92 protein-coding genes and 3 pseudogenes (1 of these 95 running past the window's edge) are annotated in these 115,343 nt (G+C 68.6%); 52 read left to right on the top strand and 43 right to left on the bottom strand.

Going from position 1 to position 115,343, the window contains the following annotated elements; translation table 11 throughout:
• Nucleotides 1–1,500, top strand: partial view of an IPT/TIG domain-containing protein gene (locus tag EV193_RS21005; RefSeq protein WP_130345911.1) — the 3' portion only. 204 nt of this gene lie to the left of the window's left edge; only the last 1,500 of its 1,704 coding nucleotides appear in the window; its start codon lies off the left edge, out of view; the stop codon is at nucleotides 1,498–1,500.
• A 4-nt stretch (nucleotides 1,501–1,504) separates the two neighbouring features.
• On the top strand, nucleotides 1,505–4,825 hold the full coding sequence (locus tag EV193_RS21000; RefSeq protein ID WP_130345910.1) for a hypothetical protein: 3,321 nt from the start codon (nucleotides 1,505–1,507) through the stop codon (nucleotides 4,823–4,825).
• Nucleotides 4,826–4,983: 158 nt separating this feature from the next.
• Here EV193_RS21000 and EV193_RS20995 read toward each other — a convergent pair whose 3' ends face one another.
• The 4 genes from EV193_RS20995 to EV193_RS20980 form a co-directional block, all read right to left on the bottom strand.
• A complete protein-coding gene (locus EV193_RS20995; RefSeq protein ID WP_130345909.1) occupies nucleotides 4,984–5,256 on the bottom strand; it encodes a S8/S53 family peptidase in 273 nt (90 codons plus the stop codon).
• Nucleotides 5,257–5,427: 171 nt separating this feature from the next.
• Nucleotides 5,428–5,877 carry a lipocalin-like domain-containing protein gene (locus EV193_RS20990; protein ID WP_165401440.1) on the bottom strand — a complete coding sequence of 150 codons (450 nt, stop codon included), beginning with the start codon at nucleotides 5,875–5,877 and terminating at the stop codon, nucleotides 5,428–5,430.
• A complete protein-coding gene (locus EV193_RS20985) occupies nucleotides 5,874–7,250 on the bottom strand; it encodes a PepSY-associated TM helix domain-containing protein (RefSeq protein ID WP_130345907.1) in 1,377 nt (458 codons plus the stop codon). The genes EV193_RS20990 and EV193_RS20985 overlap by 4 nt, the downstream gene beginning before the upstream one ends.
• A gap of 267 nt (nucleotides 7,251–7,517) precedes the next feature.
• On the bottom strand, nucleotides 7,518–8,255 hold the full coding sequence (locus EV193_RS20980) for an MgtC/SapB family protein (RefSeq protein WP_130345906.1): 738 nt from the start codon (nucleotides 8,253–8,255) through the stop codon (nucleotides 7,518–7,520).
• A 313-nt stretch (nucleotides 8,256–8,568) separates the two neighbouring features.
• Between EV193_RS20980 and corA the strand changes: the two genes are divergently transcribed.
• Both corA and EV193_RS34470 read left to right on the top strand, forming a co-directional pair.
• Nucleotides 8,569–9,630, top strand: a complete 1,062-nt coding sequence (gene corA / locus EV193_RS20975; protein ID WP_423202198.1) for a magnesium/cobalt transporter CorA — start codon at nucleotides 8,569–8,571, stop codon at nucleotides 9,628–9,630.
• A complete protein-coding gene (locus EV193_RS34470; RefSeq protein WP_278044203.1) occupies nucleotides 9,627–9,749 on the top strand; it encodes a hypothetical protein in 123 nt (40 codons plus the stop codon). Before corA ends, EV193_RS34470 begins: the two co-directional genes overlap by 4 nt.
• Nucleotides 9,750–9,789: 40 nt before the next feature.
• On the opposite strand, the gene EV193_RS20970 is transcribed toward EV193_RS34470, so the two are convergent.
• The 3 genes from EV193_RS20970 to EV193_RS20960 all read right to left on the bottom strand — a co-directional run bounded on the left by EV193_RS20970 (nucleotide 9,790) and on the right by EV193_RS20960 (nucleotide 11,791).
• Complete coding sequence (locus EV193_RS20970) at nucleotides 9,790–10,395, bottom strand: DUF305 domain-containing protein (protein ID WP_130345904.1); 606 nt, start codon at nucleotides 10,393–10,395, stop codon at nucleotides 9,790–9,792.
• Between the two features lie 54 nt (nucleotides 10,396–10,449).
• Nucleotides 10,450–10,845 (bottom strand): DUF6153 family protein, encoded by a 396-nt coding sequence (locus EV193_RS20965; protein WP_130345903.1) that lies wholly within the window; start codon nucleotides 10,843–10,845, stop codon nucleotides 10,450–10,452.
• Between the two features lie 88 nt (nucleotides 10,846–10,933).
• Nucleotides 10,934–11,791 carry an SGNH/GDSL hydrolase family protein gene (locus EV193_RS20960; protein ID WP_130345902.1) on the bottom strand — a complete coding sequence of 286 codons (858 nt, stop codon included), beginning with the start codon at nucleotides 11,789–11,791 and terminating at the stop codon, nucleotides 10,934–10,936.
• Nucleotides 11,792–11,890: 99 nt separating this feature from the next.
• On the opposite strand from EV193_RS20960, the gene EV193_RS20955 reads away from it, so the two are divergent.
• Together EV193_RS20955 and EV193_RS20950 are read left to right on the top strand one after the other, a co-directional pair.
• Nucleotides 11,891–12,520, top strand: coding sequence for a TetR/AcrR family transcriptional regulator (locus EV193_RS20955; RefSeq protein ID WP_165401439.1), 630 nt, complete (start codon nucleotides 11,891–11,893; stop codon nucleotides 12,518–12,520).
• A 32-nt stretch (nucleotides 12,521–12,552) separates the two neighbouring features.
• Complete coding sequence (locus tag EV193_RS20950) at nucleotides 12,553–13,584, top strand: zinc-dependent alcohol dehydrogenase family protein (protein WP_130345900.1); 1,032 nt, start codon at nucleotides 12,553–12,555, stop codon at nucleotides 13,582–13,584.
• A gap of 23 nt (nucleotides 13,585–13,607) precedes the next feature.
• Here the strand turns inward: EV193_RS20950 and EV193_RS20945 are convergent, their stop codons facing one another.
• Complete coding sequence (locus tag EV193_RS20945) at nucleotides 13,608–14,273, bottom strand: TetR/AcrR family transcriptional regulator (RefSeq protein ID WP_130345899.1); 666 nt, start codon at nucleotides 14,271–14,273, stop codon at nucleotides 13,608–13,610.
• A 79-nt stretch (nucleotides 14,274–14,352) separates the two neighbouring features.
• Here EV193_RS20945 and EV193_RS20940 point away from each other — a divergent pair, with 79 nt between their 5' ends.
• Nucleotides 14,353–15,813, top strand: a complete 1,461-nt coding sequence (locus EV193_RS20940; RefSeq protein ID WP_130345898.1) for a flavin-containing monooxygenase — start codon at nucleotides 14,353–14,355, stop codon at nucleotides 15,811–15,813.
• Nucleotides 15,810–16,628, top strand: coding sequence for an SDR family NAD(P)-dependent oxidoreductase (locus EV193_RS20935; protein ID WP_207222750.1), 819 nt, complete (start codon nucleotides 15,810–15,812; stop codon nucleotides 16,626–16,628). Before EV193_RS20940 ends, EV193_RS20935 begins: the two co-directional genes overlap by 4 nt.
• On the opposite strand, the gene EV193_RS20930 is transcribed toward EV193_RS20935, so the two are convergent.
• Nucleotides 16,603–17,496 (bottom strand): NAD(P)-dependent oxidoreductase, encoded by an 894-nt coding sequence (locus EV193_RS20930; protein ID WP_130345896.1) that lies wholly within the window; start codon nucleotides 17,494–17,496, stop codon nucleotides 16,603–16,605. The genes EV193_RS20935 and EV193_RS20930 overlap by 26 nt on opposite strands.
• A gap of 138 nt (nucleotides 17,497–17,634) precedes the next feature.
• On the opposite strand from EV193_RS20930, the gene EV193_RS20925 reads away from it, so the two are divergent.
• Nucleotides 17,635–17,931: a winged helix-turn-helix transcriptional regulator gene (locus tag EV193_RS20925; RefSeq protein ID WP_130346093.1), complete on the top strand. Its 297-nt coding sequence runs from the start codon at nucleotides 17,635–17,637 to the stop codon at nucleotides 17,929–17,931.
• Here the strand turns inward: EV193_RS20925 and EV193_RS20920 are convergent, their stop codons facing one another.
• Nucleotides 17,932–19,164 (bottom strand): low temperature requirement protein A, encoded by a 1,233-nt coding sequence (locus EV193_RS20920; protein ID WP_130345895.1) that lies wholly within the window; start codon nucleotides 19,162–19,164, stop codon nucleotides 17,932–17,934.
• Between the two features lie 99 nt (nucleotides 19,165–19,263).
• Here EV193_RS20920 and EV193_RS20915 point away from each other — a divergent pair, with 99 nt between their 5' ends.
• From EV193_RS20915 to EV193_RS20905, 3 genes are read left to right on the top strand one after another with little or no spacing between them, the layout of a single operon-like run.
• Nucleotides 19,264–20,373, top strand: a complete 1,110-nt coding sequence (locus EV193_RS20915; RefSeq protein ID WP_130345894.1) for a sensor histidine kinase — start codon at nucleotides 19,264–19,266, stop codon at nucleotides 20,371–20,373.
• Nucleotides 20,366–21,478: a hypothetical protein gene (locus EV193_RS20910; RefSeq protein ID WP_130345893.1), complete on the top strand. Its 1,113-nt coding sequence runs from the start codon at nucleotides 20,366–20,368 to the stop codon at nucleotides 21,476–21,478. The genes EV193_RS20915 and EV193_RS20910 overlap by 8 nt, the downstream gene beginning before the upstream one ends.
• Nucleotides 21,463–22,110, top strand: a complete 648-nt coding sequence (locus EV193_RS20905) for a response regulator (RefSeq protein ID WP_207222729.1) — start codon at nucleotides 21,463–21,465, stop codon at nucleotides 22,108–22,110. The genes EV193_RS20910 and EV193_RS20905 overlap by 16 nt, the downstream gene beginning before the upstream one ends.
• On the opposite strand, the gene EV193_RS20900 is transcribed toward EV193_RS20905, so the two are convergent.
• From EV193_RS20900 to bla, 5 genes are all read right to left on the bottom strand, one after another.
• A complete protein-coding gene (locus EV193_RS20900; protein ID WP_130345892.1) occupies nucleotides 22,107–22,430 on the bottom strand; it encodes a vitamin K epoxide reductase family protein in 324 nt (107 codons plus the stop codon). The genes EV193_RS20905 and EV193_RS20900 overlap by 4 nt on opposite strands.
• Before the next feature lie 13 nt (nucleotides 22,431–22,443).
• Nucleotides 22,444–22,659, bottom strand: coding sequence for a DsbA family protein (locus tag EV193_RS34185; RefSeq protein ID WP_242613545.1), 216 nt, complete (start codon nucleotides 22,657–22,659; stop codon nucleotides 22,444–22,446).
• 349 nt (nucleotides 22,660–23,008) lie between these two features.
• Complete coding sequence (locus EV193_RS20890) at nucleotides 23,009–23,374, bottom strand: hypothetical protein (protein WP_130345891.1); 366 nt, start codon at nucleotides 23,372–23,374, stop codon at nucleotides 23,009–23,011.
• A gap of 35 nt (nucleotides 23,375–23,409) precedes the next feature.
• Nucleotides 23,410–23,979 (bottom strand): D-alanyl-D-alanine carboxypeptidase family protein, encoded by a 570-nt coding sequence (locus EV193_RS20885; RefSeq protein ID WP_242613544.1) that lies wholly within the window; start codon nucleotides 23,977–23,979, stop codon nucleotides 23,410–23,412.
• 8 nt (nucleotides 23,980–23,987) lie between these two features.
• Nucleotides 23,988–24,890, bottom strand: coding sequence for a class A beta-lactamase (bla, locus tag EV193_RS20880; RefSeq protein ID WP_130345889.1), 903 nt, complete (start codon nucleotides 24,888–24,890; stop codon nucleotides 23,988–23,990).
• 101 nt (nucleotides 24,891–24,991) lie between these two features.
• Here bla and EV193_RS20875 point away from each other — a divergent pair, with 101 nt between their 5' ends.
• Nucleotides 24,992–25,930 carry a LysR family transcriptional regulator gene (locus tag EV193_RS20875; RefSeq protein WP_242613543.1) on the top strand — a complete coding sequence of 313 codons (939 nt, stop codon included), beginning with the start codon at nucleotides 24,992–24,994 and terminating at the stop codon, nucleotides 25,928–25,930.
• On the top strand, nucleotides 25,927–26,850 hold the full coding sequence (locus EV193_RS20870; RefSeq protein ID WP_130345888.1) for a serine hydrolase: 924 nt from the start codon (nucleotides 25,927–25,929) through the stop codon (nucleotides 26,848–26,850). Before EV193_RS20875 ends, EV193_RS20870 begins: the two co-directional genes overlap by 4 nt.
• On the opposite strand, the gene EV193_RS20865 is transcribed toward EV193_RS20870, so the two are convergent.
• Together EV193_RS20865 and EV193_RS20860 are read right to left on the bottom strand one after the other, a co-directional pair.
• Nucleotides 26,839–28,080: an MFS transporter gene (locus EV193_RS20865; protein ID WP_130345887.1), complete on the bottom strand. Its 1,242-nt coding sequence runs from the start codon at nucleotides 28,078–28,080 to the stop codon at nucleotides 26,839–26,841. The genes EV193_RS20870 and EV193_RS20865 overlap by 12 nt on opposite strands.
• A 71-nt stretch (nucleotides 28,081–28,151) precedes the next feature.
• Nucleotides 28,152–28,547 carry a VOC family protein gene (locus EV193_RS20860; RefSeq protein WP_165401438.1) on the bottom strand — a complete coding sequence of 132 codons (396 nt, stop codon included), beginning with the start codon at nucleotides 28,545–28,547 and terminating at the stop codon, nucleotides 28,152–28,154.
• A gap of 77 nt (nucleotides 28,548–28,624) precedes the next feature.
• Here EV193_RS20860 and EV193_RS20855 point away from each other — a divergent pair, with 77 nt between their 5' ends.
• Complete coding sequence (locus tag EV193_RS20855; RefSeq protein WP_130346089.1) at nucleotides 28,625–29,539, top strand: NAD-dependent epimerase/dehydratase family protein; 915 nt, start codon at nucleotides 28,625–28,627, stop codon at nucleotides 29,537–29,539.
• Nucleotides 29,536–30,453, top strand: coding sequence for an RNA polymerase sigma-70 factor (locus EV193_RS20850; protein ID WP_130345886.1), 918 nt, complete (start codon nucleotides 29,536–29,538; stop codon nucleotides 30,451–30,453). The genes EV193_RS20855 and EV193_RS20850 overlap by 4 nt, the downstream gene beginning before the upstream one ends.
• Before the next feature lie 222 nt (nucleotides 30,454–30,675).
• Here EV193_RS20850 and EV193_RS20845 read toward each other — a convergent pair whose 3' ends face one another.
• Both EV193_RS20845 and EV193_RS20840 read right to left on the bottom strand, forming a co-directional pair.
• Nucleotides 30,676–31,092, bottom strand: coding sequence for a DUF4279 domain-containing protein (locus EV193_RS20845; RefSeq protein WP_130345885.1), 417 nt, complete (start codon nucleotides 31,090–31,092; stop codon nucleotides 30,676–30,678).
• An 891-nt stretch (nucleotides 31,093–31,983) separates the two neighbouring features.
• The gene (locus EV193_RS20840) at nucleotides 31,984–37,734 is read right to left on the bottom strand and encodes an RHS repeat-associated core domain-containing protein (protein ID WP_130345884.1); all 5,751 of its coding nucleotides are present in this window, start codon (nucleotides 37,732–37,734) and stop codon (nucleotides 31,984–31,986) included.
• A 799-nt stretch (nucleotides 37,735–38,533) separates the two neighbouring features.
• On the opposite strand from EV193_RS20840, the gene EV193_RS34465 reads away from it, so the two are divergent.
• Nucleotides 38,534–38,665, top strand: a complete 132-nt coding sequence (locus EV193_RS34465; RefSeq protein ID WP_278044202.1) for a hypothetical protein — start codon at nucleotides 38,534–38,536, stop codon at nucleotides 38,663–38,665.
• A 178-nt stretch (nucleotides 38,666–38,843) separates the two neighbouring features.
• Here EV193_RS34465 and EV193_RS20835 read toward each other — a convergent pair whose 3' ends face one another.
• Together EV193_RS20835 and EV193_RS20830 are read right to left on the bottom strand one after the other, a co-directional pair.
• A complete protein-coding gene (locus EV193_RS20835; RefSeq protein WP_130345883.1) occupies nucleotides 38,844–42,032 on the bottom strand; it encodes a LamG-like jellyroll fold domain-containing protein in 3,189 nt (1,062 codons plus the stop codon).
• A gap of 407 nt (nucleotides 42,033–42,439) precedes the next feature.
• A complete protein-coding gene (locus tag EV193_RS20830) occupies nucleotides 42,440–43,195 on the bottom strand; it encodes an IclR family transcriptional regulator (RefSeq protein WP_130345882.1) in 756 nt (251 codons plus the stop codon).
• A gap of 85 nt (nucleotides 43,196–43,280) precedes the next feature.
• On the opposite strand from EV193_RS20830, the gene aceB reads away from it, so the two are divergent.
• Nucleotides 43,281–44,870, top strand: a complete 1,590-nt coding sequence (aceB, locus tag EV193_RS20825) for a malate synthase A (RefSeq protein WP_423202201.1) — start codon at nucleotides 43,281–43,283, stop codon at nucleotides 44,868–44,870.
• A 2-nt stretch (nucleotides 44,871–44,872) separates the two neighbouring features.
• Nucleotides 44,873–46,093 carry a DUF6986 family protein gene (locus EV193_RS20820; protein ID WP_130345880.1) on the top strand — a complete coding sequence of 407 codons (1,221 nt, stop codon included), beginning with the start codon at nucleotides 44,873–44,875 and terminating at the stop codon, nucleotides 46,091–46,093.
• Here the strand turns inward: EV193_RS20820 and EV193_RS34460 are convergent.
• Together EV193_RS34460 and EV193_RS20815 are read right to left on the bottom strand one after the other, a co-directional pair.
• Complete coding sequence (locus EV193_RS34460; RefSeq protein WP_278044201.1) at nucleotides 46,090–46,218, bottom strand: MFS transporter small subunit; 129 nt, start codon at nucleotides 46,216–46,218, stop codon at nucleotides 46,090–46,092. The two genes, EV193_RS20820 and EV193_RS34460, sit on opposite strands and share 4 nt — an antisense overlap.
• Complete coding sequence (locus EV193_RS20815; protein WP_130345879.1) at nucleotides 46,215–47,591, bottom strand: OFA family MFS transporter; 1,377 nt, start codon at nucleotides 47,589–47,591, stop codon at nucleotides 46,215–46,217. Before EV193_RS20815 ends, EV193_RS34460 begins: the two co-directional genes overlap by 4 nt.
• 173 nt (nucleotides 47,592–47,764) lie before the next feature.
• On the opposite strand from EV193_RS20815, the gene EV193_RS34180 reads away from it, so the two are divergent.
• Genes EV193_RS34180 through alc form a run of 6 tightly spaced genes read left to right on the top strand, consistent with a single transcriptional unit; the run spans nucleotide 47,765 to nucleotide 54,677 of the window.
• Complete coding sequence (locus tag EV193_RS34180) at nucleotides 47,765–48,574, top strand: hydroxypyruvate isomerase family protein (protein WP_242613542.1); 810 nt, start codon at nucleotides 47,765–47,767, stop codon at nucleotides 48,572–48,574.
• Nucleotides 48,571–49,455 carry a 2-hydroxy-3-oxopropionate reductase gene (locus EV193_RS34175; protein ID WP_242613541.1) on the top strand — a complete coding sequence of 295 codons (885 nt, stop codon included), beginning with the start codon at nucleotides 48,571–48,573 and terminating at the stop codon, nucleotides 49,453–49,455. Before EV193_RS34180 ends, EV193_RS34175 begins: the two co-directional genes overlap by 4 nt.
• Complete coding sequence (gene gcl / locus EV193_RS20805) at nucleotides 49,452–51,224, top strand: glyoxylate carboligase (protein WP_130345878.1); 1,773 nt, start codon at nucleotides 49,452–49,454, stop codon at nucleotides 51,222–51,224. Before EV193_RS34175 ends, gcl begins: the two co-directional genes overlap by 4 nt.
• Before the next feature lie 14 nt (nucleotides 51,225–51,238).
• Nucleotides 51,239–52,348 carry a glycerate kinase gene (locus EV193_RS20800; protein ID WP_130345877.1) on the top strand — a complete coding sequence of 370 codons (1,110 nt, stop codon included), beginning with the start codon at nucleotides 51,239–51,241 and terminating at the stop codon, nucleotides 52,346–52,348.
• Nucleotides 52,345–53,679: an allantoinase AllB gene (allB, locus tag EV193_RS20795; protein WP_130345876.1), complete on the top strand. Its 1,335-nt coding sequence runs from the start codon at nucleotides 52,345–52,347 to the stop codon at nucleotides 53,677–53,679. Before EV193_RS20800 ends, allB begins: the two co-directional genes overlap by 4 nt.
• Nucleotides 53,676–54,677 (top strand): allantoicase, encoded by a 1,002-nt coding sequence (gene alc, locus EV193_RS20790; protein ID WP_130345875.1) that lies wholly within the window; start codon nucleotides 53,676–53,678, stop codon nucleotides 54,675–54,677. Before allB ends, alc begins: the two co-directional genes overlap by 4 nt.
• Here the strand turns inward: alc and EV193_RS20785 are convergent.
• Nucleotides 54,651–56,171 carry a PucR family transcriptional regulator gene (locus tag EV193_RS20785; protein ID WP_130345874.1) on the bottom strand — a complete coding sequence of 507 codons (1,521 nt, stop codon included), beginning with the start codon at nucleotides 56,169–56,171 and terminating at the stop codon, nucleotides 54,651–54,653. The two genes, alc and EV193_RS20785, sit on opposite strands and share 27 nt — an antisense overlap.
• Before the next feature lie 112 nt (nucleotides 56,172–56,283).
• On the opposite strand from EV193_RS20785, the gene EV193_RS20780 reads away from it, so the two are divergent.
• The 18 genes from EV193_RS20780 to EV193_RS20695 all read left to right on the top strand — a co-directional run bounded on the left by EV193_RS20780 (nucleotide 56,284) and on the right by EV193_RS20695 (nucleotide 72,527).
• Nucleotides 56,284–56,517 carry a hypothetical protein gene (locus EV193_RS20780; RefSeq protein ID WP_130345873.1) on the top strand — a complete coding sequence of 78 codons (234 nt, stop codon included), beginning with the start codon at nucleotides 56,284–56,286 and terminating at the stop codon, nucleotides 56,515–56,517.
• Entirely contained in the window at nucleotides 56,514–57,050 is a 537-nt protein-coding gene (locus EV193_RS20775; protein WP_130345872.1) for a DUF6879 family protein, read from the top strand. Before EV193_RS20780 ends, EV193_RS20775 begins: the two co-directional genes overlap by 4 nt.
• Nucleotides 56,980–57,894 (top strand): helix-turn-helix domain-containing protein, encoded by a 915-nt coding sequence (locus tag EV193_RS20770; RefSeq protein ID WP_242613539.1) that lies wholly within the window; start codon nucleotides 56,980–56,982, stop codon nucleotides 57,892–57,894. Before EV193_RS20775 ends, EV193_RS20770 begins: the two co-directional genes overlap by 71 nt.
• A 128-nt stretch (nucleotides 57,895–58,022) precedes the next feature.
• Nucleotides 58,023–59,174 (top strand): radical SAM family protein, encoded by a 1,152-nt coding sequence (locus EV193_RS20765; protein ID WP_242613538.1) that lies wholly within the window; start codon nucleotides 58,023–58,025, stop codon nucleotides 59,172–59,174.
• Nucleotides 59,171–59,743: a 3'-5' exonuclease gene (locus EV193_RS20760; RefSeq protein WP_130345871.1), complete on the top strand. Its 573-nt coding sequence runs from the start codon at nucleotides 59,171–59,173 to the stop codon at nucleotides 59,741–59,743. Before EV193_RS20765 ends, EV193_RS20760 begins: the two co-directional genes overlap by 4 nt.
• Nucleotides 59,724–60,386: a dTMP kinase gene (gene tmk, locus EV193_RS20755; protein ID WP_130345870.1), complete on the top strand. Its 663-nt coding sequence runs from the start codon at nucleotides 59,724–59,726 to the stop codon at nucleotides 60,384–60,386. The genes EV193_RS20760 and tmk overlap by 20 nt, the downstream gene beginning before the upstream one ends.
• Complete coding sequence (locus tag EV193_RS20750) at nucleotides 60,379–60,783, top strand: hypothetical protein (RefSeq protein WP_130345869.1); 405 nt, start codon at nucleotides 60,379–60,381, stop codon at nucleotides 60,781–60,783. The genes tmk and EV193_RS20750 overlap by 8 nt, the downstream gene beginning before the upstream one ends.
• A 365-nt stretch (nucleotides 60,784–61,148) precedes the next feature.
• Complete coding sequence (locus tag EV193_RS20745) at nucleotides 61,149–62,048, top strand: hypothetical protein (RefSeq protein ID WP_130345868.1); 900 nt, start codon at nucleotides 61,149–61,151, stop codon at nucleotides 62,046–62,048.
• A 190-nt stretch (nucleotides 62,049–62,238) separates the two neighbouring features.
• Nucleotides 62,239–62,754 carry a 2-oxo-4-hydroxy-4-carboxy-5-ureidoimidazoline decarboxylase gene (gene uraD, locus EV193_RS20740; protein ID WP_130345867.1) on the top strand — a complete coding sequence of 172 codons (516 nt, stop codon included), beginning with the start codon at nucleotides 62,239–62,241 and terminating at the stop codon, nucleotides 62,752–62,754.
• Nucleotides 62,751–63,065 (top strand): hydroxyisourate hydrolase, encoded by a 315-nt coding sequence (uraH, locus tag EV193_RS20735; RefSeq protein WP_130345866.1) that lies wholly within the window; start codon nucleotides 62,751–62,753, stop codon nucleotides 63,063–63,065. Before uraD (EV193_RS20740) ends, uraH begins: the two co-directional genes overlap by 4 nt.
• Nucleotides 63,066–63,069: 4 nt before the next feature.
• Complete coding sequence (gene pucL, locus EV193_RS20730; RefSeq protein WP_130345865.1) at nucleotides 63,070–63,948, top strand: factor-independent urate hydroxylase; 879 nt, start codon at nucleotides 63,070–63,072, stop codon at nucleotides 63,946–63,948.
• The gene (locus EV193_RS20725; protein WP_130345864.1) at nucleotides 63,948–64,805 is read left to right on the top strand and encodes an FAD binding domain-containing protein; all 858 of its coding nucleotides are present in this window, start codon (nucleotides 63,948–63,950) and stop codon (nucleotides 64,803–64,805) included. Before pucL ends, EV193_RS20725 begins: the two co-directional genes overlap by 1 nt.
• Entirely contained in the window at nucleotides 64,802–65,272 is a 471-nt protein-coding gene (locus tag EV193_RS20720; RefSeq protein WP_130345863.1) for a (2Fe-2S)-binding protein, read from the top strand. Before EV193_RS20725 ends, EV193_RS20720 begins: the two co-directional genes overlap by 4 nt.
• Nucleotides 65,269–66,618, top strand: a complete 1,350-nt coding sequence (locus EV193_RS20715; protein WP_130345862.1) for an 8-oxoguanine deaminase — start codon at nucleotides 65,269–65,271, stop codon at nucleotides 66,616–66,618. Before EV193_RS20720 ends, EV193_RS20715 begins: the two co-directional genes overlap by 4 nt.
• A 5-nt stretch (nucleotides 66,619–66,623) precedes the next feature.
• On the top strand, nucleotides 66,624–68,942 hold the full coding sequence (gene pucD / locus EV193_RS20710) for a xanthine dehydrogenase subunit D (RefSeq protein ID WP_130345861.1): 2,319 nt from the start codon (nucleotides 66,624–66,626) through the stop codon (nucleotides 68,940–68,942).
• 24 nt (nucleotides 68,943–68,966) lie between these two features.
• On the top strand, nucleotides 68,967–70,874 hold the full coding sequence (uraD, locus tag EV193_RS20705; protein ID WP_130345860.1) for a 2-oxo-4-hydroxy-4-carboxy-5-ureidoimidazoline decarboxylase: 1,908 nt from the start codon (nucleotides 68,967–68,969) through the stop codon (nucleotides 70,872–70,874).
• A 13-nt stretch (nucleotides 70,875–70,887) separates the two neighbouring features.
• On the top strand, nucleotides 70,888–71,367 hold the full coding sequence (locus tag EV193_RS20700) for a nucleoside deaminase (RefSeq protein ID WP_130345859.1): 480 nt from the start codon (nucleotides 70,888–70,890) through the stop codon (nucleotides 71,365–71,367).
• Nucleotides 71,367–72,527, top strand: coding sequence for an XdhC family protein (locus EV193_RS20695; protein WP_130345858.1), 1,161 nt, complete (start codon nucleotides 71,367–71,369; stop codon nucleotides 72,525–72,527). Before EV193_RS20700 ends, EV193_RS20695 begins: the two co-directional genes overlap by 1 nt.
• Before the next feature lie 19 nt (nucleotides 72,528–72,546).
• Here EV193_RS20695 and EV193_RS20690 read toward each other — a convergent pair whose 3' ends face one another.
• Together EV193_RS20690 and EV193_RS33435 are read right to left on the bottom strand one after the other, a co-directional pair.
• Entirely contained in the window at nucleotides 72,547–73,395 is an 849-nt protein-coding gene (locus EV193_RS20690; protein WP_130345857.1) for a phosphotransferase, read from the bottom strand.
• A gap of 33 nt (nucleotides 73,396–73,428) precedes the next feature.
• Nucleotides 73,429–73,578 (bottom strand): hypothetical protein, encoded by a 150-nt coding sequence (locus EV193_RS33435; protein WP_165401437.1) that lies wholly within the window; start codon nucleotides 73,576–73,578, stop codon nucleotides 73,429–73,431.
• Nucleotides 73,579–73,673: 95 nt separating this feature from the next.
• On the opposite strand from EV193_RS33435, the pseudogene EV193_RS34785 reads away from it, so the two are divergent.
• Both EV193_RS34785 and EV193_RS20685 read left to right on the top strand, forming a co-directional pair.
• A pseudogene (locus EV193_RS34785) lies at nucleotides 73,674–73,919 on the top strand (Scr1 family TA system antitoxin-like transcriptional regulator); the annotation flags it as partial.
• Nucleotides 73,920–74,081: 162 nt separating this feature from the next.
• The gene (locus tag EV193_RS20685; protein WP_130346085.1) at nucleotides 74,082–74,915 is read left to right on the top strand and encodes a class I SAM-dependent methyltransferase; all 834 of its coding nucleotides are present in this window, start codon (nucleotides 74,082–74,084) and stop codon (nucleotides 74,913–74,915) included.
• A 270-nt stretch (nucleotides 74,916–75,185) separates the two neighbouring features.
• Here the strand turns inward: EV193_RS20685 and EV193_RS20680 are convergent.
• Nucleotides 75,186–75,887, bottom strand: a pseudogene (locus EV193_RS20680) (Gfo/Idh/MocA family protein); the annotation flags it as partial.
• 103 nt (nucleotides 75,888–75,990) lie between these two features.
• Between EV193_RS20680 and EV193_RS20675 the strand changes: the two are divergent.
• On the top strand, nucleotides 75,991–79,398 hold the full coding sequence (locus EV193_RS20675) for a phosphodiester glycosidase family protein (protein WP_130345856.1): 3,408 nt from the start codon (nucleotides 75,991–75,993) through the stop codon (nucleotides 79,396–79,398).
• A gap of 6 nt (nucleotides 79,399–79,404) precedes the next feature.
• On the opposite strand, the gene EV193_RS20670 is transcribed toward EV193_RS20675, so the two are convergent.
• The 3 genes from EV193_RS20670 to EV193_RS20655 form a co-directional block, all read right to left on the bottom strand.
• Nucleotides 79,405–80,403, bottom strand: a complete 999-nt coding sequence (locus tag EV193_RS20670; protein WP_130345855.1) for an endonuclease/exonuclease/phosphatase family protein — start codon at nucleotides 80,401–80,403, stop codon at nucleotides 79,405–79,407.
• A gap of 230 nt (nucleotides 80,404–80,633) precedes the next feature.
• The gene (locus EV193_RS20660; protein ID WP_130345854.1) at nucleotides 80,634–80,831 is read right to left on the bottom strand and encodes a hypothetical protein; all 198 of its coding nucleotides are present in this window, start codon (nucleotides 80,829–80,831) and stop codon (nucleotides 80,634–80,636) included.
• A 145-nt stretch (nucleotides 80,832–80,976) separates the two neighbouring features.
• Complete coding sequence (locus tag EV193_RS20655; RefSeq protein ID WP_130345853.1) at nucleotides 80,977–82,122, bottom strand: hypothetical protein; 1,146 nt, start codon at nucleotides 82,120–82,122, stop codon at nucleotides 80,977–80,979.
• A 331-nt stretch (nucleotides 82,123–82,453) separates the two neighbouring features.
• Here EV193_RS20655 and EV193_RS20650 point away from each other — a divergent pair, with 331 nt between their 5' ends.
• The 5 genes from EV193_RS20650 (at nucleotide 82,454) to EV193_RS20640 (ending at nucleotide 88,779) form a co-directional block, all read left to right on the top strand.
• Nucleotides 82,454–82,672: a hypothetical protein gene (locus tag EV193_RS20650; protein WP_130345852.1), complete on the top strand. Its 219-nt coding sequence runs from the start codon at nucleotides 82,454–82,456 to the stop codon at nucleotides 82,670–82,672.
• A 223-nt stretch (nucleotides 82,673–82,895) separates the two neighbouring features.
• On the top strand, nucleotides 82,896–83,018 hold the full coding sequence (locus EV193_RS34455; RefSeq protein WP_278044200.1) for a hypothetical protein: 123 nt from the start codon (nucleotides 82,896–82,898) through the stop codon (nucleotides 83,016–83,018).
• Nucleotides 83,019–83,354: 336 nt separating this feature from the next.
• Nucleotides 83,355–83,996, top strand: coding sequence for a TetR/AcrR family transcriptional regulator (locus EV193_RS34780; protein ID WP_165401436.1), 642 nt, complete (start codon nucleotides 83,355–83,357; stop codon nucleotides 83,994–83,996).
• A 263-nt stretch (nucleotides 83,997–84,259) separates the two neighbouring features.
• A complete protein-coding gene (locus EV193_RS20645; protein ID WP_130345851.1) occupies nucleotides 84,260–87,013 on the top strand; it encodes a helix-turn-helix transcriptional regulator in 2,754 nt (917 codons plus the stop codon).
• Between the two features lie 239 nt (nucleotides 87,014–87,252).
• Entirely contained in the window at nucleotides 87,253–88,779 is a 1,527-nt protein-coding gene (locus EV193_RS20640) for an FAD-binding oxidoreductase (RefSeq protein WP_207222728.1), read from the top strand.
• A gap of 29 nt (nucleotides 88,780–88,808) precedes the next feature.
• Here EV193_RS20640 and EV193_RS20635 read toward each other — a convergent pair whose 3' ends face one another.
• The 4 genes from EV193_RS20635 to EV193_RS20620 are packed head-to-tail and all read right to left on the bottom strand — an operon-like array spanning nucleotide 88,809 to nucleotide 96,612.
• The gene (locus EV193_RS20635) at nucleotides 88,809–89,819 is read right to left on the bottom strand and encodes a copper resistance D family protein (RefSeq protein WP_130345850.1); all 1,011 of its coding nucleotides are present in this window, start codon (nucleotides 89,817–89,819) and stop codon (nucleotides 88,809–88,811) included.
• On the bottom strand, nucleotides 89,816–95,134 hold the full coding sequence (locus EV193_RS20630; protein WP_130345849.1) for a cupredoxin domain-containing protein: 5,319 nt from the start codon (nucleotides 95,132–95,134) through the stop codon (nucleotides 89,816–89,818). Before EV193_RS20630 ends, EV193_RS20635 begins: the two co-directional genes overlap by 4 nt.
• A 15-nt stretch (nucleotides 95,135–95,149) precedes the next feature.
• Nucleotides 95,150–95,716 carry a hypothetical protein gene (locus EV193_RS20625; protein ID WP_130345848.1) on the bottom strand — a complete coding sequence of 189 codons (567 nt, stop codon included), beginning with the start codon at nucleotides 95,714–95,716 and terminating at the stop codon, nucleotides 95,150–95,152.
• Nucleotides 95,713–96,612: an ROK family protein gene (locus EV193_RS20620; protein ID WP_278044207.1), complete on the bottom strand. Its 900-nt coding sequence runs from the start codon at nucleotides 96,610–96,612 to the stop codon at nucleotides 95,713–95,715. Before EV193_RS20620 ends, EV193_RS20625 begins: the two co-directional genes overlap by 4 nt.
• Nucleotides 96,613–96,848: 236 nt before the next feature.
• Here EV193_RS20620 and EV193_RS20615 point away from each other — a divergent pair, with 236 nt between their 5' ends.
• On the top strand, nucleotides 96,849–97,832 hold the full coding sequence (locus EV193_RS20615) for an NAD-dependent epimerase/dehydratase family protein (protein ID WP_242613536.1): 984 nt from the start codon (nucleotides 96,849–96,851) through the stop codon (nucleotides 97,830–97,832).
• A gap of 12 nt (nucleotides 97,833–97,844) precedes the next feature.
• On the opposite strand, the gene EV193_RS20610 is transcribed toward EV193_RS20615, so the two are convergent.
• From EV193_RS20610 to EV193_RS20570, 9 genes and pseudogenes are all read right to left on the bottom strand, one after another.
• Complete coding sequence (locus tag EV193_RS20610) at nucleotides 97,845–99,032, bottom strand: macrolide family glycosyltransferase (protein WP_242613565.1); 1,188 nt, start codon at nucleotides 99,030–99,032, stop codon at nucleotides 97,845–97,847.
• A gap of 73 nt (nucleotides 99,033–99,105) precedes the next feature.
• The gene (locus EV193_RS20605) at nucleotides 99,106–99,669 is read right to left on the bottom strand and encodes an NADPH-dependent FMN reductase (protein ID WP_130345844.1); all 564 of its coding nucleotides are present in this window, start codon (nucleotides 99,667–99,669) and stop codon (nucleotides 99,106–99,108) included.
• Between the two features lie 73 nt (nucleotides 99,670–99,742).
• The gene (locus EV193_RS20600) at nucleotides 99,743–101,287 is read right to left on the bottom strand and encodes an MFS transporter (RefSeq protein WP_130345843.1); all 1,545 of its coding nucleotides are present in this window, start codon (nucleotides 101,285–101,287) and stop codon (nucleotides 99,743–99,745) included.
• An 83-nt stretch (nucleotides 101,288–101,370) separates the two neighbouring features.
• Nucleotides 101,371–101,850, bottom strand: a complete 480-nt coding sequence (locus EV193_RS20595) for a MarR family winged helix-turn-helix transcriptional regulator (RefSeq protein WP_130345842.1) — start codon at nucleotides 101,848–101,850, stop codon at nucleotides 101,371–101,373.
• Nucleotides 101,851–101,911: 61 nt separating this feature from the next.
• Nucleotides 101,912–103,501 (bottom strand): bifunctional 3-(3-hydroxy-phenyl)propionate/3-hydroxycinnamic acid hydroxylase MhpA, encoded by a 1,590-nt coding sequence (gene mhpA / locus EV193_RS20590; protein WP_130345841.1) that lies wholly within the window; start codon nucleotides 103,499–103,501, stop codon nucleotides 101,912–101,914.
• Nucleotides 103,498–104,289 carry an arylamine N-acetyltransferase family protein gene (locus EV193_RS20585; RefSeq protein WP_130345840.1) on the bottom strand — a complete coding sequence of 264 codons (792 nt, stop codon included), beginning with the start codon at nucleotides 104,287–104,289 and terminating at the stop codon, nucleotides 103,498–103,500. Before EV193_RS20585 ends, mhpA begins: the two co-directional genes overlap by 4 nt.
• 42 nt (nucleotides 104,290–104,331) lie before the next feature.
• A pseudogene (locus EV193_RS20580) lies at nucleotides 104,332–107,406 on the bottom strand (type I polyketide synthase); the annotation flags it as partial.
• Nucleotides 107,407–107,435: 29 nt separating this feature from the next.
• Nucleotides 107,436–112,760: an SDR family NAD(P)-dependent oxidoreductase gene (locus EV193_RS20575; RefSeq protein ID WP_423202200.1), complete on the bottom strand. Its 5,325-nt coding sequence runs from the start codon at nucleotides 112,758–112,760 to the stop codon at nucleotides 107,436–107,438.
• A gap of 57 nt (nucleotides 112,761–112,817) precedes the next feature.
• Nucleotides 112,818–115,343, bottom strand: a 2,526-nt coding sequence (locus EV193_RS20570; RefSeq protein ID WP_130345837.1) for a type I polyketide synthase, incomplete at its 5' end; no start/stop codon positions are given.

Here is a 115,343-nt window from a genome sequence, read left to right as displayed (position 1 = left end):
ATCACGCAGGGATCGACCACCGCCGAGGTTCCCGCCGTCGAGATCACCGGGGACTACGACACGCAGACCTGGGACGCGATCTTCCCGGGAACCATGCCGACCACGCCGTACCAGCCGCCGGTGAACCCGCGGGGCGCGACCAACGCCAGCTACCTGCCGGCCGTGGCGACGTTCCCGGTCGAGTCGATCCGCAACGCCGTCGCCGACCTGCATGTGCGCGTGCTGCGCGACTTCCGCACGGTGTTCCCGCTGCTGACCGAGCTGCGCGAGTTGACCCAGTTCAAGCCGATCCTGGGCGCGCTGGTGCCGGAGCTGCTCACCGAGGTGCTCAACACGCAGCTCGCCGGCAAGCCGGTCGCCGACACGCTGAACCGCGTGTTCGCCCAGCTCGACCTGTTCCACGGCGCGCGGCCCGGCTCGGCGCTGCCGCCGCCCACGGTCACCGCGGTCTCCCCCGGCGCCGGCCCGCCGGCGGGCGGCACGCTGGTCACGGTCACCGGCACGCGGTTCATCCCGGACGCCACCGCGGTCGCGTTCGGCACCAAGGCGGCCACCTCGATCACCGTGCTGGGCGAAACGACGCTCACCTGCCGCTCGCCCGGAGGGGTTTTCGGCGAGCAGGTCGACGTCGTCGTGCGCACCCCGGGCGGGACCAGCGAGCCGTCCACCGCCGCGAAGTTCGCCTACCTGGTGCCGCCCACGGTGACCAAGGTGGACAAGAACCGCGGCCCGGCGGCCGGCGGCACCACGGTCACGGTCACCGGCACCAACTTCGTCGCCGGCAACGGGCCGGACGGCAAGCCGAACACCACGGTCGCGTTCGGCGAGGCGCAGGCCACCGCCGTGTCGGTCGGCAGCGGCGGCACGTCGCTCACCTGTGTCACCCCGGAGGCCGGCGACGAGCTGGTGGTCGACGTCGTGGTGACCACCAAGGGCGGCTCCAGCCCCACCTCGGCCGCCTCGAAGTACACCTACGTGCCGGCGCCGGCGATCACCGTGGTGACGCCGGCCAGCGGACCGGTCGCCGGCGGCCAGACCGTCACGATCACCGGCACGAACCTCGCCGGCGCGACGGCCGTCGAGTTCGGCGACGTGCCGGCCACCGTCGGCACGGTCACCGCCACCTCGCTGACCTGCACCGCGCCGGCCGGCGCGGTGGGCACCGTGCACATCACGGTCACCACCGACGGCGGCACCAGCGCGGAGTCGGATGCCGACGAGTACACGTTCCTGGCCCGGCCCACGGTCACCGCGCTGAACCCGAACACCGGCCCGATCGCCGGCGGCACCACGGTCACCGTCACCGGCACCAACCTGGCCAGCGCCACCTCGGCCCGGTTCGGCACCGGCGCGCAGCTCCCGGTCACCGAGGTCGCCGCCACCTCGCTCAAGGTCGTCTCCCCTGCGGGCGCCGCCGGAGACGTGCACGTGGTCGTGCGCACCACGCTGGCCGGCGACAGCACCGAGACCACCGCCGACCTGTTCACCTACACGGAGTGACCCGATGGATCAGCCGACGTTCGATCTGCACTCCGCGCTCGCCGCGATGGCCGACTACCCCGCCATGTTGCGCCGGTTGGGTGTCATCCGGGTGATCGAGGTGGACCTGGCCGGCTCCGGCATCGACCCGTCCAACCCCGGCGGGGTCACGGTCAGCGCGACCCCGTCGTGGACCTACCAGGCGCCGGCCGGCAACGTGCGGATCGCGCCGGTGGCCACGCCCGTGCACCTCACGCCGGCCCGGTTCGCGCTGCTCGGCAACGGCCTGCTGGACGCCGTCGCGGAGAAGCTGGGCGTGGCCGAGATCGACGTGGACAGCGCCGCCACCCGGCTGCTCGACCTGGCCCGCCAGCTCGTCGACATCGCGCTGCCCGGACAGGCCGCGATCGCCGCCGCTGGCCCGCTGGCCGACCGGCTCACCCTGCCGGCACTGCGCAACGCCGGCCTGAGCCTGACCCAGGCCGGGCGCGCGATGAAGCTGCGCGGCAAGCTCGCCGAAGCCGGCAAGTGGTACTCGGCGACCGGCGGGTTCACGCTCAGCGACGCGCAGCACGCGGTCAAGGGATACGTGGTCGACGTGTGGGACGACCGCACCCGCCGCTGGCACACCCTGTGCGCGCGGCGCGGCACCTACAAGCTGCCCGGCGGGCGCACCTTCACCGCCGACGACGAGGGCGCGGTGTCCACCGCGGCGACGGCCAAACCGGAGGCCGGCACCGGCACGATGATGTACCTGCACGAGTCGATGGTGCGGTGGAACGGGTGGAGCCTGGTCGCGCCGCCGGTCGGCACCCCGGTCACCACCGAGTCACCGGACCGGGTGCCGAAGGCGGCTCCGGCCAGCGGACTGCCCGGCTTCGAGGTCAGCTTCGTGCCACAACCCGGCACGCTGCCCGTGCTGCGGTTCGGCCGCGGCTACCGGTTCCAGATGCGCGCGGTGGACGTGATCGGCCGCGCGGACCCGCTGAACCCGACCTCCACCGACTTCAGCCGCTCGGTGCCGCCCGCGGACAAGCCACCCGCCCGGCATCTGCGGTTCGACCCGGTGGCCGCGCCGATCGTGGTGCCGAGCGCGCCGATGACCGAGGGCGAGTCGGTGGACATCATCGTGCTGCGGCCGGACCCCGGCGTGCTCGGCTTCGTGTCCAATCTGCTGGCGCCGCTGCTGGGCACGCCGCCGGTGCGGCACCTCGCGCCGCCGAAGGTGAGCGTCGGCCTGTGCGAGGAACACGGCATGGTGGACACCGCCGCCGGCCGTCCGGACCCGTCGAAGTACCAGATGCTGGCCACCCGCGACCGGGCCGACCTGACCGCGGTCGGCACGGTCGATCCGCGCCAGCCGCACCAGCGGTACGTGCCGGGAACCCTCACGGTGGCCTGGCTGCCGGACCCGATCTGCCGGGGCGCGGTGGTCAGCGGCTACCCGAGCGGACCGGTCAAGGGCACGTTCGACCCGCCGCTGCTCGGCTCGTGGCCGAACATCCAGCCGGTGCGGCTACAGGTCGTGGAAGGCACGGGCGACCCCGGCTGGAACCCGCTGCTGCGGCTGATCACGCTGCCGGTGCCGCGCGGCGAGACGCGGATCGTGCAGTTGTCCAGCTGCGTGAACGCGGGCGACCTGCCGGTGCTCGGGCAGGTCGCCTGGATGACGGACAAGGGCACGCCGCCCGACGTGATCAACGCGACCAGGGCGGACCTGCAGGCCGGTCAGGTGTGGCAGGTGACCCCGCGCCGGCAGCTCACGCTGGTCAACGCGGTGCGCACGCCGGTGACCGCGCCGTCGCTGGTGAACCTGGGCAACGACTCGTCCACCCCGCGTACGCCGGGCTCGACCGTGCACGCGCTGGTCGGCGATGTCGGCGTGCACCGGCCGAGCACCGGGCAGATCGCGCTGGTCGCCAGCCGCACCGACCCGGTGGACGACCCGGCGGCGCCCGAGCCGACCACCCGCACCACGGTCACCCGCCCGCCGCTGCGCGAGGCCAACACGGCGAACGCGCAGCAGGCGCCCGCGCTGCCGGTGGACTACGAGCCGGACCCGGTCACCGGCGCGCAGGTCAGCTTCGCCGCCACGCACGTCATCGGTGACACCCGCCGCCACCAGGTCAGCTATCACGTCGAGGGCACCACCCGGTACCTGGAGCACTTCGTGCAGCGCGGCGAGGTCACGTTCGCCGGGCAGGAGCCACTGCGGCTGGCCGAGGCGGGCATCGTCGCCGGCACCGCGACGGTGCGCTCGCTCGACGGTGAGACCGCCTACCGCGAGGACGCGGACTTCGACGTGGACGAGCGGGCCGGGACGATCAAGCGCTCGGCGAACAGCGGGATCCCGGACAACACGAAGGTCGAGGCGGCGATCGTGGTGCCGCCGGCGACCAAGCTCAGCGACGCGGTCACGCTGGACCTGCCGAGCACCGCGCGGCCCGAGGCGCCTCAGGTGGCCTGGGTGGTGCCGACGTTCGGGTGGACCGAGACGTCGGCGGACCTCGGCCTGCGCCGCACCCGCGTCCGGGGCGGCGGCGGGCTGCGGATCTTCCTCGAGCGGCCGTGGTACTCCTCGGGCGCCGGCGAGCAGCTCGCGATCGTGCTGGCCGGCGGCGGCCCCATCGACCCGAACGACGTGCAGCTGCGCGAGCTGGTGACGCAGATCGGCGGCGACCCGGTGGTCAAGTCCGAGGCGATCACCGGGTCGTTCCCGGGCATCGGCCAGTTCCCGCTCGCGGCGGACGGCAAGCCGGCGCTCAGCCTGCCCGAGCTGGCGGGCCGCACGCCGGCCGCCATGGTCGCGGCCGCCGTGCACGACGTGCAGTGGGACGCCGAGCGGCGCCGGTGGGCGTGTGACGTGGTGCTGCCCGCCGGCCGGGTGTACCAGCCGTTCGTGCGGCTTGCGCTGGCCCGCTACCAGCCGAACTCGCTGGCCGGCGTGGAGCTGTCCGCGGTGGCCGCGCTGCAGTGGGCGCAGCTCGCGCCGGACCGGTCGGCCACGATCCGGCTGCACGCGCTGGACCTGACCAGGGTGGACCTGACGGTGGCCGGCTGGTCGACCTCGGGCACCCGCGCCGCGCCCACGGTGCCGAACACGGTGTCGGCGATCCTGCAGACCTCGTCGGTGGGCAACCCCGGCGACCTGGACTGGACGACGGTCGGCTCGCCGGATGGGCTGCCGCTGACCGCCGCGACGCAGCCGGACGGGACCACGGTGTGGAGCAGCACGATCCGGTTGCCCAGGCCGAGAATCCTGGCTCTGTTCCGGCTGGTGATCACCGAGCAGGAGCAGCACGACGTCGGCGGACGGCTCGTCTATTCCGACGTCATCCGGATCTGAGCCGCCCCGAACTTGACAACCGCACAACCACCCCTGCGCGTACTTTAGCCCGCTAAAGTCCGTCGGCCACGGAGAAAGCCCAGGTCAGGCGTGATCAACAGGAGGCTGAGAATGTGAGGGTGATTCCGCGGAACGGGGGCGCACGCGGGGTGTCACCCTCACGAGGTGATCAGCGCTGGACCTGGAGCAGGCGGTTCGGGGTGTCGTGGAGATCCCCGGTGAGCTTGTCCTTGGCCGACGGCGCGCACGGCCCAGACCGTGCTCTCGGCCGACACGCCCAGCCGGCTGCCACTCGCGAGCGAGGCGACGCCGGTTCCGTGGCCCCAGCAGTCCTCGGTGCTGCCGCCGTCGACGGCGAAACCCGGGCGGACCCGGTCGCCGAACTCGGTGTGCGTCGACCGAATGCCGGAATCGATGACGTCGACGTTCACGCCCTTGCCGCCATTGGGCGGGGCGTACTTGCCGTCCAGCGGGAGATCCGGCTGAGCGATCCGGTCCAGGCCCCACTCGGTCGCCTGATCGGCGTGAGCGACGATCCCCGCGCCGACGAACAGCAGCTACACCCGCGCGTAGACCGCGACGGCAGCGCCGTTGGTCGGAAGTCAGCGCCGCCGCCACACCAGCATGCCGGTGATCGTCTCGCCGTCGTAGGGAATCGGTGCGGTGCGCAGAGTGACACTGTTCCCGCCGTCGGCGAATTCGTAGAAGCGGGTCAGCGTCCGGCCGTTCCAGTTCGGGAACAGGCTCTGCTCGACGTGGTGGTACACGGCATTGGTCGCGGCGTCGGTCTCGTACGTTCCGGTGTACTGGACGTAGCCGCGGGCCGCGGCCGTGTACTCGTCTGGCGTGCCGGAGCGCTGGTCGTCCCCGGCGAAGCGCGGCCGGTCCGGTTCCCAGAGTGTGCCGGCCATGTGCCCGTCGGCGGTGTAGATCAACATGCCGCCGGCGTTCTCGCCGAGCGGCCTGCGCACCTCGCCGGTGCTGATCCGGGACTCGAAGGAGACCAGGCTCCACGCGCCGACGAGCCCGGGGCCGGTGTTCGGTTCGGTCACACCTCGATCATGCCCGAGCGTCGGCCGCGAGCCGTCGCCACGGCGAAGTCGATCAGCAGGAACACCGCCAGCGTCACGCCGAGCACCGGCATCGCCCAGGCCAGCGCGGCGGTCGCCACGACGATGCCGGCGATCACCGGACGCGGCACGCGCGACCAGGCGACGTGCGGCGAGGCCGGCAGCCCACCGGCGGCCGGCCGGCGTTTCCACCACATGCGGTAGCCGAGCACCAGCAGGACCAGCGCGCCGGCGGCGATCAGCGCCATCACGATCTGGTTGGCCAGGCCGAACAGTTCACCGCTGTGCCCCTGGATACCCAGCGTGGTCAGCTTGGCCAGCAGCGGGTAGTCGTCCCAGCCGACCCGGCCGGTGATCGCGCCGGTGTACGGGTCGACCGCGACGCTGTCCTTCTGGACCGGCAGGCCGGCGGAGGACTCGGTGACCTTGAACGGCTTGGTTCGCGCCGCCGGCGGGGTGACCGTGAGGGTGCCGCTCAGCCCACCCTCACGCGCGACCGTGATCACCCGGTCGAGGTCGATCGGGGTGGCACCGGCCGGGGCGACGACGGCGGGCGCGCTCAGGCTCGGCGACCTCGCGTCGAGCGCGGCCACGAGGTCGTCCACCCGCTCGCCGGCGTGCACCGACCAGGTCAGACCGGTGACGCTCACGGCGAGCAGGCCGACGCTGATCCACAGCCCGATCGCGCCGTGCCAGCCGCGCGTCCGCGCCCGGCCGGTCTCGCCGCGCGCGTCCGGTGTCAGCCGTTTCCCACGCCGCTTTCCGAGCCACAGCACCAATCCGCCGATCACCACGACCGGCAGCCAACTGGCCACGAACTCCGCGTAGAGCCGGCCAGGCTCGCCGAGCTTGAGGTTGCCGTGGAACTCGCGCAGCCACACCTGCACCGGCGGCCGCCCGGACACCGTGGTCTCCTGGCCGGCGATCTCAGTGGTGTACGGGTTGACGTACACGGTGGTCGACTCGGCGTTGAACCCGCCACCGTGGTGCTCGTGGCCGCCGGCCGGGAACACGACCCGCGTGGTGGCGTCCGGCGAATCGGACACGATCACCGACTCCAGCGCCGCACCGGGCCGGGCACGCTGGGCCGCGGCCACCTGCTCGGCGACGGGGCGCGCGGACCCGCCCGGCGCGCCGACCGACAGCGTGTCGCCGTACACCAGGTCGTTGATCTGCGGGCTGAACGCGTAGGCGATCCCGCTCAGGCACAGCACGGCCAGCAGCGGCGCGATGGCCATACCGGCGAGGAAGTGCACCCGGCGCGACAACAGCCGCAACGCCGTCCAGCCGCTGATCGTGCGACTGGGCCGGGTGATCGGGTCGAGCAGTTCGGACTCGTTCTCGACGATCGTCATCCGTGGCTCCCGGAACAGTCGTCTCGCTCGCGGACGAAAATGGGGTTCGATTTCCGGGGTATACGGGGCCGGAATCGCCGAGAAGCATATGGCGGTCGGCAGGTACCGTCGAATAGGGCGACCCAGGCGCAACGCGAGTTCACGAGCGGATGTCGCCATCATCGTCACGTCCGCAAACCGGCGTTCACACCTGGGTCGACAGTATTTCCGTTTCCTTTCCGGCGGGAAAATCATGTGACCGCACGACACGAGAAAGTGTCGCCGTCTTCACACGAATTTAGGACCGGGACGCACAGGGCCGTCCGGAACGGCGACCTGCCAGCGGACGCTGGTCACCGACGGCTCCAAGGACAGCCGGCTGACCGCGGACTCCATCTGCTTGTCGTCGCGCTGATCACCGGCCAGCTCGGCGCGCACCTCCACCAGACCGTCGGCCCGGTTGCCGCTGGCCACCGACAGCAGGCGGAAGTCGGTGCGGGTCAGCGCCTGCACCAGCAGCGCGCGCACGTGTGCCTCGGCGTCGTCACGGGTCACCGCGAGGAACGCGTAGGTCGTCGGCTCCTCGTCCCCGGTGTCCGGGCGACGGTCGACCGCCCGGCCGACCGCGCGCAGCGCCACGTTCACCGCGATCACCACGACCGTGCCGATCGCCGCGACCTGATACAGACCGGCTCCGGACAGCGCGCCAATGGCGGCCGAGCACCACAGCGTCGCCGCCGTGTTCAACCCGCGCACGCTGAGCCCGTCGCGCAGGATCACCCCGGCACCGAGAAATCCGATGCCGGACACGATCTGCGCGGCGACCCGGGTTGGATCGGCCGAACCCGCGTCGGTCACCGAGCTGAATCCGTGCGCGGACAACAGGACGAACAATGTGGACCCGACGGACACCAATGCGTTGGTGCGCAATCCGGCCATACGCGCCCGGTACTGGCGCTCGAATCCGATCAGCGCGCCGAGGCCAACCCCGGCACCCACACGCAGCAAGATCTCAACGGTGGTCATGTCGCTACCTCCCCATTCAGGGGCGTGCGGACAAACCAGACACAAGCGAACGGACCGGCGAGATTTCGCCGCGGATTATCGTCGCGCGAGAATTCGCGAGGAGAACAGCGTGGCAAATCGTCCGGTCAGGTCGGGACTACTGTCCGGCATGTGCCGCTCACCTCGCTTCCACAAACAGTCGTGGCGGGTTCGCCACGATTCGCGTCGTCCACTGTACGCACCGCGACACCGGGCCGGTCAACCTGTTGCGCACGTCTGTCCGGTCACACCAGGATGATCAGAATTCCGTCCACGAGCATTGGGGAGCGACCGCGTGGCGCGTGAACCTCTGATCATCCGGCGCCGGCGCCGCAAGCCGGACACCGACCGCCCCCGGCCGAAGTCCGTGGTGGACTGCGCGGTCTACGTGGACGGCGAGCGGCTGTCCGGGTTCGCCGACCACGAAGCCGCGTTCGCCGAGGTGCGCAGGCGGCGCGACGGGTTCGTGTGGATCGGCCTGTACGAACCGACTGTGACCGAGATCGAGGCCGTCGCCGAGACGTTCGACCTGCACGAACTGGCCGTGGAGGACGTCGTGCAGGCGCACCAGCGGCCCAAGCTGGAGCGCTACGGCGACACGTTGTTCATGGTGCTCAAGACCGTGCACTACGTGGAGCACGAGTCGCCGACCACGGCCAACGAGATCGTCGAGACCGGCGAGATCATGGCGTTCCTCGGCAAGAACTTCATCGTGACCGTGCGGCACGGCAGCCATTCCAGGCTGAGCAACCTGCGTGCCGATCTGGAGGCGGAACCCGAGCGGCTCAAGCCCGGCGCCGCCGCGGTCCTGCACGCCATCGCCGACAAGGTGGTGGACCACTACCTGGCCGTGAGCGAGGCGTTCGAGGACGACATCGACGAACTCGAAACGCATGTATTCGCGCCGCGCAGCGCGGTCGACGCCGAGCAGATGTACCTGGTCAAGCGGGAGATCGTGGAGCTGCGGCGGGCGGTCATGCCGCTGGCCGCGCCGCTGCGCCGGCTGGCCGAGGGCCGCATGCCGCACGTCCCCGAGCAGGTGCGCTCCTATTTCCGCGATGTCGACGACCACCTCACGACGGTGACCGACCGGGTGACCAACTTCGACGATCTGCTCACCACATTGGTGGACGCCACGCTCGCCAAGGTGTCCCTGCAGCAGAACAACGACATGCGCAAGATCACCGCATACGCGGCGATCATCGCGGTGCCGACGATGGTGGTCGGCGTGTACGGCATGAATTTCGACTACATGCCCGAGACGCATTGGAAGTACGGTTACCCGATCATCATGCTGCTCACCCTGATCGGCTGCATGATCCTGTACCGCACCTTCAAGAGGAATCGCTGGCTGTGATCCCGTTCAAGAAGCCCGTGTTCTGGCTGCTGTTGTTGGTGGTGGCCTGGTTGACCCTGGTCACCGTGCAGATCAGCCTCGGCATGGGCGGCGATCCCGGCGGAGGCGGCGCGCCCTGACCGGTGCCGGCCGGGCGCGCCGTCCACTTGCGACAGCCGATCAGCCAGATCCGAGAAGCCGGCGCATGGTGTCGATCTCGGTTGTCTGGGCACGAACAACGGCGTCCGCGAGTGCCCGTGCACCCGGGTGGACACCCTGCGCCTTCTCGGTGTTCGCCATCTCCACGGCGCCCTCGTGATGGCGGATCATCAGTTCGAGGAACAGCCTGTCGAAGGCCGTGCCGCGGGCGGCGCTGAGCCGGACCATGTCATCGGCGGTCATCATCCCGGGCATGCCGTGACCACCGTGCTCCCCGCCCACCGGCGGGACGGGCCGGTTCCACGAACGGAGCCAGCCGGTCATGGTCTCGATCTCGGGCCCCTGCGCCTTCTTGATCTCCGCGGCGAGCGACTTCACCCGGTCGGTCGCACGCGTGGCGGCCAGGTCGGCCATCTCCACCGCCTGCGCGTGGTGCGGGATCATCTCGCCGGCGAACTTCACATCGGCGGCGTTGACCGTCTCCCCCGCCGGGCCGGTCGGTGCCGAAGCGGTCGCCGACGGCGAATGCGCCGACCCGTGGTCAGAACCATCCGTGCCGCCGCCGCAGCCGGCGAGCACGAGCACCGCGATGGCCGCGAGCATGACGTGTCCATATGTTCTCATCATCTGATCTCTCCATATTGTCGTGCGGATGTTGGCTGGCGTGACGTGCACGCCGGCCTAGATCCGCAAGATCGACAACTGGGAGAGCGAGGGTGGACCGCGGCCACTTCCTCGAGCGGCGTCGACCGCCGCGGTGGCGGGCCGCACATGCCGCGGTGCGCACACCGCCGAGTCGAGAGCCAAGTCGAGCACGACTGGCGCGGTGTGGTTGAGCGCGCCCGACTGACACTCCGGCCCGAGGTGGGTGGAGTGGCCGCCGCAGTCTCCGGAATCGCATTCGCCGGAATGGGTCACCGACGGCGCCGAGCCGTGATGCGCCGGCGCCGGCAGTGCGGGCAAGCCCGGCGAGAGCCCGTGCATGCCGATGATCCCCGCGATCACCGCACCGATCAGCAGCCCGAGCGCACCGGGCCGCCACCCGGTCCGACGGTCATGCTGCTGAGCGCCCGACACCCGGCCAGCCTAGTGGCCCGCGTTCGAAGTTCCTTGATGATTGCCGGCCCCGGCAATCGCAAGACGATTTCGGACACGGGGCACTGGGTCACCCGATGGCCGCGATCACCCGAGCGGCCGTGTTGCGCAGACCGGCCGCGTTCGGGTGCACCGGCGCGGCGGCATCGGTCGGGAGCAGGCCCTCGACCCACTTGGTGCCGGGCGGCGTGCACACGTCGTGGCCTCGGCTGCTGGTGAACGCGTCGACGAACTCCGCGCCGTTGGCGGCGGCCTGCTCGGCGACGATCGAGTTGAGCAACTGGTTCACACCGTCCAGGTAGGCCACGTCGCCACGGGAGATCGGCACGATCGGGAAGCAGCCGTCCTTGGGCGGCAGGATCGCCGGATAGCCGACGAGCACGACCCTGGCCTTCGGCGCGCGCTCCTTGATGCCGCGCACCGCCTCACCCAGCTTCGGAGCGAACGCGGTGAACCGCTCGCGCAGCTGGTCCTTCCCGCCGGCGGTGAGGCTGTCCTTGCACGGCGAGCCGAGCGGGTTGGTCAGGCTGAGCGCGCCGCACCGGACGATGATCTCGGCGAACCCGACATCGTTGCCGCCCATGCCCATGGTGACCAGGTCGGTGTCCTTGGTGAGCGCGTCGTACTGGGGCGCCACGATGCCGAACTGGCGGCCGGTCAGGTCCTTCGTGGTGGCGCCGCCGCAGCTCACGTCGACGAACTTCGCGGGCTTGATCGCCGCGGCGAGCAACGACGGGTAGTTCCGGTCCGACCGCGTGCAGACCAGGTCGACCTGGGCCGGGACTCCGGTACCGGAGGTGAACGAGTCGCCGAGCGCCACGTAGCGGCCGACCCGCGTGTTCTCGGCGGTGGCGGACGTGACGGCGAGCGCCGCGGCGGCGCTGGCGACGACGGCGGACAGGGCGAGCGTGCGGCGGAGCCTGGCCATGGAGCCCTCCGAAACGAGATGTGATCGGGGCGACAGTCAGGTTACCGACGGGTTTGAATTTGAGTCAACGATCCGTGCCGGCGCGACTACGATCGTGTGGTGGCCCAACGAAAGCCGAGGCGCGACCCGCGCACCGCCCTGCTCAAGGCGGGCACCCGGCTGTTCGCCGCGCACGGTTTCGACACCGTGTCCATCGACGACATCGCCGCGGACGCGGGTGTCGCGAAAGGGCTGCTGTACTACTACTTCGAGAGCAAGCGCGCGCTGTACGTGGAGATCGTCCGGGTGGCCGCGGAGAGCCTCGCCGAGTACACCGAGCCGGACCGGTCGCTGCCCCCGTCGGAGCGCACCGGGGCGGTGATCACCGCGCTGATCCGCTGGGCCGAGAACTACGGCGAATCACTGCGGATGCTGTTCGGCCAGGGCATCGGCCCGGATCCGGAGCTGGCCACGATCATGCGCGACGCGCGCGAACGGCAGATCGAGATGATGTGGAGCGGCATGGCCGAGGTGCGCGCCGAGCAGGGTCTGCCGCCGCTGACCCGCGATCCCGTGCTGCTGCACGCTATCCGCGGCTGGATCGCGTTCACCGAGGCGGTGCTCACCCGGTGGCTCGCGGACCGCGACCTGACCGAGGATCAACTGCGGGAGCTCGTCCTCCGCGCCGCCGGCGGACTGCTCTCCGCCGCGCGCAAGATCACCACGGAGAACGCCACACCGTCCACTTGAGACAGCGATCGACACACTGAGAGCAGGTGGCCATGCGAGGAGCCGTTCTGCACGCGCCCGGTGACGTCCGCTTCGAGGAGCGGGACGACCCGAGGATCAGCGCGCCCACGGACGCGATCATCCGCGTCTCCGCGAGCTGCGTGTGCGGCTCGGACCTGTGGGACTATCGCGGCATCAACGACGGGGACGACGTGGACGGGCCGCGGCCGATGGGCCACGAGTACTGCGGCATCGTCGAGGAGGTCGGCGACGAGGTCACGACGATCAAGCCGGGCCAGTTCGTCATCGGGTCCTTCTTCGCCTCGGACAACACCTGCCCGAACTGCCAGGCCGGCTTCCACACCGCCTGCCAGAACGTCGAGTATGTCGGCGCGGGCGGCGCACAGGCGGAGGCACTGCGGGTGCCGCTGGCCGACGGCACGCTGGTGGCCACGCCCGAGGTGCCCGACGACGCGATGCTGCCCGATCTGCTCGCCGCCTCCGACGTGCTCGGCACCGGTTGGTTCGCCGCCGTCGCGGCCGGCGTGGGCCCGGGATCGACGGTGGCCGTGGTCGGTGACGGCGCGGTCGGACTGCTCGGCGTGCTGTCGGCCAGGCAGCTCGGCGCGGAGCGGATCATCGCGATGAGCCGCCACGAATCCCGCCAGCGCCTCGCCCGCGAGTTCGGCGCCACCGACATCGTGACCGAGCGCGGGGACGACGGCGTTGCCCAGGTCAAGGACCTCACCGGCGGGGTCGGCGTGGACGCCGCCCTCGAGTGCGTCGGCACCAACGAGGCGATGACGCAGGCGCTGCGCTGCGTGCGGCCCGGCGGCGGCGTCGGATTCGTCGGTGTGCCGCACGGCGTCAGCCTGGACGGGGTGCGGCTGTTCTACTCGATGGTGCGCGTGCACGGCGGCCCCGCACCGGTGCGCCACTATCTGCCCGCGCTGATCGACCTGATCTGGCAGCGGCGCGTCAATCCCGGCAAGGTGTTCGACCTCGAGCTGCCGCTGGCACAGGTGGCCGAGGGGTACCGCGCGATGGACGAGCGCCGGGCGATCAAGGCTTTCCTGCGCCCGTAGTCACCTTCACGGGTAGTGCCAGGTCACAGCAGTTCGTGCACCGGGAGGTCGGGGTCGAGCACGACGCCCACCGCCCGCGCGTTGCCGTCGAGCATCGACCAGATCGACTGGGTGATCAGCTCGGCCAGCTCGCCCGCGGTGGCCGCGCGCCGCTCGCCGGCCTGCCAGTGGTTCACGGTCGCGTCGACGAACCCGACCATTCCGGTCGCGACCGTGCCGGCGAACCGCTCGTCCTGGCCGGCCTTGCGCGCCCCGGCGGCGAGGATCTCGCCGGCCAGACCGATGACCTTGGCCCGCGTGTCGGCGATCACCCGGGAGCCGCCCGGCGCGGCCCGCGCGCCGAGGAACGCGTACAGCCGAGGATGATCCTCGATCCAGCCGAGGTAGGTGCGGATCGCCCGGCGAATGGCCTCCTTGGCCGTGCCGCGCGGCAGCAGCGCGGGCGCCAGCTCGGCCATCAGCGTCTCCACGATGTGCCGGCTGATCTCCTCGTCGAGGTCGGACCGGTCGGCGAAGTGCCGGTACACCACCGAGCGCGGCACGCTCGCGCGCCGGGCGATCACCTGCACGCCGACGCGCGGCCCGTCGGCCTCGATCGCCGCCACCGCCGCGTCGAGCAGGGCCCGGCGGCGGCGCGCCTTGTGCGCGTCCCAGCGGGTCGTGCGCCCGTCCACATCTTGGTCGATCATCTCAACAGACTATCTGCGACACCTTGTCCCAGACAACTACATGCGACATGCTGTCGCAGGTAGTCCAAAGGAGGTGCCCATGACGCGCGAGCCGTCCGTCATCGTGATCGGTGCGGGAATGTCCGGAATCTGCATGGCCGTCAAGCTGAAACAGGCCGGCATCACCGACTTCACCGTGCTGGAGAAGGGCGGTGACGTCGGCGGGACCTGGCGCGACAACACCTACCCCGGCCTGCGCTGCGACGTGCCGTCCGCGTTCTACCAGTACACCTTCGACCGGAATCCGAACTGGTCGCACTTCTTCTCCGACGGCGCGGAGATCCACGAGTACTTCCGGCGCACGGCGGACCGGTTCGGCATCCGCGACCACATCGAGCTGAATACCGAGGTCACCGACGCGCGGTTCACCGACGGCCGCTGGCACGTGCGGACCGGCGACGGCAGGACCAGGCAGGCCGACTTCCTCGTCGGAGCGACCGGCGTGCTGCACCACCCGGTCGTCCCGGACATCCCCGGGCTGGACACGTTCGAGGGCACCACCTTCCACACCGCGCGCTGGGACCACTCCGCGTCGCTGGCCGGCAAGCGGGTCGCGGTGATCGGCACCGGCTCGACCGGCGTGCAGATCGTGACCGCGCTGGCCGGCGAGGTGCCGGAGCTGGTGCTGTTCCAGCGCACCCCGCAGTGGGTGCTGCCGGTGCCGAACTGGCGCAACGATCCGCTGACCCGCGCGCTGCGCCGCCGCTTCCCCGCGCTCACCCGGCTCGAGTACCGCGCGATCGAGCAGATCTTCTCCGTGCTGGTGGCCGGCATGGTGCGCGACGGCTGGCAGCGCAAATTGCTGAGCCGGCTGTGCGAGCTGAACCTGCGCACCGTCCGGGACAAGCGGCTGCGCGAAGCACTCACGCCGGACTACCAGGCGATGTGCAAGCGGCTGGTGATGTCGCCCAACTTCTACCGTGCGGTGCGGCGGCCGGGTGTGCGGCTGGTGACCGACGCGATCGACCACGTCGAGCCGCGCGGTGTGGTCACCGCCGACGGCACGCTGCACGAGGTCGACGTGCTGGCGCTGGCCACCGGATTCGACTCGCACGCCTACCTGCGGCCGATCGAGATGGTCGGACCGACCGGCCGCACCCTCGCCGAGGCGTGGGCCGACGGGCCGAAGGCGTACCGGACCGTGGCGCTGCCCGAATTCCCCAACTTCTTCCTGCTGATGGGCCCGCACAGTCCGGTCGGCAACTTCTCGCTGGTGCCGATCGCCGAGGTGCAGGCCGACTACGCGCTGACCTGGATCGAGGCGTGGCGGCGCGGCGAGTACACGGCGGCGGCGCCGAGCCGGGAGGCGACCGAGCGCTACAACGCCGAGCTGCGCGCCGCGATGCCGGACACGGTGTGGGCGTCCGGCTGTCAGAGCTGGTACCTCGGCAAGGACGGGCTGCCCGAGGTGTGGCCGTTCTCCCCGCACCGGCACGCCAAGATGCTGCGGGACCGGCACACCGGCGAGTTCGACTCGGAGTTCGAGGGGGTGAAGGCGTGAGTATTTCGTTGGCAGGCAAGCGAATCCTGGTCACCGGCGCGTCGTCGGGCATCGGGCGGGCGACCGCGCTGGCCGCCGCGGCCGACGGCGCCGAGGTGCTGCTGGTGGCGCGGCGGGAGGCCGAGCTGAAGCGGCTGTGGCGGGAGATCAACGATGTCGACGGAGCCGGCGAGGCGCACGTCTACCCGTGCGACCTGTACGACACCGCCGGCGTCGACTCGCTGGTGGACCTTGTGCTGCGCGAGCACGGCGGCGTGGACGTGCTTGTCAACAATGCCGGCCACTCGATCAGACGCTCGGTGCGGCACTCGGTGGACCGGCTGCACGACTACGAGCGCACCATGCGGCTGAACTATCTGGCTCCGGTACAGCTCACCCTGGGCCTGCTGACCGCGATGCGCGAGCAGCGCTTCGGGCACGTGGTGAACGTGACGACCCAGGGCATCCAGGTGCACACGCCTCGGTTCACCGCCTATCTCGCGTCCAAGGCGGCACTCGAGGAGTTCGGCCGCACGGCCGGCCGCGAGCTGGCGTCGGACAACGTCACGTTCAGCTCGGTGCGGATGCCGCTGGTGCGCACGCCGATGATCGCGCCGACCGAGGAGGTGTACCGCGGCATGCCCTCGCTGAGCGCCGAGCAGGCCGCGCGACTGGTCCTGCGAGCGGCGCGCTCGCGGAACGAGATCGTGAACGCCACCGGCGGCGCGGTGTTCGAGCTGGCCGACCTGGCCGTCCCGAACACCATGCGCCGCCTGGTGCACCGATTCGGCTACCTGCCCCGGCCGAGCCTCAGACCGCGACGCCGTCGGTCCTGAGCAGCTCGACAAGGGCCGCGATGCTGTGCTCGCCGTGCCCGGCCGCGACCGCCCGCCGCAGCAGATCCGTCATCGGCGCGCGCCAGGTCACGTCGATGTTCGCCTCTCGGCCGAACTCGTCGTCGTGCTCCGCTCCCGCGAGGAAGACACCGACGGTGGACGCCGGCACGGTGTAATCGCCGCTGTCGATCTCCCGCGCGAAGATCGGCAGCACGGAGTTGATCATCTCCAGCCACTTCACCGTGTACGGCACCATCGTGCTCACCTCGAGCCCGCGAGCCTGGACGGCGGCCGCGCCCTGGAAGAACCCGACGAGCGCGGGCAGCAGCGTGCCGCCCACCGCCATCTCGTACAGCGCGGCGAGGTCCGGCTCGTCCCCGAGGTGCACGGTGTCGCCGCCGAGCACCCGCAGCGTCGCCTCGAACTCGTCGAAGACCGCCTTGTCGCCGCCGTAGTACAGCAGCGTGTCCGGCGCGCCGACGGCCGACGGCACGTTCTTGATCGCCCCGTCGAGGAACCGGGCGCCGTGCCCCGTCGCCCACGCGGCCATCGCGCGCGCCCCGGCCGGTGCGCCGCTGTTCAACGTGATCAGCGCCCGTTCGCGGAGTGCGCCCGTGGCCGGCTCCAGGGCATGGATCGTGTCGTCGTACGTGGTCAGGCAGGTGATCACCAGCGGGCTCGCGGCCACCGCGGCCTCGACGGCCGGCGGGTGCTCGGCTCCCCGCGAGACGAGTGGTGCCGCCTTGGCGGCGGTGCGATTCCATACGGTGGTCGGGTGTCCGGCCGCGAGGAAGGCGTCGGCCAGTGCCGCGCCCATGGAACCCAATCCGATGACGGTGACCGGTGTGCGGTTGTTGTTCTCAGGCATGCGCACAGATTGCGGCTTCACATGCGGATGCACAAGTACCTACAATTCTGCCAGGTACTGACAAGAATGTAAGTGGAGCCATCAGTGGAAACGAAGAAACGCACGTTCACCTGCGGGCTCGACGCCGCCATCGCCGTCATGGGCGGCAAGTGGAAGGGGCTGATCCTGTTCACGCTGCGGGACGGCCCCCTGCGGTTCGGGCAGTTGCGCCGCGAGCTGGCCGGGATCAGTGAGCGGGTGCTGATCCTGCAACTCCGCGAAATGGAGACCACCGGCCTGTTGCACCGCGAGGTCTACCACCAGGTCCCGCCGAAGGTGGAGTACTCGCTCACCGACTTCGGCCAGTCGCTGAACACGGTCATGGCGCCGCTCGGCGAATGGGGCGAGCAGCACCTCGACCGCATCGAGTCGATCGCCTGGGACCAGCTCCGCTGATCAGCCGTGCCCGTGCCGCCGGCCGTGCTCCTGGTGGATCGACCGCCGGTGGTCGGCGTGCCGGACCGCCTCGACGGCCATCACCGCGACCACGACCAGCGTGGCGATCAGCAGCGCGACCAGGGCCGGCACCCGCGCCGCGACCGGGATCAGCGCGGCCACCACGGCCGCGGCGATCAGCCGGTCCACGTTGATCTTGCCGGCCACTCGCCACTTGAACGCCACGTGGCCCACCAGGTAGACCACTATCCCGAGGTAGAGCGCGTACAGGCCAACGCCTTTGAGCGGATCGCTGATGTGGTGGTGCGAGGCGTCGCCGACGTACTCGAGCACCTTCTTCAGCCCGAGCGCGCACAGCACGACGCCGACCAACAGCGGCAGGTGCAGGAAGCTGTACGCGTCGCGAGCCAGGCCCGCCCGGGTCGCCTCCGGCTCGTCGGCCAGCGCGTGCTCGCCGACCAGCGAGCTGGTGTCGAAGTAGGCCCACCACATCGTGGCCGCGAGCACCAGTCCGAGGACCGACGCGCCGATGATCGGCAGCGAGATCGGCTGCCCGGCGACCCCGACGCCGATCGCCACGATCGACTCGCCGAGCGCCACGATCAGGATCAGACCGTGCCGCTCCGCGAAGTGGCTCGCCGACCGCAGCCGCCAGCCCCGCGCGCCGCCGATGAACGTGCCGCCGTAGTCCGCGAGCAGGGCCAGCGCCCACAACGCGGTCTGCGTCTCCCCGGTGAACTGCGACGCGATCAGCAGCAGCACGGTGCCGCCGATCACCGACGGCGTGAACTTGATCAGCTGGCGTCGCAACCCGGGATCGTCGCGCGAGATGATCCAGAACATCACCAGGTGCATCAGCCGGAAGGCGAAGTAGCACAACGCGATGACCACCGGACCGGACAAGCCGCCAGGAAGATCCTCGAATGCCTCGGGGATCGACAACGCGAGCACGAACATCGCCGCCATCGCGATCACCAGCACCGCGCGGATACCACCGGCATCGGCCCGCACCACGTTGCACAGCCAGGCGTAACCCACCCAGCTCCACCACAGCAGGCCGATGATCAGCACACCGCGCAGCACACCGTGCGCCGACGGACTGTCCGCCATGAACGCCGTCACCTGGGTCAGCGCGAACACGAACACCAGGTCGAAGAACAGTTCCAGCGGGCTGACCGGCGCGTCTTCCCGCATCGCCTCCATGTGCAGCCGAGACTGGGCACGCTCACTCATGCGGTCATCGTGACACGGTGGAGCCGGCGGGGCGCACGCCACGCACGAGCTCCTGGTAGTCACCGAACACCGCGTCCAGACTCTTGTTACGTTCCGCGTGTGCGTCCTGCGGAGATCGGTCCGTGCGAACGCCATCTCGTGCGGGTCACGGCCCGAGGCGCACCCTGGCTGCGCGCGGCGATGGCCGGGCTGTGCGGCGTGTTCGGGCTGGCCGGCTACCACGGCGCCGACACGCTGATCGTCGCCGTGCTCGCCGGCGCGATCACGCTGCTGTCCTGCGCGCAGGGGCTCTGGTACGCCGTGGCGCCGGTACCGTTCGCGGCGGCCGGCATCGTGCTCGCGGTGACACTGGGCCTGAGTCAGCTCGTGCTCGGCGCGCAGCCCTACACCGGCTGGATACTCGCCACCGCGTCGATCATGTCGGTGACCTGCTACTTCGAATGGCCGCACCGCCAGCTCGCGGCACACGCCGTCGCGGCCGCGACGGTCGCCGGCTACACGGCCGGTTGCGTGCTCGCCGGCGGCGGTTTTCCGGTCGTGCCCTCGGTGCGCATGGTGCTGCAGGCGCTGCTCGCCTGGCTCGGGCTGCGGCTGATCCTGCGGTCGGCCCGATTCTGCGACCGGCTGAGCCGGCGCGCCGCCCGCAGACGGAGCACCGCCGAGGCGGCCAGGGCACAGCGTGCGGCCGACAGCGCGTACCTGGCGCTGCTGCACGACACGGCCAGCACCACGTTCCTCATGGTGTCCACCGCCGCGGCCGACGACTTCGGTTGGCTGCCCGGCCAGGCACGCCGGGACCTGGAGGTGCTGACCACCCAGTCCGTGCGGGAGCGCGAGACCGATCTCGCCGAGCTGCTCGAGTCGTTCGACGGCCACATGGACCTGGACGTCCGGCTGGACGTGCGCGGGCCGATCGTGCTGCCCGCCGAGGCGGCTTTCGCGATCTACCACGGGGTTCGGGAGGCGCTGAGCAACGTCCGCAAGCACTCCGGTGACCTTCGGCCGACCGTGAGCGCGCACCAGGACGGCCAGGTCGAGGTGCTGGTGCGCGATCGCGGCCGCGGGTTCGATCCCGATCACGTGCCGCCGCACCGCAGAGGCCTGTCCGACTCGATCCGCGCCAGGATGACCGAGGCGGGCGGCCAGGTGGAGGTCACCTCGGCCGCCGGTGAGGGCACGACCGTGCACTGGACGTGGACCCGTGGCTGACAGCGACACCGCCAGGGGCAGGGCGAACTTCGTCGAACGGCGGCTCATGGTCACCGTGCGGATCGTGCTGCTCGCGGTCGCCATGACGATCCAGTTCGCGGTCCACGGCTACCGGTTCCTGTCCGGGCCGGCCGAGCCCGGCGCCGAGATCGCCGTGTACGTCGCGCTCGCCGTGACCGGCCTGGGCTACGGCGCCGTGCTGCTGTTCCGCCCGAGGACACCGGTTGCCGTGCGCGCGGTGTGCGTCGCGGTCCTGCTGGCGTGCTCGGTGGTGATGTCGGCGATCCTGCCGCTGGACGCGGTCGACCGCGCCGAGCAGTGGTCGCTCAGCGTCATCGGCTGGTACGGGCTGGCCGTGCTGTTCGGCACGCCGCTGCGCTGGGCGGTGGGGTTCCTCGGCGTGCACGCGCTGGTGTTGACCTGGCCGATGCTGATCGCCGGCGCGTCCCTGGAAGACCTGGCCGCCATGGGAATCGTGATGGTCGCGGTGATCGGGTTCCAGGTCGGCGTCGCGCTGAGTGCTCGCCTGGTCCGCGCGATCGCGGCGGCGGCCGCCCGCACCTCGCGCGCCGAGGAACGGCTGCGGGTCAGCGAGGAGGTGGCCGCCGTCGTGGCCCGCGATCGCGCCAGGCGGTACGCCGACCTGCGTGAGACCGCACTGCCGCTGCTCGCCGGTCTGGCCGAGGAGTCGCTGGACCCTCGCGATCCCGTTGTCCGCCGCCGCTGCGCGATCGAGGCGGCCAGGATGCGCCGGCTGTTCAGCGAGAGCGACACCGCCGACGACCGGCTGGTGCACGAGCTGGCCGCGGTCATCGACATCGCGGAGCGGCACGACACCACGGTCACCCTCTCGGTGCGCGGCGAGCCGGTCGAGGTGCCGAGGGACGTGCGCCGCGAGCTGCTGGCACCGATCTCCGACGTCCTGGTCACCACCCGGTCCGACGCGCGGGTGACGGTGCTGCACGCGCCGGACCGGGTGCGGCTGAGCGTTCGGTGCGCCGCGCCGGAAATAGGTGCGACCGAACCGGAACGCTCCGACATCGAGTGCGTCCAATCGGTGATCGAGGGACAGCTCTGGTTGGAGGTCTCATGGCGATCACCGTGACGGTCGTGGACGATCACCCCGCCATCCGAACCGGTGTGCGCGCTTGGTACGCCGACGCCGAACAGCAGATCGACGTGATCGCCGAGGGCGCCGGCGTCGACGTGGCGTGGACCTCCCCCGGCGGCGACGCGGACGTCGTGGTGCTCGACCTGAACGTGGAACGCGAGGCCGCGTCCTACCGGTCGACCGTGCGGCGCCTGGTGGACGTGGGGCGCAAGGTCATCGTCTACACGATGCAGGAGAGCCAGGACGTCGCGCTGTCCTGCCTGGACCTCGGGGTGTGCGCGTTCCTCACCAAGGCGGAGGGCGACGCTCACCTGGTGGCGGCCACCGTGTCCGTGGCGCAGAACCGGCCGTACCTGGCGCCGGCGCTGGCCGGGGCGATCGTGGCGAACCAGCAGGCGAACCGCCCGCGCCTGTCCGACCGCGAGCAGGAAGTGCTCACCCTCTGGTTCCAGTGCGAGTCGAAGCAGCTGGTGGCCGACCGGATGTGCATCACGCCGCGCACGGTCGGCACCTACCTGGACCGGGTGCGGATCAAGTACGCCAACGTCGGCCGTCCCGCACCGACGAAGGCGGCGCTGCTCGCCCGCGCGATCCAGGACGGCCTTGTCGACGTCGACGACCTTTAGATCACGGTCAGCCAGTAGGACCAGAACGCCCGCAGCACGGCCACGCCGAGGATCACGTACCACAGGGTGAGAACCACACCGTGGTAATCGGTCAGGATTCGGCGCAGCCGCTCGGGCACCATTCCCTGACGCATGGTGTGCAACGTCGTGTACCAGAACACCGGAATGGTCACGACCCACACGATCATGCAATACGGGCACAGCGCGCCGATCACATAGAGGCTCTGATAGATCAGCCAGTGCACGAACAGCACGCCGGCCAGCGCGCCGAAATTCAAGGCGAGCCAAAACCAGCGCGGGAGCCGAGATCCGCCGAGCAGCGCGCCCGTGCGGTCATTTCGCCAGTTCCTCGGCCACGGCGTTCTTCAGTGCCTTGTAGGACGGTTGGCCGGAGAACTTCGCGCCGTTGACGAAGAAGGTCGGCGTGCCCTGTACGCCCAGCTCGATACCGTCGTTCTGGTCCTTGAGCACGCGCGCGGCGGTGGCCTGATCATCGAGGTCGGCTTCGAACCGGGCCAGGTCCAGGCCGATCTCACGGGCGAAGTTCACGAACGTCGGCCGGTGCGAGACATCCTGGTCGCCCCATTCCAGGCCTCACATTCCATGTCCAGGAATTCGACAACGGTGACCTTGCCGTTGACCGCACCGGAAAGGCGGTGGCTGTCCGGGCGCACCAATGCCGAGGGCGGAGCGGATCGGGGCGCACCATCTTGTGCGCCCCGCACTTCGGGACCACCGCCCGGCCGGATGATCAGGAGCAATGCTCCGACGACGACAACCACGACGGCGACCACCGTCAACGAAACCTTGGTATTCCGAGTCATGACACACCTTTTTCGATCGGCGAATCACCGGCGAATCGCCGGCGAAAGGGCTTGCGAGAATCGAAAAAGGTGGATCAGATCCGGAACAGACAGAGTGGTTCGAGCCGTGGTCCGGCCGCTCGAATCGGCGGCGCGAACCACCGTCGCGCCGCGACTCGCGGCACGGACACGGCAACGCCGTCACGCCGCTGGGTCCAGACCAGCAGCGACAGCACAGCGAGCAGGGTCATGCACAGCCCGGCGGCGCCCACCGGTTCGTCCGGCACGTCCAGCGGGGACGGCGCGGCCGCGACGTCGACCTGCTCGATGGACACGGCACCACGGTCCGCCGCCCCGTCGGCGCAGATCGCGCCGTGCAGGAACGCCACGCCGAACAGGACGGCGAAGATCGCCACCAGGCGCACGAGACCCGCTCGTGTGGCCGGCGACCGTTCATTCACGCGGCCAGCGTAAATGCGCGGATGTCCCGTCCGCGTTATCCGGTCGCGCTCGGCAGCAGCGGCGGGCAGCCGGCCGTCACGTAGCCGGGGTCGTACTCGAAGTGCCACTTCTCGTTCTGGTACCGGCGACACCAGCCCAGCGCGCGCCCGTTCCGCTCGACCCAGTCGGCGGCGGCGTAGGGCTGCACGTCCACCGCGATTCCCTTGACGTGCATGGACTTCTCCGGCGGCAGGACGTATTTCGCCGCCAGTTCCCGAGCCCCGAACCGCCGCACGGCGTCGTCGAATTCCCGCTGCTGCTGGCCGATGCTCCGCTTGCCGTCGTTGAGGCACAGCGGGACCTGGCGGTTGCGCGCCGCCTCCCGCAACCGGTGCCAGGCGTCCAGCACATCGGCGCGCAGACCGTTGGGCTGCTCGTCGACATACCGGGCGTCCAGTGGACAGGGCGATCCGGTCTCCGGTCCCGGAACCTCCACCAGCACCGCCTCCGCCTGTCCCGCGACCTTCTCGTGGGCGAGGCTCAGGCGACTGGTCGCGCCCAGGGTCGTCACCACGGCCAGCGCGAGGACCAGCGCCACCATCACAGAGACAACGAGACGCGTCATGGTTCTGCTCATTCCCCAGGTGCGAGTGTGCCGGCGAGAAGCCGGGCGGTGTCGGCGAGCAGGGCGTCCTGCGGCGCGGCGTCCTGAGTGTGCCTGGTCGACAGGGCGACCAGCACGAGTGGGGTGCCTCGGGTGGTCCACGTGACGCCGACGTCGTTGTTGGTGCCGTAGTCGCCGCCGCCGGTCTTGTCGCCGAGGCGCCAGCCGACGGGCAGGCCGGCGCGGAATCGCTTCGAGCTGGTGGTGTTGCCGCACAGCCACCCGGTCAGCAGGGCGGCGTCCTCGCGACTGAGGGCCCGACCGAGGACCAACTGGTCGTAGTCGCGGCCGATCGCGGCGGGCGTGGTGGTGTCGCGCGGGTCGCCGGGCAGCGCGGAGTTGAGCGCGGTCTCCCACCGGTCCAGCCGTGTCGCGGGGTCGCCGATCGAGCGGCAGAACGCCGTGACGCCCGCCGGACCACCGATCTCGCGCAGCATCAGGTTGGCCGCGGTGTTGTCGCTGTACTGGATCGCGGCGGCGCAGAGCTGGTCGACCCGCATTCCGGCGCCGACGTGCTTCTCGGTCACCGGGGAGTTCGCGACCAGGTCCGCCCTGGCGTACGGGATCACCTTGGCGAGGAACTCGCCGTGCTGATCACGATCACGCAGGATCGCCGCGGCGGCCAGCGTCTTGAATGTCGAGCACATCGGGAACCGCTCGTCGGCGCGGTGGGTCACGGTCACGCCGGTCCGGGTGTTGATCGCGTACACGCCGAGCCGCGCGCCGTACTGCTGCTCCAACGCGGCGAACCGCTGACCCAGATCGGCCGGCGGCTGCGCGGCCTCCGCCGTGCAGCCGCCGAGCAGGGCCGGACCGGCCACGCCGGCCGCCAGGCTGGTGCGCAGGAACGCGCGGCGAGACACGGACGCCATGTGGACTCCCCCTTTGGAAGATCGGGACGTCGCCATCGAGACAACCAGCGCACCGGTTGTATGTCCAAGAGACATATTTGAAGATCACATAGCATTTTGCTATGCATGCAGGTGTGGACCTGCTGGCGCACCTGGAGGCGTACGTCGCCGTCGTGGAGGAGGGCAGCTTCTCGGCGGCGGCGGACACACTGCACATCGCGCAGCCGGTGCTGAGCCGGCGGATCAAGACGTTGGAACGGCACTTCGGCGGCGCGCTGTTCGACCGGTCCCGGCGTCAGATCACGACCACGGAACTCGGGAACCTGTTGCGCCCCTACGCCAAGGACGTGCTCGGCCGGGTGGATCACCTGCGTCAGGTCGCTCGCTCGGCGCGCGCCGACGCCGAGTGCGTGCTGGGCGTGCCGCCGGACTGTGAACCCGCGTCCCTCGCCCGCCTGATCCGCGCCGGGACGGAGCGCGGCGTGACCATCGCTGTACGCGAGATGGACACGGCAGAGCGCGCTGTCGGTCTGGCCGACGGATCGCTGACCGTGACACTGCTGCGGGTACCGCCCGAGGTGGCGGCGCACGCCGTTCCCCTTGGCCTGGCGGGAAACCAGGCCGAACGACAGGCGATCCACCTGGAGAACCTGCGTCCACCCCGGGGTTCCCGCGAACCGGCGCCACCGATCCTGATCACCGCGGAGGACACGATCGGGTTCGCGGCCGAGCGGTTCGCCAAGGCTGCCGCCCGCGCCGGTCTGGCCGACGAGCGGATCCGCGACGCCACCTCCACGTCGACCGCGGTCGCCGAGACGCTCGCCGGACACGCCCTGTTGCTCTGCCCGGAGCGGTTCGCGCGGCACCACGGCCTGAGCTGGTCACCGCTGGCGGACGCGGCGCTGCACCGGGGATACGAGTTCGCGACCGCGTCCGGGCGGGCGCTCGACTGGCTGGAGCCGTTGCTCGCCGCCGCGGTCGGCGCGGTCGGCCGGACCTCCGAGCACTCCCCCGCCGGGAACGCGTCGGACCCGCACGCCCTGCTGGTGGCCCGCGGATGACGCGACGCCCGACCTGCACGGCGAGTACGGCCGCGCTGCTGTCCCTCGCCGAGTCGATCGCCGAGGACTGGCAGCGCGTCGGCGCCACCGGTCACCTGCTCGCCCGCAACATCGACACCGGCGCGGAACTCGGGTTCGACGTCGACGTGCCGGTGCCGCTGGCGTCCGTGGTCAAGGTCCCGCTGGCACTGGTCGTCCTGGACCGGATCGCGGCCGGCATGCTCGACGGCGCCATGCCGGTGACCGTCGATCCCGCGACGAAGAGCATCGGCCCGACCGGAGTTGGCGCGTTTCGCCATCCCGTGACCCTGGCCGTCGGCGATCTGATTCACCAAGCGGTCACCGTCAGCGACAACGCCAGCGCGGACGCGTTGTTCGACCTGCTGGGTGTGAGCGAGGTGGACGAGCGGCTGCGCGACTGGGGCTGTCCCGGGATCCGAGTCCGGCACCGTGTCCAGCGAATGTACGACTCCGTCGCCGGTGTCGCCGGCATGGACTCCGACCTCGCACTGGAGCTGGCGCTGCGCGACGACGCGGCGGGCCAGCACTCGATCGAGACACTCGACTCCGCGCATGGCAACGTGGGCACCGCGACGGCGCTCGTCGAACTCCTGCGGCGGATCTGGCTCGACGAGATCTCCCGGCCCTCGGCGACCGCCGAGCTGCGACGCCTGATGGCGCTGCAGGTGTTCACCCACCGCTTCGCCAGCGATCTGCGCACCGACACCGTGCGGGTCAGCGGAAAGACCGGCACGTTCCTGCACCTGCGACACGAGATCGGCGTCGTGTCGGCGGACTCCGGCGACCGGGTCGCGATCGCCGCGCTCACCCGATCTCACCGCCGTGCCGCCATCGCGCACGACATCGACCTCGCGATCGGCGCCGCCGCCCGTGCCGCGTTCGAGGCGCTACGAGAATGAGTTGCCGAACGTCGAGTCACGGGCCAGCGCGAGTGTGCCGAGCGCCGCGGCGATCATGAATCCGGCGATCACGAGCATGCCCGTCCGGTAGTCGCCGGTCAGGTCCCGCATCCAGCCGGTGAGGTACGGCGCCACGAAGCCGGACGAGTTGCCCAGCGCGGCGATCACGCCGATGCCGCCGGCCGCGGCGGGCCCGGTGAGGAACATGCCGGGCAGCTGCCACCACACCGGCAGCACGATGAACGCCCCCACCGTGGTGACCGTGATCGCGAGCATGACCAGCACCGGCGAGCGCAGGTACAGCGCGACGCCCAACGCGATCGCAGCCGGGAACAGCGGCAGTGCGATGTGCCGAATACGTTCGCCCACCCGGTCCGACCGGCGGGCGTACCACCACATCGACACCGCCGCCAACGCCGACGGGAACGCCGTGACCAGGCCGATCTCGTAGGTGGAGAGCGTCACGCCGTAGCTGTTCCGGAAGCCGGCGACGATCTGCGGCAGGAAGAAGGTCAGCGCGTACAGCCCGCCGCTGATCCCGAAGCCGATCATGCCGATGGCGTACACACGGACGTCGCGCAGCGCCGCCCGCAGCGACGCGCTGCCCACTTTCGCGACACTGTCCCGCTCGGCTGTCAACACCGCGCGCAGCGCGACCTTCTCGTGTTCGGCCAACCATCGCGCGTCCTCGGGCCGGTCGGGCAGCAGCCGGAGAACCAGCACGCTGAGCAGCACGGCCGGCGCGCCCTCGGCGAAGAACATGAACCGCCAGCCCTCGAAGTCCGCCGACTCGACGGACATGAGCAGCGTGGACAACGGTGTGCCGAGTGCGACCGTGAGCGGCACGGCTAGCATGAACAGCGCCGTGGACCGGCCTCGCCGCTGCCGGGGGAACCATTCGGTCAGGTAGAAGACCATGCCCGGCAGGAACCCGGCCTCACACGCGCCGAGCAGGAATCGCAGCACGTAGAAGGTGGTTTCATCGGAGACGAACGCGGTCGCCGCCGCGCAGACTCCCCAGCTCGCGGTGATCACCGCGATCCACCGGCGTGCGCCGACCTTGCGCAGCACCAGGTTGCTCGGCAGCTCGAACACGATGTAGCCGACGAACAGCAGGCCCGCGCCGAGGCCGAACACCGTGGTGCTGAACCCGAGGTCGGCGTTCATCCGCAAGGCGGCCACACCGACGTTGACCCGGTCCAGGTAGTTGACGAAGAACAGCAGGATCATGAACGGCAGCAGCCGCCGGCTCGCCCGTCGAACGGCACGATCCGCCGGCTCCGTCGGATCCAGGGCCTCGGTTAGTGAACGCAGAACTCGTTTCCTTCGATGTCGGCCATGGTGACGAAGTACTGACCGCGCTCGCGGCCGGTGCGCAGGATCGTCGCGCCGAGGTCCCGCAGCCGCGCTACCAGCGCGTCGACCTGTTCGGCCCGGATGTCCAGGTGCAGCCTGTTCTTGCCCTGCTTCGGCTCAGGAACGGCGATGAAGCAGATTCGCCCGCCGCCGGCCGGATCGGTCACCGCCGCGAAGTCCACCCGCTCGTCAGCCGGAAACCCTTGCGCCACCTGGAATTCCATCCAGTCGTCGTGCTCGCCGGGCGGGCCGTCCACGGTGTAGTCGAGCGCCGCCGCCCAGAAGGTGGCCATCCGATCGGGGTCCGCGCAATCCACGACCACCTGGAATTCACGAGGCACGCGGGCAGCATGTCACGGGCCGCGTCGCTGTCTCGTCTCGGTGCCGACAGCAAGGATCGGATGAGGAGCGTGACGTGATGCGAGTATTCGTGGCAGGCGGAAGCGGGGTTCTCGGGCAGCGTCTGGTGCCGCAACTGGTCGCCCGCGGGCACGAGGTGACCGCCACGACGACCAGCGCGGGCAAGGTGGAACTGCTGGAACGGTTGGGCGCCAAGGGAATCGTGATGGACGGGCTGGACGCGGCGGCGGTCGGCGAGGCGGTGGCCGCGGCCCGGCCGGACACGATCGTCAACCAGATGACGGGCCTGTCCGTCGCGCACGCCGGCAAGCCCAACCTGAGGAAGGCGGATCGCTTCTTCGCCACCACGAACCGGCTCCGCGGCGAGGGCAACGACCATCTGCTGGCCGCCGCCGAGGCGACCGGTGTCTCCCATTTCGTCGCGCAGAGCCACGCCAGCATGAACGGGGCCCGCACGGGCGGCTGGGTCAAGACCGAGGAGGACCCGCTGGAGGTGATCGAGGGGACGAAGGCGATCCGTCACCTCGAGGACGTGGTGGTCAAGGCCGGCGGCGCGGTCCTGCGCTACGGCGGGTTCTACGGACCGGGTGCCTGGGACGAGCAAATCCAACTCGTGCGCAAGCGAATGCTCCCACTCGTCGGAGGTGGCACCGGTTATGTGTCGTGGGTCCACCTCGACGACGCGGCCGGCGCTACCGTTCTTGCGGTGGAACAGAAAGCGACCGGCGTGTTCAACATCGTCGACGACGAGCCGGCACCGGGCAGCGAATGGCTCCCCCATCTCGCGAAGTGCGCCGGCGCCAAACCGCCGCGACGAGTGCCCGCGTGGCTTGTCCACCTCCTCGCCGGCGAGATGGCCGTCGGCATGATGACCAAAGGACGCGGCTTCTCCAACGCCAAAGCCAAGCGCGATCTCGGCTGGACGCCCACCTACCCCTCATGGCGAACAGGCTTCGCAAAGGAACTCGCATGACCCGCGCCGAGGAATTCGAGAACCTGCGCCCGCTGCTGTTCTCGATCGCCTACCGACTCCTCGGCAGCGTGGCCGAAGCGGAAGACGCCGTCCAGGAAACCTGGCTCCGCTACGAATCCACCCCGACCCAGCCGACGTCTACCAAAGCCTTCCTCTCCGCCGTAGTCACCCGAATCTCGATCGACGTGCTCCGATCCGCGCGCGTGCGACGGGAAACCTACGTCGGACCGTGGTTCCCCGAACCCCTGCTCACCGATCCCTACTCGGATCCGGCGCGCTCCGCCGAACTCGCCGATTCCCTGTCCATGGCGGCGCTGTTGTTGCTCGAACGTCTCAGCCCCCTCGAACGCGCGGTATTCGTGCTGCGGGACGTATTCGGCTTCAACTTCGCCGAGACCGCGTCAGCCGTCGGGCGGTCAGAGGCGGCCTGCCGCCAACTCGCCGTCCGAGCGCGCCGCCACATGGACGAAGGCCGCCCCCGCTTCGAAGCGGACCGCCACGAGCGCGAACAACTGGCTGCCCGCTTCTTCAACGCCGTCCGCGACGGTGATGTGGACGGCGTGCGCGAGTTGCTGGCCGCCGACGTCCAGATGGTCGGCGACGGCGGAGGCAAGGCGCCAGCGCTGGCCAAGGGCGTCACCGGCGCCGCCAACGTGGCCCGCGTCCTGGCGACGATCTTCCCCGTGCTCACCAAAATCGACGCGATCCTGGAGCCGCACGAGGTCAACGGCCAACCAGGAGCGATCCTCCGCGACCGAGACGGCAAGGTCGCCAGCACGCTCACCCTCGAAATGCTCGGCGGCCGAATCCAAACCATCCGCGCGATCAGCAGCCCCGACAAACTCGCCCACCTCGGCCCCGTCGCCGACGCCTGGGCCCTCCAACGAGAACTCAACCAAGCCCGCCGCACCTGATCGCGCGCACTCATCCGTGCTCCCCGGCTTGCACCGCCATGACGACCTAACTAACCGACGTCGTTGATCTTCAGGTCACGTGGACTGGCTTGGGAGATCAGTTCCACCAGCTCGCGATGAACAAGAACCTGCCCGAAACGCCTTCCAACCTTCGCCGAACTATTCTGGCGAGGTGATCACGTCGCCAGCGGCGGCCGAATGATGTTCCAAACGAAGTGTCTATCAGTCCGTTGCGTAGAGGTCGATATCCAGCCTAGCGCCAACACTGACCAAAGACTGTAAGACTGTTGCGTCCACAGCGAACCCTGGACCTATTGGATCTTCGCTCGAGGCGTAAATGACCACACGAAGCAGAACCCCTAGATCGACCACTTCTTTCAGTGACCGCAAGACTGCAATTGCCGGAGAGATGCGTTCATACAAACGCACAATTAGTTCCGAGACATCGACATTCTCTGCCCCGCTTTCCACGAGTTCCCACACGTGATCTGCTTCGGGTCGAGCCCATGAAGAGCGAGACGCCTTCTCTCCCAGCCATATCTCCTCGTCAGGCTGCAACCCTGTGGCTCTGGAGATATCCGCTGGAGTCAAGTCTTTGCTTACAACAACAAACGAAGCAATGCGTCGATCCTGCGTCATCGCACCTTCTTGATCATCGTGGCAGCCGACTCAGAGCTTGAGTATTCGACGTCGGCCATCTGGCGCCCCATATCGACGGCGGCATCTCTCGAAGGCTGGGACAAATTGGAGCATACTGCCTCCCCGGCAACCGGCAACCGGCAACCCGTGACCCGTGACGCGGCAGCGGACCGGAGACCTGGCTCAACCCGCCCGGGACTTCTACCGTCGCAACCATGCTGCCGCCATACCGTCCGCAGCTCTCGACGATCTCCGAGCCGTCCAGACCTCAAACCGTCTAGCGACAACCGCGCTGACGTCAGCACTCTCCGTCCCCACTCTCGACGAGTTCCCAGATATTATCCGGTTCAGGTCGCGCCCACTTAGCTTTAGACGCCTTCTCCCCCTGTCGCAGCTCCGTGTCGGGCTGCATCCCCATGGCCTTTGAAATGTCAGCGGGCGTGAACTCTTTGCTCACGACAACAATTGACGCTATGCGTCGCGCTTGTGTCATCGTCTGTTTGGCCCCGTCGTCTCGATGATGCCCATGATGTTGCTGAAGACATAGCACCTCGGATGGTAAGGTCGCCGCCATGAAGTGAGCGCGCCTGATCACCGAGATCCGGCTCATTTCACGACAGCTTCTTCGACACGGACATCGCGGCGATAACCGATGCTACAACTGCTCAAGTTCACTCCGGAATTCCGACAACGAAACCTCTGCGTCGCCCTCAGGGTTCAGGTCGTCCTCAATTACAACTCGAGAATTGTCAAAGTCAAGGGTTACATTAAAGACATTGAAGGTGAAGGAGGTGAGTCCGAGCGAGCGCGCGTTCATCTCAGAGAGCAACACACGAACTACGTGAGGCTCGCACTCTTCGTCAAAGAACCGCCGTACTAGATCGTTGGACATCATCTTACCCCAACCGGGAAGGCAGTCTTAATAATGCCGTCGCCAACGTACACCCTGATACCAGTCACAGGCGCACCACCTTGATCCGTTCCGATAACACGCCCGATATTGTACTCAATCGTCCCGCCATCCGCGCTGACCGTACCTCGAGCCAGTGCGTCATCGACATAGCCCTTAATATCCCGAACTGACGTCCCTTCGGCAAAACGACTAACATTCGAGAACCCCGAGTTGTGAGCGTGCCGATAATTGATGTGTTCAATTGTCGACATCTGACCACCATGTCGGTAATCACTCACTCCCCATTGCGCATTCCTTGGACACGTGTTGTGAACCAGAATTGGAATATCGCCTACAAGCACGTGATAGGTGCGAAGTTCATCAACTGTGAGATTGTATGCCGTACCTAGTCGCGTCGTTCCAGCTCGAACTCCCTTAACGCGGACCGGTTTACCGTCAGGAGCGCGAAGGGCATCTCCCGGAGTCAATTGGTCGGCGCGCTGCCACCGGCGGTCGGTGGCGTTCCAGTAGGGATGGTCCTCGGTAGACACAACGATGCCCACACTGGTGTCCAGCATGTACAACGTGTCGTCGTGCATCCAGGTGTGGGTGACTGTCCGAGGACCTTGTTCGCCGGTTTCGGGGTCGGCTGCGAGAACTTGGTCACCGGGCTTGATGTCTTTGATGGGTTTGGTGGTGCCGTCGGCCATGAGGACATGGGTGTCTTCGCTGAAGCTGCAGGTAGCTTTGACCGGGCGCGCAAGTTTGAGGGCATCTCCGCCTGCCGCCGCGAGGGCTGTGATTCCTGCGTTGACCGTGTCACCTTCGGCGAGGTAGATCCCAGCGTGAACGATGTCAACGAGTTCGCCAATGCCTGGGATTGCGCCCAGTACGTCGAGCAGACCGTGTAACCCGGGTCCTTGCGGCTTGCCGCCGCAGATGACGTCGCTCGGATAGTCGCCGCAGAAGGCGGCTTTGTACTCCTGATAATAGTCGGGGTCCGTATCGCGCCGGTTGGCCAGGAGCATCAACTGTTGTGCGAGGAAGTTTCGTCGGACGGCTTGGTTGCGCTCACTCAGCGCCTCTCGACTGACCGCCGCCGGATATGATTTCTTTGGCCGCACGTTGGCGGCAGACCGGTAGGCGCTGGGGTGGGCTCTCGGGTTTGCGACTCGGCCGCCGTGGCGGTGCCAGTAGTTGGGCCTGCCGAGGCCGGCGCCGATTCCCCAGTCGTGGTTTTCGGGTGTGCCGCAGCCTCCTGGACATCCGTGTTTGATGCTGTAGCCGTAGCAGGGGACGTCGCGGAAGCAACCTTCTGGGGCGAGGCCGGTGGGGTCGCTTTGGGTGATGGGGGTGTTGTTGGCGTAGCTGTAGGCGTTCCACTGTTGCGGACTCGACGGGTCCAGGAGTGGGTCGACGGTGAGGAACCGGCCGGTGGTGGGGTCGTATTCGCGTGCACCAAGGTGGGTCAGGCCGGTGGTGTCCTGGGTGCCGCCGAGGAAGCCCTTGTCATCAGGCCAGCCAAGAGCCCGGGCGCCACGAGGCTGACCATAAGGGTCATGGTGGCGCCGGCTGATCTCGAGATTGGTCGAATTCAGGGCAAGAGTCGGCGTCCCCTGGTGATCAGCGATCTTCCACACATGCGGCTGACCACCCTGACGAGTCGCGACCACGGCGCCGGCATGGGAGTAGAAGCGGGTACCGGTGACAGCCTTCGTCGTCGTATCCAGCCGAAGCTCCGTACCAGGCAACGTGAGCGTGACCGCGCCAGGCTCACGTTTGATCAGTCGGGCACCGCCGGCGTCGTAGAGATACCGCGACGTGCGACCGTCATGCTCGGTGATCTTGTCCAGGCGATTCTCGACGTCGTAATCCAGCGTTTGAGTCTGACCGGCGAGGTTGCGGTGGTGGGTATTGCCGGTGGCGTCGTAGTCGAACTGGTCGGTGCGATTTCCACTCCCGCCAGTGGTGGCGACTGAACTGACGGCGTGCGGGCGGGGCTGACCAGCGAGCGGGTAGGTGTAGGTGCGAGTCGTGTCCCCGGCCGGGGTGTGTTGAGTGTCGGTGCGCCGGTTGCCGATCGCGTCGTGGGTGTAGGAGTTCCAGTACGGAGCGGCGCCGCCGAGGCCGGCGACAGTGGGTGCGGGTGTGCAGTCCCCGGATCCTGGGGTCCAGGCTTGGGTGAGCCGGCGCAGGTAGTCGTGGCCGAAGCACTGGGTGTCGGCCGGTCCGTCCTGAGGGGTGTCACCGATCTTGGTGACGTTGCCGGCCGGGTCCTGGGCGTAGACACGTGCGGCGACTGAGGTGTAGTCGCCGTTGGTGTTCTCGCGATGTGCTCGAACCTGGGAAAGGCGTCGGCTGCCCACGTCGTACCACTGGGTGTAGTGCATGTTCCGCGGATCGCCGTCGACAGCGCCGTGCAGCCGCATGTTGAGCTCGCCATAGGGCGTGTACTCGGTCTTGGACGCGTACCAGCTGTAGCTGCCGGTGCCCTGGCTGCCGTGGGTGCTGTACGGCATGCCATTGGCGTCGTAGAACGTGTGCACACTCTCGGCCGGCAGGCCGCCCATGGCCGGCGAGCGCACCGTCGTGACCTTGCCGGTGTAGGTGTAATCGGTCATGAAGGTGTGGCTGCCGGCGAGTTGCTGCTCGGCGGCTGGGATGCTGATGGTGATCCCGGTGGGCCGGTTGGCGTCGTCGTAGCCGGTGACCGTGCTCGTGTACGCATCGGTGCCGACGTAGCGGGTGCTGGCGGTGGGCAAGCCCTTCTTCAGCGAGTCGAAGGTCCACTCGGCGAGCTTGGGACCGGCGACACTGTTTTCGAAGGTTCCGGTCTTGCGGCCGAGCGTGTCGTACCCGTGGGCGATGGTCTTGCCGCGTGCGTCGGTGGTGGACAGCAGTTGGTCGAGGTTGTCGTAGTTGTGGGTGGTGCGGCCGCGGTCGGGATCCTCGGTCACGGTCTTACGGCCGCGGAGGTCGTAGCCGTAGCGCCAGGTGTTGCCGGCGGCGTCGGCCAAGGTCTCGAGTTGCCCGGCACGCGTGTAGGTGTAGCGGACCGCGTCGAACCCGGCGGACGGGCCCGGGCCGTGGTGCTGGCGCCGCTCGATGACCTGACCTTGAGCGTTGCTGATCACCGTCGTCGGGGTGCCACCCGGTGGTGGGGTGACCGAGACCTTGTCGGCGGTGTGGATGGTGGTGGAGCGCCACTTCTCCACGTCCTCGGACAGGAAGCGCTCCACGGTCGGGCGTTCGAGGCCGTCGAACTCGGTGACGGTCTGCCTGGGCACGTTGGCGTCCGCGACGCCGAACAGGGTGGTGTTGGGCGCTTCGTTGTTCCAGAACGGTCCGCTGGTCTTGTAGACCAGCCCTCGGCTGTCGTGCAGCGTGTCGGTGATGACCCGGCCACCGGCCACCGCCGTTGACGGTGCCTGGGTCTGCCGGGGCCGGGCGAAACCGTCGAACAACGCGTACGCGGTGCTGTAGCCGTTGCCGTCACGCTTGGTGTGAGTCGTGACCACACTGGGCGCGTTCGTCCGCTGCTGGTACTCGAAGATCATGTCCGGATCGGCCTTGTTTGCCTTGGAGTGGCCCGGTTTCCACACCTTGGTCAGCCGACCGAGTGCGTCGTACTCGAGGTCCGCCCGCGCACCACTGGCGTCCACTGTGGACTGTGGGGCGCCGCGGGACGGGTCGAGGGTCACGGTCTTCGTGTGCCCCAACGGGTTCGTGGTCACGACCTGCGCGACCTGCCCACCGGTGGCCGGGGTGTAACTGGTGGTCGTCTTGTTGTCGTGCGCGTCGAACGCCTCCCGCGCCCGGCCGTAGGCGTCGAAAGTGCCACGGGCGGTGGTGACGAACACCGGAGTACTGCCGTCCCAGCGGTCGAGAACCTCGGCGCGGGTGATGTTGCCCTGATCCGGGGCGGCGCCCCAGGCCTTGCCGTCGTAGGAACTGCGCTGCTCGGTCAGGATCGTCGCAGCCGTCGCGGCTGTGGCACAGGTGCCGGCGACGGTCTGCACGCTCTTCGGCGCGGTCAAGATCCACGCGTTCTCGTTGCGTGCGTAAGCGGTGCGGGTGCACTTCTCATCGCCCGTGATCGTGGTGTCACCGAGATCTTCGGACTGCGTGGGAATTCCCTGGTCCCCGAAACTGGTGTTGGTACGGCTGCGTTTCCATGCCCCACCGTCACCCAGAGCACGGCCCCGGACGGCAGCGGTACCGGTCAGGTGAGCGCGCTTGTCACCGGTGACCGCGGTGGCCCCGGAGATCCACGGGTCATTCGCGGTCGCCGTAGTGAGTGTGGATCCGTTGTAGGACAAGGATTCTCGAACGAACCCGCGCAGCAGATCGTGGTCTTCGACGGTGTTGTTCTCGCTGTCCGGCACCCAGACGTCCCGTACCCCGCCGGGGAACCTGTCGCCGTCCATGCCGCGCAGGTATCGGGTCTCGGTGACGGTCTGCGGTTTGCCCGCGTCACCCTTGATCGTCTTGACCTTGCCGTAGCCGCGCCACTGACTCCAGGTGCGGCGGTCCGGCGGGCTGAGATCGTTGTCGTCGAAGTGCCAGGCGCCACCGTCGAGGTACTGGTAGGCGGTGCCCATGTTCGGAGCGCTGCCGGTGTAGTCGTGTTCGGCCACGGCGGTGACCACGTACTTGTGGAACCAGTCGAAGATCGGTTTCAGGTCACCGGGTTTGGTCCACCACTGCGGGAAACACCGCATCGTGTTGGTCTCCGGATTCGCCGGCATCCGATCCTTACGCCGGCAGTCCTCTTCGGAGTACTGGACGAATGTCAAACCTCCGGTGTCACTGGTGACCGCGATCAGTCGGTAGCGGGTGAGCGGAGGAATGTTGTCCTCGTACGTCGTGTCCTTGACGTCGACACGGTTGGCCTTCGACGTGCCGTCGAACTTGGTCTCCGGCAACGCGAGGCTGCCACCGTTCAGTCCGGTGTGGACGATCGAGGACAGCCACAGGCTCGGGGCCATGCCGTCACCGCTGGGCAGGAAGCTCTGCTTCAACGTCCAGGAGTCCACGGTGCGGGTCTCGGTACCGGTCCAGATCTGGGTAGTGATCTTCGTCAGGCGTTTACGGGAGAAGAACGTCGGCGCGAGCCGGTTGTCACAGGGTGCCGCGGCGCAGATCTGGTCGAACGGCACGTCCGGCCACGACGCGGCGGTGCCGGCGTTGAGCTTGGCCGGGTCGCAGTTCATGGTCGCGTTCGGAATGCATCGCTCGGTCACATCGAACACGACTCGCGACGCCGGTTCGGCGGACGGGTTGTCCGTGCGGAGCCCGTACTCGATCCTGGCCAACCAGCCGCCACGGGTGTACACGGTGGCGTCGGCGGCCTTGAGGTTGCGGCCGTAGAGGTTGGTCTCGCGCTCGTAGTGATACGTGGTGACATTGCCGTGCGGATCCACGACATAGTCCAGATTCCACCGCCACGCCTGATAGCACCACGAGATATCGAAAGTCGGCTTGTTGCACGGCTCGTTCGCGTGGTTGCCGTAAACCGGGACCGTCCACACCGACTGGCTCGCCGGCTTGCCGGGGATCTTGTTCAGGCCGAGGTAGTACTGGGTGCCGTCCGGTGTCGTGATCTTCCAGTGCTCGCCGTTGTCGTCCCCGTTGCCCAGAGTCGTGTCGAACCGGTGCTCAACGCGGGAGCCGTCGTCGTTGCGCGGTCGCCACACCCTGGTGTCACCGTTGATCGGCACCAACTCGGTGGACTTGCCGCCGAGCACCATGGTGGCGTTGTCGGTGGCCCAGCACTGATCGCCGGTCTTGGTCTGCCCGTTGTTCCCGCCGAGATCTTCGGCGCAGTTCTTGTGCTTGCGTTCGATGAACCCGTTCCCGAGTTCCCACCCGTCACCGACCCACGAAGCCTGGTTGTTCGTGGCCGACGTGCGGCCGTCCACCGCACCGCTGGAATAGCTCAGCCCCACCGACGGCGGCTCGCCGCCGAGTGCGGCCGGCACCGCGACGGGGTACGAGTAGGTGAAGTCACCGCTCGAGCCGCCGCCCGACCACGATCCCGACTGGGTCAGCGGGCTTGCCTTGTAGTCACCGCCCGCACTGTCCGGCCCGGCGGCCGCCGCCAGCAACATCGATCGTGAACTGTCCACAGTGGACCGTGTAGCCGGAAGCGCGACCTCGGCGCTGAGCTTGTTGTTCCGCTTGATGTTCGTCGAGTTCACCGGTGCCGTGACACGGCACGCCTCGACCTGCGGAGTCGTGATGGCGCACTCGGGCAGCACGTACCACCGCAGCCGGTGCGCGTAATCGGCGCCGAACGCGTTGGCGAACCCGGAGTAGTCCAACTCCACCCGCAACGGCCCGTCGGTGTCACCGTCCACAGCGGACAGTCGCACCAACTGGCCGTGCACACCGACCTGGTCGGCGGCGCGCCGGTCCAACGCCTCCACCCGCACTCGACCCTCACCACGCGCTGCCGGTGGGTTCACTGGCGTGCCACCACGGCCGACCGTGACGGGCAACGGACCCGCCTTCACCCCGATGGCCTTGGCGCGGCCAGCGGGTTGCGCGGTGAGCAGGGCGTCCCCGGTGCCGGACGGCCATTGTGGTGTCGCGACCTCGCGGATCGCGGCCGCGTCGGCCTTGTTCGGCGGCAGCGGTTTGCCGGCGATCGGTCCACCGGGGATCGACTTCTCCTGCTGAGTGTCCGGAAGTTTGTCGCCCGCCAGACGATCCGTCGGGGGCGCGGCCATCGCGGTGACCGTGCCGGCCGCCACGCACAGGCTGACCGCCAGCACAGTCGCGCGTCTGAGGATTCGAGAACGCATTCCCAACCGCCTGTTCATCGCGTCACCACGATCGACATCAAGGAAGTTCACGGTCAGCTCCGAAGGGTCGGGTCGGCGAAATCTCTGATCGCCGGCTCGTCCACCACGCCGGCGTAGACCCGGACGTCATCGAGCAGCCCGTTCCAGCGCCCGGTCGGCTGGCTGTTCCATTGCCCGGCGCCGATCGACAATCCGTCGGCGCCACCACCCCACGGTTCGACACCGGTCTGCTTATTCGATAGCTGTCCGTTGACATACAGCCGTATTTCACGCGCCACGGCGTCGTAGACACCGGTGAGGTGAACCCACGTATTCGGTGCCGCGGTCGCGATGCTGACCGCCGACCAGCTCGCCGTTCCGGCGGCGTTGACCGAGAACAGTTCCCACCGCTGCTGGCCTGGGTGGTAGCCGAGCAGGAACGGCGAGAACTTCGGATCACCGAAACTCACGGCGGTGCGGGCCGAGGCGTCCAACGCGTTGGCACGCACCCACGCCGACACCGTGTACGACTGGCCCGCACGGATGTCCGGGCGCGGGCCGCTGATCCACCCCGACGGATGCCCGGACAGCTTCGCCGTGCGGTAGTCCGATGTCGACCACCCGACATCTCCGCGCAGGGTCGCCGAGCCGCCGGTCACGCTGTCCTTCGCCGTGGTACCGGTGCCCTCGTTCAACGCATACGCCGCGCGTGGCACCGCGATGTTGTTCATCGCCGCCGCCTCACTGGCGAACACCACCCGATTCCACACCTGCACGTTGTCGATCGCGCCGGGGAAGAAGTCCACGCGTGCGCCCGACCACTTCGCGGCACCGAGCAGGAACGGTCCCCCGGCGTTCCACCCGGTGTGCGGTGTTTCGCCCTGCAGCACGCCGTTCACGTACAGCCGCAGCTTCTTCGCGGGTTCGTCGTACACGCCGGCCAGGTGCGTCCAGGTATTCAACAGCGCCGGCCCGGTCGACGGCACCGCATCGCTGTCCGCACCGTCCACATCAGACAGTGGTGCGCGGAAGGTCCACCTACCCGTGTCCGGGCGATACTGCAGGAAGAACGACCCGACTCGACTGCCCTCTTGCGAGGCAACCGTGTACCAACCATCCCCACGGGACAGCTTCACCCACGCCGACACCGCGAAGCTCTGGCCCGTGTCCACCGCCGGCTGCGCCGTCACCGCGTGATCCCGTGTCGCCGGATTCATGGCCAGCGCGTCGCCCACGTACCCCGGCGTCCACGCGGCGGCACCCGTACCGGCGTACGACAGCGGTCGCCGTTGTGCGGCCGCGTCGTCGAGCGCACGGTCCAGCCGCCACTCGCTCACCACCGACGCCTTGTCACGCGCCTTGAACTTGAACTCGAAGATCTCACCCGGGTTGTTCGCTCGGTCCACGCTGCGCACCCGCACCGTGGTCTCCCCCTGCTGCGCGGTCACGCGGATAGTGGCGTCGCCACCCAAACCGTTGGCGTTCACCGAGGGTGAGCCGATCGGCGTCGGGTCCACCGCGTCGGTGGTGTACACGTAGCGCACCACATCGGGGGTTCCGTTGGCGCCCAAGGTAAGCGTGGCCGGAAGGCCTTCGTACTGCGGCACCTGAACGGGCGTCACCGACGGCAACCCCGGCTTGGTCGTGTCGATCGCGACCTCACAGGTGCCCGACCACGGCGACAACAGCTCCCCATCTCCGGCCTGCACCCGCCACGAGTAGATCCCGCCATCCCGCATCGCACCGGCTGGCACCTCGACATCCCTCACCGTCCGCGGTGGGAACTCCCCGGCGCCTGTGTGCCCCGTGGCGCCCGTCGACAACTCCGTCCACTCGAACTTGGCGTTGAGCAGACTCCCGTCGTCATCGCCGAAAAACGCTGACAAACGCGGGCGAGCATCCGACGAATACGGACGCGCCGCGCCCGTCACGCAGCCGACATTCAGTGAATCCACCCGGGTTAAAAGCTGCGACGGCTGATGAGGGTAGGAGTTGTACCGGATCACCAGCACCAGGTCGAAGCCGAACCGACGCCACCCATCGACCCGACCTTCGTCACCACGCAGACCCAGCGTCACGTTCGTCCAACCTTGTTGAGCGCTGTCCGCCGCCGCACGAGTTGCGTCGAACTCCGCCCACCCGTTGCTCGGACAGTAGGACTGGTTGTTCGTCACATTGCTCGAGCCCATGTCGTACTGCCACACCGGCTGCCGATTCCACGAGATGTGTGGATCGATCGGCGACGTCAGACCCACCACAGTCGGAATCGCGCCCGCGCACGAGTTCGAATGAATCACATTCGCCCGCAACACCGCGCCGTGAATCTTCCGGCCGCGGACGAAGTCCGTGTTCATCTCCACGAACGCACGCGATCGGAACGCGCCGTTCTCCAGGTGGTAGCCGGATTTCAGGTCGTTCAGCGGGAACGACGTGCGGTCGTAATTCAGGGTGCCGGCCTGCTGACCGTCCTGGACGACAACGTGATGGTTCTTCCCACCGTGCCAGAATTCCGGGTCGACGTACACGGGATAGGTGGTGCCCGGGGAATCCAGCAGTGCCGCGTCCGGGGTCACCGTCACCGATCGCTCGGACACCGCGAGACCCATCACCGCCTCGCGGTTCGCATCTGATGGACCCGCTGCCCGGCCACCCTCCGGACCGGTCGAGTCCCACATGCGGGTCGCGTCACCGGAGAACACTGTCCTGCCCTCGGCGTCGCGCACCACCAGACCGTCCGGCTCTCCCGCCGCCCGTGTGGTGGTGGGCATGTTCCGCAGCTGACCGCGCCCCTCGCCAGGTTCGGTACCCAGCGTGCTGTTGCGGGTCGTTACCGGGAACACCAGCGATCTGATCGCCGGATTCTTGGCCGCCTCCCTCGACTTCACCACCAGCACCTGCGAAAACCCGGTGACGTCAACCGTCACGACGAGATCCACATCCGGCAGCACGTTCGGATATGTCGCGGTCGGCCCCGACAGCACCGGTTCCGGCAGCGCACCCGCCCAGCCCAGACCGATCTCACGGCCATCGCGCCCCAGGACCACCAGCGGACTCGACGTCCCGCCACCCGACAGGCGCAGATCAACCGGAGCGGCCACCGGAGCGACCACACCGTCCGCGCGACGCGCCAACGTCAGATCGACACCACGCCAGGAATCGCCTTGGCGAACGCGCACCGGCCGCAGACTCTGCGACCAACTCAGCGATCCGTCCGGATGGGCCAGCACCTCTTCCGTCTCCGAGGTACGGCTTTCCAACCGCACCGGCTGGCCGGTATTCCGTGCTCGCGCGACCGCTGCCGTCTCTTCTGACACAGCGGCCGGTCCGACCGAAATCCCCCCGCCGGCCGAGCCCGTGGACACCACAAAGGAGCCCAACACGACGGCGACAACCAGGAATGAAATCAGAACAGCACGCGACACCAACGAACGAACCACAGAGAACCCCAGAAGGTCAGCGCACGTCCCCCGACGCCGCGCGACCCGAAACGACTAGGCAACAATCCACCACGTCCAACCCGGCCACCAGACTCCGAATGGGTGAATCAACAACCACTGAAAGTGGACGACGGACTACTGGTCAGCAATTCTCTGACGTCACGAAAATCACGGGCACCTAATCAACACCAACCCGTAACGTCGAACGCGAATCCAACGACAAGAGCGGCCGTTCAGGTCAGGGCTGTGGACAGTTCCGTGGCGATGTTCTTGAGTGCGGGGACCACTTCGGTGAAACGGTCCTCGCTCACCCGGGCGGCCGGGCCGGAGATGGAGATGGCGGTCATGGTCGGCGCACCGGGCACGGGAACGGCGATGCAGCGCACGCCGAGTTCCTGCTCCCCATCGTCCACCGCGTAGCCCTGGTCGCGGATGCTCGCGAGTTGCTCGACGAGCACGGCGGGCTTGGTGATGGTGTGCTCGGTGTGGGCCGGCATTCCGGTGCGGCGCAACAACTCTGTCACCTGCCGCTCGGGCAGCTGCGCGAGCAGCACCTTGCCCACGGCGGTGGAGTGCGGCAATACGCGCCTGCCGACCTCGGTGAACATGCGCATCGAGTGCTTGGAGGGGATCTGCGCGACATAGACGATCTCGTCGCCGTCCAGCATCGCCATGTTGGCCGTCTCGCCGATCTCGTCCACGAGCCGCGCGAGGTGCGGGCGGGCCCAGCTGCCGACGAGCCTGCTCGCCGCCTCGCCGAGGCGGATCAAGCGTGGGCCGAGCGCGTACTTGCGGGACAGTTCTTGGCGGACGTAGCCGTGGTTGACCAGCGTGCGCACCAGCCGGTGGATCGTCGGCACCGGCAGCCCGGACAGCGCCGCCAGTTCGCTGAGGGTCATCTCCCGGCCGGCGTCGGCCATGTGTTCGAGCAGCTCGAACGCGCGCTCGAGGGACTGCACGCCACCGGACGAGGCTTTTCCTTCCGCCATGCGAAAAGTCTAGGGATTCCGTATTGCGAAAGCTAGCATCCGAGATACGGAACTAGCCGAGAACCGAGGACTTGATGTGACCGACATTCAGCTCACCGGCGCCCCCGTCGAGCGCGGTGCCGAAATCCTGACCTCCGAGGCACTCGACTTCGTCGCCGATCTACAGCGCCGGTTCGGCGCTCGCCGGGACGAGTTGATCGCCGGCCGCGCCGAGCGGCGGGCAGAGGTGGCGCGCACCGGACGGCTCGATTTCCTCGACGCCACAAGGGAAATCCGCGACGGCGACTGGTCCGTCGCGGACACGCCGGAGGACCTGCTCGACCGCCGTGTGGAGATCACCGGCCCGACCGAGCGCAAGATGGCGATCAACGCGCTGAACTCCGGCGCCCGGGTCTGGCTCGCCGACCTGGAGGACGCGAACACGCCGCACTGGGCCAACGTGATCTCCGGCCAGGTCAATCTGGCCGACGCGATCCGCCGCCGACTGGAGTTCACCGGGCCGGACGGCTCCGAGTACCGCCTGCGCGACGACACCCGGCTCGCCACGATCGTGATGCGCCCGCGCGGCTGGCACCTCGACGAACGCCACCTCGTCGTCGGCGATCGCCCGGCGGTGGCCGCGCTGGTCGACTTCGGCCTGTACTTCTTCCACAACGCGCGCGAACTCCTGGCACGCGGCAGCGGGCCGTACTTCTACCTGCCGAAGATGGAAAGCCACCTCGAGGCCCGGCTGTGGAACGACGTGTTCACCCACGCCCAGCAGGCGCTCGACATCCCGCACGGCAGCGTGCGCGCGACCGTGTTGATCGAGACGATCCCGGCGGCGTTCGAGATGGACGAGATCCTCTACGAGCTGCGCGATCACGCCGCGGGCCTGAACGCCGGCCGCTGGGACTACCTGTTCAGCGTGATCAAGTACTTCCGCGACCAGGGCCCGAACTTCGTGCTGCCGGACCGCAACGGCGTCGGCATGACCTCGCCGTTCATGCGCGCCTACACCGAACTTCTGGTGCGCACCTGTCACCGCCGCGGCGCGTTCGCGATGGGCGGCATGTCCGCGTTCATCCCGTCCCGGCGCGATCCGGAGCTGACCGAGGTGGCGCTGGCGAAGGTCCGCGCGGACAAGGAACGCGAGGCCGGCGACGGGTTCGACGGGTCGTGGGTGGCGCATCCGGACCTCGTCCCGGTGTGCCGCGAGGTGTTCGACGGCGTGCTCGGCAACGCGCCCAACCAGCGCGGGCGGACGCGCGATGAGGTGTCGGTGACCGCCGACGAACTCCTCGACGTCGCCGCCACTCCCGGCAAGCCCACCGCCGCCGGTCTGCACGGGAATGTGGCCGTCGGCCTGCGCTACATCGAGGCGTGGCTGCGCGGCAACGGCGCGGTGGCGATCTTCAACCTGATGGAGGACGCCGCCACCGCGGAGATCGCCCGCTCGCAGATCTGGCAGTGGCTGCACAACGACGTCACGCTCACCGACACCGGCGAACGGGTGACACCCGAACTGGTGCGCCGCGTCGTGAACGAGGAACTGGCCACCATCCGCGACACACTCGGCGCGGAACCCTTCGAGGCCAGTCGTTTCGGCGAGGCGCGGGCGCTGTTCGAACGGGTGGCACTGTCCGACGACTTCGTCGATTTCCTGACCGTGCCCGCCTACGAGCTGATCGACTGATCATGGACGATCTGTTGGCAGAACTGGATTCCCGGCTCGCCGCGGTCGACGCCGCACTGCTCCGGCGGTACCCGGGCGACGCCGGCACCCGGCAGCCGGTGCACACGGTGTACGTCCCGGCCGACCGGTTCCACTCGGATCTGTGCCGGGAGTGGGGCGCGGCGGCCGAGGCCACACTCACCGAACACGCACCCGACGCGACCGCGTTCGCCGCCGCGACCGGTGTGGGCGAACGTCAGGTGTACCAACGGGTTGTGGCCAAGCTCGCGCGCGAGCCGATCGAGGATCTGCGGATCGATTTCGAGGACGGCTACGGCGTGCACCCTGACGAGGAGGAGGACGCGGCGGTCCGCGCGGCCGCCGTCGCATTGGCCGGGGCCGACGTGCGGCCGCCGTTCGTCGGCATCCGGTTCAAGAGCCTGGAAGCCGCGACCCGGCGGCGCGGCGTGCGGACGCTGGAACTGTTCCTGCGGACCCTGACCGACGCCGGGCCGCTCCCTCGCGGCTTCGTCGTCACGCTGCCCAAGGTCACCGCGGTGGAACAGGTCGCCGCGATGGCCCTCGTCTGCGAGCGCCTCGAGGCCGGTATCGGGCTTCGACCTGGTGAGTTGCTGTTCGAGATCCAGATCGAGACACCGCAGTCGATCCTCGGCCCGGACGGCACGGCCGCGGTGGCCCGGATGATCGACGCGGCCGCCGGCCGGTGCACCGGGTTGCACTACGGGACCTACGACTACAGCGCGGCGCTCGGCATCTCCGCCGCGTACCAGAGCATGGAGCACCCCGCTGCCGACCACGCCAAGGCCGTGATGCAACTGGCCGCCGCGGGTACGGGCGTGCGGCTGTCCGACGGCTCCACCAACATCCTTCCGGTCGGCGATCGGAAAGCCGTCCATGCCGCGTGGCACCTGCACGCCCGGCTGGTCCGAAGGTCTCTGGAACGCGGCTTCTACCAGGGCTGGGACCTGCATCCGACCCAACTGCCGACCCGATACGCGGCCACCTACGCGTTCTTCCGCGAAGGCCTGCCGTCGGCTGCCGCGCGCCTGCGGGCCTATGTCGCACGCACGGCGAGTGGGGTACTCGACGAGCCCGCCACCGCGCAGGCGCTCGCCTCCTTCGTCACTCGTGGCCTGAACTGCGGGGCCGTCGAGGACGCCGAGGTGCACCAACTCACCGGCCTCGATCGGCCAGCCCTCGACGCGCTCGCCCGCCGAAGCTAACTCCCGAACAGGGCCGGGATCCGCGTCAGCAACTGGTAAAGCCCGTACCCGAACGGCACGAGCACCCACAGCCACAACAGCACGGCGCCGATCCATTGCACCGGCCCCCAACTCTCCGTACTCATGCCGCCGCCTCCGTCCGTGCCGCGGCCTCGACAGCCGGCTCGTGGAACTTTTCGTCCACCGGTCGGATCAGCTCGTTGCACACGAACCCGATGACCAGCAGCCCGATCATGATCATGAACGCCGTGGTGTACCGGCCCGGGCCCTGCACGCCGGCGGCGATCCGCGCGTCGGCGATCGCGTTCACGATGAGCGGCCCGAGCACGCCCGCGACCGACCACGCCGTGAGCAGGCGGCCGTGGATCGCGCCCACCTGATACGTCCCGAACAGGTCGCGCAGGTAGGCCGGCACCGTCGCGAAACCCGCGCCGTAGAAGGAAAGGATCAGCAAACAGCAGACCAGGAAGACGACCTTGTTGGTGTTCGTCGTGAGGGTGAGCGCCAGGTACAGCAGCGCGCCGACACCGAGGTAGATCCGGTACATGTTCTTGCGGCCGAGGAAGTCCGACGTGGACGACCACAGGATGCGCCCGATCGCGTTGGCCAGCGACAGGATGGCGACGAACCCGGCCGCCGCGGCCGCGAGCGCCGCCGTGGTGCCGCCGGGGAAGAAGTCCCGATAGATCGGGGCCGCCTTCTCGAGGATGCCGATGCCCGCCGTCACGTTGAAGCACAGCACCACCCAGAGAAACCAGAACTGCGGCGTCTTGATGGCGTTCCGCGCCGAGACGTTCGCCAAGCTGATCAACGGGCGCTTTCGCGCGGCCGCGGGGTCCCACCCGGCGGGCGCCCAGCCCTCCGGCGGCACCCTGATCAGCAGCCACCCCACCGACATGAACACCGCGTAGATCAACCCCAGCACCAGGAACGTGTTCCCGACGCCGCCGACGTCCGGATTCGCTCCGGTGGCGCCGAAGGTGCCGAGCAGTTGCTGGGTCAGTGGCGACGCGATCAGCGCGCCACCGCCGAAGCCCATGATCGCGATGCCGGTGGACAAGCCCGGCCGGTCGGGGAACCACTTGATCAGCGTCGACACCGGCGAGATGTAGCCGATGCCCAGCCCGATGCCGCCGACGAACCCGTACCCGAGCACGACCAGCCAGTACTGCCCCAGGTACAGCCCGAGTGCCGAGATCAGGAAGCCGCTGACGAAGCACGCCGAGGACACCACCATCGCCCAGCGCGGGCCGTTGGCGTCGACCCTCGTACCGAACAGCGCGGCCGAGAGCCCCAGCATGATGATGCCCAGCGTGAAGGGCAGCGCGCTCAGGAAACCCGAGAGGTCCAGACCCGCCTCGAGCGGAGGTTTGAAGACGCTCCACGCGTAGGCCTGCCCGATGGACAGATGGATCGACAGGGCCGCGGGCGGGATGAGCCAGCGGCTCCAGCCGGGTGGTGCGACGGTGCGTTCGCGCGTCAGGAACCCGGCTGCCATTGACGCCTCCAGTCAACGAAGTGACCTCGCGTTCGGGTGAACCTATGGCCCCGTCCGGGGTACACGCAACCGATCATCCGACGACTGCACCTTGACCCGTCACGTCCGAACTCGTAGCGTACTTTTCGTACAGCAGAATCTTGTTTTCACGATACGAAATTCACGAGGTCAGCATGGGTCACACTCTTCGGTACGAGGTGAACTGCTCGATCCTGTTCACCGAGTTGCCGCTGCTGGAGCGGCCGGCCGCCGCGAAGGCCGCCGGGTTCGACGCGGTCGAGTTCTGGTGGCCGTTCGCCGAGGCCGTTCCGGCCGACAGCGAGGTGGACGCGTTCGTCTCGGCGTTGGGCGACGCGGAGGTTCAGTTGGTCGGGCTGAATTTCTTCGCGGGCGACATGCCCGGCGGCGACCGGGGGCTGGTGTCCTGGCCCGGTCGCGAGCAGGAGTTCCGGGACAACGTGGCGCTGGTGACCGAGATCGGCGTGCGAACCGGATGCCGGGCGTTCAACGCCCTCTACGGCAATCGGGTCTCCGGCACCGATCCGGCCGTCCAGGACGACCTGGCCACGGCGAACCTGGCGCACGCCGCCGAAACCGTCGGCCGGATCGGCGGCACCGTGTTGATCGAGTCGGTCAGTGGCCCGCAGCACTACCCGCTGCGCACCGCCGCCGACGCGTTCGCGGTGATCGACCGGGTCGGCGCGCCCAACGTGCGGTTCCTGGCCGACCTGTTCCACCTGACCAACAACGGCGACGACCTGGACAAGGTCATCACCGAGTACGCCGACCGCACCGCGCACGTGCAGATCGCCGACGCGCCCGGCCGGCACGAGCCGGGCACCGGCGAGATCGACCTCGACGACGCGCTGACGCGGCTGGAGCAGGCCGGCTACCGCGGCTGGGTCGGCCTCGAATACGTGCCAAGCACCACCAGCGCCGAGAGTTTCGCGTGGCTGGGCCAGAAGGAGAGGAAAAGAACATGACCACGATCGGGTTCATCGGACTCGGGATCATGGGCGGCCCGATGGCGGCCAACCTGGTCAAGGCCGGCTACGACGTCGTCGGTACGAATCTCACTCAGCCGCCGATCGACGCGCTCGTCGCGGCCGGCGGGCGTGGCGCGGCGGACATCGCCGAGGTCACCAGGGACGCGGACGTCGTGATCACGATGGTGCCGGACTCCCCCGATGTCGAGCGCGCTGTGCTCGGCGACGACGGTGTGCTGGCCAACGCCAAGCCGGGTCTGCTGCTGATCGACTGCAGCTCGATCCGCCCGGACACCAGCCGTCGAGTGGCGGAAACCGGTGCGGCGCAAGGGGTTCGCGTGCTGGACGCGCCGGTCAGCGGCGGCGAGCAGGGCGCGATCGACGGCACATTGTCGATCATGGTCGGTGGCGAGGCGGCCGACTTCGACACGGCCAAGCCGATCCTGGACGCGGTCGGCCGGACGATCGTGCACGTCGGGCCGCACGGCGCCGGGCAGACCGTCAAAGCCGCCAACCAGCTCATCGTCGCCGGAACCATCGAGCTGGTCGCCGAGGCGATCGTGTTCCTGGAGGCGCACGGCGTCGACATGGACGCGGCGATCAAGGTCCTCGCCGGCGGGCTTGCCGGAAACGCCATTCTGGACCGGAAAGCGGCCGGCATGCTCAAGCGCGACTTCACCCCCGGCTTCCGGCTTTCCTTGCACCACAAGGATCTCGGCATCGTGCAGGCGGCGGCACGCGAGGCCGGAGTGGCCATCCCGCTCGGCGCGGTGGTGTCCCAACTTGTCGCGTCGCTGGTCGCGCGCGGCGACGGCGGCCTCGACCACTCGGGGCTGCTCAAGCTCGTCTCCGAACTGTCCGGCCGGGAGCAGTCATGACACGAATGACCGCCGCACGCGCCGCCGTCGAGATCCTCAAGCGCGAGGGCGTCACGCACGCCTTCGGGCTGCCCGGCGCCGCGATCAACCCGTTCTACGCCGCGCTGCGCGAGGGTGGCGGAATCGACCATGTGCTGGCCCGCCACGTCGAGGGCGCCTCGCACATGGCCGAGGGCTACACCCGAACCAGGCCCGGCAACATCGGCGTGTGCATCGGCACGTCCGGGCCGGCGGGCACGGACATGATCACCGGGCTGTACTCGGCGTCGGCCGACTCGATCCCGATCCTGTGCATCACCGGCCAGGCGCCGGTCGCCCGGCTGCACAAGGAGGACTTCCAGGCCGTCGACATCACCTCGATCGCCGAACCGGTCACCAAGATGGCGATGACCGTGCTGGAGCCGGCCCAGGTGCCGGGCGCGTTCCAGCAGGCGTTCCACCTGATGCGCTCCGGGCGGCCCGGTCCGGTGCTGATCGACCTGCCGGTGGACGTGCAGCAGACCGAGATCGAGTTCGACCCGGAGACCTATCAGCCGCTGCCGGTGCACAAGCCGACGGCGAGCCGCGCGCAGATCGAGAAGGCGCTGGACATGTTGGCGCGGGCGGAGCGCCCGCTGATCGTCGCCGGCGGCGGGATCATCAACGCGGACGCGGCCGAGCTGCTGGTCGAGTTCGCCGAACTCACCGGCATTCCGGTGGTGCCGACGCTGATGGGCTGGGGCGCGATCGGCGACGACCATCCGCTGATGGCCGGCATGGTCGGGCTGCAGACCGCGCACCGCTACGGCAACGCGACGCTGCTGGAGTCGGACTTCGTGCTGGGCATCGGAAACCGGTGGGCCAACCGGCACACCGGCGGCCTGGACACCTACCGGCGTGGCCGCACGTTCGTGCACGTGGACATCGAGCCGACGCAGATCGGCCGGGTGTTCGCGCCGGACTACGGCATCGTGTCCGACGCTCGTGCCGCGCTGGAGCTGTTCGTCGAAGTGGCGCGCGAGCGCACGCTGCCCGACCGCGCCGAGTGGGCCGAGTCCTGCCGGGCGCGACGGCGCACCATGCAGCGGCGCACCGACTTCGACGACACGCCGATCAAGCCGCAGCGGGTGTACCAGGAAATGAATCGGGCGTTCGGCCCGAACACGCGTTACGTAACAACGATTGGGCTGTCCCAGATCGCGGCCGCGCAGTTCCTGCACGTGTACAAGCCGCGGCACTGGATCAACTGCGGACAGGCCGGGCCGCTTGGCTGGACCGCGCCGGCCGCCGTCGGTGTGTGCGTCGCAGATCCGGAGGCGAACGTGGTCGCGCTGTCCGGCGACTACGACTTCCAGTTCATGATCGAGGAACTGGCGGTCGGCGCCCAGTTCAACATCCCGTACGTGCACGTGGTGGTGAACAACGCCTACCTCGGGCTGATCCGCCAGGCGCAGCGCGGGTTCGACATGGACTACTGCGTGCAGCTCTCCTTCGACAACGTCAACTCGCCGGAGCTCGGCGGGTACGGCGTCGACCATGTGAAGGTCGCGGAAGGCCTGGGCTGCAAGGCGATCCGGGTGTTCGACCCGGACGACCTGCTGCCCGCGTTCGAGAAGGCCCGCTCGCTGATGGCCGAGTTCCGGGTGCCGGTGATCGTCGAGGTCATCCTGGAGCGCGTCACCAACATCTCGATGGGCGCGGCGGAGATCGACAGCGTGGTCGAGTTCGAGGAGCTGGCCACCCGTCCGGAGCACGCGCCGACCGCCGTCCTTGCGCTCGAACGAAGTTGAGCAAGGATCTCGGTATGCATGTCGTTCTCGCGCCGGACAAGTTCAAGGGCTCGCTGACCGCGGCCGAGGTCGCCACGCACCTGGCCGCCGGCCTGCGCTCGGCCGTGCCCGGGCTCGACGTGCGGGAGGTGCCGGTCGCCGACGGCGGTGACGGCACGCTGGACGCGGTGGTGGCCAACGGTTTCCGGCACGTTCCGGTCCGCGCGACCGGGCCGACCGGGGAGCCGGTGGACACCGGGTACGCCGTGCGGGACGGGGTCGCCGTGGTGGAGCTGGCCGACGTGTCCGGGCTGCGGCGGCTGCCCGGCGCGGTGCTCGATCCGCTGCACGCGACGTCGTACGGAACGGGTGAGGTGGTGCGCGCGGCGCTGGACGCGGGCGTGCGCACCGTCGTACTCGGGCTCGGCGGATCGGCGTGCACCGACGGCGGCGCCGGGATGGTCCAGGCGCTCGGCGCGCGTCTGCTCGACGCCGAGGGCCGAGACCTGCCACCGGGCGGCGCCGCACTGTCCACAGTGGACAGAGTCGAGCTGGACGGGCTGCACCCGGGCGTCCGGACCACGGAGATCGTGGTCGCGTCGGACGTGGACAACCCGCTGCTCGGCGCGAACGGTGCTGCGGCGGTGTACGGGCCACAGAAGGGCGCCACCCCGACCCAGGTGCGCCTGCTGGACAACGCGCTCGCCCGGTGGGCCACGGCGGTGCATCGAGTGTCCACTGTGGACGGCGCGAACCTGCCAGGAGCCGGCGCGGCGGGCGGTGTCGGGTTCGCCGCGCTGACCGTGTTGCGCGCGCGGGTGCGTCCGGGGATCGGCTATCTGCTGGACGTGCTGGAGTTCGGCAAGCACCTGGCAGGCGCGCGGCTCGTGGTCACCGGCGAAGGATCGCTGGACGAGCAGACCCTGCGCGGCAAAGCGCCCGCCGGGGTTGCCGAGGCGGCGGCCGGGGTGCCGGTGGTGGCCGTCGCCGGACGTATTGAAGTGGCCCACGTGGATCTCTTCGCAGCCATGTACGCGCTGACCGATATCGAGCCCGATGTCCGGCGCTGCATGACGGAAGCGGGTCCGCTGCTCGAACGACTCGCCGCCGAACGCCTCGCCAAGCATTTGGAGGTTTCTCCATGACCCACTTCGACCTGGCATTCCGGACAAAACGCGCGATCACCCCCGAGGGCGAGCGCGCCTGCTGGGTCGGCGTCCGGGACGGGCGGATCGCCACGATCGAGGACTACGTGACCGGCGGGCACGCGAACCAGGTCGTGGAGCTGGGCGAGGACGAGGTGCTGCTGCCGGGCCTTGTCGACACACATGTGCACGTCAACGAGCCAGGCCGGACCGAGTGGGAGGGCTTCGCGACCGCCACCCGAGCGGCCGCGGCAGGCGGTGTCACAACACTCGTGGACATGCCGCTGAACAGCATTCCCCCGACCGTGGACGTCGCCGCACTCGAGGTGAAACGCGCAGCGGCCGATGGACAGGTATGGGTGGATACCGGGTTCTGGGGCGGCGCGGTCCCGGGCAACGTCGAGTCGCTGCGTCCGCTGCACGACGCCGGCGTGTTCGGGTTCAAGTGCTTCCTGCTGCACTCGGGTGTGGACGAGTTCCCGCACCTGAGCGCCGAGGAGCTGGAATCGGCGATGCGCGAGCTGGCCTCGTTCGACGGCCTGATGATCGTGCACGCCGAGGACGCCGCGACGATCGACCACGCGCCGGCGTCGAGCAGCGTGTCCTACACCGACTTCCTGGGTTCGCGCCCACGCGAGGCGGAGAACCTGGCGATCAAGCAGGTGATCGAGCTGGCCCGGCTGACCGGCTGCCGGGCGCACATCCTGCACCTGTCCAGTTCGGACGCGCTGCCGATGATCGCCGACGCCCGGCGCGACGGCGTGCGGCTCACCGTGGAGACCTGCCCGCACTATCTGACCTTCACCGCCGAGGAGATCGCGGACGGCGCGACGCAGTACAAGTGCTGCCCGCCGATCCGCGAGGAGGGCAACCGGGAACTACTGTGGCAGGGGCTGACCGACGGGCTGATCGACTGCGTGGTGTCCGACCACTCCCCCTGCACACCCGAGCTGAAGCGACTCGACGTGGGTGATTTCTCCGTTGCCTGGGGCGGAATCTCCTCGCTGCAGCTCGGCCTACCCGCCATCTGGACCGGCGCGCGCGAGCGCGGCCACACGCTGGCCGACGTCGTGCGCTGGATGGCGGAGCGGCCCGCGAACCTGGCCGGCCTGCGCGGCAAGGGCAGGATCGAGGTCGGCGCCGACGCCGACTTCTGTGTGTTCGCACCGGATGCGGAGTTCACCGTCGACCCGGCGGCCCTGCGTCACCGCAACCCGGTCACCCCGTACGCGGGGCGCGCGCTGACCGGGGTGGTGCGCGAAACCTGGCTGCGCGGCACGCGGATCGCCGACACCCCACGCGGAAAACTGATCTCACGAGGAGAGGCATGACCGACTTCACCGACCTGCCCGATCTGGCCGTCCGCTCGGTCGGCGGTGGCGTGGTCGCCGCCAACGACGAGTTGTTCGCCGAGCGGGAGAACCTGATCCGGCCCGAGGCTCCCGTCTTCCAGCCGCACACGTTCGGCCACAAGGGGCAGATCTACGACGGCTGGGAGACCCGCCGCCGCCGCGAACCCGGCCACGACTGGGCGATCGTCCGGCTCGGCGTGCCCGGCATCGTTCGCGGGATCGTCGTGGACACCGCGTTCTTCGTCGGCAACTACCCGGAGCACTGCTCCATCGAGGGCGCGACGATGCACGGGTATCCAAGTCCGGAGGAACTGGCCGACGCGGACTGGATCGAGCTGGTGCCGAAGTCCCCGCTCACGGGCGACACCCGCACTCCGTTCACCGTCGACTCGCCGCGGCGCTTCACTCACATCCGGCTGAACATCTTCCCCGACGGCGGCGTCGCCCGGCTGCGCGTGCACGGCGAGGCGGTGCCCCACCCGGACCATTTCGCCGAGGTGTCGGTGGACCTGGCCGCGATGGAGAACGGCGCGGTGGTCACCGGTTGCTCCAACGAGTTCTTCGGCGTGCCGGGAAACCTGTTGCTGCCGGGCAATCCCAAGAACATGGGCGACGGCTGGGAGACGGCCCGCAATCGCGGTCCGGACAACGAGTGGGTCGAGATTCGCCTTGCCGCGCAAGGGATCGTGCGCCAGGTCGAGATCGACACCACGCATTTCGTCGGCAACGCGCCGGGCTGGTGCACGCTGACCGGCGACGACGGAATCGAGATTCTCCCCCGCACCCGCCTGCAACCCGACACCCCGCACCGGTTCCGGATCGAGGAGGTGGACGACCCGGTGCGCACCATCCGGGTGGACACCTATCCCGACGGCGGTTTCGGGCGCCTGCGGGTCATCGGCTCGTTCACCTCCGAGGGGCTGTACGAGATGGTCCAGCGCTTCGTCGACTCAACGGATCCGCAGCGCCAGAAATAGATCCACTCGATCCTCCAAAGTGGACAGTGAGCGGCCGGTCAGCTCCTCGACCCGCCGCATCCGGTATCGCAGCGTGTTGACGTGCACGTGCAGCCGCTCGGCACAGCGCTGCCACGAGCCGGAGCTGTCCAGGAACGCCTCGAGCGTGTCCACCAGTCGCGAGTCGTGTTCCTCGTCGTAGCGCAGCACCGGGCCGAGCACCCGGTTCCGGAAGGTCTGCCGCAGTTCGTCCGGGACCGACGCGATCAGCATGACGTGCGAGTCGACCTCGTCCGCGGTCGCCACCGCCACGCGGGTGTGCCGCAGCTCGGCCAACCGGCACACGTGCCGCGCCTCGTCGACCGCGCCCCGCAGCGCGGCCGACCCCCGCACCGGGCCGCTGACGCCGATCGCCAGCCGGCGCCGGCCCATCGCGGGCTCCAGCCGGTCGGCCGCCCGGCGCACCAGCTCGGCGACATCGGCTCCCTCGCCGACCGGGATCAGCCCGATCGTCTCCGCGCTCAGCGTGGCCACCAGTAGCTCGGGGAACCGCGCGGCGAGCACCTCCTCCAGGAACGGCTGCCCGGTCACGCCCTCGCCGGTCACCACCACGGCGACGAACATCGCGTCCGCGTCCAGTTCGGCCGCGCGCAGCCGGGCGGCCAGCTCGGCCGGATCGCGCACGCCGGACGTGATCAGCGCGGTGATCTGCTCGCCGAACCTGTGCCGCGCGCGCAGCCCGCCCTCGATCCGCGCGCGCTCCAGGCCGGCGAGACTGGCCAGCTCCATCACCGACTCCCGCGCCTCGCGCGGCCACTTCTCGTGCTCGCCGTCGCAGGCGAGGAACCAGCTCGCCAGCTCGCGTGAGCCGACCGGGAACACGCTCGCCCACCGCTCGTCGGGGAGCTTCGTGGCGGCCGGAACCCGTTCCGCGGTAAGGAAAGCGTGCACCAGACTGTCCACATCGGACTCAGATATGTCCATTGTGGACGCGACGATCCGGCCGGAGGTGGACAGCACCGCTGCGGGGATCTCGTTGTCCTGTGACCAGACCCGCACCAACCCGGCCGACCCGGCGCCCTCGGCGATCGCGTTGAGCAGCCGCCGGCGCCGACTCAGCACGCCGTCGATACCCGTGCCGCTCTCCTCGGCCAGCCGCCGGGTGACGTCCTCGGTGACCGTCGCGAACGACACGTCGATCGGCACCTCGATCAGCGTCACGCCGTGCCGGCGGCAGGCGTCGACCAGGTCCGCCGGAATCTCGCCGAAGGCCGCGTCACCGGCCCCGAGCGCGGCGATGTCCGCACCGGCGACGGCGCGCACGAACTTCTCCGAGTCCTCCGGCCCGCGACGCCAGACCAGGCCGGTGAGCACCAGTTCTCCACCGCTGAGGTACCGGCCGGGGTCGAGCAGGTCGGTCGTGTAGACCCAGCGAATCGGGCGCTCCAGCGACTCGTCGCCGGCCAGCACGGTCAGCCCCAGATCGGGCTTGTCGACCAGATCGCGGACCCGCATCCGCTCATGCTAATCGGGTGAATCACCAGCCGGGCCGTTGACGGACCCGCCACGCTTCGCCACGCTGGAGGAGCAATCAGGAGCAATGTTCTCGCAACTCCGGAGGTAACGCATGCACGCGAGGTTCCTTGGCAAAGACCCGGAATCAAATGTGGACGGCTCCCCGACCCTGTTCGCCACGGACAGGACGGATCGGGTGACCTATATCGCCCAGGGATGGAAGGTCACGGATCCGCGGGTTCTGGCCGATGTTGGTCCGGTGCCGGATCATGAGACCCTGATCGAGATTCCAGAAGAGGTGCTGAAGTTCTATGCCCGCCGCTACCAGGAGGGAGAAGGGCCCTGACACAGCTCATCAAGCCTGGCCCAGAGTTCCGACAGCTCTTCCACGACTTCCAGCACACGGCCTTTCGGCTTGAGGTACGGGATGAGTACGGGGTCTCCTACGAGGAAGATTCGTTCCGCAAGTTCCTCGCTGGCGAACCTGATGACCTCGAGTGGATGCAGTCGTGGCTCTCCATGGTCAAGGAGGCCACACTGGCGGGCCGGCGCTTCTTCCGCGTGCGAGTGGTGACACTGCCGCTCACCGACTACAGCCGGTTCAGCCTGTGGGGTTCGAAATTCACATGCCAGGCAGGCGAGGACATCTACTACCTTCCACGCGACCAGGCTGCGGATTTGCCCAACCACGACTACTGGCTGTTTGACTCGTCCAAGCTGGTAAAGCTCAACTTCGATGAGCAATCCACCTGGCTGGGCGGCGAGATCATGGAAGACCCACACGAGATAGTCAAGCACAACTACTGGCGTGATTCCGCTCTACATCACGCAGTACGACGGGAAGATTTTGCCGCAGAACAAAGTGTCCAGCGCTACTAACGTTCATGAAGCGCGCGTTGCACTCGGCACGCGACTCCGCGAGCTGCGCCAGCAGGTCAAGATGACCGGCCGCCAGCTCGCGGAGTCGTTGTCATGGCAGCCGTCGAAAGTCTCCAAGATCGAGAACGGCAAGCAAACCCCCAGCGACGACGACATACGCGCATGGACGCGGGCAACGGGCAGCGAGGACCAGACGGACAACCTGCTCGCATCGCTCCACACTTTGGAAGCCCGGCACGCCGAGTGGCAGCGACTGTTCCGTACCGGCTTCCGTCCACGTCAGAACGAACTCGCCGAACTCGACCAGAAGACCAGGTTCTTTCGCGTATTCGAGGCAACTGTAATTCCCGGCCTCCTCCAGACCGCCGAATACGCCCGCGCCCGCTACGCAGAGGGGATCCGGCTCCTCAAGCTCCCGAACGACATCAACACGGCAGTAGAGGGGCGCATGAAGCGTCAGGACATGTTTTACCGTCCAGAAAAGCGCTTCCACTTCGTCATCACCGAGGCCGCGCTCTACTTCCGTATGTGTCAACCCGCTGTCATGCTCGGGCAGCTCGATCGTCTCGTTTCACTCGCGGCACTGCCCAACGTCAAGCTCGGAATTATCGCATTCGACACGTACTACACAGCGTCTCCGTGGCACGGCTTCTGGATCTACGACGACCATAAGGTGATCGTGGAAACCTTCTCGGCCGGGCTCAACCTTGCCCAGCCACAAGAGATCGAACTGTACGGGAGCATCTTCGAGGAACTGGCCGCCATCGCCAGCTACGGCCGCGAGGCGCGTTCTCTCATCACGAAGGCCGTTGACCACGTGTCCGCCCAACTGCCCGAGTCTTAGCCTGCCGTTGCTTCACGGCACCCCCGCTTCAACTATTGCGGGCAATCTAGAGCAACTTGCTACTGCCCTACGTCGCGGTCTGCTTACTCTCCCAAGCGTCATCCCCTCTGACCTTGGAGAAGAGCCCCGTGCCTGTCGCCGTGCCCCTGCCGACCGAGGACCAGATCGACCGCTTGCCCGAGCGTGCGCGTGAGGTGGTCGAGTACCGCAAGAGCGGTTTGAGCTTGAACCATATCCAGGGCTGTTCGCTGGGGTGCGCGTACTGCATTCGGCACACCTACGGCCTGTGGGACGAGAACCAGCCGCGGGCCTTGATGTCCGACGCTCAGGCCGTGGACAAGCTGGTCAATCACCGTTACTTCCAGCCGCATGTCACGCCGATTCAGGTATTCAACCGGGCGACCGAGCCGTTCTTGCCGAGGGTCCGGCCGCACACCTACGCCGTGCTGGAAGAACTGGACGAGCGCGAGCTGACCAACCACGTCCTGATCATCACGCGGCACCAGTTGAAGCCGGACGATGTGGACCGGCTGAACCAGCTTCGCCACCTCAAGGTGACGTTGCTGTTCACGTATTCCCGGATCGACCACAAGGAAATCGAGCCGTACCCGTCGGAGGTGGCGGCCAAGTCGCTGAAGCTGATGAGCGCGCCGCTGCGTCGGTCGTACCGCACGATCTTGTACTGGCGTCCGCTGGTGCCCGGCCTGAACGACAGCGACCAGCACCTGTCCGCCGCATACGAGTTGAGCAAGCACGCCGACGCCACGGTGTTCACGGGCCTGTTCTACCGGGATCAGATCACCGAGTACTACAAGGCAAACGGCTTGCCAGAGCCCTACGAGAACACGGCACGGCGGAAAGTCGTGCCCGAGACGCTGGAGCGTCGCGTGCTCGAGGCTTTCTCCACGTCGGCCGCGCTGTTCCGCAAGACCTCCTGTGCAGTGTCCTATGTCCACAACCTGCCGGACTACAACGGCCATTACGGCATTCCGGAGCTGTGCGACATCTGCCCGCTGAGCCAGCTTGAACTGTGCGTTTCGGCCCATCGGGTGCCGACCGCCGAAGACATCCACTGGGCCGCCAGCGTGTTGCCCGAGGCCGACGCCCTTCAAGTCGTAGACATCAGCAAACGGGCGACAGTCGTGTCAGGCCTGGCCACCGAGCAACCCCGCTACTTCCTGCAGCACACGCTTGGCTTCCAGGTCCACGACGAACGCCACCCGCACCACGTGAACCGTCACGGGCGGGCTGACATCGGCTGGAAGGAAACATCGGCATGACGGAATGGACCACCCTGAACTACGTCGTCGTGGACGTGGAGGGCGACGGCCACCAGCCGCCCGACCTGGTGGAGCTGGCCGCCGTACCGATTGTCGGCGGGATCGTTCAGGAGCCAATGAGTTGGCTGGTGAAACCTGACCAGCCGATCACGCACTTCGCCCGCAAGGTCCACGGCATTACCAACGACCAAGTGGCCGACGCGCCCGCCTTCGCCGACGTTGCGGCTGACGTGTTGAAGGCGCTGGACGCCTCGGCACTGATCGCCCACAACGCCCACGTTGATGTCAACGTGCTTCGCCGCAAGCTCGATGGCTGGGAATGCCCCGAGGTGTTCGACACGCTCAAGCTCGCCCGCCGGCTGTGGCCTGGACGGAAAAGCTACCGCCTCGGCGCGCTGGTGGATGAGTTCGAACTCGCCAGTGGTCTTGAGGGTGAGGATCAACCGCACCGAGCGACCTACGACGCCATCGTGACCGCGCGCCTGTTCGTGCTCCTGGCCGCCCGTCGTCCACTGGAGGAACTGCGCGATCGGCCAACCGGAGATGACGATGACCCAGCGCTGTTCTGACGGGCTGTTCGTCAGCGTTGACGGGCCGAGTGGTGCGGGCAAGACGACCATTGTGCGGCACTTGGCCCACCTGCTGCTTGCCCAAGGGCGCCACGTCCACGTCACGGCCGAGCCGTCGTCCGGGCCGATCGGCACACTCGCTTCGGAGCTGACCGAGACCGTGACCGGGTACGCGTTGGCCTGCCTGTACGCGGCCGACCGCTACCACCACGTCGAGACGGAGATCGCGCCGTACGTCAGGAATGGCCATGTCGTGGTCTCCGACCGCTACTTTGCCTCCGGTCTGGTGATCCAGCGATTCGACGATGTCGACCCGATGTTCCTGTGGCAGATCAATGAGGAGGTTGAACGGCCCGACCTGGCCGTCATTCTCGAAGCCGACCCCGATGTGATCGCCGAACGGCTGGAGACACGCGGGCCGCACAACCGCTTCCAGCGCTCGCCCGGAACAAGCCGCCGGAAGGTCAACTACTACCACCAAGTCACCGAAACGCTCGAAGCGGCGGACTTCAACGTGTTGCGCGTGGACTGCGCCACGAAGCCACCCGAACGGTCCGCAACGGTCATTTACCAAGAACTGACGGAGCTGCTCGACCGACGGTTGGCTGTCGTGCACGCCAACCGGGAGCGCGACCATGGGTAGCGCATGGCACGAAATAGATCGCTGGTTGGACGAACTGCGTCGTCGTCGCTGGACGATGTATCTCTACGGCGATCGTGCCGCGCCCGAGTTGCTGTGCGCGATGCTCGAATGGCGACACGAGCGACGCGCCGATGTGGTGATCTTGCGCGGCCATGATCGCGCCGTGGCCTATCGCGCGCCGCTGTACGAGAACGCCGACCCGTTCGCCCCAAGCTGGGTGCAGTGGTGTTGGGCGCGCGCCAACCACAACATGGCGGCCGTGCACGCGTTGCGGGCAATCCTCACCCTTGACCCGCCGACCGCGACCGATCGAATAGAGATCCACAACGCGCCACCATTCTGCAGCTTGTCGCCTGTCGAGCTTCGACAACGCCCGGTCGTGATCCGCCCGTTGTAAACGATCACGTCAAACCACCCACAGAAACAGCAGAAGAGCCATAAATAGGGGGTCTAGGGGTCCGCAAGTGCTGATATAAGAGGCTTATGAGAAAACGAAGAACCATTATCGGAACACTTGTCGGCACGGTAGCGGCCAGTCTCATAGCCACAGCGGCCCCGGCGAGCGCCGCGCCAGCGCCCGCATGGGACCACTTGGCATTCCCGAACGGATACAACAAGTCCGACGAGACCCTTCGCGATGTCGCCGCGACCGGCCCGACAGATGCGTGGGCGATCGGCGAACGGCGCCTCAACAAACCGCCGAACATATCCACTTGCGGTGACCTGAGCCGTTGGAATGGTCAAGCGTGGACCGATGGCCCCATGCCGTCCTACGAGTGCAACGGCAAGCTGATCGCCATTTCGGCGGAGAGCGCGACCAGCGTTTGGACGTTGGACAGCAAGAACGCCTATCAGTGGACCGGTCAGAGTTGGACCACGATCCCGCTTCCGGTCAGCGCGACCGGCACGCCGTTCTGGGCAAACGACATCAGCGTGGTCGGCGGCACAACGTGGATCGTCGGCCGACTGTCCAACGGCGACAAGGTCACGACGGAAATCTACAAGTGGCAGAACGGATCCTGGCAGCGCGCGCTCCTGCCGCTGCCCGCCGGTGAGAACACTGTGGCCAGTGTGCACGCCGTCGCGCCGGACAATGTCTGGGCCGTCGGCACGATCGACCTGTATTCGCCGGCCAACAAAGCCCGTGCCCTTGTCCTGCACTGGAACGGCACCTCGTGGAACTATCTCCCCGCGCCCGGCTTGGCGCCACTGCAGACCGTCCAACTCAACGCTGTGACTGTCGCGGCGGGCCAGGCCTGGGTCGGCGGAGCACTGACCACGTACGAATCCAACAACATCTCCGTCAAGAGCGTGAACGCGTTCCTGATGCGGCGTGACGGCAGCACATGGACTGTTACTCCGTCGCCCGAGCCCCAGCCCGGGCCGGCCAGCTACAACGGACCACGAGTCCTTTCGCTCGCGGTCCACGGATCCGAGGTGTGGGCGGGCGGATCGCACAGCGTCGACGGTCGCACGATCGGTCTGTTGATCCGGTGGGACGGCCAAGCATGGAGGCCGGCCACCCCGACCCCGCCTTTCACCGAATACGACGTGAAGGCCCTCAGTAGCAAACCCGGCCACGGTCTCTGGGCAGTCGGTCACGGCACCAGGGTGACCGATCCACAGGCGACCGGAGACTACGTCGCGCGGCTCACCGGCTGATCATCGACATCCTGTTCTCTTGGCGGATCGCCGGCAAGAGAACAGGATTTCACCGGAGTGCTAGTTGGAGGATCCTCCAAAAGCTCCCACACGGGTTCACCCAGTTTCGTGCTCCGCGCCTCTTGGCCGAAACACCGCCATGCTGTTGTGCTACTGGTCACAGGCAATCGAACTCCAGGAGCACATCGCGATGACCGAAGGACCCGGCCTGACCTGGCTGAACGGTCTGGCCGCCGACGACGCCGACGCGGAACTGCGCACCTGCTGCGCGTCCCGGGCGTGGGCCGGGAAGGTGGCAGCCGGACGGCCCTATGCCGACCGGTCCGCGCTGGCAGACGCGGCCGACGGCGCGCTCGACGATCTCGGCTGGGCCGACGTGACCGAGGCGCTCGCCGCGCACCCTCGCATCGGTGAGCGAGCCGGTGGCGCCGACCGCGAGTCCGCCTGGTCGCGTGGCGAACAGTCCGCGGCGAGCCACGCCGCCGAGTCCACAGTGGACGCGTTGACCGAGGGCAACCGCCAGTACGAGGAGCGGTTCGGCCACGTGTTCCTGATCTGCGCGACCGGGCGCGGCGCCGAGGAGATACTGGTGGAGCTGCGATCGCGACTGGGCAACGACCCGGACACCGAGCGCCGCGTCGTGCACGACGAGCTGCGCAAGATCACCCACCTGCGGCTGGGCAAGCTTCTGGAGGCCACCCGATGAGCCTGTCGACCCACGTCCTGGACAGCACGCGGGGCCGACCGGCCGCCGCGATGTCGATCCGCCTGGAGTCACCGGACGGCTCGACGGTCAAGGCGGTCACCGACGACGACGGCCGGGTCCGCGACTTCGGCGACTTGATCGCCGGGACGCACCGGCTGGTGTTCGACACCGGCGCCTACTTCACCGGGCTCGGCGTGGACGCGTTCTACCCCGAGGTCGTGGTCGCCTTCGAGATCACCGAACCCGAGCAGCACCACCACGTCCCGCTGCTGCTGAGCCCGTTCGCCTACTCGACCTACCGAGGGAGCTGACCCGATGGCCATCGTCTTGGGCCCCAACCAGTACGGCAAGGCCGAGACCCGCCTGGTGCACGTGACACGCGACGGAGCCGTGCACGAGATCAAGGACCTGAACGTCAGCGTGGCGCTCGGCGGCGACATGACCGAGACGCACCTCACCGGTGACAACGCCGCGGTACTGCCCACCGACACGCAGAAGAACACCGTCTTCGCCTTCGCCAAGGAGCACGGCGTCGGCGAGATCGAGGAGTTCGGGCTGCGGCTGGCCACGCACTTCGTGGACTCGCAGCCGAGCATCCACACCGCGCGGGTGCACATCGAGGAGTACACCTGGGAGCGCCTGTCGGTCGGCGGCACACCCGCGCCGCACTCGTTTCAGCGCTCCGGTGTGGAGACCCGCACCGCCACCGTCACCTACGACGGCACCCGGGCGTGGGTGGTCTCCGGGCTGCGGGATCTGGTCGTACTGAACTCCACGGCGTCGGAGTTCTGGGGATATATCAGGGATTCGTACACAACACTGCGGGAAACCACGGACCGGGTACTGGCCACCGCGGTGAACGCGCGCTGGCGGTACGCCTCGACCGAGGGCGACTTCGCCAAGTCCTACGCCGAGGCGCGGCGGCACCTGGTGGAGGCGTTCGCCGAGACGCACAGCCTCTCGTTGCAGCAGACGTTGTACGCGATGGGCCAACGGGTACTCGAGAACCGGTCCGAGATCGCCGAGGTTCGCCTTGCCCTGCCGAACAAGCACCACTTCGTGGTCGACCTGTCGGCGTTCGACCTGGACAACGACAACGAGGTGTTCTTCGCCGCCGACCGGCCCTACGGACTGATCGAGGGCACCGTGCTGCACGACGACGCGCCGGACGCCGGACTGGCCTGGAGCGAGTGATGGAGTTCCACAAACCCAGAACGTGGCCCGAGGCGCTGGCGATCAAGGCGGAGCACCCGGACGCGACGCCGATCGCCGGCGGCACCGACGTGATGGTCGAGCTGAACTTCGACGTGCACCGGCCGGACGTGCTGATCGACCTCACCGAGATCGCCGAGCTGCGCGAATGGTTCACTGTGGACGGTCGCTATCGGGTCGGCTCGGGTGTGCCGTATGCGCGGATCATCGACGAGCTGGGCGCGACACTGCCCGGCCTCGCGATGGCGTCGCGCACCGTCGGCTCACCGCAGATCCGCAACCGCGGCACGGTCGGCGGGAATCTCGGCGCCGCATCGCCCGCCGGGGACGCGCACCCGCCGCTGCTGGCCGCCGGTGCGGAGATCGAGGTGGCCTCGGTGCGCGGCACGCGCCTGATCCCAGCGGACGAGTTCTACACCGGGGTGAAGCGCAACGCCATGGAGCCGGACGAGCTGATCGCCGCGTTCCACATCTCCCCCGCCGACGGCCCGCAGCAGTTCGCCAAGATCGGCACGCGCAACGCCATGGTGATCGCGGTCTGCTCGTTCGGGCTGGCGCTGCACCCGTCGACCCGCACGGTCGGCACCGGCGTCGGCTCGGCAGCGCCCACCCCGCGCCGCGCGGCCGATGCCGAGGCGTTCATCGCCGGCGAGCTGGACTGGGACTCGCCACTTCCCTTGCGGGACAGCGTGAAGCGCCGCTTCGGCGAGCTGGTCGCGCAGAGTGCTTCACCCATCGACGACGTTCGCGGCACGGCCGGCTACCGCCAGCACGCCCTGTCCGTGATGGCCCGCCGCACGCTCGGCTGGGCCTGGGACGAGTACCGGAGGAACCGATGAGACTGCGCTGCGAGGTCAACGGCGAGAGCCGCGAGGTGGACGACGTCTGGCCGGGCGAGTCCCTGTTGTACGTCCTGCGCGAGCGGATGGGCCTGCCCGGGTCGAAGAACGCTTGTGAGCAAGGGGAATGCGGCTCCTGCACGGTGTACCTGGACGGCGTTCCGGTGTGCTCGTGTCTGGTCGCCGCCGGTCAGGCCGAGGGCCACGAGGTGACGACCGTGGAGGGGCTCGCCGAGGGTGAGCAGCTCGATCCGGTGCAGCAGGCGTTCGTGGAGAAGGGCGCGGTGCAGTGCGGGTTCTGCACGCCCGGCCTGATCGTCGCCACGCACGATCTGCTGGAGCGCCGCGAACGCCCGAGTGACCCGGAGATCCGCGAGGCGCTGGCCGGGAACCTGTGCCGCTGCACGGGTTACGAGAAGATCCTGGACGCGGTGCGGCTGGCCGCGGACCGGAAGGCCGTGTCATGACGCGGACCGTGATCGAGGGTTGCGCGGTGTCCACAGTGGACAGTGCGGGTACCGAGTACGCCGACGGGCACGTGGTCGTCGAGGGCGATCGCATCGTCGCGGTGGGCCCGGGTTCCGCGCCGATGCAGGAGAACGCGCGCCGGATCGACGGGTCGGGGTGCGTGCTCACACCCGGCCTGGTCAACTCCCACCATCACCTGTACCAGTGGGCCACCCGGGGGCTGGCGCAGCAGGACACGCTGTTCGGCTGGCTGACCGCGCTGTACCCGGTGTGGTCGCGCATCGACGCCGAGACGGTGTCCGACGCGGCCGCCGCAGCGCTCGGGTGGCTCGCGAAGTCCGGCTGCACCACCACGACCGACCATCACTACGTGTTCCCGCGCGACGGCGGCGACCTGTTCACCGCGGAGATCGAGGCGGCGCGGAAGATCGGCGTCCGGTTCCACCCGGCGCGCGGCTCGATGGACCTCGGCCAGTCCAAGGGCGGGTTGCCGCCGGACGAGGTGGTCGAGGACCGGGACGAGGCGCTGGCCGCCACCGAAGCGGCGATCGACCGGTGGCACGACCCGTCGCCGGGCGCGATGGTGCGGGTCGCCGTCGCACCCTGCTCGCCGTTCTCGGTGACCTCGGACCTGATGCAGGAGGCGGCGGAACTGGCGCGGCGCAAGGGAGTCCGGCTGCACACGCACCTCGCCGAGACGCTGGACGAGGAGGAGTTCTGCCAGCAGCGCTTCGGCTGCACGCCGACGGAATACCTGGACCGGCTCGGCTGGCTCGGCGAGGACGTGTGGCTGGCGCACTGCGTGCACCTGTCCGATGTGGCGGTCAAACGCTTCGGCAAAACCCGTACCGGCGTCGCGCACTGCCCGACGTCCAACGCCCGGCTCGGCGCGGGAATCTCGCCGGTGCGCGCGTTGCTGGACGCGGGCGCACCGGTCGGGCTCGGCGTCGACGGGGCGGCGTCCAACGAGCAGAGCTCGCTGATCGACGACGTACGCGAAGCATTGCTGGTCGCCCGGCTGCGTGGTGGGCCGACGGCGCTGACCGCCCGGGACGCGTTGCGCCTCGGCACGATCGGCGGCGCCGCGTGCCTCGGCCGCGCCGACGAGATCGGGTCGCTCGAACCGGGCAAGCTCGCCGATCTGGCGCTGTGGCGTATCGACGGGCTCGGCCACGCCGGAATCGAGGACCCGGTGGCCGCACTGGTACTCGGGCCGCGTCCGCCCCTGGAACTGTTGCTGGTCAACGGAAAGCCCGTCGTCGAGGACGACCACCTCCGCACCGCGGACGAAGGCCGGCTCGCCGCGGCCGCCCGCGCCGCCCACCGCACGCTCCTGTCGAGGTGACATCGATGAGCCGACCCACCAAGGCCCCGGACAAGGCGCCGGACCGCATCACCACGCCCATCACCGGCGGCGTGGGCGAGAGCCCGCTGCGGCCGGACGGCACGCTGAAGGTGAAAGGCGAGTTCGCGTACTCGTCGGACCTGTGGATGGACGACATGCTGTGGGGCGCGACGCTGCGCTCCCCGCACCCGTACGCCCGCATCGTCTCGATCGACCTCAGCGGCGCGTGGCAGACGCCCGGCGTGCACACGGTCATGACCTACGACGACGTCCCCGGCGAGAAACTGTTCGGCCTCGAGCACACCGACCAGCCGGTGATGGCCCACGAAGTCGTTCGCTACCAAGGGGAAGCGGTCGCGATCGTGGCCGCCGACCACCCGGAGACCGCGCGCCGGGCGGTCGACAAGATCGTCGTCGAGTACGAGGTCCTCGAACCGCTCACCGACGCCGAAGAAGCGGTGTTCGCCACCGACGCGCCGACGCTGCACCCCGGCGGCAACCTCGTGCGGCACCTGCCGATCCGGCGCGGCGACCAGCACGCGACCGCCGACGTGGTGGTGCGCGGCGAGTACGAGGTCGGCATGCAGGACCAGGCCTTCCTCGGCCCGGAGTCCGGGCTCGCGGTGCCGGCCGAGGACGGCGGCGTCGACCTGTACATCGCCACCCAGTGGCTGCACGTGGACCAGAAGCAGGTGGCCAAGTGCCTCGGCCTGCCGAACGACAAGGTGCGGCTGATGCTGGCCGGCGTCGGCGGCGCGTTCGGCGCCCGCGAGGACCTGTCCATGCAGGTGCACGCGTCGATGCTGGCACTGCGCACCGGACGGCCGGTGAAGATCGTCTACTCGCGCGAGGAGTCGTTCTTCGGGCACGTGCACCGGCATCCGGCGAAGCTGTACTACGAGCACGGCGCCACTCGCGAGGGCCGGTTGGTCTACGTGAAGGCGCGAATGTTCCTGGACGGCGGCGCGTACGCGTCGAGCACCGGCGCGGTGGTGGCCAACGCGGCGACGCTCGGCGTCGGGCCGTACGAGGCGCCCAACGTGACGATCGACTGCTGGGGCGCCTACACCAACAACCCGCCGTGCGGCGCGATGCGCGGATTCGGTGCGGTACAAGCGGCTTTCGCCTACGAGTCCCAAATGGACAGACTGGCCGCCGAGCTGGGGCTGGACCCCGTCGAGGTGCGAGTGCGCAACGCCATGGCCGAGGGCACGACCATGCCGACCGGGCAGGTCGTGGACAGCGCGGCGCCGGTCGCGGAGATGCTGCGCCGGGTCGAGGCGATGCCGCTGCCGCCGGCCGCGCCGACCGATTCCTACGACCTGCGCGAGCTACCAGGAGGCGTGTCCAACACGACCCACGGCGAGGGTGTGGTGCGCGGGATCGGCTACGGCATCGGCATCAAGAACGTGTGCTTCTCCGAGGGATTCGACGACTTCTCCACCGCGAGGGTGCGGCTGGAGGTCATCGCCGGCGAGCCGACCGCGATGGTGCACACCGCCGCCGCCGAGGTCGGTCAGGGCCTGGTCACCGTGCAGGCGCAGATCGCGCGCACCGAACTCGGGGTCGAGCGGGTCACCATCCACCCGGCCGACACCCAGGTCGGCAGCGGCGGCTCCACCTCGGCCTCCCGGCAGACCTACATGACCGGCGGCGCGGTGAAGGCCGCCTGCGAGAAGGTGCGCGGCCTGCTGCTCGACATCGCCCGCGAACGGCTGCACGTCGAAGGCCAACTTCACCTGGACGGCGGCAAGATCGTCTCCGACCGGCACGGGGTGCTCGCCGACCTGGCCGAGGTGCTCGGCGACGAGGTCATCGACGAGACCGTGGAGTGGCGCCACCGCCCCACCGAAGCGCTGGATCCCACGACAGGGCAAGGCTTCGCGCACGTCCAGTACGCCTTCGCGGTACACCGCGCGGTGGTCGACGTGGACGTGGATCTCGGTCTGGTGCGCGTGGTCGCGCTGGACTGCGTGCAGGACGTCGGCAAGGCGATCAACCCGGACGCCGTCGTCGGGCAGATCCACGGCGGCTCCGCGCAGGGGCTCGGCCTCGCCGTCATGGAGGAGATCCAGGTGCGCGACGGCAAGATCCGCAACCCGTCGTTCACCGACTACCTGATCCCCACGATCCTCGACATGCCACCCATGAAGGTGGACGTGCTCGAACTGGCCGACCCGCACGCGCCGTACGGGCTGCGTGGTGTCGGTGAGCCGCCGACGATCTCGTCCACCCCCGCGATCGTCGCCGCCATCCGTGCCGCCACCGGACTCGCCATCCCGCGATGCCCCGTGCGACCGGAAGACATCACCGGTACCGCTTAGGTCCGATCTGAAGGAGTCCAGCAGATGTTCGGCAGGACCCGCTCCAAGAAGCCCTTATCCCAGCATCCGGTAGACGAGGTATTGCCCACCGGAAAGCTTGCCCTGTACGGATTCCAGCACGTATTGGCGTTCTACGCCGGTGCGGTGATCGTGCCGATCCTGTTGGCCAACGCGATCGGGCTCAGCGATCAGCAGCTCATCCACTTGATCAACGCGGACCTGTTCACCTGCGGCATCGCGTCGATCATCCAGGCACTCGGATTCTGGAAGATCGGGGTGCGGCTGCCGCTACTGCAGGGTGTCACGTTCACCGCGGTCTCCCCCATGATCGCCATCGGGCTCGCGGCCGGCGGCGGTACCGAGGGCCTGGTGACGATCTACGGCTCGGTCATCGTGGCGGGCCTGTTCACGTTCTTCATCGCGCCGTTCTTCAGCAAGCTGGTGCGGTTCTTCCCGCCGGTGGTGACCGGCACGGTCATCTCGGTGATCGGCATCGCGCTGCTCCCGGTCGCCGCCAAGGACGCGGCCGGCGGCGACAGTGACGCGCCGGACTTCGCGAGCCTGACCAACCTCGCCTACGCGTTCGGCACGCTGGCCATCATTCTGGTGATCTACCGGATCTCCCGTGGGTTCCTCAGCACGGTGGCCGTACTCATCGGGCTCGTCGTCGGCACCGTGCTGGCCGCGGTGCTCGGACACGCGCACTTCGACGCGGTGGCCAGTTCCGAATGGTTCGGGGTGACCACACCGTTCCACTTCGGCTGGCCCAAGTTCAGCGTCACCGCGATCATCTCGATGGTCGTGGTCATGCTGATCACCGCGGTGGAGACGACCGGTGACGTGTTCGCCACCGGGGAGATCGTCAAGAAGCGCATCACCCGCGACGACATCGCCCGTGCGTTGCGCGCCGACGGCCTCGCGACCACCATCGGCGGCGTACTGAACTCCTTCCCCTACACGTGTTTCGCCGAGAACGTCGGCCTGGTGCGGCTCACCCGAATCAAGAGCAGGTACGTGATCGTGTCCGCCGGCCTGTTCATGATCCTGATCGGCCTGATCCCGAAGGCGGGCGCGATCGTCGCGGGAATTCCGCACCCGGTGCTCGGCGGCGCGGGGCTGGCGATGTTCGGAACCGTTGCGGTAGTCGGCTTCCAGACACTGTCCCGAGTGGACTTCCACGACCAGCGCAACGTGATGGTGGTGGCGGTCAGCGTCGGACTCGCGCTGGTTCCGATCGGTGTGCCGAAGTTCTTCAGCAATGTGCCGGACAGCCTGCAGGTCATCGTGGGCAGCGGAATCACCCTCGGCAGCCTGTCCGCGATCCTGCTGAACCTGTTGTTCAATGTGTTGGGCGGCAAGAAGAATCGCGTCAACTCGGCCGACCCGACGCCGAATCGGGTCACGCTGGACCAGGTGAACCAGATGTCGCGCGAGGAATTCACGCGACGGTTCTCCGTGCTTTTCCAGAACGGTTCGTGGATCGCCGAGGAGGCACGGCATGCCCGCCCGTTCGACGGGGTCTACGCGATGCGGCACGCGTTCCACAACGTCCTGTTCGACGCGCCGGACGACCGCCAGTTGGAGCTGATCAAGTCCTATCCGGACCTGGCCGGCAAGGCGCTGGTGGAGAAGGTGCTCGGCCCGGAGTCGTTGCGCGACCAGTGCGCGGCCGGCCTCGATCGGCTCACTTTCGAGGAATACGACCGTTTTCACGATCTCACCGAGGCGTATCACGAGAAGTTCGGTTTCCCGCTGGTGATCTGCGTCCGCGAGAACACCAAGGAAGCGATCTTCGCCACCGCCGAGGCCAGGCTGGCCAATTCACCCGCACAGGAACGCGCCACCGCGTTGGTGGAGATCGCCAAGATCGCCAACCTGCGGCTCAGCGACCTCGTGGACGAACCGCCCGTGCCCGCAATCCCCAGCACGTAAGGAAATACCAGGAATGTCTGTTCAACCCGACCTGCGTCCGTGGCTCGACCGCGCGGTGGAGATCGCCACCAAGAACGTGGCCGACGGCGGCGGCCCGTTCGGCGCGATGATCATCCGTGGCAGTGAGCTGATCTCCGTCGGCGTCAACCGGGTCACCCGCGACCTCGACCCCACCGCGCACGCCGAGGTGGTGGCGATCCGCGAGGCGTGCCGCAAACTGTCCACCTTCACGCTCGACGGCTGCGTGCTCGTCACCTCGTGCGAGCCGTGCCCGCTGTGCCTCGCCTCGGCCCTGTGGGCGCGGCTGGACCGGGTCGTGTTCGCCGCGGACCGCTACGACGCGGCCAAGGCCGGCTTCGACGACCTGGCGTTCTACGAGCTGTTCGAGTCGCCGCGCGACACCTGGGACGTTCCGGTCGCGCAGTTGGCCGTCGGCGCGCACGACGCCCCGTTCGAGGCGTGGAGTGCCAACCCGGAGCGGGTGGAGTACTGATGCGCGACGTCCTCGATCACGTCCGCCCGTGGTTCGACGCCGGTGAGCGGTTCGCGCTGGCCACGGTGATCGACACCTTCCGGTCGGCGCCCCGCCAGGCCGGTGCCGCGATGGCGGTCTCGGCCGCCGGCGAGGTCGTCGGCAGCGTGTCGGGCGGATGTGTCGAGGGCGCGGTGTACGAACTGGCCCGCGAGGTGATCGAGACCGGGCGGCCGGTGGTCCAGCGCTACGGAGTCGCCGACGACGACGCGTTCGCCGTGGGTCTGACCTGCGGCGGCGTCATCGATATTCTCGTGCAGCCGATCGACCGCACGACGTTCCCCGAGTTCGACGCCGTGGCCGACACCATCGACTCCGGCCCGGTCGCCATCGCGACCGTGGTCCGCGGCGAACGGCTGGGGACGCGGATGATCGTCTGGCCGGACCGGGTGTCCGGCGGGCTGGGCGATCCGTTCCTGGATTCCGCGGTGACCGAGGACGCGGTGGCCATGCTGGAGCAGGGCAGCACGGCCGTGCGGCGCTACGGTCCCCGCGGACAGCGGCGGCGCGAGGACGAGGCGGTCTTCGTCCAGTCCTTCGCGCCGCCCGCGCGCCTGTTCGTGTTCGGCGCGATCGACTTCGCCGCGGCCGTGGCGCGCGCCGGGAAGTTCCTCGGCTACCGGGTCACCGTCTGCGACGCGCGCCCGGTTTTCGCGACCAGCAAACGGTTTCCGGACGCGGACGAGGTGATCGTCGACTGGCCGCACCGCTTCCTGGCCGGCGCGGTCGCCGATGGTCTGGTCGACGGGCGCACCGCGATGTGCGTCCTCACCCACGACCCCAAGTTCGACGTGCCACTGCTCGAACTGGCCCTGCGCACCGACGCCGGATACATCGGCGCCATGGGATCTCGTCGTACTCATGCGGACCGGCTCGCCCGTCTTTCCGAACTCGGTCTCGCTGACAGTGAACTCGCACGCCTGCGCTCCCCGATCGGGCTCGATCTCGGAGCGCGCACGCCCGAGGAGACCGCCGTCTCCATCGCCGCCGAGATCATCGCCGACCGGTGGGGCGCGACCGGGAGGCCGTTGTCCCGCACCCGCGGCCGAATCCACGGCGAGGCCATCGTCTCCGCCGAATCGAGCAGACCGCGAGTCCCCGATCACGATCTGCCGCACTGAGCCGACAGACTCGACTGGCTCAGGAGCGAAGATCGGCGAGCAACTCCGCCGATGCCGCCTTCGCGGGTTCCGAAAGCGCTGTTGGGGTTCCGCGCTTTGAAGCGATGCGAATTGCGTTGGCGCACAACATCAACTGGGACAGTTTTCCGGAGTGGGTCTGGAGGTCGGTGGCGAATTCGTTCTGCACGCGTTCGGTGAGCATCGGACTGGGGAGCGACGCCTGCCAGAGGCAGGCCGCGTCGTAGCCTCGCGGCGCGGTGCCCCATTCCTCCCAATCGAGGAGGTGGCCGTCGACGGTGAGGTTGCTCCAGTGCAGATCGGTGTGCGATGTGGTCCAGTCGTAGACGGTGGTGTCGACGCCGCTGAACACTTCGGTGATCCGTTTGGTGAGGTGGGTCTGCCTTACACCAACCCGTTCTGTCTGATGCGCCGCCAGTGCGGCCAGCGATTCCCTCAAGCCTGCCCACCAGGTGTCGGGCAAGGCCGATGCGGTCGCGAGATCACCGACTGGTGGCGAGGGGATCAGCTCGACCTCATCGGCCCGCCACACCACGTTTCGCTTCGAATCGATCCAGGTCACACCCTGAAACCAGTCCGGGCTCTGCACGCCGCGGATGCTCGCCGAGGCTTCCAGTCCCACCCACGCGGCACTGTTGATCCTCCAGCGGCCACGACGCTCGACGCGTAGCCAGGTTCCGGCGATTGTCCGGAAACCTTCGGTGGCTCCGTGCTCGCCGTACACGACTGACGAGCGATCAAGCCGCACGCCGAGCGCCGACTCCACGCGGTCAAGAACGTCATCGTGCTGTTCCTCCCGTACATCGATCACGGGTGGAGGTACGACGGCCGCCGGGTCGCTGCGGGACATGAGAAACCCTTCTGGCTAGCAGTGAGTGAGGTTCTACACGGCGGACGGCTCGCGCGGTACGAGGCCGTTGAAGCCCGCCGCGAGTTCGTCAGTCAACTCCGCGCAGAAACGGTTCTCTACCAAGGACTCGACCACTGCCGACACATCGAGGCCCGTGTCAGCGGCGAGCTGGTCGACGTTCACAGCTTGAATTCAGCCGGCTGGACAACGTCACGGTCCAGGTCCTACCTCGCGGCCTTGGATGGCATTCCGGCAAGTGAGGCTTCTTCGATCTACTTGAATTCGAGAGCGGGCGGCCTATTGTTCACCTGGAACACTGGAGGTCGAGCCTATTTCTCTACGAGGAGCCCAGAGACTTGGACAGCTACGTTCAGGCCCACGGTCAACTCGCAGTAATGGCGATGAGCCCAGAAGACTCGGCTGGGCTCATTGCCGATCGCATCACCCGGTTGGAAACGGAGCAACAACGAATGCCTATCTGGTGCGACTGCGCGAACCTCTTTGACACCCATATCCACAGGTGAGACACCAGGTAAGTCAGCTTTACCAGGTAGAGCGCATGTCGGTGGAACTTGGCCCGCTGAATCCCCTTTTCGGGTTCGTCACGACCTGTGCGTCGATTTGTGGACGACTGGCGCTCGGGCCGCCGTGGAGGGGTGCACGGCGTTGATCTTGGGGTGAAGCCGATGACGATCCGTGTTGACACGGCTACACGATCGCTGCCACGATATTCATCGCCCGTTGATTTAACTCCGCTTGGCCACCAGGGGAAGGTGTTCACCGTGCAGGAAGAGGCTTTCACGCTCAGCGATGTCGATTTCGACGCGTTCTACCAGGGGCGGCCGCCGATCGCCGGTGCCGACGTCACCTTCGAGGTGACCCCGTGGGACATCGGCGAGGCTCAGCCGGTCGTGGTGGCGCTGGCCGGCTCCGGTGCCGTTCGCGAACCCGTGCTCGATGCCGGGTGCGGCCTGGGCAACAACGCGATCTTGCTCGCCGAGCGCGGCTATCAGGTGACCGGAGTCGACGGTTCGCCAACGGCACTGGAGACCGCGCGGCAACGAGCCGCCGAGCACGGCGTCCAGGTCGACTTCACGCACGCCGACGTGACCTCGCTCGACGGGATCGAGCAGCGGTTCAACACCGTCCTGGACAGCGCGCTGTACCACTGCCTCGACGGTGACCAGCGCACCGCTTACGGTGCCGCGCTGCATCGCGTGACCCTTCCCGGCGCACAACTCCACCTGTTCTGCTTCGCCGACTCCGGCAACGACGGATTCCAGATGCCGATGGCGGTCAGTCAGGACGATCTTCGCGAGCACCTGGGCCGGCATTGGGACATTCAGAGCATCACCGCCGCCGACTACGCCACCTCGCTCACCCCGCAGGCGTTCGCCGAAGGCGGGCCGGCCAGCCAGATGGGCGTGTCGGTCGACCCCGCCACGATCCGAACCGACGACCGAGACCGCGTCCTCGGCCAGGTGTGGCACCTCCACGCGGAACGCGCGTCGACGACCTGACGCCCGCGGTTCAGCGGCTGGACTCGGCCAGCACGGTGTCCATGGTTCCATGATCGCGACGGTTTCCGCCAACGGCATCAGCGGACTCTCCAGCGCACCGGCCGCCAACTGGCGGGCGACCTCGTCCGCCTCGTGAAACAAACCCCGGCCGCGCCGGTCCGGCTCGACCCGGATCGGCGCGCCGGTGCGTGGAATGAGGGTGACCACGGACGGAGCGTAGAAGTCGCCGTCGATCTCGATCCGCGCCTCGGTCCCGACGATCGCCGCCCTGGTCGGACTCTTCGCCCGCAGCGTGCAGGTGAGTACGGCCTGGGCACCATCCTGGTAGCGCAACAGAATCGAGGTCTGCGCGTCCACTCCGGTGGAGGTGGGATCGCCGATCGCGATGACCTGGTTCGGCGCGCCGAGGACCATGGACGCGAAGGACACGGGATAGACGCCGAGATCCAGCAGCGCACCGCCGCCGAGCGCCGGGGCGAACAAGCGGAATTCGGGGTCCTCGGCGAACCATTGGCCGTGGTCCGCGGTGACGGTGACGATCTCGCCGAGTACACCGCTGGTCAGCCAGTCCCAGATCCGCGCGGTCTGCGGGAGGAATCGGGTCCACATCGCTTCCATCGCGAACAATCCGTTGGCGCGCGCGACATCCACGACCTCCCGAGCCTCGGCGGCGTTCATGGTGAACGGCTTCTCGACCAGGATCGGCTTGCCGGCGCGCAACGCCAGCAGGGCGTTGTCGTGGTGCATCGGGTGCGGCGTGGCGATGTAGACCACGTCGACCTCGGGGTCGGCGACCAGACTCTGATAGCTGTCGTGCCGGTTCGGGATGTCGAACTCCCCGGCGAATTCCTCGGCGGCGTGCCGGCTGCGGGAGCCGACGGCCACGGCGGTTCCCGAATCGGTCAGCGCCAGGTCGGCGACGAACGTGCGGGCGATGCCGCCGGTGCCCAGAATTCCCCACCGTGTCGTCATTGACGGTCCCTTCGGTCCGGTGATGTGCGATCAGCCTAAGTTCTCCTCGGGTACACCGAATCGAGGTTTCGCGGTCTGCCGCACGTGCGGTGGACTTCGGCACATGACTCTCCGCCGCGCGCTGGTGGCCGCCGTCATCGTTCCCGTGATCGCCATCGGGTCGGCCGTGCCCGCCGCGCACGCCGAACCCGCTGCTCCCCCGGCTCCCACGGTCCCAGTCGTCGATCTCCCGGACAGTGCGGGCTCGCACCTGTCCGCGGTCGACCCGGCGTGGCGGATCGAGACCACGCGCACCTCCCGACCGGTCGCGCCGGGGGTGACCCTCAGCTCGTTCGACTGGTACGAGCCGGGCGATTCCGGAGGCTGGGTGCGGGCGGACACGCTCGCGGTGGACCTCAACTCGGGCACCACGGTGGACTACCTGCATCCCGGCACCGTGTCCTCGGCCGAGCCGCTGTCCGCGCAGGCCACCCGCACCCGAGCCGTCGCCGCGGTCAACGGCGACTTCTTCGACATCAACAACTCCAACGCACCACAGGGCGTGGCGGTCCACAATGGACAGTTGGTGAAGTCGGCGCAGGCCGGGCACAACCGCGCGGTCGGCATCGACGCCGCCGGGGTCGGCCGGGTGATGGAGGTGTTCTTCTCCGGCACCGTGACTCTGCCCGGCGCGACCGCGCCACTGTCCCAACTGAACAGTGCGCGGATCGAGGCGAACGGTATCGGCGTGTTCAACTCGCTGTGGGGCGGCTACGCGCGCTCCCGCGCGGTGGAGGGCTCGCCGCGAGTCGTCGAGATCGTGGTGCGCCGCGACGTCGTGACCGAGGTGCGCCAGGCCGCCGGCGGTGATCCGATTCCCGGCGACGGCTACGTGCTGGTCGGACGGGAGTCCGGAGCGGATGCGTTGGCAGGATTGAAGATCGGCGACCCGGTCACGGTGACGTACGCGAACCGCACCGGCGACGGCAGCATCCCGCGCGCGGCCATCGGCGGCAACCAGTTGCTCGTCAAGGACGGGCAGATCGTCGCGCCCGCGGATCCGCTGCACCCGCGCACCGCGGTCGGATTCTCCTCGGACGGCAAGAAGATGTTCCTGCTCACCGTGGACGGCCGGCAGGCGCCGTATCTGCTCGGGCTGAACCTGCGCGACCTCGCCGCGATGCTCAAGGAGATGGGCGCGCACAACGCGCTCAACCTGGACGGCGGCGGCTCGTCCACCATGCTCGCCCGCGAGCCGGGCACCTCGGAGGTGCGGGTGGAGAACACGCCGTCGGACGGCGGCGAGCGGCCGGTGCCCAACGGTCTCGCGCTGTACGCACCGGTCGGATCCGGTGTGGCACAAGGGTTCTGGGTGCGCACCGCGGCCGATCCGAGCACGGCGCCCGGCAACTCCACCGTCCCGGGTGGGCGGCCCGACCGGGTGTTCCCCGAGTTGCGCAGGCACCTGATCGCCAACCCGTACGACGAGACCTTCGGACCGGCCACGCCCGGCCCGAAGCGGTGGACCACGACCCCGGCGTACACCGGCCGGGTGGACGCCGACGGCATGTTCCACGCCTCCCGGCCGGGTGCTGCGAAGGTGACCGCCCGGCGCGGCGCCGTCACCGGGGAGATCACCCTGACCGTGCTGGATCCGTTGGCACGCCTGGGATCCACCACCAATCGGCTGAGCCTGCCCGCTCAGGGCGCGGCCGGATCCTTCGGCGTGGTCGGCTATGACCGCAACGGCACCAGCGCGCCGATCGAGCCGGTCGACACCGCGCTGGACTACGACCGCGAGCTGATCGACGTCACGCCCTCCCCGTCCGGAACGTTCACCGTCACCGGCAAGAGGCCGAGCGGCGCGACGACGATCACCGCGAAGGTCGCCCAGCAGGTGGTGCACATCCCGGTCACCGTCGGACTGGAGGAGCGCGCCATCGCGAGCTTCGAGGACGGCGCGGCGTGGACGTTCGGCTCAGCGAGGGCCACCGGATCGGTCACCCCGGTGCCCGAGGGGCGCACCGGCCCCGGCTTGAAGCTCGCCTACGACTTCACCCAGTCGACGGGCACCCGGACGGCGTACGCCATCCCGCCGGCGCCGATCAAGATCGAGGGTCAGCCGCTGGCGCTGGGCACCTGGGTGTACGGGCACGGCCGCGGCGAGTGGACGGCGTTCACCGTCACCGACGCCCAGGGCCAGACCCGCTCGCTGTACGGCCCGTACATCACCTGGACCGGCTGGCGCTATCTCGAGGTCCCCGTACCCAATGCGATGGCTTTTCCCATACAGGTCAACAGGTTCTACACGATCGAGACCAAGGCCGACCGCCAGTACACCGGCGAGGTGTTGATCGACGAGATGGTGGCCAAGGTGCCGCCGAGCGTGGTGCTGCCGCCCGAACAGCGGCTCGCCGATCCGGTCGTCGTGCAGGACGGCACGGTGGACGGCAAGCAGTGGCGGTTCGCGGTGATGTCCGACGCGCAGTTCGTCGCCCGCGACCCGGACAGCCCGCTGGTCAGGTCCGCCCGGCGCACCCTGCGCGAGTTGAAGGCGCAACGTCCGGACTTCGTGGTGATCAACGGCGACTTCGTGGACGAGGCCGCCCCCGCCGATCTGGCGCTGGCCCGGCGGATCCTCACCGAGGAACTCGGCGACGAGCTGCGCTGGTACTACGTGCCGGGCAACCACGAGATCATGGGACCCGGCACCATCGAGAACTTCAAGCGCGAATTCGGTGCCACCAATAGGACTTTCGACCACAAGGGCACCCGGTTCGTGTTGCTCGACTCGTCCACCGGCACCATCCGCGGCGGCGGGTTCGACCAGATGACGATGCTCCGCGACGCGCTGGACGGCGCTCGCGCGGACGGCGCAGTGCGGTCCGTCGTCGTGCTGGAGCACCACCCGCCGCGCGACCCGACGCCGGCCAAGGGCAGCCAGCTCTCCGACCGGCTGGAGGCCGCCACCGTGGAACGCTGGCTCGCCGAATTCCAGTCCCAGAGCGGAAAGGGCGCGGCGTTCATTGGTGCGCACGTCGGGATCTTCCACGCGTCCCGGGTGGACGGGGTGCCGTACCTGATCAACGGCAACTCCGGCAAGACGCCGGCCGGCGACACCGGCCACGGCGGCTTCTCCGGGTGGACCATGGTCGGCGTCGAGCATCTACCCGGCAGGCCGCGCCCGCAGTGGATCACCGCGGAGATCCGGCCGCACGTGGACGCACTCACGCTGACCGTGCCTCCGACTATTCCCGTTGGTACACAAGGGAAAGTGACCGCCGAGCTGCTCCAGGGAACCCGGCGGGTGCCGGTCGCCTACCCCGTCTCGGCCGACTGGTCCGGTTCGCTGAACCTGCACATCGGCCCGCCGCACGGCATCCGCCCCTGGCACGTCGCCGCCCTGGACCCGGCGACCGGCGCGCTGCGTGCCCTGCGCGAAGGCACCGTGACGATCGCGGTCACCGTCAACGGCGTCATGCGGTCGACCCAGGTGAACGTGACCACCGCAGCCCTGCGCGCCACCGGCTGACCGTTGTCACCGGGCGCGGAACACCAGGTCGCTGACGATCGCGGCATGATCGGAGTAGAAGACGCCCGGACCGTGCTGGGGCAGTCGCTGGTCGAGGACCCGGGAACGCTGGACCTCGGCTCCTTTGGCGAAGGTGAAGTCGATGCGTTGCGGTGTGATCATCCGCTGGTCCGGCAAGGGGCTCCAGGTGATGCCGGGCGTGGTGCACGCGTCCGGGTTGGCCGCGCGGAAGGCGTCCACGAATCCCGCGCCGGTCACGATGTTCGTCGCGGTCAGCGGGTAGCTCATGTCCAGGTGCCCCGGGCATTTCCCCCAGCTCGGGGTCCAGTCCGAGGCGGCCGGTGTGTTGAGGTCGCCGCCCATCACCACCGGATCGGTGTTCCCGTTCAGCATCGCGGGCAACTGGGTCCGGATGATGTCGCCGAGCTGCCTGTTCTGCACGGTTTCGGCCCGCGATATCGCCTCCGGGGCGTGCGGCGGAGTGCGGCCGGCGCGGATCGCCGCGGCGTTCTCGTCCATCAGGTACCCGTTCCAGGGGTCGCTGTAGGACACCCACACGGTGAACAGGTTCACGCTCGGGCCGTTGGGCAGTTGGACTCGCGCGCCACCGATGTTGAAGTCGCTGACCGTGTCACCCGTCGGCTTGGGAAGGCGCTGCAGGACGGGATATCTGGTGAACAGCCACAGATTGTCGCTGCCGGACGGGCGATCAGTGATCCGCACACCCGTGTAGTCGCCCTTGCCCATCGCGTCGAGGGCTTTTTCGATCTTCGGGCCGGAACCGTAGGTCTCCACCGTGAGGAACACGTCGGGCCGCTCGGACTGGATCTGCTCGAGCAGGTTTCGCAGGTTGTCCGGGTTCTGCCCACCATGCAGGATGTTCCAGGTCAGCACCCGCACCGGCACGTCTTTGGCTGCCGCGGCCGAACCGGGTGTCGCGGCCAGCGTCGCCGCCGTTGTCACCACCGCGGCCAACACGCCGAGCACCCGCGTCCATCGCCTCATGTCGTCCCCTCTCCTCGAGCCACGAGCATGCCGAACCGATCGGCAGCCACAAGTGACCAACGTCTGAACAATCGCTCGCGCCAAGGGGTCGCCATCTCCAAGGCCGACCCGTCAGACTGGCCCGTCCACCAGCCTGTTGGCGGGCATCGGCATCGGCGTGCTGGCCGTCGTGGCCGTGGCCGTCCTCTTCCGACGACGTAACCGCGGCGGGACAGCGGATTCCTGACGCCTCACGGCTGCGTGGCCATGGCGGTCATCTCCGTCCAGCTCAGGCGGGCGGCATCCGCGCGTTGGGTGGCGGTGAGCGCCGACCGGGGCGCCGAGGCACCCCAGACCATGTCGATCAACCCGGCGACCGGCACCACATGGTTGGCATGCAACAACGCGGCGATCACCGCCCGCTGCCGGCCGCGGCGCCCCACCGACACGTACCTCCAGCGGCCCCAACACCGCACAGTCCACGGGGCAGTTTCGCACGTGCGCGCGCGTGTGCGGATCCTGTATGTCACCAACCGCATGCTGCGTGACATGCGCACCACGACCGCGTCGATGACCGAATTCGCGTGCGGCCGGTCAGTGGCCGATCTTCGCCTCGAGCGCACCGCGGCGGATCGTCACGTCATCGGGATCGTCGCCGAACACGAGTAGGTGCAAGGTGCTTTGCCTGACGGGGTTGTCGGTGTGCGTCGTGTCATGGCCGCCCACGACGAGCAACCCGCCCGCCGCCAGCTCCGGCCGCAGCGCGGCGATCAGTTCCGCCAGCGGCGCGGCCCCGACCATCTTCACCGACTCGGCCGGCCGGTCCAGCGCGTCCGGCCGGATCGACCGCAGCGCCAGCAGCGGAATCGAGCCACTGGTGATCCGGAAGTTCAGATCGAGCATGGCAAGTTGACCGTCGTAGGTCTGGGCACAGTCAAGGCTGCAGAAACCCCGGTACCCCACGTCGGCCGCGCGCTGGGCGACCGCGACACACTCGGCGAGCAGATCGGCCGGCGGTGGTGTCACCAGGCCGAACCGGCCGCCGGCGTACACACCGACCGCGTCGACACGTTGCTCGGTGACGGCGAGCAGCCGAGCCGTGCCGTCCGCGCCCACGTACAGCTGGATGCCCCAGTTACGAAGGATGTGCAGATACTCCTCGATCACGACCTCGCCGAGCAGGTCGGTGAACGCGGGCAGCACGATCGGCTCACCAGCGAGGTGCAGGTAGACGTCGAGGCTGGCGCCGTGCGCGTCGTTCGTCGCGGCCTTGAGCACCCAGGACTTCTCCGCCGGGGCCGCCTCGGCGAGCTCGGCGCGCGGCACGACACTGCGCCGGGCCTGGAAGCGCGGATCGACGAACGTGCTGATGCTGGCCTTGTTGTTCAGGTAGCCGACGAGCTGCGCGCTCTTGACCGCGCGGGCATCTGGGCAGAGCGCGGTCGGCTGCGGATACTCCGCGGAGATCAGCAGACCGTCGGAAATCGCCTCCGTCACGCGCGCCGCGAACTCCAGCTCGCCGCGGAACGTGCGCAGATCGGTGCCCACCGGAAGGCCACCATCGCGCAGGACCCCCAGCAGCGCGGGGTCCGTGCCGCCGGCACTGCAGATCACCGGGGTGTCCGCGGCGACGGCGATGGGTCGCGCGGACAGCACGTCGCGGGTGTCGCGGTGCCGGTGCGTCGGCTCGGTTGGTTCCAGCGCCGGGCGTGCGCAGACGGCGACGCCGGGGCCGTACACGTCGGAGAGCGCACGGGGAGGAAAGCTGACAGAGGGCGAGAACAGCGTTGTAAGCGTGATGGAGGATCTCCTGTGGAGTCGGGTGAGGCGGCCGCACACCCGTTCAGGCGCAGCGGAACATCACGGTCGGTGCGGTACGGAGGCGCCCGGAACCACGGACGGGCCACGACGAGGGGCGTCCACTCCTGGGTCGACCGAATGCTCGCGCCAGAATTACGAAACGTGGGCGAACAGCCCGGACTCGGGCTGTGTGACTCCATGGTCTCACGTCTCGACGTCCCGCCCTAACGCCGCGAGCGACCCACGCGGTGGCGGTGCGCTCCACCAACGGGTGGGCTTGCTCGTCGATGATGAGCGCGTCATCGGTGTCTTCGGTGATGACGGCGACCGCGGGACCAGCGAGAAGGCTGATTTCGAAGGGGTCGGGGTGGCCTTCGTCCTGCAGATCACGGATCAGCTCGCCGATCGCAGCGTGACGGGAAGCCAGAAGTGCGGGGGTGGCGGCGGCGTTGAGCCACACCATGACCGGCCGATCGGGCTCCTCAGGTGAGCGGTAGGGCGCGAGGGCGGAGTAGTCGACACCGTCTGTGCCGACTTGGGTGCCCATCCACGCCAACGCCACCGCGGCCTCACCGGTGTCGTCGCCGTCAGCATCAACGCCGAACTCCATCGCCAACCGGGCGGTCAGCGTGTCAAGAGCGTCGCTAGAGCGGCTTACGCACGAGGCCCGCGCACGGGTGCGCCGCGCGATAGCGCAGGAGCGATCCATACGGATGCTGTGGACCTTGGTCGCGATCGTATTGGTGGCGCTCGTCGGCAAGCTGGTCCGCCACCGGCGCGACCGGCCAGGCTCGCTGGAAACCGACGCTGAACAGCACGCGCGGTCGAACCAATGACGACCGCCCTCGAGCGCCGCGACCAGTCGCCACGACCTTGGTCCGCCCCGGAGGACGAAGTCCTGCCGAGGGCACATCGGTGTTGTTGATCAACCGGCGACGCCTCATCGGAAACTTGACCGACCTGCAGGTCCATCTTGGAGGGGCTGCATGGATGGGAGCCGCCCGCAGACGATCCGACGCCGGAACACGCGTCGCGTGGTCCGAATCGGGTCGTGCACCTGTTCACCGTCGGCTCCGACGAACAATTCGAATATGGACTACGCCTAATCATCAACGGAATCTGCACAGAAGGCGCCGAGTGACACCACTGTGCGGTCCTAGAGCACCCTTTCATTGGCGGTCGGACTCGAGGGCTACCACCTCGCCGAGCACTTCCTGTCCCGCTGGGAACAGGACGAGACGTTCACTGCCCTGCTGCACGCGGCTGTCACCCACCTGTCGCACGCGACCAGCTGCACAACATCTTCGAGACCCAGGTCTGCTCAATCGTCGAGACACTCGCCCCCGGACAAGACGTCCGCACCCGCCCCGAGCTGGCCTGTCGCCAGCCAGGTCCTCGGCACCGCGCTGTGCCGCGACGTCCTACGCCCACCGCCCGTGCGCGACATGCCCCGCGCCGACCTGACCACCTGTCTGGGCCACATCCTGCAGCGCTACCTCACCGCATCAACCCCGCACACCAAAAGGCCGCATCGCCCATTGACCGTCTGCGTCCCCACCTGTCGAAACCACCCTGTTCCAAACTCGACTGGCGCTGGCGTCGATCACCGACACCCTGCGGCTGGAGCTCGAGCCGTTCGGCGTGCACGTGGTCGAGGTGATCACCGGCCCGGAGACGCCAGCGGGCAGACCACCCCGACCTTCACCAGACCGCATCTGGTCGGCGGCGACCGGGATCGTGACCGCAGCCCGCATGAGCAGGGTGATCGATTCGTCGGCAAGATCGCCTTCCCAGCGCGACAGGAATGGCGATAATCACCCGTCAAACCGCACAGAGAATCGTCACCGCGCGACTGCATACTGTGATCACCAAGAAAGTGTTCACTGTGGAAGTTCGCCATGCCGCCCTGACCGGGACCGTTGACAAGACTCCGGAGAGACTGCTCGATGGGTGAGTAATTCCCCGACAGTGGGTGCGAACCGGTCATGCCCCACCCTCATGGTGCTACGTTCGCACTGGGGTAAGCAAAGGGGGTTGCCTTCAGGTCGTTTGCTGATAAGGCGATGAGGGGAAACGCGTGACCCTGTTTCAACGGGAAGAACAGCTGAGAAGACTCGAAGAGTTACTGTTCGTGAGCGCGGAAGGCCATGGGCAACTGGTAGTGCTCGACGGTCCGGCCGGCTGCGGAAAGACCGCAATCCTCGGCGTATTTGCAGAGCGTACGGTCGAATTGGGCGCGACTTTCCTGGACGCGACCTGCTCACCGGTGGAGACACCGATTCTAGGCGGAGTAATCGACCAACTCACACAGCATCCCTCGGTGCCCGTAGAGGTAGCCGTGCAGGTGACAGACTTCTTAAGAGGAAACAACTTCACGGCCTTGCCGACAGGCCACGAATCGGCCGTCCCCGCAGCCGCGATCCCTGTTTTTAGCCAATTGGCGACGGTAATTCGCAATCTCGCGTCCGAACACCCGTTGGTACTGGCGATCGACAATGTCCGACATGCCGACGATCTTTCCATACGCTTTCTACTGTACCTCGCACGACGATTGCGATCGACGAATATCCTGATCCTCGCGACAGATGATCTCTGCCTTCCGGCACGCAATCTGCCGCTGCGCGCCGAGCTATTGAGGCACGCCGACTTCAATCGCATTCCGCTACGCCCTTTGTCGCGGTCGAATGTCTCCCTGCTACTCCGCCTGCTCGGCGCGCCACCCGAGTGCTCCACCGACGAGGCCATGACCGTCGCCGGTGGGAACCCGCTGCTGCTGCGCGCGCTAGTCCAGGACCACCAGGAGTTCGGCGGCATCCGTGCCCACAGCTTCGGCATGGCGCTACTCGGCTGCGTTCACCATCAGGACGCGATCCTGCTCAAGACCACCCGCGCGCTCGCAGTGCTCGGCGAACACAGCACCCCGGCTGAGCTCGGCCTGCTCGTCGGCGAGGACGCGGACGCGGTCGACGGCGCCATCCGAGCGATGAACCTCGCCGGAATGCTGGACGGCAGCGCGTTCCGCAGTCCGGTGTCGCGCGCAGCGGTCCTCGAGGAACTGGCCAGCGGCGAGCACGTCGAACTGCGCCGACGGGCTGCCCGCCTGCTGCACGACCGACAGGCCGGCGCGACGGAGATCGCCCGACACCTGGTCGCCGCCGAGGACGCGTCGCCACCGTGGGCGACCGATGTGCTGCTCGAGGCCGCCGAGCAGGCCTTGTTCGACGGTGATCAGCAACTGGCCGCCGCGTGCTTCACATTGACACTGTCCTGCTGCGACGAGGAGCCCGCGCGGACGGCGGTCCGCGCCCGGCTCGCGCAGACCGAGTGGCAGATGAGCCCGTCGGCGGCCGCGAAGCACCTGTCCTCCCTGACGTACGCGGCCGCGGCCGGCCGGCTGGCCGACGCCGACCGGTCGGTGCTGATCAGGCAGCTGCTCTGGCACGGCAGGGACACCGAGGCCGCACGTCTGCTGAACCAGTGGCGGTACTCGGCAGGTGACCGCGCCGAGGACAGCGGCGACCTCCGCGACGTCGAGTCCTGGCTCGCCGCCTGCCACCCCACGCTGAGCCGGCGATCATCCATGCCGGTCGCCGACGACATCCTCGCGCCGGACACCGATCCGTCGTTGAAGGCCGCCGCGGCACTCGCCGACGCGATCCTTCGCGGCCGACACCAGGACAGGGTCGATCTCGCTGTCCAGTCGCTCCGAGACGTCCACCTGCGTCGGCATACCGTGTGGCTCGACGAGTCACTTCTGCTGGCCGGGACGGTCATGGTGTGCGCGGGCAGGTCCCGCACCGCGACCGAGCTGTGCGAGGGGCTGCTCGCCGACCCGAGGACACGACGGGTGCCGACCCTGCACGCGACAGTCGCCGCGGTCCGTGCGGACCTCGCCCTGCGACAGGGCGACCTGTTCGCCGCGGAAAGCTTCTCGAGGGAGGCGACGTCCCTGGTGCCGGCCGCATCCTGGGGCGTGGTGATCGGCATTCCCCTCGGCTGCCAGATCACCGCGGCGACCCGGCTCGGCAAGTACGAAGAGTCCGCGCGCCTGATCACCCAGGCCATCCCCGCGGCGATGCTGCGCAGCAGGTACGGACTCCCCTACCTGCACGCCCGGGGGCAGCACCATCTCGCCACCAATCACCTCCACGCGGCCCTGTCTGATTTCCTCTCCTGCGGCGAGCTGGTTCGAAAATGGGCGCTGGACGTCGACGCGGCATTTCCCTGGCGCACGAGCGCTGCCGAGGCGTGGCTCGCGCTGGACAACACCGAACAGGCGAGACAACTCGCCAACGACGTGCTCACACGAACCAGAAGTGACACGCCGGCCTCGCGTGCACGGGCGCTTCGTATATTGGCGCTGACCTACCCGGCCAACCGTCGTATGCCACTGCTCTCCGAGTCGCTAGACATTTTCGAAGAATCTGGTGACAGATTCGAGCAGGCGCGGGTTCTCGGCGATCTCAGTCAAATCTACTTCACAAAGGGAGACAGCAGGCGGGCACGCCTACTACTTCGCAGAGCACTTCACGTGGCGGACATGTGCGGTGCGCGACCACAGTACCGGGAATTGCTCTCCGCGTCCGGCGAACTTGGCGAGACGTGCTACCCGCCGATCGCAAACGAACGGATCGGCACGCTGACCGCGTCTGAACGCCGAGTCGCCTCACTCGCGGTGATGGGCCACACGAACCGCGAGATCGCACACAAGCTCTACGTCACACCGAGCACCGTGGAACAGCACCTGACCAGGGCCTTCCGCAAACTGGGCGTGAAACGAAGGAAGGACCTCCCCGTCGAGCTGTGGACCGAGACGACCAAGACCGGCTGAGCGGCGCAACACGATCACGCCGAGCAATCAATTGCGCACGAATCGTGCGGTGATTTCGAAACATAGGGGAGCCTGCGGGGTGGTCGCCCACTCCCCGAAACCCCTATGTTGTTTCCGAACTCGCAGGTCTGTCAGCGTTTTCGACTACGCGCAGAAATCGGGGTGGCGCAGGTCGAGTCGCAGACTGCGTAAGAGGGAGATCGGGTCTCCACACACGGGTGGACCTCAGGGAGGAACTGATGCTGAGCAGAAGAAATCTATTGCGCGCGGGGGGCAGCATCACCGTCGCCGCCGCGGCGAGCGCTGGTATCGGACTTGGTATTTCCTCAGCGGCACGTTCCAAGGACGGTAAATGGCAGAAACTGCGCGAAGCCATACGGGGTGACGTCGTTCTTCCCGGCGAACCAAACTACACACTCGCCAAGCAATTACAGATCACCCAGTACGATTCCATCAACCCGCAGGGCATCGCGTACTGCCAGTCCGCCGACGACGTCCGCGCCTGCGTGTCATTCGCGCAGCACTACGGCCTGCCCGTGCGCGCGCGCAGCGGCGGACACAACCTGTCCGGGTGGTCCACCGGTGAGGGGCTGGTCGTCGACCTGTCCCGGATCAACCAGGCACGGGTCGGCGACAACACGCTGACCATCGGCGTCGGTGCCCAGTCGGTCGACGCGCTCGCCGCCCTGAAGCCGCACAACAAGCAGCTCGTTACCGGGACGTGCCCCACGGTGTGCGCTGGCGGCTTCCTGTCCGGCGGTGGCCTCGGCCACCAGACACGCAAGTTCGGCGTCGGCAGCGACCGAGTCAAGTCCGCGACAGTGGTGCTTGCCGACGGCCGGATCGTCCGGTGTTCGAAGTCCGTCGAGCCGGACCTCTACTGGGCGATCCGCGGCGGTGGCGGCGGCAACTTCGGCATCGTCGTTGACTTCGAGGTGCGGCCGATCGGCGCGCCGACGATGGTCAACTATGACGCCATGTGGTCGCTGGACCACGGCGCCGAGGTGCTCACCGCCTGGCAGAAATGGTGCGTCACCGGCTCGAACAACATCGGGTCCTCGCTCGTGGTCATGCCGCCACACGACGCCGGCGGCGCACCGACCATCTTCGTGGGCGGCGGGTATCTCGGCCCCAAGGCGGAGATCGACAAGGCGCTGAACCATCTGATCGAGATGGCCGGGGCACAGCCGATCAGCAAGACCGTCGGCGAGGAAGAGCCCTACGCCGACGCGATGCACACCCGGTACTGCGGTGAGAAGACACTGGACCAGTGCCACCGCGTCGGGCAGAACCCGGACGCTCAACTTCCGAGGACGCCGTACCAGCGGCAGAGCTATCGCATGATCGACAGGGCACTGACCGTCGCCGAGAACAGCCAGGTGCTGAAGGCATGGGACAGCCATCAGTCCCTGGCACACCGGTACGTGCAGATCATCGCCGTTGGCGGGGTCGCCAACCAGGTCAGTCGCACCGCGACCGCGTATGTCCACCGGGGCGCGCAATTCCTGATGGGCTACCAGCTCGGGCTCGACAACGCGAACCCGCCGGCCGACCAGCTGGCCGAGGCCACCGCGTGGACCGATCTCGGCGCGGCCACCCTGCGGCCGGTCGCCAGCGGCTCGTACATCAACTTCCCCAGTTCCGGCGGGGACGACGGCCACTGGGGGGTCGCGAACTACGGCGAGAACTACGCCCGGCTGCTCACCGTGAAGCGGCGGTACGACCCGCACAACTTCTTCACCCACCCGCGCAGCATCGGCAGCTGAGCAGACCCCTGGTCTCGTGGTCACGGCGATCAGTGCGAACCGATCGGTGTGGCCACGAGGACCGCGGTGACCCCGAGCACGACCAGCACGATCAGCGCCTCCGCCAGGACCGACCACCTCAGTGACGCGATGGGCACGCCCCCGGCGCCACGGTCGGCCCGGTTGCCGCGGCGGCCACCCCCACCGGCCGCCGCGGCGCCCGCCGCCCGGAACGAGAACCGGGTGCGCACCACGGCGCGGGACATCGACCCGAACCACACCACCAGCACCACCGCGGCGATCTTGAACACGAGCAGCGCACCGTAGGTGGAGCCGGCCAGCTCGCCAACCGAGCCAACGTCCCGCAGGACGCGGTACACGCCGGTCGCGGCCAAGGTCGCCACGCAGGCCGCCGCGACCCTGGAGAACCGCGCCACCACGCGGCCGACCTCCTCCTCGGACGCGGTTCCGTCCTGGCGGAACACACAGAACAGCAGGACGGTGAGCCCGCCGAGCCAGCACGTCGAGGTCACCAGGTGCGCGACATGTGCGATCGGCACGGTGAGCTCCCCGCTCGCGTTCGCGTGACCGGTGCCGGCCCAGGTCACCGGAAGCACCAGACCGAGCACCACGGCCGAGATCGTCCTCGGGGCCCGTACCGCGGACCTCGGCCGGTCGCGGACCGCCAGCGCGAGCAGGAACCCGCCAACCACCAGCAGAACGATCCGCGCGACGACGTACCTGCCGTAGTCGAGCTGCAGCGTCGCCTCGAGCAGGGCAGCGCTGTACGGCGTGCTCAGCGAGCCGCCGGCGAGATAGATGCCTTGCAGCGGCAACACCGCGATCGCCGAGACCATGCTGACCAACCAGCCGGCGAGCAGCACGCGTCGAACCCGCCGATCCCGGAAACCGTCCGACCAGCAGGCGACCAGGAACATCAACCCACCGGCGAGCAGCGCGAGGCCGACATAGCCGGCCCAGCGGAACGTCGCGAAGACGACCGAGAACGTCCAGTCCGGCCCGACCGCGCCGGCCGGATCGGGTGCGACCGACGCGATCACAGCGGTGCGATGTCCGTGGAGTCTCGCCGCTGCACCCGGAAGATCCCCCAGATGCCCGCCGACATGAACGGCATTCTCGCGTCCATGAAGAGATAGTCGCCGTCGTTGGCGACACCGGACCCGGCACGGGACATCCACGCGTCGAGCGTCTCGCCGGCCGTGAGCGAGCGAGCGGTCAGCATCTCCGAGTTCGGCATCCGCGGCTCGATCGGAAAGGTGTGACCGGTCACCGCGAACGAGTGCACCTGGTCGGACGCGCCGATCCCGACGCGGAACACCACCGGGTCACCGCTGTGCGCCTGGAACACCGGCGTGGCCGGCTCGCCGTACGGCGTCGAGCCGAACGCCGTGCCGTACGAACCGATGACCGGGGCCGCGGTGAAGTCGTCGCGATAGGCCGTGAGGCCGAGCCGCTCGGTCAGCGGGGCCGTGTGGTAGTTGACGCTGTTGTACCCCTTGTCGAACGACCCGGTGTTGCCGCCGGTACCCGGTGGCGCGCCGGGCACCGGTGCCACGGGCCGGTTCGCGGCCGTCGGGCTGTTCAGTCCGTTGCCGGCCACCTGGTCGCCGTACGGCAGAATGCTGCGCCCGAACTGCTGGTCCGTGGATTGCATCGTGAGCGCGAACTCGCGGAACTTCGCCCTGCCAGGAACAGCGACGATGGCCTGGGTACCCGTCGAGGTCGGGCCGAACGGCACCCCGGTTCTGCTGTCCGACCAGGTCGAACCCGCAGGCTCGACGATCAGCATGCCGTACGCCCCGTGCCGCAGGGACGCGGGACTGGCCAGGTTCTGGAACAGCGAGGTGCCCAGCTCCTGGTCGGCGTAGAAGGCATAGTCGCCCACCTGGCCGACCCCGACGCTGCTGTCCGGATTGAGCCCGATCGCCGCCCCTGCCGAGGTCTGCTGGTTACGCGCGAGCTTCGCGAGATCGATACCAGCACGAGTGCCGCCGTACAGAGAGCCCTGGCGGATCTGGTTGCGCAGGGTGATTCTGACGCAGTCGCCCTTGTTCGCGCGGAGGACGAGCGGCTCGACCGCCTTCTCCCCTCGCTGGATCGCCGGCACGTCCGAGGTCAGCGCGTAGACCACCCCGCCGGAGTCCCGATAGGGCGCGGTCGGCAACGGGGTGTCGATCACCGAGACGTCGTATGCCATCGTCCGCGCACCGACCGGGCAGGTGCCCGCCGAGGAGGTCACCACGCCGGTGTCCACCGTTCCGTCCGGCCGGTGCGCCGAGGCGGGGTCGGGCCCAGGAGTCCGCTGTGTGTCACCGGTCGCCGGCACCTGGACGGGGAACCCCCGGCCCGCCCCCGGCACCGGCCGGTTGGGCAGCGGCCGCAGGTCCGGCCGCAACCGATCGTGCACCCGGAACAGCCCCCACGCGCCGCTCTCCAGCGCGAACGTGCGAGTGCTGTAGTACAGGTAGTCGCCGGGGCTACCCGCTGGACCACCCGCGCCGCCGTCCAGGACGTAGTCGAACCGCTCGGAGATACCGGTCGTCGCGGTGTCGGTGAGTCTGCCGTCGGCTCGGAATCGCTCCACGCGGAACCGGTGTCCCTGCACGCGCAGCGCCTCGGCCCGCTCGCCGAGGCCGATCGTGCGCACCACGACCGGGTCGCCGGCGTAGGCCCGCAGCAGCGGCGTCATCGGATCGCCGTACTTCACCGAGGAGAAGGCATACGGGTCCACCGAGGTCACGGTCGCCCGCGCGGTGTTCGCATCGGGATTGGTGACGTCACCGGGAGCACGGCTGAACGCGTTGCGACATCGGGAGCCGTTGTACTCCTGGCGCTGCTGGGTGGTGGCCGGGTCGGCGGGGTTCGCGCCCGGCGGTGTTCGCTCACCGAGTGGAGCCGCGCGCAGGTTGATCGACCCTTCCTCACACTCCTGCCCCGAGTTGAACGGGGCGAGCCCGGCCGGTGGTGGTGTGCCCAGTTCGGTTCTGCCTCTTCGCCCGTTGTGCAGGAACACGGTGAACTCACGGAACGAACCGGACTGCCCCACTCCGACAGAGCCGGAGGTGTTCACGATGTCGACGTTCGCGCCACTTCTCACCTCGGCGCCGGTGACCGGGTCGTGATAGGTCGAGCCGGGTGGCTCGATGATCAGCGCCGCGAACAGCCCGTGTGCCCAGGATCTGATGGCGTCCACGTGGTCGTGCCAGAAGACGGTGCCCGCGTCCACGTCGGAGAACCAGCGGTACTGCGTGAACTCGACCGTGACCGGCTCGCCCTGAACGTGCGGCTTGGTCAGTGGCCGATCCAGGACCAACTGGTTCCCGAGGATCGCCGTGATCGTCCGGATCTCCACGTTCGGTCTGCCGACGCCGACGCCGACCGACACGCCCGGCCGCAGTCTGTCCACAGTGGACACTGTGATCCTGTTCGGCGAGTCCGCCGAGGTCAGCGTCCGGCCGTCCCGACCTGCGTTGAACACCGACTGCTCGTAGGCGAATCCGGCGACCACGCCGTCGGACGCGAGCGGGTCGAACTGCACGAGATGGGCGTGCATGTTCGCCTTCGCCTGCACCGCGGGGTTCAGCTCGCTGCCGAAGGTGATCGCCACGCAGTCGCCGACATTGGACCGAATGACCAACGGCTCGGTCGGCTTGCGTCCCTGGAGGACCGCGGCCTTGTCGTCATTGAGCACATAGAGCTCGCCGTCGTTGTCCCGTTCGCGGTTCGTGGCCTGCACCGGTACCGCGACCGCGGTCACGTCGTAGGACCGGGTCGGCGCCTGTCTCGGGCACAGCGCCGCTGGGCGCTCACGGCTGGCCGTCTCGCCGAGCCCGGGGCTGCCGGAGTGGTTGTTCGGCGAGAACGGCGGTCTCATGCCCAGATGTGGCCGCAACATCGGATACGCCGGACGGCCGGTCTCCGGGTTGAACATGATCTCCGGTCGGATCCCGGGCGTTGGTGACCGATAGTTCGCCCACACCGAGGTGGTCTCCGGTTCGCCGAGATAGGTAGGCGAACCGGGAGGTCCGTCGCGCTGCCAGTCCCACACGGTCGCGTCGTCGGGGTCCGGCCCGGCCGGGCCCGCCCACCTGGCGCCCCGCGGCGGCAGGTGCTGCTCGACGAGCCGGTCCACCGGCACCTCGGCCGCGGGATCGGTGACCACACCCTGACCGACGACCCGTTTGCCGTCGACCACACGACCGATCAGTCCGGCCGCGCCGACCGCATCCGCCGGTGGCGCCCTCCCCGGCAGCGGCGCCAGGCCGGGTTGTCGGGTGTCGAAGACGCGCCACAGCCCCCACATGCCGGTGATGTAGTGGTGTCCGATGTGGCAGTGGTAGAGGAAGTCGCCCGCCGCCTGCTGGCACCCGCCCGCGCCGCACTCGTGCTCGAGGTTGAATGTCTCCATCGGGCTCACCGTTTGCGAGTCGAGCCTGATCGAGCCGGCACCGTCGGCCGGGGTCTTGGACAGTCCGCCGGTCACCGGCGCGCCGTCGGTGCCGGGATTCAGCCGCCATCTCGTTCCGCCGCCGTGTACGTGGTGCACGTGCAACTGCTCGCCGCCGGCGTGCACCAGCCTGGTCTTGGTCGGCTCACCGAGATAGGACCGGGGCATCGGCGTCGCCGGGTCGCCGTAGGTGTAGGAGCTGTACGCGAGCGAACGGTTGGCCTTCTGCGCGTCGGCGCCCCGGCCCGCCTCGAGCTGAAGACGCCGGTAGAACGGCTCGCTTCGATAGTTGATCGCCCGGCTGCCCGGCCGGTAGCCGTTCGTGCCACCGCCCCCCTCGTTCGGAATCGTCGGTGTCGGTGGCCGCACGTCGACCATCGGAAGTGGTCTGCCGTACTGGTGCTGGTCGCCCACCGGCACACCGGGATCACCGCCGATCGGGATCCCCTCATCGTTCTCCCGCAGCGGCCGGCGCAGGTTGAAGTTCTCGTCGCCGACCTCGTGGTAGATCAACGTGAACTCGCGGAACGCGGGGCCGAACACCGGCCGGATCATCGCCTCCCAGTTGCTCCAGGTGGTGTCCGACGTCCGGTCGGCACCCGTGGCGGGGTCGAACCACCTGGCCCCCGCCGGCTCCGCGACCAGCACGCCGAACAAGCCGTGCGCGGTCAGCTGCGTGGACTCGCCTCCGCTACGGAAGATCTTCGCGCCCTCGCCCATCTGCGGGTCGAGAAAGTAGCGGTACTGCTTGGTCTCCCCCGGCGCGGCCATCACGCTGGTGGGATTGCGGCCGACCGGTTGACCACCGGCGCCTTCAGCGGCGTCGTAGGACACGCCGGACATGTCGATCGACACCGAGGGCACGCCGCCGGGCTGCACGATCGGCGGGTCTCCGAGTGGGCCGCCGCGCGGCGAATTCTTGATCTTGTTGGTCAGGTTCACGACGACGCACTCACCGAGCCGCGCGCGCATCACCAGCGGCTGGATCGGGTCCTGGCCGAGCCCCGGGGAGACCTTCGCCGCGGCCGGATCGTCCTTGTCCAACCACGACGCCTGCAGCAACGCGGCTTCCTGAGCCCGGACGTCGTCCTCGCGGTCGGCGAGGACGTACATGTAGCCGTACGGATCGTGGTCACCGAACCGGTCGACGACCGTGTCCACGTCGATCGCGCTGACGTCGAAGGTGCGCCGGGGTGCGGTGGCGCACCCGTCCGCTCCGGTCTCGCTGTTCTGTGGCGGCGCCTCCGCCCCCGCCTGGGCCGGCACCAGGACGGTGAGCAAGACCGCCGTGAGCGCCGTTCGCACGGCGATCGACGCGCGCCGCGTCCGCAGCACGGTGCGGGGGGTCAGCCGAGGCGGGATCGCCGCGCCGCACGCGGCCACCGCGCCGAGGCCGATGATCGAAAGCAGCATGACGGCGACCTCGACCCGCAGGGCCTGATCCGCGCCGTAGGCGAAGAGCGTGGCCGGATCGAGGGAGATCGCGTCGTGCCCGCCGTGACTTCCCGCCGAGTTGCCCAGGACCGCGTGCGCGACCGCCTGCGCCGCGCCGAGCGGGACATAGACGGCCGTCAACACGACCGAGATCACGGCTGCTCTGGCCACACATCCCCACGGACCGGACACCGGAACGCCCACCCGGCGGGTCACCGCGCCGGCGACGCCGATCGCGAGACTCGCCGCCGGAACGGCCAACATGACGTCGACGAGCAGATGCGAGAAATGCGGCGCGACAAACGGGTCCACACCGGCGATGCCGACGAACTGCCACAGCACCGCACCGACGGCGAGGAACACGGCCAGTGCGACGTGCGGGCCGGATGTCGACAGAACCGATCCGCCGACCGCGGCGGCACCGCTCCACTCCGTGGATTCCCGCCCGTCGTGCGCACTCACGGCGTTGGCCATCGAGTCTCCAGTTCCTTAGGAGCCGTGCGGATGGCCGGCCGGAGCCCCGCGCAGCGGAACGGCCAGCGAGGCCTCTCGCCCGCCCCGGTTCCACACCAGCCTCAGCGGCTCGGCTTGCGGACCCGGGACGATCGTGTCGAAGTAGATGACCCCGTCGACCGCGGCGCCGGGGTTCAGCCGGGCCAACCGGCCGAAGGTGTCCGAGTGCGGGCGTGGCGGTTCACCGGTGCCTCCGGCGAGCACGAACTCGTCGGCGAGATCGAATTCCATGATCCGCCGGCTCGGGTTGGTCAGCGTGATCCGCACGCCAAGACGCATCTCGTCGCCCTCCGGCGCGCCGGGCATCATCTGCGCCGGCATCTGGAACATGCCGGATCCGCTGTCCATGTTGTGGCTCTCCATCGACGCCCAGCCGGCTTCCCGCACCGCGGCGGTGAGCCCATCGAGGGTGGCCGACGTCGAGGCTGTCTGGTCGCCGGAGTCGTTCAGCGTCGCGACCACACCGGCGCCGGCGATCACGAGCGCGACGAGCACGACGACCGCGGCCACGATCGAGCCGCGCCTGGCCGGCCGCCCGCTCATGCCGTGGCCGCCCGGAACGCCGTCGGCGACCGGCGTGCGAGCAGGACCGCGCCGCGCAACGACGACAGCCCGCCGAACACCGCCTCGGTCACCCGTGGTGTCGGCACGCCCGCCCGGCGCAGGTCGGCGATCTGCGTGGCCACCTCGTCGGTGAACCCGGGAAGAGAGCTGGCGAATCCGCCGCCGATCACCGCGTGCGGAACCCCGACCAGTTCAGCGAGGCCGATCACCGCGGCGGCGATCGAGGCACAGCTGTCCCGCACGGCCGAAACGGCCCACGGCGCACGCGCCAGCCAGGCGTCGCGCAGAGCGAAGAAGGTGACCTCCTCGCCGCGCGATTCGGCCGCGCGCCGCAACGTCGCCGGCCCGGACGCCTGCCCCTGCAGACAGCCACGCCGGCCGCAGTCGCACACCGCGCCCGAGCGGTCCACGATCAGGTGCCCGACCTCACAGGAGCCGGCGTCGGGTCCGGGCAACGACCTGCCGTCGAGCACAACGCCGCCACCGACGCCGGTACCGACCCCGAGGTAGACCACATCGCGGGCGCCGATCGCGTCGGCCTCGGCGACCGCGGCGAGGTCGCCGTCGTCGGCGTAGCGAACGACGGTTCCCGGGAACAGCGCGTCGAGCGCCGCGTGCACCTCGATCCCGACCCAGGACGGGCGGCCGGGCCAGGCGATCACACGGCCGTCACGGTTCAGGGTCGCCGGCATCGCCACGCCGACGGCACGGACAGAGCCGCGACTCTCGCCGAACATCGTGGTGAGCCTGTCTGACAAGGCGGCGACGTCGCGCGCGGGATCGCCGGCGTCCACCCAGAGGAACGTGGTCTCCCTCGACGTGGCACCATCCTCGACGCGTATCGCGACTTTGGTGCCGCCCACGTCGATACCAATGTATCCGATGTCGACTCCCCGGATTGCCGCGCCGCTACCGGCCCGCCGTCCTCATTACTTTTCCGAGCATTGCACGGCGACACCCATCGGGCGGTAACTCGATACCCATCGTCGACGTCTACGGGCAATATAGGGGGTTACTTGATTCCGCTAGGAATAGCTAGCGTTCGTTGTTGTCTACAACAACGATGAAATGGATCGCCATGCAGAACTCACGATGGTCAGGAAAGACCGTAATGGTCACCGGCGCGAACGGCTTCATCGGCTCCCATTTCGTCGAACAACTGGCACTCAGGAATGCCAACGTCATCAGCATCCATCGAAACGGCGACGCCCGGCGACGCACCTCCGCGAATTCTCGGCCGCTGCGGATAGACCTGCTCGATCAGGGCGAGTTGCTCGCGGCGTGCAAGTACGTGGCGCCCCGCATCGACGCGATCGTGCACTGCGCGGCGCTCGACGGAAACACCGAGTTCAAGACCAAGCATTCCGCGGAGATCCTGGACGCCAACCTGCGGATCGCCTCCAACATCCTGAACTGTGCCCGCCGTACGAGCGTGGACGACGTGGTCATGATCAGCTCGGCCGAGGTGTACACGGCGAAGTCCAGCGGGCCGGTCAACGAGGACGAGGACTACCGGGAGCACATGGAGTACTCCACGAACGGCTACCGACTTTCGAAGATATTCACCGAGATTTTGGCCGATCTGCACCGGAGTCAGTTCGGCATGCGGGTCTTTCTACCGCGACCAACCAACGTATACGGCCCTCGGGACAGCTTCGGCGGCACCATAAGCCGGGTAATACCGAACATGATCACCAGGATCGTGTCCGGCGAAGAAGTAGAGATCTGGGGAACCGGGCGCCAGACCAGAACATTCGTTCACGTCGAGGACCTGGTATCGGCCACGTTGCGAATGGTGGAGACGAACAAACATCAGACGCTGAATATCGGAGCACCGGAACCGGTATCGATGGTCGAGCTCGCCGAAATGCTGTTCGCCATTCTCGATCGCCCTGTCCGCGTCCGGCTCGACCTGGACAAGCCCACCGGTTCCTCGAGCCGCCTACTGGATCTCACCCGGTTCGACGAGATCGTCGACTTCACGCCGCGCTCTTTGCGGGACGGGCTCGAGCAGACCGTGTCGTGGTACCTGGACAACCGGTCCGGCGGTGGAACCGAACAGCCGGTGGCGGCGGCCAACGCACCCTCGCGCTGACCACCGCCGAGGTCAGCCGATTCGCCCGAGGTAAGCCTCGATCTCGTCGGCGGCCCGCACCGCGCCGCCGGCCGCGCGAGTGTGCGCCCGCATCTCCGCAAGCCTCTCCAGCACGGTCCGGTCCTCGACGACCTCGAGCAGGGCGGCACGCAGCCGCTCCGGCGTCAGGTCGTCGGGACGCAGCGCGATGCCGAGCTTCAACTCGGCCACCCGATCCGCGTTGGGGATCACGTCCGGGAACGGTGGCACGACCACCGTCGGACAGCCGAAGTGCAGCGTCTCCATCAGAGTCCCCATCCCGCCGTGGATCACCGCGGCCGACGCGTGCTCGAGCACCTTCAGGTGCGGGATGAACCGGTGCACCTCGACATTGTCCGGCAGTGGCCCGAGGGTGGCGGGGTCGATGCCGCCGCCCACCGAGATGACCACGCGCCACGGGAGATCGCCGAACGCCTCGACACAGCGTCCAAAGAAGGACGCGTCGCGGTTGTTGACGGTGCCCAGCGACACGAGCACCAAAGGCCGGTCGTCCTGGGGCGGTTCCCACTCGCCGAGGAACGCGCGCTCGCCGAGGCAGGGCCCGACGAACACGAACCGCTCGTCGAACGTCTCGCCCATCGGCTGGAATTCCCGCGGCACGAAGACGATGTTGAGGTTCTCGGTCGCCTGCATGAACTCAGGTATCGAGACCTCGAGCCCGTTCGACGCCAGCAGCTCGCCCAGGAGCCGGCCGAACCCGGCCATGGCCGGGTTGGCGGTGTCCACCGGCCCAGCGGCCTCCATCATCTTCTCGACGAACGAGTAGTGCTCGTTGGACGCGAACACCGGGGAGAGCTGAACCGCTGGTCGATCCCACTTCTTCGCAAGCACCCGGCCGGCCTGCGCCGCCACGCCGTCGTAGGCGATGAGGTCCGGCGGATTCTCGCCGAAATGAGACTCTATCGCGCCGAGCATCGCGATGTTCTCCTGCAAGAACGCCAGCGGCGCGCGGCCGGAATCGTCACTTGTCACCACGCTCACCGGGTCGACCGAGTCATACGATATGACGGTGGCGCCCGTTTCAGCGATCGTTTCCGCATGTTGCCCGACAGCGGTGTAGTGAACCTCGTTCCTCCGCTTCACGAGTTCGTCGACAATACTGATTGTTGGAAATACGTGACCACTGGCAGGAATACTCAGGAACAGGATTCTACTTCCCATAGCCATCCATTCAATGAGCCGGTCGCGGCCGCACGAGCGGACGCGACCGGTGATGAATATCCGTAACCAAAGCTCAGTTGGGCGCGCGGACCACCTTGAGCGCCTCGCCCCACGCGACAACCTGGTCGAGCACCTGGGTCAGGGTCTCCTCCTGGTGCGCACCGGGCTTGAACACAGTGAAGTTCTCGAAGTCCGTGAACAGCGACAGCGCGACCTGCGCGCGAACGTCCGCGACCTGCAGCTCCCCCATCACGAGGCGAAGGTGCTCCACCGCCCTGGTGCCACCGTTCGTCCCGTAGCTGACGAACCCGCAGGCCTTGTTGGCCCATTCACGGCCGACGAAGTCGATCGCGTTCTTCAGCGCTCCAGACGTCGAGTGGTTGTACTCAGGCGTCACGAAAACAAAGGCATCGAACTCATCGACCTTGGCTGCCCACCTCTTGGTGTGCTCGTTCGCGTACTGTCCGAGACTCGCCGGCATCATCTCGTCGAGCAGCGGCAGGTCGAAATCCTTCAGGTCGACGACCTCGAACTTGGCGTCGTCACGCTTAACGGCGACATCGTGCACCCAGCGCGCAACAGTCTCACCGTTTCGCCCTGGTCGAGTGCTCCCTATAATGATGGCCACGTTCGTCATGCGTTCTCTCTCCCATCACAAATGTTTCGAATTGACTCGAGCACCCACTCACCCGTCCGGGCCATGCGAATTCTCAGGAACGGACCTCGTCCGCGGCGTCGACGGACGCCCCTTCCGGCAGCGCGTCCGCCGAGGACTCCTCGGCACCGGCAACCGCCTCCGGTGCCTCCTCGCCCTCGCCAGGCGGCGGCCCACCGGGCAGACCCTGCTGCGGCGGGGTGGACTCCAGGACGAAGAAGCCGATGATCACCGCAGCCACCACAAGTGCCGCCGAGACGCCGAACGCCAGGTGGAAGCCGCTGTTGAGGGCCGACTTCGGATCCACTCCGTCGGTCACCTCGGTCTGCGTGCGTGCTGAGGAGATCGCCGTCAGCACCGCCAGCCCGAGCGCGCCACCGACCATTCCGGAGGTGCTCGCCACACCCGAGACGAGGCCGGCGTCCTGTGGTGTCGCCCCAGACATGGCCAGCGCCATCACCGCCGGCATCGCGAGACCGGCACCGAGACCGAGCAGCACCGCCATCGGCAGCACGTCGATCACGTAGTCCGCCTGCACCGGTGCCCTCGCCGCGAGCGCGAGCGCCGCAGCGATGAACAGCAGGCCCACGAGCAACACATTCCGTGGGCCGTAGCGGGTGTTCAGGCGGGCGGACATGCCCAGCGAGACCACCGCGAGCACCAGAGCGACCGGCAAGAACGCGAAGCTCGCCACGGTCGGCGAGTAGTTGAGCACCAACTGCAGATAGAGCGCGCCGAGGAAGTTGAACCCGAACATCCCGGCGACGAGCAGCAGTTGGACGATATTCGCCCCGGACATGTTGCGCGACCTGAACAGGCGCAACGGGACCAGCGGGTCGGACGCCATCGCCTGGCGCACGACGAACAGCGCCAGCAGGACGGCCGACACCGCGCCAAGGCCCAACGTGTGCGCCGAGCCCCAGCCGTAGTCGGTCACCTTGACGATCGTGTACACGCCCAGCATGAGACCGGCGGTGACCAACGCGCCGCCGATCAGGTCGACGCCCTTGTCGAAGCCGAGCCCCCGATCCGACTCGATCAGCGGGATGCCGAACACCACCGCGGCGATACCGATCGGCACGTTGATGAAGAAGACCCAGTGCCAGCTGATGCTGTCGGTGAGCAGGCCGCCGGCGAGCACACCTACCGATCCCCCGGCCGCCGCTATGAAACTGAACGCGGCGATCGCCTTACCCAGTTGCTGCGGTTCGCGGAAGATCGTGATCACGATCCCCATCACCACGGCGGCCGCCATCGCGGCGCCGGCCCCCTGCACGAACCGGGCGATGATCAGCATCTCCTGGTTCTGCGCGAGGCCACACAGCGTGGACGCGACGGTGAACACCACGATTCCCGCGAGGAACATCCGCTTGCGGCCGATGAGGTCACCGAGCCGCCCGGACACGAGCAACAGACCACCGAAGGCGATCGTGTACGCGTTGACCACCCAGGAAAGGGCGGAGTCCGAGAACCCCAGATCGGTCTTGATGGACCGCAGCGCGATGTTCACGATGCTCGTATCGATGATCACCATCAGCTGCACGGAACACAGCACGGTGAACGCCAGCCAGCGCGATCGGCCGTTAGCGATTGACGTCATCCCTCGGTCGCCTCCTGATCGTCATCACATCAGAAGCGACCCTAGCAGATTATCCGAAGTCGAACTATCTCTTCTCGATCAAATTATCCGCGCCTTCTCGGCGGCCGATCGCAGACCGCCGGACTGGCCAGCCGCCCGTCGACCAGGCGCGTCAGACCCTCGACGACACTTCGCCGGAGATCCTCCGGAAGATGCTCGAGCACATCGGCCTGAATGCGAGCCACGATCCGAGTCGCCCGGGCCAACACCTCCGCCCCCTCGGGCGTCACCACGATGATCCGCGCGCGGCGATCCTCAGGGGCCGGCTCGCGGCGGGCAAGCCCCTTTCGCTCGAGCTCGTCGACCGTCGCCACCATCGTCGTCTTGTCCAGGCCGCACACCTGGGCCAGCCGCGTCTGGGTGAGACCGTCGCCCTCCACCGCCTTGTACAGCACACAATGCGCGCGAGGTGTGATCCCCACGTCCGCGAGGGCGACCGTCTGCTCGGTCGCGAGCGCATGCCCTGCCCACGACAACAAGAACAACAGGTCGGTCTCGAGTGACACCGGAGCCGTCGTCGCCATGGTTCGACCATAGCTCCGCCCCGGCCGTACCCGTAGCCACGGCGCTCCGCCGTCGGCACGATCACACGGCCAGGGGCATCCCCAGCCGTTGACCGAGCCCGCCGACAAGGTCCTCCGCCGCGCTCTCGTCGGCCACCGCGCCGAACACGTAGAAGTCCGGCCGCACCAGCACCCACCGGGCTCCGGACGCCGAGAAGTACGGCAGGTACACCTCGTCCACGTCCCGCACGGCCGACGCCCCGTGACCTTCTTCCGTCGCGGGCACGATCTGGACCACATGCGCACCGAGGTCCGCCAACAGGGCGAGCCTGCCCGGCGCGAGCCGTTCCGGCGAGTCGACGGTCATGAGCACGAAACCCCGGCCGACCACGTCGTCGAACGGGCCGGAGTGACCGTCCGCGGCGACCGTGCCCTGCGGCACCAGCCTGCCGCGCAGCGCCGCCACGGCGTCCCGGTGCTTCCACAACAGACCGTCGGTCAGCGGTTGGTACACGGCGGGCTCGCCGGCCGTGCCCGCCGTGCGTCGCCGGTTGGCCAGCATCGCCGCGTCCCGGTCGGCCGCCGCGGCCGGGTCCGGCTGGCAGATCACCCGGCCGAGGTTGACCGACATCGTGATGGCGTGTTGCACGTGCTTGCGGCGCTCGACGGTGTACGTGTCCAGCAGCGACTCGTGCGCCCGGCCGCGTAGCACCAGATCGAGCTTCCACGCCGCGTTCGCGGCGTCCCGGAATCCCGAGCACATGCCCTGCCCGGCGAACGGCGGCATCAGGTGCGCGGCGTCGCCGGCCAGCAACAGCCGCCCCGCCCGCCACCGGTCGACGAACCGCGCCTGGAACGTGTACACGGCATGCCGTCGCAGGACGGCGTTGTCCGGGGTGACGTCGAACGGCGCGAGCAGCCGCCACGCGGTGGCGACATCGTCGAACTCCTCCCGGCTCTCGTCGGGCAGACGCATGAACTCCCAGCGCCTGTGTCCCGGCCCGGCAGACACCGCCGTGCATGGCCGGGCCGGATCGCACACCTGAAGGTTGTTCGGCGCGAATTCCCGGGGCTCGGTCATCACCACGTCGCAGGTCAACCAGTCGTTGGCGAATCCGAGATCGGTGCTGGTGGCCCCCATCCGCTCCCTGACGAAGCTGTTCGCGCCGTCGCAGCCGACGACCCACGCCGCGGTGAGCGCCAGCCGGTCTCCTTCGGCGTCCCGCGCGACCAGTTCGACGTCCTCGCCACGGTCGGTCAGGTCGACCACGGCATGTCCGCGCAGGACCTCCAGGCCCGGCAGTTCGGCGCCCCGATCGGCCAGCGCCTCCTCCAGCCCCGGCTGGAACATCGACGTCGAGTCGGGCCAGCCGCAGTAACCGTCCTCGGCGATGTCGACGTGCAGCAGCACATCCCCGGCCGCGTTCTTCCAGGTGTAGTCGCGCGACGGCTCACCGATCTCACCGAACACACCGTCGATCCCGGCACCGGCCAGAATTCTGGCCGACTCGCCATCGAACGACACCGCCCGCGGCATCGTGTACGGAGTGCTCCATTTTTCCAGGACAACCACACGCCACCCGCGCTGCGCGAGCAGAATGGCCAGCACCTGGCCGACAGGGCCATATCCGACAATCGCGACATCGGCGTCGCGCGTGTCCTCCGATGTCACGAGACACCCCGTGTTTCCGGATTGAGAATGGTGTTGACGGTTTCCTTGTACTCGACCGGGTCGACGAGTACTCGCACGCTTTCCTCGCCGTCGGCGACCTTGAGACAGCGCCGTCCGATGAGCACGATTTGACCGTTCTCCGTCGCCCGGCTGTGAATGAACGTTCCCACCGCGACGAGTCCCGGCGGGAACTCGACCAGGCTCGGATCGGGGTCGTTCCACTCGTCAATGTCGCGGAACTGCATCCGAAACCGGTAGATGGCCTGCCAATCACCGGTCTTCGGTTTCCGCTGCACGACCCAGTAGCCGTCGCTCTCGAACATCCGGTACCGGACACCGTACAGTTCCTGTACCTCGCTCGTCACCCGCAGCGGTTCGATGTAATGCGGGCCGGCAATTCCGACGTCGACGAGCCACAGCTCACCGTCGAGGCGAACGCAGCCGAAGATGTGCTCGAGGTCGGGCCCGAAACCGCCGGTCACCTGGCGAACAGCGCCAGCGAGGATCTGGTAGTCGTACCCCATGCCGGTGAGCAGGAAACGGAACAGGCCATTCAGTTCGTAGCAGACGCCGCCCCTTCCGCCGACGACGATGCTTTCGTAGCTCTCGTCCGGATCGATGTCGACATCGTCCCACACGGACAAGCCGCGATCGACGTTCGCATTGACCGAATTGTCGAACGGCACCGACATCAGATGCTGTTTCTGCACTGCACGAAGTGTGTCGAGAGTTGGTTCATTCGAACCGGCATAACCGATCGTCTCAAGGTAGTTCGCTACGTTGAACATGGTGGAGACCTTCTTTCTCGGTGAACGGGGACTGAATGGCCGTCACGCCGTGCCCGCGTCGGACGACAACTGCTCGTGCAGGTGCTCGACGACCATCGCGGGTGTTGGGTAGTCGAACAGCAGCATCGGCGTCAGAGTCAGATCGGTGATCTCGGCGAGCCGGTTGCGCAACTCGACCGCACTCAACGAGTTGAACCCGATCTCGAAGAACGGGCTCGCCGCCTCGATCTCCGTCGTCGCCGCGTCCCCGAGCGCGTTATTCGCCTCCTCGAGTACCAGCCTCGTCAATTCCTCGATTCGCTCGTCCTCGGAAAGCCCCGAGAGCCGACCGGCCACCGAAACCTCGCCACCCTCGTCCGTCGACATGGTCTGGACCACCTCCATCGTTGAATTCACCGACATCAACCAGAACCGCTGGCGGTCGAACGCGTAGGTCGGCAGGTCGACCCGCCTCGCCCCCGACCCCGCGAAGAACCCCGACCAGTCGACCTGGACACCGCGGGCATACAGCCGCCCCAACGCGGTGCGCACCGCGCCGTCCTCGGGACTGTCATCGCGCGACGCCGGGATGAACACGCCCTTCTTGCCGCCGTCCGCGACACAGTGCGGGCCCATTGCGCTCAGCACGCCCTTCGGCCCCAACTCGAGGTAGGTCGTCACCCCGGCGCTCTCCAGCGTCCGCACGCAGTCCAGGAACCGGACGGCGCCGCGCACCTGCTCGCACCAGTAGTCGGGCGAGCCGAGCGTCTCGGCGGCGACCAGCCGGCCGGTCGCCGTGGAGACCACCGGGATGACCGGCGTGTTGAAGGTGACCTTCTCCACCTCGCGGCGGAAGTCCTCGAGCATGGCGTCGACATGGTGCGAGTGGCCGGCGCGGGACACGTTCAGCCGCGTGGTCTTCCTGCCTTGCGCGGCGAATCGCTCACGCACCGCCAGCACCGCGTCCACGTCGCCGGACACCACGACCGAAGTCGGGCCGTTCACTGCCGCGAGGCTCACCCCGGGCGAGAGCAGCGGCACCACCTCGTCCTCGGCCGCCTGCAGTGCGACCATCGCGCCGCCCTCGGCGGGAAGCGCGGAGTCCATCAGCCGGCCCCTCGCCGCTACGAGCGCGGCCGCGTCGGCGAGCGACAGCAGCCCGATCACGTGCGCGGCGGCCAGCTCACCGACCGAGTGCCCCGCGACGTAGTCGGGCACGACTCCCCACGACTCCATCAGGCGGTACAGCGCGACCTCGATGGCGAACAAACCCGACTGGGTGTACACGGTGCGGTTCAACTCCGAGCCGTCCTCGTCGAACAGCACCTCGGCGATCCTCCGCTCGACGTGCTGCTCGAGTGCGCGGTCGAGCTCGGCACAAGCACCGTCGAACGCCTCGGCGAACACCGGGAACGCCGCGTGCAGCTCACGGCCCATCCCGGCGCGCTGGCTGCCCTGACCGCTGAACAGCACGGCCAGCCGGCCCCGCGCCGTCACACCGGAGGTGACCCCGGGGGCGGCCTCCCCGTCCGCGAACGCCGCCAACGCGGCCAGCGCGCCGTCGCGGTCGTCGGCGAACACCGTCGCCCGGTGACTCCACGAGGTCCGGGTAGCGAGCAGCGAATGGCCGACGTCGGCCAGCCGCAGTTCATGGTCGGACCCGATGCGCGCACGCAACCGATCCGCCTGGCCGCGCAGCCCGCCCGCAGTGCGCGCCGACAACACCAGCGGAGTCGGCCCGTGGGCATCCACCGGATCGACGGTCGCCCGGTCGCCGACCGGTTCCCCGGCGGCTGCCAGTTCCTCGACGATAACGTGCGCGTTGGTGCCGCTGACGCCGAACGATGACACCGCCGCCCTGCGCGGCCGCTCGCCGGCCGGCCACTCCCTGGCCTCGGTCAGCAGCCGAACCGCGCCGGTCGCCCAGTCGACCTTGCCGGTGGCCTGATCGGCATGCAGCGTCCTGGGCAGTACGCCGTGGTGCATGGCCAGCACCATCTTGATCACACCGGCCACACCGGACGCCGCCTGCGCGTGGCCGATGTTCGACTTGACCGACCCCAGCCACAGCGGCGCGCCGCCGGAGCGCTCCCCGCCGTAGGTGGCCAGCAGTGCCTGTGCCTCGATCGGGTCACCGAGCGTAGTGCCGGTCCCGTGCGCCTCCACCGCGTCCACCTCGGCGGCCGAGACGCCGGCGTTGTTCAGCGCGCGCCGGATGACCCGTTCCTGCGACGGCCCATGCGGTGCGGTGAGACCATTGGACGCGCCGTCCTGATTGACCGCGCTACCGGCCAGCACGGCGAGCACTTCATGCCCGTTCCGCCTGGCATCGGAGAGCCGCTCGAGCAGCAGCAGGCCGACGCCCTCGGACCACGCGGTCCCGTCCGCCTCGGCGCCGAACGCCTTGATTCGACCGTCGGGCGCGAGCGCGCGCTGGCGCGAGAAGTCCACGAACGCCGCCGGCGTGGCCATCACGGCGACGCCTCCGGCCACCGCCATCGAGCACTCGCCGACGCGCAGAGACTGGGCGGCCAGATGGGCGGCCACCAGCGACGAGGAGCAGGCGGTGTCGATCGTCACCGCCGGCCCCTCGAAGCCCATCAGGTAAGAGACACGGCCGGACAGGACGCTTCCCGAGTTTCCGCCGCCGAGAAACGCGTCGACTCCGTCCGGCACGCTCACGACGTTCTCCGAGTACCCGCCGTGCATCGCGCCGACGAAGACGCCGACCTCGGAACCCTTCAGCTCCTTGGGCACGACACCACACCGCTCGAACAGCTCCCAGGTGGTCTCCAGCAGCAGCCGCTGCTGCGGATCCATGGCCAGCGCCTCGTGCGAGGAGATTCCGAAGAAGGCGCTGTCGAACAACGCGGCGTCGTGTAGGAACCCGCCGTGCCGGACGTAGGTCTTGCCCGGCAGCACGGCCCCCGCCCGGTAGATCGTTTCGACGTCCCAGCCGCGATCCGTCGGGAACTCCGAGATCCCGTCCCCGCCGTCGGAGACGAGCCGCCACAGCTCCTCGGGCGTGCCGACGCCACCCGGGTACCGACAGGCCATGGACACGATGGCGATCGGCTCGTCGGCCGGCGCCGGCCGCTCCTTTCGTAACCTCTCGTTCTCGATGAGCGCCGCTCTGAGCGCCTCGACGAGCTGCGCGTTGTCCGTACTCATGCTTTCCTCCCGGTCTCGCGATCAGCCGCGTCGCCATCGGTCATGTGGAACGCGCGCTCCAGCAGTGCGTCGACGTCCATCTCCGCGATGCGCGCGATCTCCGCGCTCACCGCCTGATCCGGCTCGTTCTCGGCGGACGGCCGCCACCCGAGCAGCGCGTCCAGCACCCCGAGCTCGCGGTAGCGGCTCAGCGGAACGGCGGCCAGCGCCACGCGGATCTCGTCCTCGCCGGGGTCCTCCGCTGATGCAGGACCCTCGTCCATGCCGAGTGCCTGGTGCAGTGCGTCGGACAGCGCGATCGGCGTCGGGTTGTCGAAGATCGCCGACGCCGGCAGCCGGACGCCGGACGCGTCAGCCAGCCGGTTGCGCAGCTCGACCGCGGTCAGCGAGTCGAACCCCAGGTCCTTGAAGGCCTGATCGGGTTGCAGCGCGTCGGAGTCGGCGTGCCCGAGCACGGTCGCCGCCGCGGAGCGGACGAGCTCGAGCAACCGCGCCACCCGCTCCGGCGGCGACATGCGGCCGAGTTGGTCGGTGAGCGAACGCACCGGCGAATCGGCGCGCCGCCGGCGTACCGGCAGCAGACGCCGAAACATCGGATGGGTCTCCGCGGCCGCACGCGGGTCGACGGCGGCCGGCACGACTCGAGGCGACCGCGCCGCCATCGCCGCGTCGAACAGTGCCAGCCCCTCGTCGGCGGACAGGGCCGCCATGCCGCTTCGAGCGATGCGCTCCCGGCTGGCCCCGCCGAGCTCGCCGGCCATCCCGCCGTCCTGTTCCCACAGGCCCCAGGCGAGCGATACCGCCGGCAGGCCCAGCGACGTGCGCAGACCGGCGAGCCCGTCCAGGAATCCGTTGGCCGCCGCGTAGTTCGCCTGGCCCGCGCCGCCGAGTACCGCCGAGGCAGAGGAGAACAGCACGAACGACGACAGGTTCAACCGCAGCGCGAGGGACTCCTCGTGCAGGTTCCACGCCGCGTCCGCCTTCGGGCCGAACACCCGGTCAAGGCGTGTCGGATCCTGTTTGGCGAGGACACCGTCGTCCAGCACGCCCGCCGCGTGGACGATCCCGCCCAGCGACGGGATACCCGCGAGGAGCTCGCGGACGGCGTCTCGGTCGGCGATGTCGCACCGAACGACCTCGGCCGTGCAGCCCGCCTCGGCGAGCTCGGCCACGAGCGCGCCCGCTCCCGTCGCGTTCCGGCCGCTCCTGCTCGCCAGCACGAGCCGCCGGACACCGTGCGCCGAGGCGAGGTGCCTGGCCACAGTGGACCCGAGCGAGCCGGTGCCGCCGGTGATCAGAACCGCGTCGTCGGCGTCCCAGCCGTGCGGCCGTGAGCGCTCGATCGGCGCACGGGTCAGCTCCGGCACCGACACCGTGCCGTGCCGGATGGCCAGCTGGCGCTCGCCGGTCGCGATCGCCGAGGGCAGCGCGGCGCGCGAGCGCGGGTCCTGGTCCACCGCGGCGAGCACGATCCGGTCCGGATGCTCCGCCTGCGCGGCACGCACCAACCCCCAGACCGCGGACAGGCCCGGCACGTCCTCGGGAAGGCCGGTCAGCACCACGAGCCGTGCGGCGTCGTCGCGCGGCTCGTCCAGCCACTGCTGGATCTCCAGGAGCACGGTCGCGACCAGGTCCCTTGCTGCGGCCGAGCTCGGCGCCGACGGTGCCTCCGTGAGGTCGACCAACGTGACGGCCGGCTCACCCGCTCCGTCCATTGTGGACACAGGAGTCCAGGTGATCGTGAAGAGCGATCCGGCTCCCCCTGGCGCGGCGAGCGACCCCGGTGGCAGCGGGCGCGAGTCGATCGACCGCACGGTGGCCACCGGAGCGCCGGTGTGGTCGAACATCTCGAGCGAGACCGCGTTCGGGCCGTCCGGCCGCGAGCGCACCCGAACGGCGGTCGCCGCGGCGGTGTGCACCGTGACTCCGCTCCAGGCGAACGGCAGCCGGGCCTCGTCGGCACCCGTGCCCACGGCGAGCCTCGCGTGCGAGGCCGCGTCCAGGAGTGCCGGGTGCAAGCGGTATCCGGCCGCGTCCACGGATTGCGGCAGCGTGATGTCCGCGAGGACCTCGTCACCCCGCACCCACACCGCGCGCACGCATTGGAATGCCGGCCCGTAGCCGTATCCGGCCTGCTCGAGCCGTTCGTAGAAGCCGTCCACGTCGATCGGCCGCGCGTCGGCCGGCGGCCAGACTCCGGTCGCCCACTCGGCGGGCTCGGCCGCCTCCGGCGCCACGGTGGCGGTCATGTGCCTGGTCCACGGGCCGCCGCCGTGACTGGCGTGCACCGCCACCGTGTGGTCGCCCCGATCGCCGTCGGCTGTCACGGTCAATCGCACCCGCACCGCCTCGCCGGCCGGGACCACGAGCGGCTGCTCGACGACGAGCTCCACCAGCGCCGGGCAGTCGACCTCACCGCCCGCCTCGATCACCATCTCCACGGCGGCCGCCGCGGGCACCACCACGGCGCCGGCGACCGTGTGGTCGGCGAGCCACGGCTGCCCGTCGGTCGAGAGGGTGCCGGTCAGGACCACGGAACCGGCGTCCGGCACCTCGACGGCCGCGCCGAGCAGCGGGTGCGCCACCTCGTCGATGCCGACAGTGGTCAGGTTCGCCCGCCGGTCGCGCTCCTCCAGCCAGAACCGCCGCCGGTCGAACGGGTAGGTCGGCAGCGGCACGGTGCGCGCGCCGGTCCCGGCGAACGGTCCGGAGAGGTCCACCGCGGCACCGCGCACGAACAGCGTGCTCAGCGCCGCGACGGCCGCCGACGGCTCGCTGGCGTCGTGCCGGTTGAACGGGACGAACGCGGTGGACGGGTCGTCAACGCATTCCTCGCCGAGCGCGGTGAGCACACCGCCCGGCCCGAGCTCAACGAACGTCGTCGCGCCGAGCTCGCGCAGTGCCACGACGGCGTCCATGAAGCGAACCGGCCGCCGCACCTGCTCGACCCAGTAGCTCGCCGGCACGGTGTCGACCTGCCGACCGGTCACCGTCGAGACGAACCCGATGTCCGGCCGAGCGAACATCAGGCGCTCGGCCGTCGCCCGATACTCGTCCAGCATGTCGTCGATGTGCGGCGAGTGGAACGCGTGCGACACCCGCAACCGCTTGGTCTTGCGGCCTTCGGCCGCGAAGTGGTCGACGACCCGGCTCACCTCGTCCTCGTCACCGGATACCACCACCGAGGTGGGGCCGTTGATCCCGGCGAAGTCGACCCGCGGCCCCAGCAGCGGGGTGACCTCGGCCTCGGTCGCCTGCACGGCACACATCGCGCCGGTGTCCGGCAGCGCGTCCATCAGCGCGGCTCGCGCGGCCACCAGCGTCGCGGCGTCGCCGAGCGAGAGCACGCCGGCCACGTGCGCCGCGGCCAGCTCGCCGATCGAGTGACCCGCGACCAGATCGGGGCGGACCGACCACGACTCGAGGAGCCGGAACGACGCGACCTCGAAGGCGAACAGGGCTGGCTGCGTGAACCCGGTCCGGTCGAGTACCTCCTGATCGGTGAACACCACGTCCCGCAGCGGCCGGTCGAGGTGCCGGTCCAACTCGGCGCAACACGCGTCGAACGCCGCCGCGAACACCGGGAACGCCGTGTGCAGCTCGCGCCCCATTCCGACGCGTTGACTGCCCTGGCCGGTGAACAGGAACGCCAGCCGGCCCCGGACCGGGCGACCTGTGACGATCTCGGGCGACGACTCGCCGTCCGCGAGCGACGCGAGCGCTTTCCCTGCGAGCAACCGATCCGACGCGAGAACCACGGCGCGTTCGTCGAGGTTGGCTCTGGTCGTGCTCAGTGCGAACCCGACGTCCGCGAGGTCGAGCTCGTCGTAGGCATCGAGGTGGCCCCGCAGCTGAACGGCCTGGGCGCGCAGCGTGGCGGCCGTCTTGGCACTCAGCGCGAGTGGCACCGGATCGAGGTGCACCTCCGGTGAACGGTCCGCCTCCTCGTCCAACGCCGCCTGCTCCAGGATGACGTGGGCGTTGGTCCCGGAGACGCCGAACGCCGACACCGCCGCCCGCCTCGGCCGGTCGCGCTCCGGCCACGGCCGCTCGTCGACGAGCAGTTCGACCTCACCCGCCGACCAGTCGACCTCAGGTGTCGGTTCGTCGACGTGCAGCGTCTTGGGCAGCACGCCGTGCCGGATCGCTTGGATCGCCTTGATCATCCCCGCCACGCCCGCCGCGGCCTGGGTGTGCCCGATGTTGGACTTGAGCGACCCGAGCGCGACTGGCTGCCCGGCCGGCCGGTCCCGCCCGTACGTCGCGAGAATCGCCTGCGCCTCGATCGGGTCGCCCAGCCTTGTGCCGGTCCCATGTGCCTCGACCAGGTCGACGTCGGCGACCGACAGCCCGGCGTTGTGCAGCGCCTCCCTGATCACCCGCTGCTGAGCGGGGCCGCTCGGCGCGGTGAGACCGTTGGACGCACCATCCTGGTTGACCGCCGAACCGCGTACGACCGCCAGCACCGGGTGGCCGTTGCGACGTGCGTCCGACAGGCGCTCGAGTAGCAACATGGCCACGCCCTCGGACAACGCGGTGCCGTCCGCGGCGCCAGCGAACGCCTTGCAGCGGCCGTTCGACGCGAGGCCCCGCTGGCGAGAGAACGCCACGTACATCTCCGGCGTCACCATGATCGTGACGCCGCCGGCGATCGCCAGCTCGCAGTCGCCGTCGCGCAGCGCCTGGCACGCCAGGTGGGTGGCGACCAGCGAGGAGGAACACGCCGTGTCCAGCGTGACAGCAGGCCCCTCCAGCCCGAGGGCATAACTCACCCGCCCGGACGTGACGCTGCCCGAATTGCCGATGCCGAAATACCCTTCGACCCCGTCAGGCAATCGGTCAAGGTTTGCGCCGTAATCGTGATACATCAACCCGGTGAATACGCCGACCTTCCTTCCGGAAAGCGAATGCGGATTCATTCTCGCACGTTCGAGAAGCTCCCACGAGACCTCCAGCGCCTTGCGCTGCTGAGGATCCATCGACAAAGCTTCTCTCGGCGATATCCCGAACAACGCGGCATCGAACTGGGCGACACCGTCCAGAAACCCGCCGTGCCGGGTGTAGGTCTTCCCCGCCACGTCCGGGTCGGCGTCGTAGAGGTCGTCCGGCCATCCCCGGTCGAGCGGGAACTCCGAGATCCCGTCGGCTCCGCCGGACACCAGCCGCCACAGGTCGTCCGCGTCGGAGACGCCGCCGGGTAAACGGCAACCCATTGCCACGACAGCGATCGACTCCCGTCGTTCCGCCTCAATTTCACGCAGCCGTTGATTCGATTTCTGCAAATCCCCGAGAACGCGTTTCAGATAGTCGCGAAGCTTGATGTCGTCTGACATGGAACACCCGTCTTTCGATGGATGAAATGATTCGTCGCGCGCTGGTCAGGCGTTGCCGAGTTCGCTGTCGGCGAGCCGGAATATCTCGTCGTCACTCGCCGTTTCGAGATCAACTTCGCCGGTGTCGCCCGGTTCCCAACGAGACGCCAGGTCACGAAGGCGCAGCGCCACCTCGGCCCTGCGGTCCTCGGCGAGATCGGCCATGGTCCGCTCCAGCCGCGCCAGTTCCTCGAGAATCGGCGTGCCCGAGTCGGCCGGAGTCAACAGCTCACTGAGGTGCGCGGCGATCGCGGCCGGCGTCGGCTGGTCGAACACGAGCGTCGCCGGCAACCGCAGCCCGGTGAACGCGCCCAGCCGGTTGCGCAGTTCGACCGCCATGAGCGAGTCGAAACCGAGGTCCTTGAACGCTCGCTTCGATTCGACGGCATCCCGACCCGAGCGGCCCATGACCGTCGACGCCAGCGACGACACGTGGTCAAGCAGGACCCTGGTGCGCTCCGCTGCCGGCAGCGCGGCAAGGCTGTCCCGCCCACGCCGAACACCCGTCGCCCTGCTGTCCCTGGCGGCACGGGGCGGCACGAGCCCGAGCAACAGCCGCGGCAGCGCGTCCTGCTCGGCCGTCCTGCGAAGTCGCCGAAGGTCAAGTCGGGTGAGCACCTGCACCGCCGACTCGGTGCGCAGTGCTGTGTCGAACAACCGACAACCGTCCACAGTGGACAACCCGACGACACCGTCCCGCTCCCTGCGTCGCAGGTCCGTGTCGTCCAGTTCCGCGGTCAGCTCGCTGGTCTCCGCCCACAGGCCCCACGCGAGAGACACCGCGGGCAACCCGTTGGCCCGGCGCAACCCGGCGAGGCCGTCGAGGAACGCGTTGGCCGCCGCGTAGTTCCCCTGGCCCGAAGAACCGAATACCCCGGCGCCCGAGGAGAACAGCACGAAAGCCGCGAGGTCGAGATCGCTGGTCAGTTCGTGCAGGTGCCACGCGGCGTCCACCTTCGGGCGGAACACCGGGTCCAACCGTGCCGGTGTCAGCGAGGAGACGACACCGTCGTCGAGCGCCCCGGCAGCGTGCACGACGACCTTGAGATCCGGGATGGCGCTGACCACGTCGCGCAGTGCCACGCGATCGGCCACATCGCAGGCGACCGGGTCCACCGTGACGCCGTGCTCGTCGAGCTCGGCCACGAGATCCGCCACGCCCGGCGCGTCCGCACCACGCCGGCTCACCAGCACTATGCGCTTCACGTCGGTCGTCGTCGCCACGTGACGGGCGACGACCTGGCCGAGCGTGCCGGTGCCGCCGGTGATCAGCGCGGTCCCGGTCAGCTCGGGGAGCGGGTTCGAGCCGTCGGACGGCATGCGGGCAAGGCGAGGTACTGACACGACGTCGTCGCGGATTCGCAGCTGCGGTTCTCCCGATCGCGCCGCCGAGGTCACCACCGCCTCGAGCGACTCGCCGCCGTCGACGTCCACCAGCACGAACCGGTCCGGGTTCTCCATCTGCGCCGAACGCACCAGCCCCCAGACCGCGGCCGCGGCCGGATCCCGTTCGGCGTCCCTCGTCATCACAACGAGCCGGGCCTCGTCGGCGGTGTCCCTCGACAGCCAGGAGATCATCGCATCGAGGGCGCGGGAGGCAAGGTCCCTCGCGCGGGCCGGCGGGGTCTCTCCCGCCGGGCCGGTGAGATCGAGGACCTCGACGTGGTGCACCTCGTCGGCCGTGCTCCTGTCGAGCTCGGTCCACTCCACTCGAAAGCGCGCGTCGTTGAGCTGACCGCCGCCGGCGATCTGGTCGGACGCCGTCGCCCGCAGGACGAGCGAGCCGATGGAGTACACCGGGGTGCCGGAGTGGTCGAACGCGTCCACCGACACGCCGCCCTCGTCCGAGTACGTTGCGCGAACCCGCAGTCGGGTGGCACCTGGTGTGTGAACGGTGACCTGATTCCACGCGAACGGCAGCAGCATCTCGTTGTCGCCGGCGTCCGGGAGCCGCCCGAGGTTCGTGACCTGCAGGGTCGCGTCGGCCAGGGCGGGATGTAGCAGGAAGCCGTGCGCGTTCTCTTCGTCTTCCTCGAGGAACTCGACGTCCGCGAACACCTCGTCACCGCGCCGCCAGACGGCACGTACGGCCTGGAACGTCGGCCCGTAGTCGTAGCCCTTGTCCCGCAGGTCGGCGTAGAAGTCGGTGAGGTCGACCGGTTCCGCGCCACGCGGCGGCCATTGATCAACATGGTGCGCCGGTGGTTCCCGCCGCGCGACGAGCTGACCCGCCGCGTTGCGCACCCAGGCGCCCTTGTCGTAATCGCGCCCGGTGTCACAGGAGCGGATGACGAACGGGCGCCTGCCGTGCTCGTCGGCCTCGTCGACCCGCAGTTGGACGTGCACGGCGCCGTCGTCGGGTATCACCAACGGCGCCTCGATCACCATCTCCTCGATCACCGTGGAACCCACGTCCTCGCCGGCTCGCAGCGCCATCTCGATGAGTGCGGTGCCGGGGAGGAGGGTGGTGTTGTTGATGGTGTGGTGGGTGAGCCAGGGGTGGTTGGTGGTGGTGAGTTGTCCGGTGTGGAG

Origin of the sequence: Herbihabitans rhizosphaerae (genome assembly GCF_004216555.1) — a bacterium.
Taxonomy (GTDB): domain Bacteria; phylum Actinomycetota; class Actinomycetes; order Mycobacteriales; family Pseudonocardiaceae; genus Herbihabitans; species Herbihabitans rhizosphaerae.
This window is presented reverse-complemented; position numbering and strand designations above follow the sequence as displayed.

Bases quoted from the DNA above. Each gene is read 5' to 3' on its own strand.
- EV193_RS21000 (WP_130345910.1), top strand. From the start codon at position 1,505: ATGGATCAGCCGACGTTCGATCTGCACTCCGCGCTCGCCGCGATGGCC.
- EV193_RS20985 (WP_130345907.1), bottom strand. From the start codon at position 7,250: ATGACGATCGTCGAGAACGAGTCCGAACTGCTCGACCCGATCACCCGG.
- EV193_RS20980 (WP_130345906.1), bottom strand. From the start codon at position 8,255: ATGACCACCGTTGAGATCTTGCTGCGTGTGGGTGCCGGGGTTGGCCTC.
- EV193_RS20970 (WP_130345904.1), bottom strand. From the start codon at position 10,395: ATGATGAGAACATATGGACACGTCATGCTCGCGGCCATCGCGGTGCTC.
- EV193_RS20960 (WP_130345902.1), bottom strand. From the start codon at position 11,791: ATGGCCAGGCTCCGCCGCACGCTCGCCCTGTCCGCCGTCGTCGCCAGC.
- EV193_RS20950 (WP_130345900.1), top strand. From the start codon at position 12,553: ATGCGAGGAGCCGTTCTGCACGCGCCCGGTGACGTCCGCTTCGAGGAG.
- EV193_RS20945 (WP_130345899.1), bottom strand. From the start codon at position 14,273: ATGATCGACCAAGATGTGGACGGGCGCACGACCCGCTGGGACGCGCAC.
- EV193_RS20940 (WP_130345898.1), top strand. From the start codon at position 14,353: ATGACGCGCGAGCCGTCCGTCATCGTGATCGGTGCGGGAATGTCCGGA.
- EV193_RS20930 (WP_130345896.1), bottom strand. From the start codon at position 17,496: ATGCCTGAGAACAACAACCGCACACCGGTCACCGTCATCGGATTGGGT.
- EV193_RS20925 (WP_130346093.1), top strand. From the start codon at position 17,635: ATGGGCGGCAAGTGGAAGGGGCTGATCCTGTTCACGCTGCGGGACGGC.
- EV193_RS20920 (WP_130345895.1), bottom strand. From the start codon at position 19,164: ATGAGTGAGCGTGCCCAGTCTCGGCTGCACATGGAGGCGATGCGGGAA.
- EV193_RS20905 (WP_207222729.1), top strand. From the start codon at position 21,463: ATGGCGATCACCGTGACGGTCGTGGACGATCACCCCGCCATCCGAACC.
- EV193_RS20885 (WP_242613544.1), bottom strand. From the start codon at position 23,979: ATGACGCGTCTCGTTGTCTCTGTGATGGTGGCGCTGGTCCTCGCGCTG.
- bla (WP_130345889.1), bottom strand. From the start codon at position 24,890: ATGGCGTCCGTGTCTCGCCGCGCGTTCCTGCGCACCAGCCTGGCGGCC.
- EV193_RS20875 (WP_242613543.1), top strand. From the start codon at position 24,992: ATGCATGCAGGTGTGGACCTGCTGGCGCACCTGGAGGCGTACGTCGCC.
- EV193_RS20870 (WP_130345888.1), top strand. From the start codon at position 25,927: ATGACGCGACGCCCGACCTGCACGGCGAGTACGGCCGCGCTGCTGTCC.
- EV193_RS20865 (WP_130345887.1), bottom strand. From the start codon at position 28,080: ATGATCCTGCTGTTCTTCGTCAACTACCTGGACCGGGTCAACGTCGGT.
- EV193_RS20855 (WP_130346089.1), top strand. From the start codon at position 28,625: ATGCGAGTATTCGTGGCAGGCGGAAGCGGGGTTCTCGGGCAGCGTCTG.
- EV193_RS20850 (WP_130345886.1), top strand. From the start codon at position 29,536: ATGACCCGCGCCGAGGAATTCGAGAACCTGCGCCCGCTGCTGTTCTCG.
- EV193_RS20845 (WP_130345885.1), bottom strand. From the start codon at position 31,092: ATGACGCAGGATCGACGCATTGCTTCGTTTGTTGTTGTAAGCAAAGAC.
- EV193_RS20840 (WP_130345884.1), bottom strand. From the start codon at position 37,734: ATGGTGCTCGGCGGCAAGTCCACCGAGTTGGTGCCGATCAACGGTGAC.
- EV193_RS20830 (WP_130345882.1), bottom strand. From the start codon at position 43,195: ATGGCGGAAGGAAAAGCCTCGTCCGGTGGCGTGCAGTCCCTCGAGCGC.
- EV193_RS20820 (WP_130345880.1), top strand. From the start codon at position 44,873: ATGGACGATCTGTTGGCAGAACTGGATTCCCGGCTCGCCGCGGTCGAC.
- EV193_RS34460 (WP_278044201.1), bottom strand. From the start codon at position 46,218: ATGAGTACGGAGAGTTGGGGGCCGGTGCAATGGATCGGCGCCGTGCTG.
- EV193_RS20815 (WP_130345879.1), bottom strand. From the start codon at position 47,591: ATGGCAGCCGGGTTCCTGACGCGCGAACGCACCGTCGCACCACCCGGC.
- EV193_RS34180 (WP_242613542.1), top strand. From the start codon at position 47,765: ATGGGTCACACTCTTCGGTACGAGGTGAACTGCTCGATCCTGTTCACC.
- EV193_RS34175 (WP_242613541.1), top strand. From the start codon at position 48,571: ATGACCACGATCGGGTTCATCGGACTCGGGATCATGGGCGGCCCGATG.
- gcl (WP_130345878.1), top strand. From the start codon at position 49,452: ATGACACGAATGACCGCCGCACGCGCCGCCGTCGAGATCCTCAAGCGC.
- EV193_RS20800 (WP_130345877.1), top strand. From the start codon at position 51,239: ATGCATGTCGTTCTCGCGCCGGACAAGTTCAAGGGCTCGCTGACCGCG.
- allB (WP_130345876.1), top strand. From the start codon at position 52,345: ATGACCCACTTCGACCTGGCATTCCGGACAAAACGCGCGATCACCCCC.
- alc (WP_130345875.1), top strand. From the start codon at position 53,676: ATGACCGACTTCACCGACCTGCCCGATCTGGCCGTCCGCTCGGTCGGC.
- EV193_RS20785 (WP_130345874.1), bottom strand. From the start codon at position 56,171: ATGCGGGTCCGCGATCTGGTCGACAAGCCCGATCTGGGGCTGACCGTG.
- EV193_RS20780 (WP_130345873.1), top strand. From the start codon at position 56,284: ATGCACGCGAGGTTCCTTGGCAAAGACCCGGAATCAAATGTGGACGGC.
- EV193_RS20760 (WP_130345871.1), top strand. From the start codon at position 59,171: ATGACGGAATGGACCACCCTGAACTACGTCGTCGTGGACGTGGAGGGC.
- tmk (WP_130345870.1), top strand. From the start codon at position 59,724: ATGACCCAGCGCTGTTCTGACGGGCTGTTCGTCAGCGTTGACGGGCCG.
- EV193_RS20750 (WP_130345869.1), top strand. From the start codon at position 60,379: ATGGGTAGCGCATGGCACGAAATAGATCGCTGGTTGGACGAACTGCGT.
- EV193_RS20745 (WP_130345868.1), top strand. From the start codon at position 61,149: ATGCCGTCCTACGAGTGCAACGGCAAGCTGATCGCCATTTCGGCGGAG.
- uraD (WP_130345867.1), top strand. From the start codon at position 62,239: ATGACCGAAGGACCCGGCCTGACCTGGCTGAACGGTCTGGCCGCCGAC.
- uraH (WP_130345866.1), top strand. From the start codon at position 62,751: ATGAGCCTGTCGACCCACGTCCTGGACAGCACGCGGGGCCGACCGGCC.
- pucL (WP_130345865.1), top strand. From the start codon at position 63,070: ATGGCCATCGTCTTGGGCCCCAACCAGTACGGCAAGGCCGAGACCCGC.
- EV193_RS20725 (WP_130345864.1), top strand. From the start codon at position 63,948: ATGGAGTTCCACAAACCCAGAACGTGGCCCGAGGCGCTGGCGATCAAG.
- EV193_RS20720 (WP_130345863.1), top strand. From the start codon at position 64,802: ATGAGACTGCGCTGCGAGGTCAACGGCGAGAGCCGCGAGGTGGACGAC.
- EV193_RS20715 (WP_130345862.1), top strand. From the start codon at position 65,269: ATGACGCGGACCGTGATCGAGGGTTGCGCGGTGTCCACAGTGGACAGT.
- pucD (WP_130345861.1), top strand. From the start codon at position 66,624: ATGAGCCGACCCACCAAGGCCCCGGACAAGGCGCCGGACCGCATCACC.
- uraD (WP_130345860.1), top strand. From the start codon at position 68,967: ATGTTCGGCAGGACCCGCTCCAAGAAGCCCTTATCCCAGCATCCGGTA.
- EV193_RS20700 (WP_130345859.1), top strand. From the start codon at position 70,888: ATGTCTGTTCAACCCGACCTGCGTCCGTGGCTCGACCGCGCGGTGGAG.
- EV193_RS20695 (WP_130345858.1), top strand. From the start codon at position 71,367: ATGCGCGACGTCCTCGATCACGTCCGCCCGTGGTTCGACGCCGGTGAG.
- EV193_RS20690 (WP_130345857.1), bottom strand. From the start codon at position 73,395: ATGTCCCGCAGCGACCCGGCGGCCGTCGTACCTCCACCCGTGATCGAT.
- EV193_RS20685 (WP_130346085.1), top strand. From the start codon at position 74,082: ATGACGATCCGTGTTGACACGGCTACACGATCGCTGCCACGATATTCA.
- EV193_RS20675 (WP_130345856.1), top strand. From the start codon at position 75,991: ATGACTCTCCGCCGCGCGCTGGTGGCCGCCGTCATCGTTCCCGTGATC.
- EV193_RS20670 (WP_130345855.1), bottom strand. From the start codon at position 80,403: ATGAGGCGATGGACGCGGGTGCTCGGCGTGTTGGCCGCGGTGGTGACA.
- EV193_RS34455 (WP_278044200.1), top strand. From the start codon at position 82,896: ATGCTGTGGACCTTGGTCGCGATCGTATTGGTGGCGCTCGTCGGCAAG.
- EV193_RS20640 (WP_207222728.1), top strand. From the start codon at position 87,253: ATGCTGAGCAGAAGAAATCTATTGCGCGCGGGGGGCAGCATCACCGTC.
- EV193_RS20630 (WP_130345849.1), bottom strand. From the start codon at position 95,134: ATGGCCAACGCCGTGAGTGCGCACGACGGGCGGGAATCCACGGAGTGG.
- EV193_RS20625 (WP_130345848.1), bottom strand. From the start codon at position 95,716: ATGAGCGGGCGGCCGGCCAGGCGCGGCTCGATCGTGGCCGCGGTCGTC.
- EV193_RS20615 (WP_242613536.1), top strand. From the start codon at position 96,849: ATGGTCACCGGCGCGAACGGCTTCATCGGCTCCCATTTCGTCGAACAA.
- EV193_RS20610 (WP_242613565.1), bottom strand. From the start codon at position 99,032: ATGGGAAGTAGAATCCTGTTCCTGAGTATTCCTGCCAGTGGTCACGTA.
- EV193_RS20605 (WP_130345844.1), bottom strand. From the start codon at position 99,669: ATGACGAACGTGGCCATCATTATAGGGAGCACTCGACCAGGGCGAAAC.
- EV193_RS20600 (WP_130345843.1), bottom strand. From the start codon at position 101,287: ATGACGTCAATCGCTAACGGCCGATCGCGCTGGCTGGCGTTCACCGTG.
- EV193_RS20595 (WP_130345842.1), bottom strand. From the start codon at position 101,850: ATGGCGACGACGGCTCCGGTGTCACTCGAGACCGACCTGTTGTTCTTG.
- EV193_RS20585 (WP_130345840.1), bottom strand. From the start codon at position 104,289: ATGTTCAACGTAGCGAACTACCTTGAGACGATCGGTTATGCCGGTTCG.